The following is a 115343-nucleotide window of genomic DNA, read 5'->3' on the forward strand; positions in this document are numbered from 1 at the left end:
GCTGTTATTGTAGGTTATTTTGTATTAGGAGAACCATTAAATCCTACAATGGGAATTGGTGCTTGTTTAATCTTGATTGGTGTATTTTTAGCAAATCGTACTACACTTGGAGTGTATTTCAAGCAAGGAAGGTTGTTAAAAAAAGAGATGTAGTTAAAGTTTAATGATGTGGAAAAAAGCGGAAAACGTATTCAAACTTTAGAAGAAAATGATTAGCACATTAGAATACAGATTAGAGATAGTAAAATCAAAAACACAGTGGGGGAAATAACCAACTGTGTTTTTATATAGGGTATATTTAATTTTACACTTAACTAAATCGATCGCATATTGTTTGGTGGAAGAATGTTATTTTTTTATTACGGTATTGCCCATCGCAATAGAAATTCGATTCCAACTGTTTATTTGATTAATGATTAACACAAGATCAACATATTGTTTTTCGTCAAAGTATTCACGTACTCGGTTGTATAGATTTTCAGGAACTCTTTTAGTAGGAATGAGAGTAATATGCTCCGATAGTTCCAGAGCAACTTTTTCTTCAGGAGTATAAAAATCACAATCATCCCAAGCATTTAAGCAATAAATTCTTTGCTCGGTTTCACCTAATTTTCGGGCGTCAGAAGTATGCATATCGATACAATAAGCACAACCATTAATTTGAGAGACTCTAATTTTTATAAGCTCTCTAACAGCACGATTAATTGAGGATTTTTTCGTGTATTTCTCCATATCCATCATAATTTTCATACCATCAGGTGAAATATCATAGTAGGCAATTCTTTGACTCATAAGACAAAACCTCCATTATTATAAGTTTTTATAATAAAAACACACTAGGTCGCTATTGGGACTTCTAGTGTGTTTTCGTAATTAATTTACTTTTTTAATAAAACCTTTATAATGACGTTTCACAAGCTGACTTTCAAGCGTCTTCATCGTTTCTAATGCTACACCTACGATGATAAGTAAGCTTGTGCCACCGATTTGGGCAGAAGGTGGTAATGTTGCGATTTTCGTGAATACGAGCGGTAATATTGAAATTGCGCCTAAGAAAATGGCACCGATAAATGTTAAGCGATATAAAATTTTTGTTACATACTGTTCTGTAGATTTACCTGGACGAATACCAGGTACGTATCCATTTTGCTTTTTCAAATTCTCAGCCATTTGTTCAGGGTTCACTTGAATGAATGCATAGAAATATGTGAAAGCAACGATAAGACCTACATAAAGTGTCATTCCAAATGGATGTGCAAAATCAAGATTCGCAATTATCCATTTAGATACGCTTGAATCAGGGAAGAGCTGCGCAATTGTACGCGGCGTCATTAAAAAGGCAGAAGCAAAGATAACAGGAATTACACCTGCACTATTTACTTTAAGAGGTAAATGAGTGTTTTTTGCTCCTTGATATTGATTGTTTCCTGAAACAGCTTTTGCATATTGAATCGGTATTTTTCGAACTGCTTGCTGGATGTAAATAACACCAACAACAATCGCTAAAATAACAAGTCCAATTAAGACCATTTTTATAATGTGCATAAATAATTGATCGCCTGCGTTTTGGAATTGTTGTAAATAAATTTGATTTGCAACATTTGGAATCGCCGCAACAAGTCCTGCGAAGATAATCATTGAGATTCCATTCCCAACGCCATTAGCGGTGATTTGTTCACCTAACCAAAGTAAAAATGCAGTACCAGCAGTTAATACTGTCGCAATAAATAAGTATGTAGTCCAGCTTGGATCTGTTATTAATTGTCCGCCTGCTATATTATTAAAGCCATAAGACATCCCGATGGATTGTATGAATGCGAGAATGATTGTAAAGTATCGAGTAAATTGAGCTGACTTCTTACGGCCCATTTCTCCTTGCTTTGCCCATTCTGTAAATTTAGGTACAACGTCCATTTGTAGTAATTGTACAATGATGGAAGCCGTAATATATGGTGTGATACCTACAGCAAAGATTGAGAAGTGTTGCAGTGCTCCTCCTCCAAATACGTTCAGCATGCCTAAAACGTTGGCTTGATCTTGTACTTTTAAAACCTCTGCGTTAGTATGAGGAACTGGAATAAACGTGCCAATTCGAAAAACAATTAACATCGCTAGTGTAAAAAGAATTTTGTTTCTTATCTCAGTTACTCTCATAAAGTTTGAAATCGTACGAAACATTATGTCGCCTCCTATATTTTTATCAGTTCAAAACTGATTATTATATCCCGATGAAGTAACCACAAACCTCCTTCCGCATTAAATTCATTTGACAAATGGAATTTTATACATTTTGTAGTTTTCACGGATATAAAAATATAAGGTGTTATACAAGCGATTTATTAACTTTTCGTAATCATTCAATACCCATAATATAACTAATAAATTAACAAATGTACATACATAAGCATTAAAAATGAATGAATAGGGTGATTTTTTACATTTATTTAATGCTAGATTGATAATTAGGAACGTTTTATGTAGTTATATTGAAAGGATTCCGTGGAAAGTATTATGATGTAGCTGTAGCGCATGATAACCTCAAGGAAATCTTCAAGGATGTTGAGAGAACTCATACATTTCAGCATGAATTAGAGAACCTACTAAAGAAAGTAAAGATTGGATTGGAATAATAGTGAAGGGAAATCTTTTTTCCATAGAGAATATTTCTAGCGTAGGAATCTAAGTATGTAGGTTCTAATGAAAGGAGAATTCACATGAATACATTTGTAAATGACAAGTTTTATGAAACTAGAAATCAATTATTTGAGGAAATTACTTTGTTAAGTGATGCTCAATTTAATAGGAAACCAGATAAGGACAAATGGAGTATAGCACAAGTTTGTCATCACTTAGTTTTATTAGATGAGAGAGTTATAACAGTTATTTCATCGGGATTAAAAAAGATGGATAGTATCTTAAATGAGCGTAAAGAAATTCACACTATTTTATTAGATAGATCGATAAAATTTATAGCCCCAGAAATGATTGAACCAAGTATAGAACCATTTGAAGTGCAGCAAATGGTTGATTTGTTAAACGACTCTAGAAAAGAATTGATGCGTTTCCTGAGTACAATAGAAGATGAATCTATATTAGCGAAAAAATCAGTGACGCATCCAGCTCTTGGAGAATTACTTCTTGATCAGTGGATAGAACTAATCTATTTGCATGAACAGCGTCATATAGAACAAATTAAAGAGATAAAATTGCTTTGTGGAGTTGAAAAGTAAACATCATTATCTATTTTTTGAGCGATTTGGGATAGCATCAAGGTTTCGAGTGATAAAATAGAAGTCCTGATTAAAATTATGATGAATTTAGTTGAAAGCAACCAATAAGCTGAAGAAATTACGAAACTAGCAGATCTTACTCCTGAAGAGGAAACGAACATTCGAAAAAATGCTGAATCCGATATGCTGTATAAGTGTAACCCCGTCTTAAGTGGAGAGCGGGGTTATTATTTTTGGAAGTACATATACATCTACCGTTGGTTTAGCACTCTTCACACGTTTGAGGAAGAAGTATTTTGTCAGAAAAGGATAAAATACAATTCTGTTAGGGGATATATGCATTTTATTCTCTTTATTTTTGCAGTTGAATTTTTCCGAATAATAAGTTACATTTTTAAAGTTCAAGCAACTTTATGACAGTACAAAAAGGGGAGAAATATTGTTATTATGCAAAAAATGAAATGGAAGAACTATGTATGCTATTTTATTATTCTTATGCTTCTTGTAACAGCAGTAACAGTCAAACCAGCTATTTCTAAGGCTGAGGAATCTGATGTTAATATTACATTGTTAGGTACTGCAGATATTCATGGTAGATTTATGCCTTGGGATTATGCGCTTGATGGAGCAAATATGAGTGGAAGTTTGACGCAGCTTTATACGGTTATAAAGAAGGTACGTCAAGAAAATCCAAATACCATATTAGTAGATGCCGGGGATACAATTCAAGGAAACTCAGTAGAATTATTCAACGATAAGCCACAATCGCCAATGATGGTAGCGATGAATACAATGGGATATGACGCCTGGGCATTTGGAAATCATGAATTCAACTTTGGATTAGATACATTGAAAAAAGTTAGTGAGCAATATAAGGGAAAGACGTTAGCAGGAAATATTTATAAGGAAAATGGAGAGCGTTTTCTTCCTGCATATACGATTGTTGAAAAAGGTGGAATTAAAGTCGGGATTATTGGCATGAATACACCAATGATTAGTGATTTTGAAAAAGGGACAGATCATTTGGATGGTTTAGTAGTGAAAAATCCAGTAGAAGAGACAAAAAAGGCAATTAAAGAATTAGAAGGTAAAGTAGATGTAATGGTAGGGGTTATGCATATGGGACTAGAAAATGAGAATGGAATCCTAGGTACTGGTGTTCAAGATATTGCGAATGCTTGTCCGGAACTAAGCGCTATTTTTGCGGCTCATATGCATAAACTTGTAAAAAAAGAAGTTGTAAATGGCGTAATTATTACAGAACCAGATAAATATGGAACGCATATTTCACGTATTGACCTTACTTTTACAAAGCAAGATGGAAAGCTTGTTTTAAAAGATAAAACTGCTACCGCTATACCTGTAAAAAATGCTGATGGAACTACAGTATTATCTGATTCTACACTTGAAGAAACACTAACACCTTTTCATGAGTATGCGAGAGGAGATGCAAATGTTGTAGTCGCTCAATTAAAGGGTAGAAACCTTGTTCCTGAAAATGAAATAAAGGGTATTCCAAGTGTGCAGATTCAAGAGACACCTTTATCAGATTTCTTTCATGAAGTCATGCTCTATTACAGTAAAGCGGATGTAGTAGCCCATCAAATTGATAATGATTATGCCCGTTTGGATATTGGTCCTATAAAGAAGAAAGATATTGCGTATAATTATCAATATGCTTTGGGAGAAATTACAGTATATAAGATAACTGGAAAAGATTTAAAAGACTATATGGAATGGGCAGCAGGATATTTTAACTCATCTCGTGCCGGAGATGTAACAGTTAGTTTTGATAAAAACCGTCGTGCGTCTAAATACAGTACGAACGATTTCTTTGGAGGCGTAAAATACGAAATTGACTTAACAAAACCATATGGAAATAGAATTACAAATTTACGCTCTATTCGTACAAATAAACCAATCAAAATGAGCGATGTTATGACGCTAGGAATGAATGCGTATAGAATGGAGGCTCTTCAGGCAAAAGGGGGAGCTTTAGAGGGACGTAAATTTGAACAAACTTGGTCATCTAAACAAGAGAATGCATTCGGAGAAACAGGCGGAACCATTCGTAACCTTGCTATTACATATTTAAAAGAGGTAAAGAACGGTGTATACACGCCAAAAGTTATGCATAATTGGAAAATTACTGGTGTAGATACACATTCTTCCGAGCATAAGGCTGTAGTTGATCTTGTAAATAAAGGAATTTTAGAAATCCCAAAAACAGAAGATGGAAAATATACAAATATAGCATCTATAAATACTAAAGATTCAATTACAAAAGAAGAGATTGTAGCACTCTCACAAAAAGCTAATATTAATCCAAATCAGTTTAATCATGTAAAAAGAAAAGGTGAATTTTACAAAAAACTTAGTAGGATAATTAAATAAATATAAAAAAGATGGCTCTCGTGCAAAAAACTATTAAACTTGGACATACCATTATCCTAAAAAAGTTTGTGATCGGTATGAAATATAGAGAATCATCGGTAAAAAATCCCCTGGATCGCTTTAAAAATTCAGGGGGTTTTTCATTTGAATAATTATTGTTTCATTTCTCACTATGTATATTTATAATATGCTTTAAAAGAACATAACTTAAGTTAATAACATGCAATAGATATGTCCTTTTCTATATTTAAATGGGGAGACAAATTTATCTTTAAAAGATATTTTTGACAAAATAAAAAAGCCTGAAACTCATATAAGATTTCAGCAGTCTCAAAACGTTACAATCCATGCAGCTATAGACATAAATAACAAAATTATATTAAAAAATCTAACAGGCGGGAAGTAAAACACTTTACGTTGTCCATGACAATAAAATTAAAGTTCCTGCATTAAGTTCACTAGTTTTAAAAACAGAGAAACCGATTAAATAAATGAAAAAAGCGAAGTGACGGTTATTTTCACTTCGCTTTAAAAGTTAACTCAGTATAATTTCACATACTGTAATTATATTACAATTTAATAAACAAAAAGAGAAGAACTCACCAAGGTTCTTCTCTTTTTTATGTGTAATTAGGGTATCCATAACTGTAGATATGGATAGTGTAGATTAATGGATGAATAATTTACTCTTAAAATTATAACAGAACAAATAAAGAATTTTATATGTAATATTGCATAAGAAGGGTAAACAACAATAATTTCTTTTCATAAAAATAAGCCCCTGGTGAAAATGATGAGTATCCCTTTTCCATATGAAATGAACTTGGTATAAAATGAAAGATTACAAGTATAAGATTCTATACTTAGTAATCCCTCGCTTTAAGGTATGTCTTTGGGGAAGTGTGGGGAGTTCAATCGATTCCGAATAAAATTGATAGTATCAGTAGCAATTTTTTTACGTTTAAGAACAATCCCGGCATGTCCACATGTATAAATATATCTTGTAGGTCTTTCCCAGGATTCCCACAAATAGTCCGTATCCTCAGAGTGCACATATAGATCGTGCTTACCTGAAATTAATAAAATATTTTCTTTTTTTACTTTTGGTAACGCTTGACTCGGTTCAGTGATTTTCCAATAATCTATTAATTCATCATACGTTACACCATGGTGTTCCAAGTCTTCTCTAATAAATCTACCTGGATTTGTCTTCCAAATTGAATAAGAAAGTCGATTTGCGTAGAAAATGGATGCTAATACATCAATTTCTGGTTCAACAAGAGATGTTAGGTTAGTAATAACCCCACCTAAACTGATTCCTATTAGAATCAGGGGACCATTTTTATTTGCTTTAATCCATTTGATCAAAGTTCGTAAATCAGCTACCGCTTGTCTGGTTGCTTGTACAGTTCGTTCAATATTGGCACTTACCATGTACTCTCCACTAAATAAGGATTGGTTGGGTTTTCTTTCAAAATGATATGGTAGAGTGAAATAATACATATTCCACCTCAAGTTGGTCATATGGTCGTGGAATATTTTTTTTACACGTTCGTTAGAATCCATTCTCCAACCATGAACAAAGATGACATGAGGCGCATTTTCATTTTTATGTAAGAATAATTCTCCAGTTACAGAATCGTTGCGTGAATCATCAGATTGAACCGAGCTTTTATATTTGAATTGTCCAACCATGTATTCCTTTTCCTGTTTTGAATGCTTAATGTTAAAATGAATATCAGATGGTTTTACTTTATAAAAAAATTCTATGTCCTTTATATCTAGTGAGGTGTTAGAAAGAGAAGTATACTGAAACTCTACACTTCTTTTTTTGTGCAAATCATACAAGGCGTATCGATCAATGAGTTTTGAAAAAATCAAATTAACCTCCTCCAAAATACATATTGTTTAAAACATGGACAAAATTTATGTTTTATTTATGCTGTAAATTAATTATAAAATATTCTTTTCCCCTAATATTAGGTGATTAAATTACAAAAACAGGTAATGAATTTGTATATTATATTATAAAGCTAGTAATAAAATAAAACTATAAATAATTTATACTAAAATCTAAAAAGCAAGTTAATATTCTCATTCATAAAAGAGAACATTAACTTGCTTATTTTCGTATCAAAAGGTACACCTTGAAGTGACGTAATTTATATGAAAAACAACGTGACAATTTGTATGTCTAATACAGTGATAGTTACCATAATTTTCGAAGCCTATAGTTAATTAACCTTACAATATGCGTCTTTTTGGTATATAAATAGCTATATTCATTAGAGAAAGAGTTTTAATCCTTCATGAGAATCTTTAAACCCTAATTTCTTATAAAATTGTAAAGCTTCTTGTCGTTCTTTATCTGTTGTTAACTGTACTAAATGACACCCCCGTAATTTAGCACGTTGAATAGCCCATTTAATAAGTTTACTTCCTATACCTTTACCACGTTTTGATGAGGCTGTCCGTACACCCTCAATTGTAGCTCTCCAACCCCCTTGACGTGCAATGTAAGGCGTAAATGTAATTTGTTGAAGACCAATAATCTCTGTCCCATCACATGCTACAATCAACTCGTTATTTGGATCACAATCAATAGCATGAAATGCTCTTATATAACTATCAGGAAGTGGTGTTTCATAGCGTTCTCTTTTATTTCCTAAAACATCATCAGCAAGCATTTTTACAATTTCATCTAAATCATCTACCGTTGCAATCCTAAATGTTATAGTTTCTGTCACTATCAAAAAACCTCCTTAATGTATGCACTTGTTACTTTTATTTTACTTGTTTAAATACAATAGGTTAAATTATAAAATATTATGAGTCTCTATAACTTTTTCTTATAGATAGCATAAAAGCCTAACTTATAAAATTATAAGTTAGGCTTTTTAACACAATATTATTATTAGAAAATCCGACCAACTTCAATAAAACTCCATATTCTTTAATGAATTTTCATATTTAACAAACACACATAGAACCATTCAAATAGGGTGCTTTTTATTTGTTGTATAGAAATTACGTAATAAACATGGATTTGTATGCTCTCATTCAATGAATCTTAACCTCTAACTCTAAGGACTGCCTCTTTATCAATATTCAAAAACGATTACGTTTTTGGATTAGTGTTCCGGTTTTTCTTGACCAGCTTATTGAATAACTACACATAAACTCCTTATATCTCTAGATAAACTACCGATTAGCTCCATATAGACTCTAGATAACCTATATAGAATATAAGTTATCAAGGAGGTAAGAAAAAATGAACTTTATGAAACGAGCAATTCTCAGTATGAAAAAAAGAGTAGGAACATCATTAATTTTGATGGCAGTCTTCCTAATTGTTACAAATTTAGTGTTGGCAGGATTCACAATCCAAAATGCATCCCAAAAAGCTGCGGATGCAGCAAGAAAAAAACTAGGTGCAGATGTTACTTTAGGTCTTGATTTTGACAAATTAGGTCAACAAGCTAGGGAAACTGGAGAGATGCCTAAGCCGCCGCAGCTCAACACAAAAGAAGCAGATCAATTAGCGAAGTCAAAGTATGTAAAAGACTATAATTACATAACCAATACTTTCGGAATTTCTGATGGACTTAAACTAGTAGGAGCTTCAGAAGGAGAAGAAGAAGGAAAAGGAAAAGGTAAAGTGGGAATGGCGGCTGTACGAGGCGGTTCAAGCTCCGGTACAGAAATAGATATGAATGCTTCTTTTATGATTGAGGGAGTTCGCAAGACTGCATTACAAGAAAGTTTTAAGAATGGAAAAAGTAAAATCATTGATGGGAAACCAATTACAGAACAGATGAAAGATCAAAATGTAGCTTTAATGGAAAAACGATTAGCGGAATTAAACAATTTGAAAGTAGGAGACAAAGTTAAAGTGCAATCAGGGGATAAGAAGGAAACCCTCGAGGTTGAAATTATCGGTATTTACGAAACGAATGAGCAAGCAATGGGTCAACAGGCCCCTCCTATAATGGATCCAGCTAATAAACTATATATGCCGCATTCAACTATGAAAAAATTAGAAGTAGATCAAGGTATAAGTAGCATTCAAGTCGTGTATTTCTTGAAAGATCCACAAAACATTGAAGCATTTAAAAAAGAAGCAAAAAAATCTGATATTGATTTTAATTATTATAAATTAGATGCACATGATTCATTGTACAAACAAATGATTGGTCCTATCGAAAATATCTCTTCTACTTCTCAAATGATTATTTATATTGTATCGATTGCAGGTGCGATCATTTTAGGGTTAATCATTATGCTATCAATTAAAGGACGTCGTAAAGAAATGGGAATTTTGTTGTCTATTGGAGAGAAAAAATGGAAATTGATGGCACAGTTCGTAGTAGAAGTAGTATGTGTCGCTATTTTAGCATTTGGATTATCCATAACAACAGGAGCTAAAGTCTCTCAATATATAGGGGATAATTTACTTTCGAGTGAAATTGCTACAGCGAGCGAAGAAACAGACACCCCACAAAATGGTACTGTAATGATGTCTGGACCTGGTGGTACTCTACAAAACCAAAAAGAAGATCCAATTGATAAAATTGATGTAAGTGTAACAGGAGAAGATGTAGGGAAAATGGGGGGGATCGGACTAGCTATTGCTATATTAGCAACGCTTCTTCCAGCATTATCTATTCTACGCCTGAATCCAAAACAAATTCTTTTAAAAGATGAATAAGGAGGCTCGATATGGAAACGATTTTACAATTTAAAAACTTAGATTATTATTATGAAAGTAACGGAAAAAAAGTAGCGATACTAGACAATGTTAACTTTTCTTTTCAAAAAGGACATTTCTACACGATTCTAGGACCATCCGGATCTGGTAAAACCACTACTCTTAGCTTAGGTTGTGGGCTAGACATACCTAAAAATGGTTATGTACTGTTTAATGGAAAGGATATTCGAAAAATTGGTTTAGATCGGTACCGTAATCAAAATGTATCGGTAATTTTCCAATCTTATAATTTGATTACCTATATGACTGCTCTTCAAAATGTCCTAACAGCAATGGAAATTACAGGTGTTAAAGTGCAAAATAAAACGGCAAGGGCATTAGAATTATTAGAGAAGGTAGGACTTACAGAAGTAGAAGCGAAACGAAACGTCCTGCAACTTAGTGGTGGGCAACAACAGCGTGTAGCAATCGCTCGAGCGTTATCTTGTAATGTTGATTTATTGATTGCGGATGAGCCGACAGGAAACCTCGACGAAGAAACGGCAATGGATATAATAGAACTGTTTCAAGAACTTGCACATAAAGAAAATAAATGTATTATTGTTGTGACGCACTCACAGGAAGTTGCTAAAAAATCAGATCGTGCAGTCTATTTAAGCAAGAAGAAGTTGGTAGTAAACGAAATTTAATATAAACACCCTAGTTTTTTAATTCACATAATTTTCGAAATCAGTTTCTTCAAATATTTATATTTGATATATAATAAAGCCAAGCCATAATCAAAATGGTCTCCCTGCTTTGAATGTTAAGATAGTTTGTTGTTCCCTTTTTAACAATATTTGAAAAAGAACTTGTAGGATTTTCTACAGGTTCTTTTTGTTGCTCTTTCAATTTCAAGTCGAATTATGTTTTGAACAGCTATTCCTGTTAATGATTTTAGATCATCGTTTTCATATGACCAGTAATAAGTTTTCTATGTAAAATGGAATGCTACGAATAGTGGATCATTGCGATGATATTTTGGATATACAGGTTCAGGAATAGCTTTATATAAACTTTGTCCATTGAAAAGTGCTGTGGAAACAGTCAGTCTTCATATGAAAAATGAATTCTTAGCGTTTAGATAAGTACAAGTCTAACTATATGTGCCGTAAAGTAGGAGCAGCTTAAATTCATTACTATGATTTATTCGTTACTTTTAAAGAATCTAACACTATTTTGGTTGCGTCTGCAATAAGTTTATCATCGTATTTCGCATCCTCTTTAGCGTGATTAGAAAGTATCGCAAGAACAATTGGCTTTTTATTTGGTGGCCAAATGATTGCGATATCATTCCTTGTTCCATAAGACCCAGAGCCAGTCTTATCGGCTACTTCCCATTCTCCTGGAACTCCAGCACGAATTAAGTTGTCCCCCGTAGTATTTCTTTTCATCAAATCTATTAAAAAGTTCTGTTTCTCAGTTGAAAGTATATCACCTAGCGCGTATGTTTGAAGACTAGTAGCCAATGCCTTTGGGGTACTAGTATCATGAGTGTCTCCTGGTTGCACTTCGTTTAATTCTGGTTCAAAACGTTCAGGATTTGTGACAGTATCTCCTATTTCTCTCAGTGTTTTTTTGAATTCACTTGGCCCACCTAATTGTTTAAGAATAAGATTTTGTGCAGTATTATCGCTATATCGAATGGAAGCATCCGCAAGCTCTTTTAGAGTCATACCTGTATCTACATATTTTTCAGTAATTGGATTGTAATTCACAAGATCTTTGCTAGTATATTTAATTCTTAGATCTAAATCTTCTATTGATTTCTTTTGTAACAGTGCTCCCACAGCAAGGGCTTTGTGGGTAGATGCGTATGCAAACCGTTCATCTGAACGATAAGTAACGGTTTGATTCGTACCTGTGTCCAATGCATAAATACCAAGTTTAGCATCATAATCTTTTTCAAGCTTAACAAAAGATTGATTACTTATATGTTCTTGTTTGGTTTGTTTAGGGGATTCAGATTGAATATTACTATTGGAACAGCCTATAAGCGTTACACATGAAAGTAATACTACAGGTAACATCTTTCTATAATGCGAAATGTGAAAAAACTTCTTTGAAACTATCATACATTTTCAACCTCTTTCAAGAATATATGGATTTTGTATAGGTATTTTACATACCTATACAATTAACAAATGCACAGGATAGCACTCATCTTGTGTTTCTTGCATTACAAAATGAGAGAACTACCAAAAGCACCTTTTTTATACGTAATAGACAATCTAAGTAACACATTTGTTCCATTTATGATTAAGGTTTTGAATATATCCATTAATTTTATTTATAAGAATCACAAAATCCACCTTTTTTGCACGCCACTTAATTTAATGTGGATTTAGATTGAGTTTACCTCGTAATGGGAATTTCAATTGGATTGCGCATATATAACAACCTCGTTCCGGACAGAATAAGTAATAACAACTACTGATTTCATTTTAAGTGAGGTGTTATACGATACATACGACAAAGCAAAAAAGACTTGTGGTGCAAAGTATAACTACATTTAGTCTACTAATAACGACTATCTTTACACCCATGCTTATTTACATTGTTTATGGATTACAGATTTCGAAAGGCTTTGAGGGATACTGGCCATCAATCCTGTTTTATACAACTTATATGACGGGTGTGTTTATCTGGATACCTATTGTGAATAAGGCTGGGATTCGCCGCTCCTTATATTGGACTGTTTCTATTCTGATAGTATCATTACTTAGTGTTACTTTCTTTGGATGGAGTTCAAGATGGCTAGAAATAAGTGCGTTAGTTTCTGGTTTTGCAGTTAGTACAATTTCTACCATGACGAGTACTTTATTGTTTCTACATGTGGAAGGCGGGGGAAAGGTTTATAATAAAAATCAACAAGCGATTATTATTGGTATCGTTTTTCTTTTACTAATAATCGTTTTGTTAGCGATTAGTTTTTTATCGCCGCCGCTGATAACATGCATATATGGGATTTGTTTAATCAGTATCCTTTTTGCTATAAAAAAAATGCCGAGAACAGAGTTAGCCAAAGGGCTTTTACCTATCTCCATCGTATCGGTTGTAGGAAAGTTTCTTTTTGTCTCAATGCTTATTCTTTTGATTCGAACAAGTCGTAACATAAATAATGAACAATATATTTTTTATTTTTTTCTACTTTCTATAGCGCTTATTTGTTTCATGTTTTTGAGTTTGTTGAAAGGAAAGTTCTTTCATAAACTTTCATCTTCTTTACCAATTCGCTTAAAGGCAGAATCATTTTTACTTGGATTAGGAAATGGATATTTATTTTTGATGGGTATTTTTTATAGTTTTACTTTCTATAACATGTTAACCTGTATTTTCATTGTAGTTGGACCATACCTATTAGGGATTTTGATGTCCATATTTTTAGATATCAAAGCTGCTAAGAAAGTTAATCCAATCCATTTGTTTTTAGTAAGTACTTTAATCATGATATTCGGGTTTTATTCTCCAATATTTATAGTCCTTAGCGTTACATTTGGGAGCTATGCCATTAATAGTATTTCTTCTCAAAATAATATGAAAGTATATATGGTGAATGCTACACATAGAGAGCTTTCTTTACTCATTTACACAACATGGAGAAATATGGGGAATATATTTTTACAATTTTTTATATTGATTGTGATTGTGGGAGTAGGGGTGTTTTACGATGTCGAATGGTCGCAACTTTTCCAAACAATTGTTGGGAAGGGTCAAATGCAGATTGAAGGGTTATCCGTACAACGATTGATGTTTATGTTAGCAATTTGCTGTTGGCTTGGCATGGTGGGCTTAGGTATGTGGATTGGTAAAAAAGCTAATCCCAATATTGCTTAAAAAGTAACTCGAAAAATATCAATACTAAAACTACAAAAAACAAACAAACTCGTCCTACTAAGAGGGGAGTTTGTTTGTTTTTTGTTTAGATAATGGAATGTTCATGCTAAATTGTACACTACGTTCCATATTCTTTATAGAATACTTTATATCTAACGTTTCAAGAATTTGTTTAACAATATATAACCCCAAGCCACTTCCTCCAGTATTTCGATTCCTTGATTTTTCAATTCGATAAAATGGTTTGAAAATTTGTTGTATATTCTCTTCTTTAATATTGACACCTGTATTCATAATTTGCATTTTGATTTGACCTTGTTTAGAATCCTCACTTAACTTTATATAGACTTTTTCATTATGTGGTGAATACATAACTGCATTATGGATAATATTTTTACATGCTTTTTCAAAAAGAACACGATCTGTATAAACAGAAAGATCAGAATCAATTTCTTTTATTATTTGGATGCTTTTTTGAGAAGCAAAAAATTCGAGATCTTTTGTGATTGTATCTATTAACTTCGAAAGATTAACTTCTTCTACTTTTAGTTTAAAGGTGTGTTGTTCTAATTTCGACATGCTTAAAATTTCACGAACTAATTGTTCCATACTTTCAATAATTTGATGATTTTTCTTTAAATATTGATCACGATTTTGATAAGGGCCAATATTGTATATCATCCCTTCTAAGTATCCTTTCATTACAGTAAGAGGGGTCTTTAATTCATGTGCTACAATCGCAAAAAACTCTCTGCGTTTTGTTTCTATTTCTCGTTCTTTTTCAATATCATTTTTTAATTGTTGATTTGCTTTTTTTAAATCAAACATAGCTTGTTGTAAGTTAATAGACATGTCATTCAAACTATTAGATAATTCTCCTAACTCATCTGTAGAGCGAACCTCAATTTTTTCGGAGAAATCTAAATTTGCCATCTTTTGTGCACCCTCATTAATATAAATAAGTGGTTTTGTAATAAACCTGGAATAGAAATAAGCACTCCCTACACCAATTATGAGTACAATGATACTAATATAGGGGAGAAAGCGTACTAAAACCTGTGAAGCTTCATCAATTGGTTGAAATGTAGCAAAGACTATAAGCGTTAAACTACCATCTTGGAATTGAATTGGTTTCGTAACGTTATATGAATTGCTAAGGGTACCTGCATTCTCGAACCGTGTCGCTCTAGTAACTACTGTTGTTTGCGAACCACTTTGAGTAAAAGAAAATGAAGGAGAGTATTTAATTATTCCCTCATTATTTTGAAGATAAAGCATCGCATTATTTTTTTTTGCATATTCATCAAAAAGTGGTATCGCATCTTGAAACGTAAGATTTTTAGACTTATCAATGATTTCTTTTAGCCCTGTTTGAAGTTGATCTGTTTTGTATTGCTCATAAAACGTAGGGAGAAAGAAGTATAAAGTTAAATAAATCAATACTGCAAAGGATAACAAAATGAGAGAGGTAGTCATAAAGAGTTTATAAGTAATTTGCTTCATCTTCATGATTTTCACAATACTATTCATCAATTTTATAACCAATACCCTTTATTGTTTTAATATAAGGGATAGCTAACTTTTTACGTAGGTTTTTAATATGTGTATCAATTATTCGTGTTTCTCCAAAATAATCGTACCCCCAAACTTTTTCTACGATATTTTCTCTTGTGAGTACTTTTCTCTCATTTTGAAATAGTAGTTGTAGAATTTCAAACTCTTTTGTCGTTAATAAAATTTCAACGTCATTTACATATACTCTATATGCATCAACATCGATACGCACTTCTTTAAATACCAAATGATTATTTACATTTTTATCATAACTTCTTCTAAGTACCGCTTCGACTCGTCTAATCAAAACATGAAACGAAAAGGGTTTTGTTATATAATCATCGATTCCAAGATCAAACCCTTTCATTTGATCTTCTTCCTCTTCTAACGCAGTTAGCATAATAATTGGTACGTTTGACTGACTTCGAATCATCTTGGATACTTCAAATCCATTAAGATTGGGCATCATTACATCTAAAAGAATTAAATCAAAGGATTGCTTATTAAATTGTGTCATACCCTCTAATCCATCTGATGCAACTACAACTGTATACTGTTGTGTCATTAAAAATTGTTTAATTAATTCCTGAATTTCTTGATCGTCTTCTACCACGAGAATATGATAGTTTTTCATAATATCACCTCTGGTAGTCATTATAGCCTTACTATCTGGAGTTTATGTGGAGATGAATTAGGATACTTCACAGGACGGTTATTGTGTTAGCTCCACGTTCAATAAAATGAACGATTAATATTTAAGTAAAACTAATGTATAATAATGTGAATTGCATGTAATTTCTTAAAACTGTATGAAAATATACTTTTGCTTCTTTACCAGAAGGGGAAAAGGAAATGAATTTCAATATAAAAGAAGCTACCGAAATACTAGAGCGCGTGCCACAAACTTTGGAGTTTTTTATCTAGTTCTCTGTTTAATCGTTAATCGCCTAAATAACAACTCTCTTGGTAAACCAAAAGTTTAAAGGTATGAATTAGGGATGATTTATATAATGCGAGAAAGGTTGTGAAATTATTTGAGGGGTTATAAAGCAATGCTATTTGATTTAGATGATACGTTACTTGATAGGGATATGGCAGTAGATAAATTGTTCTCCATTATTTTAGAGAAGTTTTATGAGGACGTTAAGCAACATGCAGTAAAAAACATTATGTTACAGAAATTCAAAGAATATGATAAAAAAAGCTATGGTCACAGTGATAAAGTAATGGTTTTGGAAGCATTTTTTAATGAATTCCCATCGAAATATAGATTACCACGCAATAGCATTCAAGATTTTTGGAATAATAATTTTCCCAAATGTTTTTCTATAAATCAAAGTACTATTAATATTATAAATACTATAAAGTTGCATGTTAAAGTTGGAATTATAACAAATGGATCAACTCAGAGACAAAAAGCTAAAATAATTAACACGAATTTGAATCGTCATTTTGATACAATCATTATTTCTGAAGAAACGGGATTTAGTAAACCTGACAAACGCATATTTGAATTAGCATTAAAGAAGCTAAATGTGCAACCAGAAGATGTACTATTTGTTGGAGATGACTTAGAAAAGGATATTGCTGGTTGTCAAAATGTAAATATAAAGGGTATATGGTTCAATCCTAATATGATTAAGAATAACACCGACACAAAACCGTATGCTGAGATTACTTCTTTTGATAATTTATTAAGTTATTGTGGAGAGATAAATTTTCAAAAATAGTAAAAATATAGATTACCCTTAATTTCATTGACCGTATGAGAAGTTTTAAAACAATATTTATTTACGATGATATAGAGGTTATTGAGCCAGGGGCAAATTATTTATGTGTGTTAATGAAGATCTACGCAGCATGTTTAATATATACTTTATAAATTATAGAGGAGTGAGACTATGGAAATAAAGACAGTAATAATTGGCGGAATAAATATTGCCGTCGTCAGAAACGATACAGTATTAATATCCGACGTTCAATCTGCATTAGATCTCATGGCAACAGTTCAATATGAAGCGGATTCAAAGCGGATTATTATCAAAAAATCGTTAATAAGTGAAAGTTTCTTTGACTTAAAAACACGTCTTGCGGGTGATATTCTTCAAAAGTTTATAAATTACAGAGTAAAGATTGCTATCGTCGGGGATTTTTCTATGTACACTAGTAAAAGCTTAAAAGATTTCATTTATGAATGTAATAAAGGTAAGGATATTTTTTTCTTAGCAACTGAGCAACAGGCAATTGAAAAGTTAAGCTCATTGAAGTAAATGGTATAAAATGTATTTCGAAAGAGGCATCCGTGAAGGTGCCTCTTATTTGTATTTTTATATAAATATGTTTTTCAAATTTAAATTTTGTACCGGTACAGTAACTGCAAATGTACATTGTTACAATATCCCTTCAAATTTACAATCAGCATATATTATTTTAACTTATAACGTATTAAGGGGTGCTGAATATGACAAAGTTACAAAATCAACTCTTTACAAGATTAAACCTTGAAAAACGTACTGAAATAAAATTTGAAGAATTAAGTACAATGCTTTTTGCATTTGCGCATACAATCCCGTTTGAGAATTTAGATGTAATAGCAAGTAATGCGAATACAATTTCTATGGAAAACCTACAAGAGAAAATTTTAACTAGATCCCGCGGCGGACTTTGTTATGAATTAAATACTCTTTTTTACTATTTTTTAAAAGATAGTGGTTATGATGTACAACTCGCACTAGGTACCGTATATAAAAATGATATAAACGCTTGGGCACTTGAAGATGGGCATATAACAATTATTTTAAATTACAAAAACGTAAGGTACTTAATTGATGTAGGTATTGCTTCATTAGTACCTCTTGTGCCAGTACCGTTTACTGGCGAGCTTGTTTCTTCTAAAAACGGTTCGTATCGAGTAAGACAAAAAGATACGAGTAAAGGAAACTATGTTCTAGAAAGAATAGATGTTGATGGAGAATGGAAAGTTTGTCATGCTTTTTATAAACATATTATTGATGAAACAGTAGTAAACGATGTTCAAAGAAGAGTGATAGAAGATGAGAAATCTATTTTCAATAAAGGACCTATTGCAGTCAAATTGACGGATTTCGGTCATATTTCTTTAACAAATACAAGTATAACTGAAATTAATTGTGGTCAAAAAACTAAGCGTGAAATTACAGAAGATCAATATAGAGAATTATTATATATTTTATTTGCTATTAAGTTATGAATAAACAAATAGCCAATTCTTATTCAGGATCGGCTATTTTTATTATTTTTGGTTTAAATGGTTTTCGTCTGATATGTTTCGGAAACTGCGGTATAGTTAATGTTTTTAACGTTTCTTCAGCTTCTTCATATGTATGAAAAACTGGCTCTTTTCCATCATCTCCTTGCAAAACTAGCCCTTCATCTCGGATTACATACGGCATAAAACCACTCCTTATAGTAAAAAATTATGGTCTATTAAAACAGAATGATAAGATTTCAAGTTTAATTTTCTTAATAGATATAATACACTAGAACAGTATAAAGAAGTATATAAAATGAATATTGGATGTAAAGGAAGATTATAATGTCAGTTATTGATAAATTGAAACTAAATAAGTATACAAATATGGTCGTAATTAACGAACCAAGTGATTATGACATTTTCACAGGTAAAGAAACTTCATTTTCAAAAGAACATGATGCTGTTTTTATTTTTGTAGAAACGCTTGATGAGATGGTAGAGCATACAAATTTCATTATTAAAAATGAAGAGTTGTTACTTGAGAAAGGTTATGTCTTTTTTGCTTATCCGAAAAAAGGTAATGCTCGTTACAGTACTTTTATTCATCGTGATGAAATGTTTCCAGCGTTAAATGTTGGAGAAGATGGATATGTAGGAAATAGTGATATTAAATTTGCGCGAATGGTAAGTATGGATGACGTTTTCACTGTTGTAGGTTTAAAACGTGAAAAGAAAAAAGCGAAGAAAACACCTGCAGCAAGTCAATGTGTTGCTGATTATGCAGATCGTATTCAAGATGTGGAAGCATTATTGGCTAATCATCCAGCTGAACTTAAGTTTTATCAAAGTTTAACTCCTGGTTATCAAAAAGATTGGGCACGTAATTTATTTTCTGTGAAACAAGAAAAAACACGCGATAAACGTCTTGAGAAAATGATTGAAATCCTTTCACAAGGCTATAAAACAATTGAATTATTCCGTAAGAAGAAAAAATAATGATTAGGAACGTCACAATGATGCAACAATTAATTACGTTGAGCACATTGAAAAAAGGATTCCTTTCAGTATACTAAAGTATGTTCTTATATTTAAATAATTAGCAAAAGAGAAAAGGTGTTTGAAATGAAATCGTATATTGTAGTTGGAGCTGGAATTTTAGGAGCATCTACTGCTTATCATCTTGCTAAGGCTGGTGCGAAGGTTACTATCGTTGATCGCCAACAATTAGGTCAAGCAACTGACGCAGCAGCAGGTATTGTCTGTCCGTGGCTGTCGCAACGTCGTAATAAAGCATGGTATAAAATTGTTAAAGGCGGTGCACGTTACTATTCTTCGTTAATTCAGCAATTAGAAGAAGACGGTGAAACGGATACAGGTTACAACCGTGTAGGTGCAATTAGTTTACATACTGATGAGAAAAAACTAGATCAAATGGAAGAGAGAGCGTATAAACGCCGTGAAGATGCACCGGAGATTGGTGAAATCACTCGCTTATCAGCTGAAGAAACGAAAAAATTATTCCCAGCATTATCGGAAGAATATAGTTCTGTTCATATTAGTGGCGCTGCACGAGTAAATGGAAGATTATTACGCAAAGCATTAATAAGCGCTGCGAAAAAACATGGTGCAACTTTCATAAAAGGTGATGCAGTATTAGTCCGTGAAGGGAATCATATTACGGGAGTTAAAGTAAATGACGAAACAATTGTAGCGGAAAAGGTAATGGTAACTGCAGGCGCATGGGCGAACGAAATCTTGAACCCATTAGGAATTAATTTCTTAGTTACGTTCCAAAAAGGACAAATTGTTCATTTACAAATGGAAAATACAGCAACAGAAAATATGCCAGTTGTTATGCCGCCGAACGATCAATATATTTTGACATTTGACAATGGCCATGTCGTAATTGGTGCAACACATGAAAACGATACTGGATTTGACCACCGTGTAACTGCAGGTGGTTTACATGAAGTATTCCATAAAGCATTAACAGTTGCGCCTGGCTTGGAAGATGGCACAATGATTGAAACAAGAGTTGGCTTTAGACCGTTTACACCAGGGTTCTTACCTGTTATTGGACCACTCCCTAATTTTGAAGGTATTCTCGTTGCAAACGGATTAGGTGCTTCGGGTTTAACTGCGGGACCATACTTAGGATCAGAACTTGCGAAACTTGCGTTAGGGCAACCGATTGAATTAGATTTAAATGATTATGATGTTGCTGGGGCAATGGAATAGTAATCAACAAAAAAGATTAGGAGTGATTTCCTAATCTTTTTGTTATGTTATTTGGGCGTAACTAAGTATTTAGGGAGGTAGGAGTTCTTTTAAACAAGGGGTACCACCACATCGTTATCAAGCTAAGAAAATAGATAACCCACAAAACGAAAAATTTTTGCCTTTTATAGCAACGAAGTGCATTTTTATCATTTGAGGTATTAGAGAAGAAAGGTTGATTCGTTCAATATAGAGGCGAATATCAAACATATCCGAAATATAAACAATAGCCTCAAAAACTGGAGGCTATTCAATTTCACAATCTATTATGATTAATTACAATAAATAGGTAAGCTCTTTAAAGTCTGTCCCATCGCTGCATTCGTAAAATGATGAATAACATCAAAACCCTCAACTTGATGGATGTTAGCGAACCGTTCCACAAATGAAATTAAAGCGATAGACGGGATCCCAATTAAAGTTTTTTAAACCTAATTGGACTTACCATTAAGAGAGCGAGGATTAATGTAATCCATGCATTGCTATATGAAAACAATCCCATACCGGCCAATGGTAATCCAGCAGCTGGAATAGGTAATCCCTTAAAATATCCAATGGTTGGTTTTACACTAAATTTAGCTAATCTTAAAGCACCCATCGTTGGGAAAAGGATAAATGCCAAAGAAGTTAAAATAGATGGTGTTGCTATCGAATGAAATAGAAGTGCAGGCGCAACTCCGAAGCTAACAATATCAGCTAAGGAATCCAATTGTACACCAAACTCACTGTTCACTTTTAATTTTCTCGCAATTCTTCCATCAAGGAGATCTAAAACAGCTGAAAAGAAAATGAAAATGGAGGCTACTTCCAAATAGTCACTCATATTCATGGTAATTGAAAAAACACCGCACAATAAATTTCCAATCGTAAATAAATTGGGTACAGCTTTTACTATCTGATTGAACAAGGTTGTCCCCCCTAAGTTGATCAAACTTCACATTTATGTAGCATTTTCTATATATTCTTCCGTTATTCTTGAAAATATATGACCACTGTATGCTAAGTAAATTTCGACAAGAGGAAAGCCGATTTCCTGTACGTTATGTTGGTTTATAAACATGTTTAATCAAAGGTAAGTCTATTACTGCTGATTTACCTAATATAAAAAGCCCGTTTTTGAAAAAAAGAGTTATCAAAATAGGCTCTAAACATATTTTATAGAATCACTTTTTATAAAATATGTTTGATTATTTTCGGTACGCATTGTTGAACATTAGCACCCGATAGTTGAAGTGCCGAGTAGTCAAGCATTTTCCTCCGGTTGGTGGATAAGACCAACCACTCCTGTTTTAAATGTATTGATTTTTATAAGTTTAAGATTGATCTTGTCCGTAATTTCTTTAAATAAAGGTAGTCCATTGCCTAAGACTACAGGAAACATATTAATCCGATATTCATCAATCAAGTCAAATAGTTTACGAAATTTTGGTTTTCCGCCAGAAAAGATTAGTTAGATATCTTAATTATATAGTGGAACAAGATCGTCGTTTTATCAAGAAATATGTGCGTTCTATTTTGGGATTTAAGTCCTATAAAACAACATCTATACCCTAAAAGTTGCATTATATCTTCATATAGTCATAAAATTAATCTGTGGTCGAAAATGCGTAAAGAGCTGCTAGAATGAATTACTGAGAATACGAAGAATAAAGGAGAGAAACGGAGTAAAAACTAAAAAAATTAGATAAGGAAAATGGAGAGATGAATTAAATGTTAAAGATCATTAAACATTTAAAACCATTTGTTACTTCCATCATTGCAGTTGTATGTCTTTTAACTGTGCAGGCAGTATGCGATCTATCACTGCCAGACTATATGTCTAACATTGTCAATGTAGGGATTCAACAAAAAGGTGTAGAAAATGCAGTACCTGAGGTTATTCGTAAAAGTGAAATGGATAAACTTACGCTCTTTATGAATGAAAATGAGAAGAAAAAAGTAGCTGACAACTATGCGCTTTTAGATAAGAACAACCTCTCTCAAAGTGAACTAAAAAATGACTTAAAAGATTATCCACAGCTTGATAAAGAGCCGCTTTATAAGCTACATACAGAAGATAAAAATATAATTAACGAACTTAACAATATCTTTGGGAAACCAATGTTAATTACACAAGGAATTGAAAAAGGAGGCGCATCTGCTTTCCCTCCTGCTGCGACGGGTGACAACAAAACACCAGCGAAGCTTCCGCCAAATACAGATCCTTTTGCAATCATTGCGAAACTTCCTCAAGATCAAATCAATGCAATGAAAGAAAAGGCAGATGAAAAGTTTAAGAATATGCCAGGCAGCATGGTAACACAATCAGCCGTTTCATTCATTGGGAATGAGTATAAAAAGATCGGTATCAATATAGATAAGCTTCAATCTAATTTCATTCTTACTTCCGGCGGGAAAATGCTGCTTTTATCCTTAGTAAGTATGGCAGCTACCGTTATCGTGAGTTTACTTGCTGCAAAAGTAGCTGCTGGACTCGGCAGAGACCTTAGAAAGAAAGTATTCCGGAAAGTTACAAACTTCTCGAATGCGGAGTTTGATAAGTTTTCCACTGCATCTCTAATCACAAGAAGTACAAATGATATCCAACAAGTTCAAACACTTATGGTTATGATGCTTCGCATTGTATTCTATGCACCAATTTTAGGTATCGGCGGCATTATTAAAGTACTTACTACAGACCTTTCAATGGGATGGATTATCGCAGTTGCGGTAATCGCGATTTTAAGTCTAGTCATTGGTTTATTTAGCATCGCGATTCCTAGGTTTAAGCGTATCCAAAAGTTAGTAGATAAAATTAACTTAATCACTCGTGAATCTTTAACAGGTATGCTCGTTATTCGTGCTTTTAATAATCAAAAACATGAAGAAAAGAAATTTGAAAAAGGAAATCAAGATTTAACAAACACAAATTTATTTGTAAGCCGTTTAATGTCATTTATGATGCCAATGATGATGTTTATTATGAATGCCGTTACTGTACTTATTATTTGGGTTGGATCACACCAAGTGGATATGGGACATATGCAAGTTGGTGATTTAATGGCATTTATGCAATATACAATGCAAATCATCATGGCCTTCTTAATGATTTCAATGGTATCTATTATGGTTCCACGTGCTTCAGTTTCCGCACAACGTATCGCAGAAGTTTTAGATACTGACATTACCATTAGTGATGTAAAAGAGCCGAAAACATTTGCTTCAGACAAGAAAGGTTACGTTGAATTTAAAAATGTTGGCTTTAGATACCCAGGTGCAGAAGAAGATGTGCTTTCCAATATCACCTTTACTGCAAAACCTGGTGAAACGACAGCTTTCATCGGAAGTACAGGTAGTGGTAAATCAACATTAATCAACTTAATTCCACGATTTTACGATGTCACAAGCGGCCAAATATTAATAGATGGCACGGATATTAGAGAAGTATCTCAGAAGGAATTAAGAGAGAAAATTGGTTATGTACCGCAAAAAGGAGTTCTATTCTCAGGTACAATCGAGAGTAATTTGAAATACGGTAAGAAAGAAGCAACTGAAGAAGAACTCGCAAAAGCGGCAGAAATCGCGCAAGCTATGGAGTTTATTAACGAAAAACCTGAAAGCTTCCGTACAGAAATATCACAAGGTGGTACGAACGTTTCCGGTGGTCAAAAACAAAGACTTTCTATTGCACGTGCTCTTACGAAAAAATCGGAAATCTTCATATTCGATGATAGTTTCTCAGCTCTTGACTTTAAGACAGACGCAGCATTGCGCAGAGCTTTAAACAATGAGATTACAGGAAGTACTGTTTTACTTATTGCCCAAAGAATCAGCACAATCATGAATGCCGATAAGATCATTGTACTTGACGAAGGAAAAATAGTTGGAACTGGTACTCATGAAGAGCTTATGGAAAACTGTGAAGTTTATAAGCAAATTGCTTTATCACAACTTTCAAGAGAGGAGTTGTCATCATGAGTGATAAAAAAATAGAAAATAGAAAACAAGGCGGTCCTGGTCCTGGCGGTGGCGGTCCTATGGGTGGCGGCATGAGAAAGATTGAGAAGGCAAAAAACTTCAAAGGAACGATGAATAAACTCCTTCAATACTTGAAGCCCTATAAATTATCAATCTTAGTCGTTATCCTTTTCGCAATCGGTAGTGCAGCCTTTACAATCGTTGGTCCAAAAATTTTAGGAAATGCGACAACAAAACTTTTCGAAGGACTCGTAAGCAAAGTATCAGGAGCACCCGGTGCGGCCATTGACTTTACCTATATCGGAAACATTGTTATTTTACTTCTTGGATTATATATACTGAGCACTGTGTTTGGTATTATCCAGGGGTACATTATTTCTGGAGTAGCTCAAAAAGTATCTTATAACTTCAGAAAAGAAATCGACGAAAAAATTAATCGTATGCCGCTGAATTACTTTGATAAAACAACGCACGGCGAAGTATTATCGAGAATTACAAATGACATAGATACGGTGAGCCAAACGTTAAACCAAAGTATGTCGCAAATCATCACATCCGTTATTACAATCATCGGTGTACTTATCATGATGTTATCAATCAGCTGGCAAATGACATTAGTGGCGCTTTTAATATTGCCAGTATCGATGATTCTCATCATGGCAGTCGTAAAACGATCACAAAAATACTTCAAATCCCAGCAAGAATATTTAGGACACGTAAACGGTCAGGTCGAAGAAATTTATAGTGGTCACAATATCGTAAAAGCCTTTAACAAAGAAGAAGAAGAAGTAAAAAAATTCGAAAAGGTAAATGATACCCTTTATCACTCCGCATGGAAATCTCAATTTTTATCTGGAATGATGATGCCGATTATGACATTTATCGGTAATATCGGTTACGTCGCTGTATCTATTTTAGGCGGATGGCTTGCGGTAAAGAGAACCATCGCAGTTGGAGACATTTTAGCCTTTGTGCAATATGTTAGAAGCTTTACGCAACCAATCGCTCAAGTAGCGCAAATCGCGAACGTACTTCAATCCACTGCAGCTGCTGCAGAAAGAGTCTTCGAATTTTTAGAAGAAGAAGAGGAAGTGCCAGAAGCAGAAAATCCAGTGAAGCTGCAAAAAGTTCAAGGAGAAGTTACCTTCCAAGATGTTCAATTTGGATACAATCCAGATAAGATCATCATTAATAATTTCTCATCTAACATTAAACCTGGACAAAAAGTAGCAATCGTCGGACCAACCGGAGCTGGTAAAACAACGATTGTAAAACTGTTAATGCGTTTCTATGACATAAATAGCGGTGCAATATGTATCGACGGTCACGATATAAAAGACTTCACGCGAGAAGACCTACGCAACATGTTTGGTATGGTACTGCAAGACACTTGGCTATTTAACGGCTCCATCATGGAAAATATACGTTACGGTAGACTCGATGCTACAGACGAAGAAGTAATTGAAGCAGCGAAAGCAGCTCACGTTCACAGCTTCGTAAAAACATTACCAAATAAATATCAAATGGAACTAAACGAAGAAGCAAGCAACGTATCCCAAGGACAAAAGCAACTACTAACAATTGCACGCGCCCTTCTAGCGGATCCGAAAATATTAATACTCGATGAAGCAACAAGCTCCATTGATACTCGTACAGAAGTACTGATTCAAAAAGCGATGGAAAACCTTATGGAAGGTAGAACAAGCTTCATTATCGCTCATAGATTATCAACAATACGTGATGCAGATTTAATCCTTGTCATGAAAGACGGGGATATTGTAGAACAAGGTAATCATGAAGAGTTATTAAAAGCTGATGGTTTCTATGCTTCGCTTTATAATAGTCAGTTTGAAGGTGCGGATGCTTCTTGAGTTAGGTGTCCCGAAAGTCCATTTATATGACTAAAACCCACGGTGAAAATTCATTTTCTTCGTGGGTTTTTATCATTTTTAAGGTTCTGTTACAAAGTTTTTAAAAGTAAGCTAGACTTTTGCAAAACAGAGTGAGGAGCATGATAAATGGGATGTTTTAAAGGGAAACAATTTAAAAAGAACATTATTTTAGTAGCCGTCGGCTATTGCTGTCATTTTCCCTTAAGTTATCGAGATGTATCTGAGATTCTGAAAGAGCGTGTGATTTCGGTTCATCCTACGACGATCATGCGTTAGGCTCATGAATATGGAGACTTTATTTATCAAATCTGGAAAAAGAAAACCAAAACCTCCCAATCATTATGGCATTTAGATGAAACCTATATTAAATTCAAGGGAGAATGGTGTTATTTATATTTACTGTTTTAGGCGCTGCTGTGATCTGGATGGCGTCTTGTTTGTTGTTAAGGGATGATAAGGTGTGAAATAGATTTGAAATTTAAAGATTAGATAATAATATTATTACTTAAAAATGCAGAAAATAGACTAGTAAACAAGCTGTTTTTGTTTTTTAGCATAGAATATGATGAATCCTAGAGTTAAGAGGAGGTAATTATATTTATGGGATGTAATGGTAATTTTAGACGTTTCCGAGATTGTGATAGATTTTGGGATGATTTAATGTTTTGTAGACGTAGACATAGAGATTGTGATGACCGTCGTTGTAGACGTGACCATGACTGTGATTGTGATGAATGTCGTCGTGGACGTAATCATGATTGTGACTGTGATCGCGATAATCGTCGAGAATGGTAAATTCCTTTCAATGAGTGCGTTTCTTCACAGCACTCGTTTTTTTATTTATGGGTTTTCTGAACTCTTTATTGATGATATATAAAATACGAAGAATGTAGTTGTAATATATGGTTGTACAAAAATCTTCCCCATTAATTGTTGCATAACGGATAACCGATTTAATTAAAGGGCATTATCAAAAAGGGTAGTACTATTAAAAAGAAATGGATAAGGAGTGAGCAAGCGATGGACAACATGATTAATACGGGCAACTTTGGTTTACAAAGGGGACCTGCTCAAAAAACGGTTGGCCAGTATTTGTTCGATTGCCTAAAAATCGAGGGAATTACCGAAATTTTCGGTGTCGCAGGGGACTATAATTTTACACTTCTTGATACTTTGGAGTGTTATAACGGCATCCGTTTTATAGAAGGACGAAATGAACTAAACTCAGGCTATGCTGCAGATGGTTATGCAAGAATCAAAGGAATATCGGCTCTTATTACGACCTTCGGGGTCGGGGAGCTCAGCGCCTGCAATGCGATAGCGGGAGCTAACAGCGAGCATGTACCAATAATACACATTGTGGGCGCGCCTCCTGAGAAGGATCAAAAAGAGCATAAGCTGATGCATCACACCTTAATGGATGGAAATTTTGACGTCTTTCGCAAGGTATATGAGCAGATTACGGCATATACCGCGGTGCTTACGCCGGAAAATGCCAAGATTGAAATTCAGACTGCGATTCGCATTGCTCAGGAAAAGAAAAAGCCGGTATACCTGGTTGTGGCTAATGATTTAGTGACCAAGCCGATTAAAGTCTGGACAGAGCCAGTACCACCACGTTCAGCATCCAATCCGAATACTCTTCAGGCTGCAGTGAATCATGTCCGTACGCTTTTGGAACGTGCCCACCGACCGGTTATCTTGGTGGATGTGAAAACGATGCGTTTCGGCCTTCAGACAGCAACTCGGCAGCTAGCCGATGCAATAAATGTGCCTGTTGTAACGATGATGTACGGGAAGGGGGGATTCGACGAGACCCATCCAAATTATATCGGAATGTATCTAGGCTCTTTCGGAGGTTCTGAAGTCCAAAGTACGGTGGAGAATGCAGATTGTATCATTGCAATCGGCATGGTATTGGCGGACACTAACACGGCGAAATTTACCGCAAAACTGAACCCGCTAATAACTGTCAATATTCAACCAGACATGGTTAAAATCGCTGAGGCGGAATATCCGAATGTTCTTGCAGCCGACATGCTACTTGCCGTGCAGAAGGTGGGTTATAAGGGAAAAGGTTTGACAGAAAAAATTTCATTCCCTTACGATCAATTAACAACTAATGTCGACGGATCTCTATTGGCGGAACGCTATTATCCACGTTTTCAGTGCATGCTGAAAGAGGACGATATTGTGATCGCCGAGACCGGGACATTTTATAATGGAATGGCGGAGGTGAGACTGCCGGGCAATGTAACGTATATCGGCCAAGGTGGATGGCAGTCTATCGGTTACGCAATCCCCTCGGCGTTCGGTGCTATTATGGCCGCGCCGGAACGCCGAGTATTGGTGTTTACAGGTGACGGCGCCCTGCAGCTAACAGCACAGGAAATCAGTTCTATGCTCTATTACGGTTGCAAGCCCATAATCTTTATATTGAACAACGATGGTTATACAATTGAGAAATATTTAAATGTCAAAACAGAGGATCAAAAGTACAACCAAATCCCTCGATGGTCTTACACGAAGCTGGCCGAAGCTTTTGGAGGTAACGCGTTTACCGTTACGGTCCGGACCTATGGAGAGCTTGATCAGGCTATAATCCATGCTGAAAAGGAAAGCGCCGAAAGACTCTGTATAATTGAAATGATCGCAGGGAATCCGATGGACGCACCTGAATATATGAGACGGATGCGTAGTTATATGGAGAAGCAGGAAATGCAGCGCAGTCAGAAATAATATCCAATTCCCTAGTCCCAAATTGGATACTAATTGAACCGTTCTAATCATATTCTTTTAATAAAATGCAATTAAAGGGGTGTAAAGTAAGTTGACAAAAGTTAAGGTTAGTTTACGACCCATTGCAAGTAAGTTCAATTTACCTACTGTTTTGAAAACAACTATACTACCAGGTGACTCAATTGAAAGGTTCTTTATTGCAACTCAGGTAGGAGAAATCTTTTACATAGGAGACGGAGTTATAAGGACTTTTTTAGATATTCGCCCGCGAATCATAAAATTAGGCACATCTGAAGAAGGGGTTTCTAGTAGTGGTTATGATGAGCGAGGATTGCTAGGACTAGCGTTTCATCCACAATTTTATCAAAACGGTTTATTTTACCTTCATTATTCAGTAGCTGGCACTCAAGGTCCGGGTGCCCTTTCTGAATCTTTTAAACCTAATCCATGTGATCCGAAAACTTTAAACTTAAAGTGGGTAAATAGAGATACTCAATATGATCATATTGATACAGTTGAGGAATGGATTTTACAATCACATGGTCAACCTCAAAAACGACGGACATTACTTAACATAAGAAGGCCCTTTTTTAATCATAACGGAGTCAATAGTTTAAACTTTTCACCTGAGACTGGAAAACTTGTTTTTACAAATGGAGATGGTGGATCGGGTTATGATCCATTTAATTTAAGCCAGAATGATTTAGAAATAGCGGGTAAAATAATTGAAATTGATGTAAGTAAAAATACATTAATGAATAACCCTTCAGTAGTTACGTGCTTTAATGAACTTCCTTTATCTATACAAGAAACACTTACAGTAATTGCGAAAGGGATTCGGAATATAACAGGTATTTCATTTCAAAGGTTTTATAATCAGTATATCAAATATGCTGGAAATGTCGGGCAGGATATTGTAGAGTCTATTTTTTCGTTTGTTCATTATAAACCCATACCGGTTACCGAACTTGTTCAAACGCATTTAATGAGATCCACTCCCATTCAAGATGGATTTATTAATTTTGGTTGGCGAGGATGGGAAGGAGAATTACCTACTTCTTTTATAAGGCACTGTTCTGAGAATCCTACTTTGGATGAGAGAACAATGGCTTATTATAATGAAACAATTCAAACGTCAGTGAGACGTATTCAGCCTCTAATTAGTTATTTTCATAAAGATTCCAGACCGGATAAGTTTGGAGGAACTTCACTTACAGGAGTTCAGCCTTATATGGGAACTGCAATACCAAATTTAACTGGTAGCGTCGTATTTACCGATCTTGCCAAAAAAGAAGAATCTCGGTCTCCAGTTAAAGGTGTTTTAGCATATACTAGGGCAAGTATAGACGATAAACGTAATGATTTTCATGTTATTGAAACCAATTATGATTTTGGTGCTCAAGCAGCTTATTATGTTAGTTTAGGAACAAACTTAGATCAAACTAGATTATATTTAGGAGTTTACGGTTCTATGAAAGTAACTGATTTTAACAAAGGTACTATTTATGAAATTGTTCCATGATACGATATAAACTCTAAGTCTAAAAATATAAGAAATTCATTATTCTTCAAAATGCACGACCTGTTGTCCCTCTAAAAAACTTCTATGTATAAACGATTAGTAGAAAGTTAACTCGTAAACTATAAGTGTATGAATAATGATAGTAAGTGATGAATTAGGTATCTTTAGGAGGTATTTTGATGAATCGCTTTAGATGCTATTGGTATCAATGGATGATAGAGCAGGATGCGAATTTTGTTCATAAAAGAAAGGTGACTCCTGCAAGTGGGTTAGTCATTACAGCGTTACTCGGTTCATTTGCTGCTATTTTTCAATCTGCGGGGAACTTAATCCCTGGAATTGGGTTATTTATTAGTCCTTTCGCGACGCTACCGATTTTTCTGGCTATTTGTTATTCTATTCGTGAGGGAGTACTTTCTTATATTCTTACTATTTTCCTATTATTCATTATTGAGCCAAGTGAACTAATTGTCTTTCCCTTTACTACAGGATTATTAGGTATAGCGTTAGGAGTATCCTTTTTACAATTCAAGAGGAGGATTTGGGTAATTTCCTTTTCAGCGATATGTCTACTTATAGGAATTATGATCATTCTCGACATCTTCCGTTTTCCTGTACTTGGTCCTACTATTCATACAACCATGGATATAAAAGTTATTACATTAATATTTATACTGAGTTTTCTATACTGCTGGATCTATGCAGAGCTATGTAGAATAATAATGAATAGAGTATATAAAGTATGGTCTTAACAATTGTATAAAATCTTTTTGAACGAGTACCCTTTCTCATATATTTTCAAAGATTGGAGATTTAAGTCATGTATAACGTTGAAATTAGAAGGCCGAATTCGGATGATATTGATGAACTAAATTTGTTTTTTCGTATAGTTATTACGAATACTTATAAAAACGAAGGGTTATCACAACTATTAGATGACATAGAAAATGAAATTAATTCGAAAAAGCAATATTTGAAAAATGATTTTGATAGTAATGGAGAAAATCGTTACTTTTTATTAGCAATAGATACAAATAACGATAAAATCATTGGAACGATTGAAATCGGTCCAGCAAGTACATTAATTAATAGTTGTACAGGCGGTGTACTTAAGGACTTATATGAAATCGGGACAGTGTTTGTACTTACGGAGTATCAAAGAAAAGGTATAGGAAGTTTGCTGTTAAATGCAATGTTTCTTACTTTACTAGGTAAAGGAATAACAGAATTTTGTTTGGATAGTGGATATAAAAACGCACAAAAAATATGGAAGAAGAAATTCGGAGAGCCTATTTATGTACTGAAGGATTATTGGGGCGAATCAAGTGATCATATGATTTGGAAAAAAAGTTTACATGATATACCTATAATATTTGAATTATAAAATGAAATATGTCTCTGAACATAGCTTTTCTTACATACTTATGCTATTATTTATCTTTATAATAAAAGAGGACGTGAATGAACTTGATTAAAATTAATATTCCTGAAGCTGATGTTTCAATTACTGAACGTAACCAAGTTATTAAAGGAGATGAGCCATTAATTACTCCAATTAACGGTTTTATCGATTTCCACTTGTTCCCTAGAGATAAAGGCGGCATTTTTATGTTTTACAATATTAATGACGAACTTCTTTTCGTAGGTAAAGCTCGTAAAATTAGACAACGTATTAAAAAGCATTTTGAAGATAATGTTTCGCCAATCAAAAATAATCGTGATGAAGTATACCGTATCGATGCATGTATCGTAGAAGATCCAACAGAAAGAGAAATTTACGAAACTTACATCATTAATAAATACAAAGCGAAATATAACGTTGATAAAGTGTTTTATAAATAAACAATATTAGCGAAATGAAACAATCCTAGTACATACACTAGGATTGTTTTTATTTATATAGATTTGTAATTTTTGTCCGTAATGATTTTCCTCGCATTTGTTCCTCCTTATAAGGGAATATATTATTTAATCGGCAGAATTTTTTCGTATTTTAAAGTAATGAGCGGCAATTAAACAAAGTACCCCTATAAATAACATAATAATTCCAAGAGTTTTATGCTTTCCTTCGAAGAAAGGTATGTCTGTAATTACATTTGTCATACATAAGCCTAAGAACACAAGAATTGGTCCAAGCCAAAGTAATATGTTGCCTAATTTTGTGTGTTTCTCCATATAAACCCTCCTTTATTTTTACATATATATCCATCAATATTGCGATCCATAACTTCTAAATAAAAGTTAAAGTAAATCCCCAAGAGAAATATATTTTCTTTCATAACAAAAATTAAAGCATCATATATTGGTACAAGCAAATGAGAAAGGAGATCATCATGAATTGGCTAGAAGCTTTTATTTTAGGAATTATTCAAGGATTGACAGAGTTTTTACCTATAAGTAGTACAGGTCACCTATATTTAGGGCGGCATATTTTTCAGTTAGATGAGGCAGGTTTGTTTTTAGATACGATGCTGCATATCGGAACTTTGCTTGCAGTGTTTATTTATTATAGAAAAGAATTTATTTATTTAATAAAAAATCCATTTTCAAAGCTTATGCTATTACTTATCGTTGGGACGGTACCTGCTGTCGTAATTGGCTTACTATTTAAAGACTTTTTTGAAGAAATTTCAAAAACAGGTATAACAATAGGTTGGGAGTTTTTAGTGACGGGCTTATTTCTTTATATGGCCGATAAACAAAAGAATGGTCGTAAAAAAATGAATGATATTACATATAAAGATGCATTCATAATTGGTTCATTTCAAGCAGTAGCTATATTTCCAGCAATTTCTCGTTCGGGAATGACAATTGTCGCTGCATTATGGAGAAAGTTAGACCGCGAAACAGCGGCGTACTTTTCATTTTTATTATCAACACCGGCTATTGTCGGAGCTATCATCTTGCAATTTGCAGATGTTTTTCAAGGGAAAGCAGAATCTATTTCTAGTACATCATTAATTGTCGGAACATTATCAGCAGCGTTCTTTGGTTACATAGCAGTTTCATGGATGATTCAATATTTAAAACGTCATTCTTTAAAAGTATTCGCGTATTACGTATGGGGATTAGGAATTTTAATTTTAACGTTGCAATTCACACAGGTGTTTTAAATATAATTATCAAGGAATTATTAGTTAAGATCCTGTTCCATTCATACACGACAGGATCTCTTTTCATTAAGGGGGAAAAAATGTTTACTAAAGCTATTGTTATTGGTGGAAGTATAGCAGGGAAACTCACAGCAAAGGCTTTATCTAATGATTTTGAAGAAGTATTCATTTTAGAAGCCGGAGAAAAATGGGATGGAAAATGTCCGCGAAAAAGAGTTCCGCAAAGTAATCATCCGCATGTGTTATTAAAAGGCGGCGAAGAAGCACTTGAGGAGTTGTTTCCTAACATTACTAATGAATTAATTGAAGCAGGTAGCATCGTAAATAACTTTACTCGCGATTTAAAATGGCATCAATTCGGCCTATGGAAGCAGCCTTTCAAAGGCGAAATAAATATGATTCAACAAAGTCGTCTTCTGTTAGAATCACATATTCAAAAACGAATTGAACAAGTTTCAAATGTTACTACGAAGTATGAAATGTTGGTAGAAGGATTACTAGTAGATAACAAGCTTAATAAAGTCTATGGAATAAGAGCTAAATGTTTGAAAACAGGAATGAAAGAAGAATTTCATGCAGATCTTGTTGTTGATGCAAGTGGATTTGGTTCGAAAAGTATAGATTGGTTACAAGAATACAATTTCAAAGTACAAAAAGAGAAAGTAAGAATTGATTTGTTTTACGCAACTAGAATGTTTAGACTCAAAGAAAAAGAAAAATTAGACTGTTGTAATATGCTTATGTCTCCAAGTTTTCCTGAGAATCCTTATGGTGTTCTAATTCAAACGATTGAAGATGATCGTTATTTTGTTACTTTTAGTGGATATGCAAATGAAAAAGCACCGCAAACTGATGATGAATTTTATGATTTTGCTGAAAATCTATCAATCCCTAATGTTACAGAGTTTCTAAACAAATCTGAGGCGATTACCGATATAAAAACGTACAAAATTCCATATCAAGTACGCAGGCGATTTGATCTAGTTAATAATTTACCTGAAAGATTGTTAGTAGTTGGAGATGCGCATTGTCGTTTTGATCCAGTTTTCGGACAAGGTGTTTCAGTTGCAGCTATGGAAGCTCGCCAATTGCAGTTATTTCTTAAAGGAATAAATAATTTGGATAAAACGTTCACTCAAACGTTTTATAAGCATGTTTCTAAGATTATCAAAACACCTTGGGAAATGACGACAACGGAGATAGCACGTCATCCTAAGTTACAGAAAGAATTAACTATGAAACAAAAATTTCAGCAATGGTATACGAAACAAATATATCAACTTTCTGCAAGTGATTCTGATATTTATATTCGGTTAGTTAGAGTTATGAACTTAATTCGTAGTCCATTTCATCTTTTTCATCCTAGAGTATTACTTACTGTATTACTTAGACGAAAGAAATAGCAGGAAAATTATCGTTTGAAAAAGAATATATTACAGTTAGTAAATCGAGAAAGGGTAAACGGGATGGAAATATACATAGAACAATTAAAGAATCAAGACGCTGAAGATTTATTTAATTTCGAACTCACGAACAAATCATTTTTTGAAACAATGGTACCAAGTCGTGGCTCTAATTATTACGTGTATGAATACTTTCAAAAGCAACTTGACGAACTATTAAAAGAACAAACTGAGGGAATTTCTTATTTTCATCTCATACGTAATACAGAAAAAGAAATTGTAGGACGTATCAATTTAGTTGATGTAGATAAGGAAAAACGAATTGGGTCGTTAGGCTACCGAGTTGGAGAGAAGTTTACTAAAAAAGGAGTTGCAGCAGCATCTGTAAAATTGATTTTGGCTCAAGCAAGAGTCTATGAAATTAATGAAATACATGCTATGACAACAACAAATAACATAGCTTCACAAATTGTATTAGAAAAGAGCGGATTTTCTCGTAAAAAGGAAGCGGATACAACTACTGTAGATTTAAACGGGGAAAACGTAAATTTCGTACATTATATTTGGAGGACTACTAAGGGTTAAAAATAATAGGGGGACATGTACATGAAGGATTTACGTTATCCAATAGGAAAATTTACTTATGTAGGCACTATTACAGAAGAAACAATTGATAAATGGATTCAAGAAATTGAGGATTTACCTAATGAACTAACAAGAGCGATAAAAGATTTAGATCAGAAGCAATTAGATACACCATATCGCGTTGGTGGATGGACTGTTCGTCAAGTTGTTCATCATGTTGTTGATAGTCATATGAATAGCTACATACGCTTTAAATTAGCACTGACAGAAAAGAATCCAACTATTAAACCGTACAAAGAAGAAAAATGGGCAGAGCTACCTGACTCAAAACTACCAGTAGATGTTTCACTTGTAATGCTAGATTCATTACATAAAAGATGGGTTAACTTATTATATTCTTTAGAACCAGCAGATTTAGAAAAGACATTTAATCATCCTGAATCAGGAGAAAAGAAACTTGCTGCTGCAATTGGACTATATGCATGGCACGGTCGTCATCATACAGCTCATATCACTTCTTTAAGAGAGCGTTTAAATTGGTAACATTAGAGAAGGCGACAGAAAGTGATGCAGAGATTATATTTCAAATGCAAGTAGAATCATTTAGTTCATTATTAGAAAAGTATAAGGACTATGAAACAAGTCCGGCAAATGAACTTATTGAAAGAACGATTTCGAGAATAAATAATCCGGACGGTGGATTTTATAAAATTTTCGTAAATACGAATCTTGTCGGAGCGATATGTATATCACGTAAAGAAGAGTCATCTAAATTTTGGATAAGCCCGATGTTTATTATTCCAAACTATCAAGGGAACGGAATTGCTCAAAAAGTATTAATTTTAATCGAGGAGATGTTTCCGGAAATAACGACTTGGGAGCTTGCTACAATTTTAGAGGAAGAACGAAATTGTTTTCTATACGAAAAGATGGGATATATAAGAGCGGAATTTAAAAATAAATTAAATGATAAAGCAACATTAATTTATTATAAAAAAGAAAGGTAAAGCACATTTTAAATGCTTTACCTTTTCACATTATTTTAGATTGAATATACAAATTTAATGTATATTCTTCCAAAATGTTCGGGTTAGTAATTTCTAATGTGAATAAATATACAAAAAACGAACTATTTCGTCGTATATGTTACTAACGCTTTTTGAATACTTAATATGCTATCATCGCTTTTAAATTCTTTCGTAATTGGCGCGCTCAAACTAGACACCCATATTTTAAGTTCTGCATCTAAATCAAAATGCCCAGCTGTTTCAATACTAAATTGTGTAATACTTTTATAAGGGATAGAATGGTATTCTGTTTTTTTACCAGTTACTCCTTGTTTGTCTACTAAAATAAGACGGCGATTTGTAAATACGATTAAATCACGAATTAATTTATAAGCATGCTCAACTTTCTCATCATCTAGCATAATCTTTTCTAAATCACGTTCAACGCTTTCTGTACTCGCACTTGATGCATTTCCTAAAATACCACTAAATAAACCCATATGAAATTCCTCCTTTATAATATGTGGAATGAGTTTCTTATATTGTACCATGCTATTGGATAAGACATTATGACATAAGTTCAATAGTTTTTCGTTATTGTTGCAATTAATTTATATAACCTCATCCTAAAATCTTGTGCTAACATGTAATTAAGAAAATAGAAGCAGAGGGATTAAGCATGAAGAATATCGGTTTAGTATTAGAAGGCGGCGGAATGAAAGGGTTATATACTGCAGGAGTACTCGAATATTTTATGGAAAGGGACTTATTCTTTCCGTATGTAGTCGGTGTATCCGCTGGAGCCTGTATGGGAGCAACATATTTGTCACGTCAAAAAGGAAGAAATAAGAAAGTAAATACAGAGCTAGTAGCAGATCACAGGTATATATCTTATCGAAACTTAATTCGAAAACGTGAATTATTTGGAATGGATTTTTTATTTGATGAAGTACCAAACAAAATTGTACCGTTCGATTTTCAAACTTTCCTAAATTCAAATGAACAGTTTGTAATCGGAACGACTGATTGCGAATCAGGACAGGCAGTTTATTATAATAAAATAGAACATGGAAATGATATTTTGAAAATCATTCGTGCTTCAAGCTCTGTGCCATTTATTGCACCTGCTGTAGAATATGATAATCGAAAATTGTTAGATGGAGGGATTATAGATCCTATTCCAGTTTTTAAAGCACAAAATGATGGTTATTTAAAAAACGTTGTTATTATGACAAAGCCAGAAGGATACGAGAAGCAGCGGAATAAATTTTCTGGACTAGCTAAAATTTTATATAGAAAATATCCGAAAATTGCAGATCATTTAGTAGAACATTATCGTTTTTATAATGAAACTGTATCTTATATGAATCACAACGAACAAAAAGATAATTTTTATGTAATTCAGCCAAGTATACAACTTCCTATAAGCGGTATAGAGAGAAATAAAGAAAAGCTCGTTAATTTATATAATCTTGGGTATAAGGATGCTCAATATCATTATGAAAACTTATTGAATTGGATGGAGAAATAAAGGGGTGGAACGTTGGTATTAGGAAAAGAAGTTATTTTTAATGAATTGCAGAAAATGCATAGTCCTCTATATAAACCATTTCCGAATTGTGACATTCGAAAAATACGGAAAGATTATAAAAATATGTTTACAGAAGATGATTGCATAAGTTCTGATTTAAATTATTATTGGATGCATACAGCAGGACCTTTAAGTTATGTACTTAATAAAAACGAAGAGAAAATTACATTTCAACAATTAAGGTGGCTACGAATATCATTTTTCGAATGGTTTCCACAATATCGTTTTCTAGAAACAGAAATTGTGAAGTATCCTATTTTGCATAGAGATTTTATGAATTATGAGAAGGCCCGTAAACTATTACTTTATTACCTTACTGAATAAAAGTGAAAACGTACAGGTTACATTACTTGTGCGTTTTTTTGTTCATAAAATATACAATATTAACAACTTGTTTATATAGGAATTCTAATGAGAAGAAAGAAGTACATATAGAATGATGTAAGGGAGGGATGATAAGTTTAGTAGCCGTTTTCCTTTAAGTTATTGTCCAACTTGAATATAGTTATTTATGTTAAAATATTTCGAGTAAAATCAAGTTCTTAACGATTTTATCAAACATTAAACAAAATAATTTAGAAACGAAGAAGGGACAGCACTAAAATGGAAAACGTATCAAATGTAGATAAATTGGAATCAATAAAATCTTTACAATCAACAATCAATAAACTAAAAAATGCTTTGTCACAGATGACTCAAAAAGGCGCAAATACTACTTTAGTAAAGAAACGACTTAAAGCTGTTTGCATCGGGTTAGCAGTGTTAGAAACCGTTTGGAATCAAGGAACTCATCATTACACACAAGAAGATTTAGCAGAAGCTCGCCATGTTCTTACTGGTTTGCTGCCATCAATCAAGAACTTTTATGATAAGTCAAAGGCTGGTAGTCCCCAAAGAACACTTTTAGAAAGAAGAATAAAAGCGTTGGAACAAGCTATTCAAGCAATTGATAAATTTTCTAATCAATAACTGATCTAAAAGGATGCGTTAGTTCAATAAGAATTAAACAACTTTAAAGAGCCTTATTACAAATAAAATGTAGCAAGGCTCTAATTACAGCAAGTTCTAAACATATTCTTTTTATAGTTCACTTTTAAATAATACAGGTAAGATTCATCTTTACACGCCTCATAATTATTCTCACACTTACACCTTCAAGGACTTCGCATTGTATTTGATGGAATAAAAACCTTTCTATCACAAGAACACTCAATTATTTAATTTATAAAAACAAAATTCCACCTTACATTGTCGTTGCTATAGATCACATTGGTCGGTTAGAGGAGCTAACTAACGATAGAACGAAAACATTGTTAACGGATGAATTACTTTCGTGGATTCAAAATAAGTTTCTAATTGTATCTGTAAATCCAAATGCTAATCATGTTCATTTTTATATAGAAGCAGGAAAAATTGAAACTAAACCTCTTTTAACGGCGAATAGACGCCTGTATAAAGGTTTAAAAGAAAAAAGATAAAAAACCACTTATGAAGAGTTTAAAAGCGGTCATGATAGGGTTTCGTGGCGTGAAAAGCTACCTGGTGGATTGAGGGCATTAAAATATTCAAAAACAACACTATAAAATGAAAAGAGGAATGAATCTATGAATCAAGATGAGTTAGATAAAAAGCTAAAAAAACAAGAAATTCTAGTGAAAGATGAGAAAGTTTGGTCATTTACGTATGAGGATCATATTAGTTCTATTGTTAAACAGGCAGAAAAGAAAGGAGCTTTTAATGATTTACCTGGTAAAGGGAAACCTCTTAATCTTGATAAAGACCTTTCGTACAATCCTGAAAAGCAACTGTATAGAACTTTGGCAAATAATCATGTTTTACCTAGGTGGATTGAGCTTTCAAAAGAAATTGACGATTTAAAAGAAAGACTAAAAGAAAATACAAATACAGCAGAAGCTACAAATACAGCAGAAGCAGCGGATTTAATTCGAACTATAAATAAAAAAGTTATAGAACATAATTTACTTTGTCCGCCAAGTGCGCAAAAAATGAGGGTGAAAACGGATTTTTAACAATTTTCAATCAAGCTATCTCTTGCTATATAATTAAGTTAGGTGTTTTCAATTCGTTACTAAAGGGAGGTAAAAGCTGTGAAAAATACGTATCAACTTCAAATTCCGAAAGAACTAGAACAGTATCGTAGTATTTTAGAAGAAAGTGTGAAACCGTATATTAAAGTGTCTGGAACGCAAGCAGAGACAACCCTTTTTGAAAGTAAGTTTGGTGGATATCCGTATTTACCTATAAATCAAGAGCATCCTAAAGACTCTAATGGCCAACCTATGATGTTACTTGCGCAGTTAAACTTTGAAGAAATGCCGTATATTGAACCCATGCCTCAAAATGGACTGTTACAATTTTTCGTAAGTGCTGATGATGAACTTTTTTGGAATAGATTTTGATCATCCAACTAGCCAAAAAGACTTTCGAATCATTTATCATTCTACAATAACGGAGGATTTAACTAAGGTTATTACTGATTTTAATTATTTAAACACTTTAGATTTAGAGCATTTTATCATACCTGAAGCAGCTAAACTAAAGTTTGAATTGAATTATCAACCAGTAACATCAAGAGATTATCGATTTGAAAAGATTTTTAATAAAAACATTGATTGGGAAGAAATTGTGGATGAAGAAAATAAAACAGAATTAGGCGAACTGTATGATGATCTATGCGAAGATCAAGGGCATAAAATTGGCGGGTATCCATTCTTTACACAGACAGATCCGAGGGAATGGGAAGAAAAATACCAACAACATGATATATTGTTGTTGCAAATCGATACAGACGATTCATTAAATATTATGTGGGGAGATTCTGGTGTTGCTAATTTCTTTATACGCAAGGAAGGTTTATTGAACCTAGATTTTTCCAATGTTATTTACAATTGGGATTGCTACTAAAAAGAAATAAATGGATTACTAGCTAGCAAAAAATCCTCCTGAAGGTGAGGAGGATTTTTTGCGTTGAAAATAAACGTTATGTTAACTAGGACGATGAATACAATAAAAGTCAAGTGTAAATAAAAGAAATAACAACAAAAATATAAATTAATCAAACATATGTAATTAACAATAAATCTATAAAGCAAAACATAAAATGAAATTTATAATTTATATTTTGTATAGAAAAATTTATTTCGCATAAAAAACTTCCGTGCTAATCAAAATTATTTTTGACTCGTTAAACGATAATCAATAATCGATTAAGATTTGCTGTGATTAATTTATAGCAAAATAAACGATAAAAACTGTAGAAATTCATTTAGATAAGATTTTATGTGAATCTCATTAAAAACCTCCGTTCCATCTCATTAAGTATAGTTTACTTGGTTTTTGATACAGAGAAACACTTACTCTATACAACTTTGTATAATATATATTATGTTAACTAGTAAAAAGTAATAAACCTATTATATGTTAGTTATAGTTGTTAGGCTCCCCTTTTTAATTGGGTTAATAATCTGTTATAGATTGTGTGGTTATTTGTTGTTTTAAGTTGTTCATGTTGTGTTATTGATAAGAATGTTTCCGTGTATAATTTATATTTTAGTTAATAAAAAACGCAATTTGTTAACTTCTACAGCTGAACTTGCTGGTGGATTGTTTGTGTTGATGTATTGATCTCGAATATCTCTAACAATGGCCATTTGAGAAATGTCCGTCAAGAAAAATGTTAATTTTACTACATCATTAAAATTTAATTCTGAAGCTTCTAACGTTACTTTAATATTTTCAAATACTTGGCACGTTTGTGTACCTAAATCTCCATTCCCGACTATATGACCATCAGCATTAATCGCTACTTGTCCAGATATGTAAATTGTTCGTTTAGCGTTACTAACTTCGACTACATGTGAGCAACCGAAAGTTGCTGGCAAAGTTTCCGGATTGATAAATTTCTTTTGCAATGTACTTCTCTTCTTTTAATATCGCATTTTCTTTATATATTAATTCTAATTAGTTTCTGAACTATTGTTCTTGATGGTAATAGATGCTACTGATACAAGCAGTAAAAAGTTTTGTTTTTCCTGAGCCTATTTCATTATTGGATATAAGAGCAAGAATTGTGTTTATGACGGCGCTATGAGTAACTAAAATAACTTTACTATTTGGGTGTTGTTTCTGGATTATATTCAAACCGGTTATAATTCTTGTTTTTAGAAATCTTCTTGGTTCTTGATTTATATAATTACGATTTGGAAACATTTGCGTTCGCTCTTCTGTCGTTAATCCTGAAGCCATACCATAATCGCGTTCTATAAAAATCTCCATTTCAATAAGGTTTACTGGTATTAACATGTATGTATTTATGATTTCAGCTGTTTGCTTTGCTCTTGATAAAGGACTAGAAATAATAATGTCCAATTGTTTTTCACGTAAATATAGGCCGCATTTTTCAGCTTGTTGTTTACCATGTTTATTTAGCTTAATGTTCTCGCGACCTTGGAGCTTTCCAATAGCATTCCACTCCGTTTCCCCGTGCCTAACTAAGCATATAACAGCCATACACGTATCCTCCTGCTACAATGTGAAGTTAAATTCTATACATACAGTTTAAAGAGTTATATATGTTTGATTCCCTCGAGAGCTGCTTTTAATTACGTCTTGGTTTATTAATTCATCAGTTACTTTTGTATAGAAAAAGTGATACCACTATATAAAAAATTCTTCATAGGTTATTTCCATTGAGTATCTGCTGCTTACGTAATATTCTTTAAGAGGTTGATCATTTTCCTTTAACAATAAGATTAATTCTTCACTAATTGTGTTAGCGATTTCGCTAAGAATAGATAAGTCGGTTGTTTTAAAAACTGGAATAATAGGCTGTGCATTTTGATTTAAGCCTAGTTTTTCGTAAAATACATTTAAATTTAAGTCTATTTGACTATCTACTGCTACAAAATTTTTTACTAATTGCTTTTTCGCGTAATTAATATCAGTAATAGCATCGTGAAAATGTTCTTCAAGTATTTCCTTATTCGCTGTTATTAAATTTAAGGTTGAATATCGCGTGTTTCCATAAAGGCCAATTTGAACTTGTCCTAAATCAAAATACGTATTACCATACATTCCGAATGCCCCTATGTCTATTTGTGCCTGTTCTTGGATCGCATAATAATATCTTTTCTCATTTTTCAAAGGTCGTTCCGTTTCTAAATAGTTTTCTTCAATATTATCTATTTGTCCAAAATCTAGTAACACACCACTATAAAGTAATAGACTATACGATTCTTTAGGTAAATGATTAAATGTTTCAATTCTTTTAGAAATAATATCAATTTGATTAGAATATTTCTCAATCATTTTAAGTGTAGGCTTAATTAGAGGTTTACATAGGTTATACAATTTATCCCCTTCATAAGCTGTTATAACCATACACGTCGGATAGTAGCCTTCTAATTCTAATAAATAAATGTGCTTTTCAAATTCTTCATTAGTCCAATTTAGTACTGTCTTTATAGTATTTGATTCAATTCTAAGATGAAGCATAACAAGTAAATATTGAAGATTTGTTTCACTTATTTTTATAGTTGGAGAATTATCTCCAGATGAAATCATTTTAGTCTCATAAGCTGTTTGTAGTATTTTCTCTGGGGTATTATTAGCAAGCATCATTACAGCCCTTCTTTTTAAATAAGTTAATTGTAAAATCTATGTATTTACTATGTTCTATAAATAAAAATAAGTACCCTTTAATAATCTCAAATTAAAAACCTTAGTATGCTCCTTTTGGATAATTAGTTACCTACCTGCTTCTATAACGTATAACGAAACGTACGTTCTTTGTTGTGTATGAGAAAGAATTTACTTAAACAAAACAATTTACAAATACATAATATTAGTTTTAGCTGCTGCTAAATGAATTCTATTTTATATATAAATAATAAATTTGAAGAATTTATTAAATGTACTGCATTAAAGATGAAAGGTAAAACGATATAGTTTACACTAATAACAGCTAGAATAACAACATACGTATATTGTTAAACGTAAAAAGGAGAACTAATGAAAAAGAAATATATAAATCAAATTCATACTGATGTAAGTTTTAAACCAAAAGATATTATAGGTTTAATGACTGATTACTTTAAAATAAAAACAAAGTTGCGACCTATAAAGAATTTACCCATTGTTTTATCGAATAAAGATAATGAGTCTTTAGATAGTGTTACATGGTTTGGACATTCTGCTGCCCTTTTAAAAATAGAAGGTAAAAAGCTGTTATTAGATCCTATGTTTGGCGATGCCTCTTCCCCATTTCCTATTTTTAATAGTAAACGTTATAGTGGTGCTTTTTCGTTAGAACGTGAAGATCTTCAGGAAATTGATGCGATTATCATTTCGCATAATCACTATGACCATTTAAATTACAAAAGTATTATGCAGTTAAAAGATCGTGCAAAGCACTTTTATGTTCCGACTGGAGTTGCGCGTTATCTTATTAAATGGGGTGTTTCACCTAGTAAAATTAGTGAGCATAATTGGTGGGATGAAATTACGTTTGATAATATTAAATTAGTTTGTACACCTGCAAGGCATTTTTCTGGACGAAGTATGACAGATAGAGATAGTTCGTTATGGTGTTCATGGGTTATCCTTGGTCAAGAAACGAAAGTCTTCTTTAGTGGTGATAGTGGATATGCTCCGCACTTTAAGGAAATTGGTAATAAATACGGTCCATTCGATCTTACTTTAATGGAATGCGGGCAATACGATACGAGATGGTCTGCAATTCATATGTTGCCAGAAGAAACAGTACAAGCTCATATTGACGTTAAAGGAGAATTGCTTGTTCCTATTCATTGGGGTGCTTTTACATTATCATTACATGAATGGAGTGATCCAATTGAGCGAGTTACGAAAGAAGCAAATCGTTTAGGGGTTAATATTGCAACGCCGCAAATAGGTGAATCTATTACGTTGAAAGCTAAAGATTATCCTACTTCAGATTGGTGGCGAGAAGTATAATTATAACAAAAAGCGAACTATATTAAATAGGTTCGCTTTTTGTTAATTCACTTATTTTGGAGTTCTCTTATATCTACTGGAATTGCATTTTTCATCTTTTCTTTAGTCCAATATTCTGTAGAGTCTTCTAGATGGTTTGAATCTTGAATAGTTAATGGGATATTTGGAGATTTTTTAAATTGAGTAAGAGTATCTTTTTTACTAGATGCCGCAAAAGCTAAATAAATAATTGAGGATAATATAATAATCATACTAGTGGTATATATCCAAAATAAAAGCTTTTCTTTTTTCATGAATTCCTCCTTCTTATATATTCCCCTCTTAAAACAAATATTTACTATAAAGTATTCTTTATAAACTTCTCAAACTTCCCATGTGATGTTTCAATTTGATTTGTTCTCCACATAATGAATCTCTCCTCAAAATAATGAATTCATTGCTGTGTTTTCTAGATTGCTTCTCCCGCATCAAATGACAAACTCTTTTTCTTTTAGTTCTTTAAACTCGTAGGATAGTAATTTATGGTTTGATAAAACACAAATATGTTCTCATATAGCTTCATTGTTTAGTACTTCAGGTAAAAACTTAGGTATCATCTCTCCTGCACCGTAATTATAGTCGCTTAATATCCAGGATACAATTTTCCAATCTAAAATCCCTTCAGATACCTTTTTAGGCGTGTCATATGTAAACTCGTAAGGTAGTTCTATTATATAAACATATATGCGACCAAAATATAAAGAGTCTTCCCATTTAATAATGCCTTTAAATTGAATTTGATTTTGTTCAACATCTATATTTGTTTCTCCTTTTTCTATCTTCCCTCCTACCCCATTCCATAATCCTTTTACAGGGTCATATTCTCTATTTAACATAAGTATCTCTTCATTTCTTTTTATAAAACATAAAGTATGCTTGTACATAATTTAATTCCTTCTTTTGTTCTTAATAAGTTCTAACAGGCGATATTAAATATACTGCTGCAGATTGTTCACCTGCTTCAATTAATATCGGTCTCATGGAACCGCCAAAACTTAAAGTAACTCTATCTTCTTTTATTGCTTTTAAAGTATCGACCATATATCGTCCATCGAAAGATATATTTAATTGCTTTTCACCTTGAATAGCATCTATTTGTTGTGTCTCGGATATTTTACCAATCTGAGAAGCGTTAGAAGAGATTTGTATTGTGGATGCGTCAATGATTTCTAAGTTAACGTTGTTGTTTGCCCATTCACTAGCTAATAAACTTGACCGATCTACACCTTGTAAAATCTGTTTTCTATCTATATTAATAACCGTTTGGGATTCATTTGGAATTAGACCGGATATATTAGGATATTTCCCTTCAATAAGCCTTGAATACAATGTAATTGTACCGAATTTAAAGATAATGTGACTCTCTGAAAGATATATGTATACTAAATTCGAATTACTGTTCATTAATTTTAGTAATTCACTAATAGTGGAACTTGGTACAACGCAATTCAATTTCGCATGTGAAGAAATGGTTATTTCACGTAAAGCCAGTCTGTGCGAATCAGTAGCAACACAAATTAATTTGTTATGATCAATAACGAAATGTACGCCAGTAAGAACGGGTCTAGATTCATTTTTAGCTGCTGCAAAGACAGTTTGTTTAAATACTTCAATCAATTGCTCTGTTTCTACTTGTATTTCTGTATGATTGTCTATAAGTGGTACATTCGGAAACTCATTTGCCGAGAGTCCATTTAAGTGTAAAGTAATTTCATCAGATTGAATTGTAATCAACTGCTCATTCATACTTTTTATTAAAATCTCACTTGGCATTTTCTTAATAATTTCAATGAAATATTTTGCAGGTACAATAATACTCCCTGCTTTTAAAATAGTTGCAATTTTTTCTTCTTTAAGTGAACTAGGTATAAATTTTTCAATGAAGATATTCGAATTACTTGCGATTAAAGTAATTCCAAATTGATCTGCTGTTATTTTTATTCCGGATAATATAGGAATTAAAGTTTTTGTTGAGATAGCTTTACTTACTTCTGAAAGAGCTTGTGTAAATTGTTTGTGATTAACGATAAACTCCATTTTTCCCCCGCCTTAAATGAAATACTATCTTTATGAAGATTGATGAATAATAGTTCCATTAAAAATATAAGGAACTGTTTCTTTCTTTTGTAAAAGGCTTTTTAAGTGTTCTGGTATACGTAAATAAGGTTCTGCTGAATCTAATTCCATCCAGGTAATCTCTTCAATCTCTTTTGGCCGTGATATACAGATTTCCCCTCCGATTATTTCTCCTAAAAAATTAAAGAAGATTGCATGATGTCCTCTCTCCTCAAAAAAGGCTTCACTAATGGAACAAACCCCTTTTACGGATATATCTAGCCCTGTTTCTTCTTTTACTTCACGAATTGCTGCCTCTTCTAACGTTTCCCCGAATTTAACTGCTCCACCTGGTAAAGTGTAATAAGAACCATTTTTCCCTTTGTTTTTAACCATTAATAGCTTTTCATGAGTTTCATCATATAGAAGTGCGTATGTAACATTTACTTTTTTCATATGTAACCCCCTTGAATGGTAAAAATTTTCTGTCTTTATTTTATTCTATCATTAAATTGTTTGGATTCATAAAAAGTAATTTGAGTAAATAACTAATACGAAACGATATCGTGTTCATAGACACACAAAAGAAAAGAGCATATTTTGAAAAAAATCAATCATAATACACTCTTTAATGATTCGTTTATAACCGTTTTTCTAAATAGTAATGATTATGTCCTTTAGGATGATCTTCACTTCCCCCTATCACTTTATACCCATGCTTCTTATAAAAATTAGGGGCTTGGAAACTAAAAGTATCTAATTTGATTAGCCTACATTCTTTTTCAATTGCAAATTCTTCAATAAGATTCATTAAATTGCTTCCGTAACCTTCGTGCCTGTATTCTTCAGAAACCCATAGAAAGTCAACATGTACATGGTGCCAAAATGTGATTGCCGTTATCCCTCCTACTATTTCTTCTTTTTCATTTTTCACTATAAAACTAATCTTTTCTGAAGGTGTTTTTTCTTCATTTGAAAGTTGTTTTTGGTTATATTCAATTACTTTTTCTCTTATGTAATCACTATCTTCTTGTACCCATTGCTTTACTATTTGCATTTTAACTATCACGCCCCTTTACATTATTTATTCAATTTAATAATCGGAATGTCCTGTCTTCTTTAATATTAGATTATGAAATAAGTACAAGGATAAAATTAGATTTTTTGAATGTCATCCATTGTTTATACATTTTTTTGTAAAGCAAAAGAGCCCTAGTATAAGGACTCTTTCTTAGCATTAAGCTATTTTTCGATTTAACGATTTGATTTCCTTCTTCTTTTCTGCATTTGGAGGGCGGATTACTATAGAGATAACGAAAGATATAACAGATAGAACACCGATTGTAATGAAAGTTGGCTGAAATCCGCCGAGTAGTGCTCCAATGAATGATCCTGCAAGTGCACCAAAACCGAAACCTTGGTAAACAATCCCGTAGTTTGTACTATGGTTTTTTAATCCGAAGAAATCCCCGACGATTGCTGGGAATATTGTGATATTACCACCAAAGCAAAAGGCAACACTTGCTACACAAGTAAAATATATCCCGTAATTTAGTGGAATGAAACTTAAAGTAAAGACGGACAATCCAATAATAATAAACGTTGCAGAGACAATTTTTAATCGACCTATTTTATCTGATAATGTTCCGAGAATGATTCTACCAATCGTATTAAAAACTGCAATCATTGCAACGGCGTTAGCAGCGGTTGCTGCACTAAGTCCAACGAGTTGTACTCCAATATCTTTTACCATACCGATTAAATATAAACCACCCATACAGGATGTAAATAGCATGAAAAACAAGAAATATACTTGTTTCGTTCGCATCATTTCACGCGGAGTATAGTCATTGTGTAATGTTTCAGTTGCGGTGTTACTTACAATTGCTTCACGTAAGAAGAACGATCCGATTAATACTAAAAGTAAGACGATAATACCCCAATATAAAAATGCTTGTGATACACCAAGACTATCGATAAGATTTCCGTTTACATATCTAAAGATTAAGCTCCCCATTCCATATGCTGAAACAGATATACCAGAAATAAGCCCTTTACGGTTTGGAAACCATTTAATTAAATTAGATAGTGATGTAATATATGCTGTTCCATCAGCATATCCAACGACAACACCGGCTAATAAATAAAGTAATGGTAATGAGGAAACTTGTGAACTAAGTATTAAACCGAGTCCTAAAACAATTCCAGCTGTAGCGATCAGTTTACGAAGTCCAAATTTTTGTTGTAGCTTTCCTGCAAATAGAGTTGAGAATGATAAAGAAAAACTCGTAATTGAGAAAGTGATCGCGACTGAATTGAGGTTCCATCCAAACTTACTTACAAGGGGTTGATTAAATAAACTCCATGTGTAAATTGTTCCTAGGCCAATTTGAACAATGATTGTACCTAGAACAATTAACAACGGATTTATAGATGTTTGTTTCATACTAACTGTCCCCTTCTTTTATCATGACATGAATTTTCACAGTTAGTATATCCATGATAAATTGCAAGATACTGTACGGAAAATGGAAATTAAGTTAGCTTACACAAAAAGACACTTCATCAAGAAGTGCCTTTTTGTAGGTTATATACAGCATTTAAAGAAAGCTTTGTTAAGATAAGACATTTTCGAATGCTTATGTACATATATTATCAAATAATTTGCTGAAAGTGATGAGACTTAAGACGTATTTTTCTTTCATAAATAAGTCGGAGAGAAAATTAATATTCAATTTCCTCGAAGTCTTTCGGCTGCGGTACAGTTTGCATATTAGCTGCATCTTTCGGATCGCTATAAATCGCGTTTTGTTCTGTGTTTACATCCTTTATATTTTTCTTTTTATTTTTATTCACTTCATTTTTCATTAAAGTTCACTCCTTTTTATTATAGGAGTAGTTATGCCCTAACCATATTATTTTTACTGCTACTAAATGTATCAGCGACTAAATTGCTAAATTCACGTAAATAATATAAATAATTATCCCCACCATAGTTGTATCTTTTATTGTACATTTTAGCAACGACGACATTATATTCTGGAATGACTAATATCGTTGGTCCTGTAATTCCTAATATTTGATAGGAACCTTTAGGAACTCGCTCACCAAGTTCACTAAATAAAGCAGGTTCATTTTGAACGAACCAAAACAACCCGTTTTGAGGTAGTTCTTTATTTGTATACTCTGGACTTTGTAAGCTCGTAGCAAGTGCTATAACTTCTTTTGGGACAATTTGTTTACCATTTAAAAACCCGTTATTTAAATGCAGGTTCCCCCAGTATGCAAATTCTCTCGCAGAGACAAACAAATTTTTCTCGGAGCCGTCATCTACTGTACCAACACTATTTATGGCATCTTCATTTGGATTTACAACAACCTTAACTAAATTATCATCTTGCTTTATTCTCCATCCAGTTTCTTTGAAATCAGCAGGTATGAATACACGCTCTTTTAATAATGCAGGAAAACTCTTATTATACAGCTGATAAATAAGCTGCGTCACCATTCTTACATTAATATCTCTGTACCCCCAAGCTTGTCCCGGCTCAAACTCACGAAAAACTGTCCCATCATCGGTTTCATTTAAACCGTGTGAATGAGTTACTAAATGTCTTATCGTTGTCTTACCGAGTAATGAAGGATCATGTTTTTCAAAATAATTTACTGCCTCGTCATCAAGTGATTTTATTTTCCCCTCATAAACTGCATAAGCTACCATTAATCCTAAATAGCTTTTTCTTGCGGAAGCGACATTGAACTGTGAAGATATGGTTACTTTTTTACTAGTAGGAGTATTTGAATGCGTTCCACTATAATGCTCGAGCACAATCTTATTATCTTTAATAATACAAAGTGCTGCCGCAGAACTTTGATTGGTCTCTTTAATGTTTTCTACCCATGAAATTAATTTTTCATATTTGTACAAATAAATATCCCCCTAAAACATATAAAAATGACAGCATGAAAGAAAAGTTTCAATACAGTATAACTTTGCATCGGCACTTTTCTTTCATGTGAAATATTATTGATCTATAGTACTTAAATAATCCACCAGCTCCAGCAATTAGAACAGCTGAAACAACCAACGCAGCCTACACAACCTACACAACCGCCACAACGTCCGCCGCCACAACCACCACAGCGACCACCACAACCGCCACAACGTCCGCCGCCACCGCATCCGCCACAACGACGTGCATCGTCTTGAATGTAGTAATATGGATATTGATTTTGTTGCTGATCCCAATAAACAACATTACCAGGTTGATAAGCATTAAGGTTTAATGTTTGTAGTTCTTGTTGAAAATCATTCATTATGAAACCCTCCATTGATAAATGTAAATTCCGTCCATATCTTTAAGTTTATTTACTTTTAAAAATAAAGTAGAAATAAGGCTATAGACTAAATGCGTACATCAACAAAATATGACTTTACACTAGGTGATGTACCTTGTTTATGAGCCTATTTTCTTTATATTCTTTTAGTGGACGTAATTAATATAAATAAAGACAATTAAAAGTTACTAATCCAGCAAGTTAATAGTTCATCACTTAATTTTCTTTCTAGTAATTCTTTTACGGAAGGTGTTGGCATTATTGTATAGGAGTTTATATTTTCTTTATTAAAATCAATCCAGTGAAATGCTAAATGGGACTCTTTAGATATTGGAGTAAAATCTGATTTTAACTCATTTGAATCTATTTCAAAAATGTGGTTAATTTCATGGTGAAGGGTTTCTTTGGTTTGCCATTGATTTTCTATGACGCCTAAAAATTGTTTTATACTGCAAGTTACTCCAAGTTCTTCTCGTAACTCTCTTAGTAGTGCATTCTCTGCTGATTCTCCAATTTCAACATGGCCACCGGGTAAAAAATAGTGATGTCCTATGTATTCAGCAACTAGTAATTTTTCATCTTTTATCATGATAGCTCGTACAATATGATGGAATTTACTTTTCATTTTGTATTCCTCCTAATCATTCACTTTATACTTGCTCGAAAATTGTCATTTAAAAGCGAGATAATATAAATCATAGGTGTTTCATATGGATGAACATTATTAATAACTGCAAGAGAACATTTTACATGTGCTCGTTTACAATTTAATTAAAACTAATAATTTTGATAAATGATTCTAAAAAAGAGTATGTTTATGAAAAAAATTATCAAAACATACTCTTAATATTTTTAGTTGATTCATTCGTTTACAAAAGGTTTGATTATTCCCTTTCTAATACTTTTCCCTAGGTAAATTCATTCTCAAATTCAAATTTACCTGTTTGTACAAATTTTAGACCCTTAGCGAACCACGAAAACCCCTTGCGGCATAGTAGGATTCTGCTCCATTGTGATACACAAAGACATGGCCAAAGCGATAATCGCAAAAAAGGGCACCGCCAAGTTCTCTAATATCAGAAGGTGTTTGCACCCAACTCGACGTCTTCATATCGAAATTTTCAAGATTATGCAACACACGATATTCTTCTTCCGTTAATAGTTCAATGCACATAGCAGTTGCCATATCAATAGCGTTATTTTCTGGTTTATGTTTCTTTCTTGATTCTAGCGCTTCAAGGTCATAACAAACACTTCTACGACCTTTAGGACTTTCTGCTGAACAATCGTAAAAAATGTATTCGCCTTTTTCTTTATCAAAATCAACAACATCAGGTTCGCCACCAGTTCGTTCCATTTCATTGAGCGACCACAACTTTTCAGCATTAACATCCAGCTTCTCTTGAACATTAGCCCACTCTAGACCTGTATGGCGGTTCATGTTATTCTCAAAACGATCTTTCAATGTTTGTAGTAATTCTTCACGTTGCTCTAGTGACAACTCCTTTTTATTACTTTCTTTCATATTAGTTCCTCCCATGATGTTTTTATTAATGATAGTTTAAGTATATATAAATACTGTTTTATAATAAAATGTTTAAATAATTGTGTGAATTCTGCTTGCAATAATTTATATGACTTAGTAACACCACTTCTCCGCAATTTGGATCTAAAACAGAACAACTTATTGTTTCTAAGCAGTTTCTTAATCGATCTTTCAATTCTAGATGTTCTTTTTCACCATAAATACAAGATATAACTCTATTCAAAACAGTACATCTTTATTTCAACAATAATAAGCGATATATTTCCTCACCGTCGTATACATTTCCTAATGGTTTAAAACCATAATATTTATATAGTTTTTTTGCAGAAATATTATCTTTATGGACAGTTAATCTAATTTCCTCACACTCTTTAAAGTTATTTTTTATTAAGTTAATGATTTCCTTTAATGCTGCTTTTCCATATCCTTTTCCTTGCTCTTTTTCATCAACGATAAATCCGTTAATCCAATACATGTCTGTTGATTCTCGTACATAAGCGTGCATAATAAAACCAACTATAAGGTCGCCATCATATATAGCGAATGGAACATATTCGACATTTTCACCATCTGGTTTTATGTATACTTTAGCAAGTGATACTGCCACTGCCGGAACAAATTGCATTTGATTTTCTTTAACTTGTAATTTCAATGCGTCTTCCCAATTTTCTCTCGTAACAATTTTTAATTGGACGTTCACTATTTTAAGCTCCTTTAAAAAAGAATTTATCTTTTATATTCAACGGAGTGAAATGATTCCCTTTTTCGACATCACCTTATAGCATTATTTTTATAAAGTCTCGAATAAATTCTTTTTCATCTAATTCTAATGCTATTTATTATAGATATTTTCCGCTCTCGATTTGTTTATAATTATCTTTTTTAAATGTTAAATGAGTAATTATAACCCCTAATATAGTAATTACCCCTCCAACTATCGAAACAAAAGTTGGCACCCATATCCAAGCAATAAAACATGCAGTTACTGGTGTTAAATATAGAGAACTCGTTGCTTCAGAAGCCCCAGCATGAGATGTAATATATGGAAGTACTGTCGGGAACACACCTAAATATATAATACTCAAAGTAACTTCTATATGACTATGGATCAAGTTCTTTATCTCAAAGAGTTGCTGTAGAATGGTTAATCAAAGGTTTTTATGAGGAGCACGTAGCAAACGTAAGGATTCACCTAAAAGAGCGGAGACGAATAATGATACAAGCCTTAAATAAGTATTGTGCAGATATTGCCACGTGGGATATTCTTAGCGGCGGATTTTTTATATGGCTAAGGGTGATACCTAACATCCCGATGAAAAAACTGTTTTCAGAAGCATTATCAAAGGGAATTCTTTTAAATCCGGGACGAATTTATGAAGAGAAATCAGATCAGTACATTCGTTTATCGTATGGCTATGCTTCCGCTGAACAATTTACTCAAGGTATTTATATATTAAGTCGAATTAATGATGTTATTCAACTTTTCTCCTATACTGCAATACTATAAAAATAAAAAAGGAGGAATTATTATGAGCATTTTCAATATCCTTTTGACCATTCACATATTATTTGGAACCATATGTTTAATTACGGGAATTGTAGCGATGCTTGCTCAAAAAAAGAAAGGAAAACATACAGAATGGGGAGAAATATATCATGCATCCTATGTTGTAATAACTCTTACTGCAATTATATTGTCCATTATAAACTGGGATAAAATCGCATATTTATTTTATGTAGCAATTTTCTCTTATTCATTTGCGATTTATGGCTATCTTGCAGGAAAAAAGCGTTGGAAAAATTGGATTCATCACCATATTAGAGGTATGTTAGGCTCCTATATCGGTGCCGTTACCGCACTTTTAGTAAACATCGGAATTCATATTCCCATTATTAATTTACTGCCGCCTATATGGTTTTGGTTTTTACCGACGTTAATCGGTATTCCTCTCGTAGTCAGTGTATCAAAAAAATATAAAAAACAAAGGAAAAATTAATTGCATTTTGGTTAATTTCTAATTTATTTTGATATTCTATGTAGTGAATTGAATATTTTGTTTTTGCACTAAGGACATGGAATGGGAGAAAAATAAAAGGAATCCAATGAGCTTGGATTCCTTTTATTCCTGTTTCTTTAAGGCATAAGTGTATCCAAACGATCTGGATAATTAGTAAACATCCCGTCGACGCCCCAAGAAAGTAACTTTTTCATATCTTTTTCATTATCTACTGTAAATGGATGAATTTCTAATCCGTATTTCTTTATTTTTTTAACATAGGCTTCATCAATATATTTGTAATTCATACCAAGGCCAATGCAGTATGCTTTATAATTCTCTAATTCTAAATTTGTTAATTGCACTGCTTGTTTATATGATAATAATTGCACTAAAGGTATATTAGCATTTAAACTATGAACCTTTCGCAAACTTTCTTCACTAAATGATTGAATTATAACTTTATCATTTATTTGGAAGTGATTCATAATCGCTAGTAATTTTTCTTCCATACCTGGATATTCATCTGGCGATTTTGTTTCAATATAATAGTTAGCATCACATCCAAACGTTACAATAATTTCTTCTAATGTGAGCACTTCAGCATTTTCAAATTCTTTCTTTGCTAAATTTGGGTATTTTTCATTGAAAAAAGAACCTGCATTAAGGTGCTTTATTTCTTCTAATGAATGTTCTTTAACTAACCCAGTACCGTTTGTTGTACGATTTAATGTTTCATCATGCATAGCTACTAAATGTCCGTCTTTTGTCATTTGGAGATCAATTTCTATGTAATCTCCCTTCAATTGTTGTCCTAATTTATAAGCCGCTATTGTATGTTCAGGTGCATATGCAGAAGCACCTCTATGTGCAATGTTTTTAATATGATTTGATTGATGTATTGCTTTTGTATATTTTTGTTCATTTACTTGATGAAAAACAAAAATGCTTATTACGATGAAGAAACAAATGATAGTAATTATAGATGTTTTTTTCATAACGGTATGTTAACTCCTATATTTAAAACAATTTGACTTGGATGATTTACTCAAATAAATGCCGATTTTCAAAAACAGTCATTTGTCCTACAGCTTGAAAGCCGGATTTTTTATAAATATTTATTCCATTAGGTGAAGCTTGTAATACGCAATAAGTATTTTTTAGTTGTTTAGCTTCTTGCAGTAAGAAATTAAACATAGTAGAGCCGAATCCTTGTCCTCTCATTTCTTCTTTAGTCGCAATATCATAAATACCGAAACTATCTTTCGTACATACTAAAGAGCCAACAGATACTACCTCACCTTTATAAAGACCTAAGTATAGTTTCATGTCATCGCTATTCCATAAATCTAAAGAAGAAATTTGATTATAGTATGATTGAACATTAGAGCCTTCCGCTGATGTACCGAATAAAGCCGCTAATGTTTCGCCAAATTTTTGTATTTGTACCGGCGAAGTTGCTTTTTGTATTGTAAAACCTGCTGGTATGTCTATTGTAGGAAGAATTGTTTGTAAATCTGCAAACATTGCAATATTATTTTCTGCTTCTATTAATCTAAGTTTTAGTAACTCGTTCTTAAGTGTATTCTCTCGCTTTGCATCCCAACACCAAACACTCATGGGGAACCCTTTTTGATTAAAGTGTTCTATCTCCGCACATAATTCCTCGTTTCCTTCCGTTAAGTTGTTGTTTAATAAAGTAATAATATTAAATGTATCTGTAGGTAAACCACAGTTAACGGCAATATAATCCTGCGTTTTCTTTACACTCATCCCTTGCACATGACGAGCAATATATGAAGTCTTGTATATAAAATTATCTATAAGTACCTTTTGATAATTCATCAATTATGCTCCTTTTTAAAAATAGTAATTAAATAACACCTATATTAAATATAACATATAAGAAATTTCACTTAATTAATGATATTCCCCTTTTTAACCCCTTTATATCACACAATGTGGCATAATAAGAATTAAAAATGATATAACATTGTCGGAATGAAAAAAGTGGTATATAATAAATATTAACATTACTAGTAATTATTTTAGGTATTCCTAGAATAAAGGAGCGATACATATGAAAATTACTATTTATTTCGGAAGTCATGAAGATCAAGATGTTCGTACTATGGACTGTCATTTAGATGTAGAAGATACAGAAGAGATTGTATCTGTATCTTAATATAAATAATGGGATGAAACCTCTTCCCTGCAACGTTTAAGGCACCTTTTATAGGTGTCTTTTTTATTGTTTTTTCGTCAAAAACCCTTTACTTTAGTGCGTTTTAATAGTAAAATATAAATATACGAACAAATGTTCTTTTTAATTTATTTGTACATGAAGGGATGATTTTAACAATGGCTCCAGCGAAGCGCAGAGGAAGAAAAAAGCAAACACCTATTATTTCAAATACAGGCTTTATTGGCTCTGTCTTTATTGATACATTGGAGTTACAAAAGAAATCCTATTATTTCGCTCGTAAAAAACTTCAAATTGTTCATCACGTACTAGATGGTCTATCTGGAGCAATGAGTGCATTATTTAAAGAACATAATATCTCTGCATATATGTCATGTGTGTATTTACATAAACAAAAGAAAATTGGTTTTGTTCTTTCAACAAAACTGTTTGAACAAAGTGATGGCGTTGCTTACTTTATAAATTATTTAATTGAAAAGAATTTTTACGGTGACGAGGAAGTAGAATATCAAGAAGTGTTTAATACAGGTTTTATTGGTGTAGTATTCGCGGATTTATCTAGTATAGATCGCTTTAATTTTGAGTTTGAAATGGGTATGTTAACGAAATTAATGAAAGATATGATTATTCCGGTTAAAGAGCTCTTTTTACGCCACAATGTACCGGCTTACATCTCCACTTCTCATTTAGAGGAGCAAAATAAATTGGGTTTCGTTCTATCTGTAAAGCCATATGATGAACGTGCAGAAGCAGATTTATATTTTGAAACATACTTAAAAGAACGAGGGTTATTTATTGGTGATGAAGAAGATGATATTGATAAGATTGTTATTAGAAAAACAGCTGAATTACGATAAAAAGCACAGGATGATACCCTGTGCTTTTTAAACATTTAAAAATATTATTTAATTACGTTCAACACTATAATCTTTTGAATGAATTTCTAAGTTCAACTTATTTGAATAAGCCTTATTCAAAATAAGAAATACTATCCCTCCTGTAATTGGAAGCGTGTAAGCAGGGATATAATTTAATAATAATCCTGATAATGCCAATGCTATTGGCTGCATCATTTTACCTATACTTAATCCAATACTGAGTACCCTCCCCCTATATTCATCAGGAATCTCTTTTTGCATGAAATAAGTTAAAGGAATATCAATTAGTGCTATCATTATTCCTAAAAAGAACATAATAAGGCAATACATAGCAACGTATATAAAATTATCCACTTCAATACTTTTGAATAAAACTGGAATTCCTGAAATTATCATAAAAATTGCCAACATAAAACTTGATTTTTTCAAAAGATAGGAATAAGAAAAACGATCAGTTATCTTTTTTACTAATATTGCACCAACTATCATTCCTACTGGAAAAGTCCCATGAATCATGCCAAATTGCTTCGAACTAAGATTGAGAACTGTGTTTATTATGTATGGTAGTGGGACGATTACAGCAAAACCTAGGAAGAAATTAAGTGCAGTTAAAATACTAAACGTATTCTTTAAGCTTTCCCTTTCAATTAAGTAAGAAAACCCTTCTTTTATATCTTTAATAAAATTAATTTCTCTTTTTGAACATCCACCATTTATGCTGTACTCGAACAATTTAAAGTGAATAAACAATATGGATATGCCCGAAAGAATAAATGAAATACCATTTATAATTATAAAAGTTTTTATATCTAATACAGCAAAAACGATGCCCCCTAACATAGGACCGAGAATTAAAGATACAGAATCGATAATTTTACTTATAGAGTTAATACTCATTAATCTCTCTTTAGACACGATATTTGGTTTTGCTGCTTCTAACCCTATTCCAAAGAATGTTGTAAATACCGACATAAGAAAGGTAATAGCATAAATAATGAATAAGTTTAATCCATAATTGCTGCTTACTATATAAGTAACAATTAATAAACTTCCACTTAGTAAATCCATGCAAACGACCAGTTTCTTTTTATCAACTTTATCTGCAATTACACCGGCAAATGGATTCATAACAATCATTGGAATCGTTCCTAAAATGAGTGTAATTGCGAAATTTAATGCTGATCCGGTTATTTGTAAAACATATAATCCTAATGCGAAACTATAAATAGAGCTACCAAATATTGATATTGTTTTCCCAATTACATAGAGACAAATATTTTTTAGTTCTTGGTTGCTTTTTTCATTTTGTAACTGTATTCGTAAACTCTCCATAACTTTTCCCTCCCGCTTAACTTTGTATTACGTACAGTGTAAGTTCTCGGGTCAACCCAATATCAATATGCTAGTATTAAAAACTTTTTTAAAAAAAATTAAAAAAGATGGGGTTAACCCCATCTTTTTCCGAAAAATGAATATGTATATATCTCTTCTCCTTGAACAAAGAAATTTTCGTATTTTCCGCCTCGATTCATGTATTTTGAAGTTCTTTCATCTATAGAGCGAAATTGTAGTTTTTGAATTTCTTCTTTTACTGTTGAATACGTGAAGTTGTCTCTTAATCTAGTTATAATTTGGCTATTTATGCTGAAATTTTTAAATAAAATAAATGAACTTAATAAATAACAATCAGGTTTTAAAAGGGAATTTAATGCATACAATAAAAATTTTTCATGCTCAAAACTGTAATTACTTGTGCCAGACTGATCAATTACAATATCAACAAAATGATCCTGGATGGGAATGTTTAAAAAATCCGTACAGATGAAAAGGATGTTTCTTTTCGGGTTTCTTTTCTCTAATACATCTTTTAAAAATAGAAGTTTATTCAAATCTCGATCAACAGCAATATATAAGCAATATATAAGCAATCTTCTGGCAGCTCTTCATAAATATTTCGTAAAAAGAATCCAAAACCCGATCCTATATCAAGCAGTACCTTGTCATTTAAATCTAGTTGTTTTAATTTCTTTTTCGCCCATTCTCCTGCTCTATGTATATTCTCCAAATAAGAAGAATCAGTTTCATGGATATAATCTGAAATAGGATCTTCAAAAGAAGCCCTGTCAGACGTTTCAAACGATTTACCTGCTGTTAAAATCCCTGAAGTAATAACATACTCTTCGCCGCAATTACAAGTTAATTTTCCCTCCATAATTTGATTGCTATTAATAATTCCATCTTGAAGAATTAAATTTCCGCTACACTTAAAACATGTAAGAAAGTTAAGTACTCTTAAATCTATCCCTAAAATTGAATTAGAAATCTCAGTTGTTATAGATAAATCATTTAACGCTGCCTTTAATTTATCTCTTCTTTCCTCTAAAATTTGTATTTCTTGTTCAATCTTTTCATACTTCAATTTAAATAAAGATTGGTAAAAAGTATCTTTTTCGTAATTCATAGATTTTGCTAAACTTTTATAAAGAAAAAGTTCTTTAATTTCATTCAAACTAAATCCTAGCCATTTGTATTCTAATATAAGCTCTATATCTTTTTGACAATACTCATCAAAAAAATAATGGCCACCCTTCTTTTCAGGGATAATTAGTCCGAGATCCATATAATGTCTAATCGTATCTATACTTAAATTATTTTTTTCTCCAAATTTACCGATTTTCATAATATCACTACCAATATATATTATTTATTCACTTTATAGTTCTATATTATTATTGAAAATCCATTTATTTTAAAGAAAATATACTACTGTAAGTACAACTTATTTTTATATTGTATGGAGATATCATTCTTAATATAAAAAATAGGTTCTTATCGTTAAAGTTAATGGGTAGTACTCAATATAAATAATTTCAAAATAAACATTTATTCTATTACAATTGTTCGAAATCTCAGCTCAATTCGTATATCATTTAATATTTTAATATAGTTATTACAATTTCATTTGAGTTATGGTATATTAAAATTTGCATTTATAAAATCTTACATAACAAGGAGAATTTAAGTGGATAATTTATTATTAAAGAACGATTTATCATCAGAACAATTGGCACTTGTAAACTCAGAATTTGAAAAAAATAAAAAATCAAAAGGGCTTGCTTACTTAATTTGGTTTTTCCTAGGAGGGCTTGGAGGTCATCGCTATTATGCACGTGATTTCGGTATGGCTATCGCAATGACTTTAACACTGGGTGGGCTTGGTATTTGGGCTTTAATCGATGTATTCTTTATTGGAAGTCGTATTGGTAAGAAAAATGAAGAGTTAGAACGTGATATTATTTTAAAAGTAAAAACTATGACTTCATCTACTCGCGTATCTTAATAAAAAAAACCTCCAATTGGAGGTTTTTTTATTAATAACTTATTGCTATTGTTCCTTCACCTGCATGAACAGCAAATGAAATTGGCAATGGATAAAGCTTGAAATCCATTTCAGGGAATGCTTGTTTAATATCTGAAATCCATTCTTCAGCTCCATCTTTATCGTTAGCATAGAACATATGAAGTACTTTTGGTAATTCTTTTTCAAGCTCATTTTTAATGTAGTCTCTACATTTTTGGATTTTACGCACTTTCTTTTCAAGTAAAAGTTCTCCGCCTTTTACTTCTAAGATTAAGTTAACACTTAATAAACTTCCAAGTAAAAATTGAACTCCCTTTACACGACCACTTGCATATAAACCTTTTAAGCTTTTTGGAAATACATAAAAAGGCCTTCTTTTTTCATCTACTAATGTTTTATGTATATCTTGTAAAGTCATACCATCATTGTATAACGTTTTAGCTTTTCTCAAAAGTTCATCCATTGGATAACTTGTCGTTTCACTATCTAATACAGTTAAAGGGAAACCTGCCATATCAGCAGCTAGCTTCATATTTTGATAAGTCCCACTTACTTTTCCGCTAATAGCAACTGCAAAGCCTTCTTCATATTCTTCTTTGCATTTAGTAAATAATTCTACCATTTCCCCTATGTTAGGTTGCGAAGTAGTAACTGTTCTTCCATCATTTAACGCTTCATAAAGACGTTTATGAACTCCTTCTTCACAATCCTTATAAGACACTCCATCAATAATAACTTCAATTGGGATAACAAAGTTATCACCATCTGTTGTAAAACTCGCAGTTGTACTATCAGTAAACCAAGCAACACGCTTCATGTTGTTCCTCCCTTATTCTGTTCCTCTTTTCTGACTTTTCTATATATTTATCTTACGAAAAGAGAATATCCCCTGTAATAGTAACAGGACTTTATTATTTTGGCTATAGTAGATGTATAATAAATGTGAATGTTTTTTGTCTATTTATCAAAAAAAAAAGAAAACCACAAATTTTCCCGGTCTTCTTTTAATATTACATTACTTAAATGTTTCGTTATCTAAAATAACAACATAATCATTCGTCATTCGCCCCGCTTCTTTCGTATAACTGACAAGCCGCTGGATGTTATCACAGCAAATTTTTGCTCCCCATACGAGTAACGGTACACCAATAAAATCAATATGAAATCTTCTAGAAAACAAACCGCCTAAAGTCATTGGCAATGGAACTGTTGGTGATGTATTAGAAAAAATAATCTTATCATTGTTTTGATAATGTTTTTGCAGAATCTCTCCTAAATGCTTCATGGCAGGTACAACGACCTTTGATGCCCCGCATCCAATTGTATATACAGGATTCCCATATTCATCTTGTCCATGAAAAATAATTTTCCCCATATCTTCTGTTTTCAATTTATTAAAATACTCCACATTTAAAATTTCTTCTTTCGTTAACTTCCGATCAGTTGGTAATTTATTTAAATGATAAGCTGCAGCTAGCGAGGTTGTATGCGTTCCGCCGAAATCTGTGTAAATGAATATCATATTATCATCCCTTGTTGTAAAAGTTCAATATTATTTAGTATTACCGTTCACAGCGTTGTTAAACAAGGGACGAATGTATTTACGCTGTTTGTGTTAATTCATTATATTTTTTCCAAATATAATAGCGTCTACTAATTACGGTACCTAATGTGATACATAAAAAGGCATTCGTTACAACCATTAATGTGTGGTGAGTACTGCCAGGAAACATACTTTGCTTAATCAAAACCTTTGCACCTAAAATAACAAGGAGAATAATTGTACTTAACCAATTTCCTTTTCGTAATACATGACCTGTTTCACTATCTAATCGAAATGTTAAAGCTTTTCCTCTAATAACTCCAAGACCCAATCCAATTCCGAGCATTGCAACGAATAATAGTACGTGCAATATATTTAATTGTCCCATATGAATAATGGACTGGATTGTTACAAAGCACAGCAAAGCCGGAATGAGCCAAATACGATTAATATTCACTTTGTATTCCTTACCTTGCATTAATACAATTATAAGAATAACAAGTAGAATAACAAATAGAATATCCATGTAGAGTCCTCCTATATATTTGTTTACCTTTGAAAATTATATTCGCCTCTGTTCATACCATACTTGAAATACGATAGCTACTTTAATTTGTAAAATACGGAATGTGATTTCCCATCAGCTTTAAGCATTATTTATAAAAGTAAAAAGACGTACTTTCTACTCGTACGTCTTTAGTAGCTTTATTAGTACATTCCTAAACTGGTTTAAACTTTTATTTATCAATAAATTCTACACCTTTAGAGTTAGTTTTATCTAATACTTGAATGTTAAATGTAGCAGCTAATTTTAAAGTGATTTTATAAATGGAATATCCAATTATAGAACCTAGAACGTTACAGATTACATCATCAATATCGGTAATACGTCCCCCTCCACTAACTAATGACTCGATTAATTGTAACAATTCTATACTAACCGATATGATAAAACCTAATAAAATAGTATTTTTAACTTTTTTGAATTTATTCCATATAAGTGGTGCTAAAAACCCTAAAGGCATTAATAATAAAACATTCCCGCCTACATTTCTTACGATTAGACCAATCATAAATAGGACATCACCATCATAAGCACTCCCTATTTGACCGATATCGTTAATAATTGATGCAAAAGGAATAATATTGACTAACCGATTAAGATTTTCAACACTAGAAGGAAACCCGATTGGTAAAGGGAATAAGGTTACTGCAACAACCATACAAATGTATACTGCAAATAGAAAACTAATTAATTCTTTCCACCAATTCACATGCTTTTTATTTTTGAACCCAATTAATATACTTCGGACAAATAAATAACAGATAACCCCAAAAATAATAAATAAACTACCGTTAATCATATGCAAATCGCTAACACATCCCTTTATCTTAATTATTCTATAGGACTTTTCGCAGGATGGTTTTGTCCTACGGAATAATGCATCTTTATATTATTGTAAATTCATTAAAGAGAAACCTTCATTTGCGGGATTTTCATATTTTTCTTTCCCTCTAAGTACATTGTCATAATATGCTGTATCTAAAAAGGATAACGAACGGCAACGTACCCAGCCTATTTCGTCTTCTTTTTTATATGCTCTAATTTTTATATCCATGTAATTAAAAAACTCCTTCTATTTCTACCATGAATTTTTCGGGTCCTGCCCCTTTATTTGATGGGATAACTAATGTAATTCCTAAGTCCGGGTATACGGCCGAGCGGAAACTCACGCCTGGATCATATCCCATTACATGATATTTAAAAATATTTCCTTGTCTTTTCTCAATCCATATTCCATAGCCGTAAGACTGGCTATTATTCACCAAAATATGAGGAGTTAAAAGTAACTTCGTATATTCGTGGCTTAATATTTCGTTGTTAAATAGAGCTTCCCAAAATTTCACCATGTCTGGTGCAGTAATATAAGCACCACCATCAGAACCTCCTTTTATGGGTATAGAGTATGCATTTGTTCTCCATTTTTGACTATTTACATCCTTTATATATCCGAGAGCTGTATGTTTTGGTAAATTATCTAAAGAAAAATAGCCTGAATCATTCATGCCAACTGGAACGAATATGTTTCTTTCTATATATTCCGTAAATTCAAGTCCTGTCTGCTGTTCTATAATTAATCCAAGTATAATAAAACCTGCATTGTTATAGTAAAACTTACTTCCTGGTGCAAACATCATATTACTGTTTTGGAATAATGGTAAAAAGTCTTTTAAACTTTTTAAAAGATACATAGGGGTTTGTTTCCAAAGATCTTCAAAGTTATCCATGATACTTTCATCAAAATAATCTGGAATACCCGAACTATGCGTTAAAAGTTGATGTACTGTAATATCTTCATTAAAGTTTGGGAATTTAATATGTAGACAATCTTTTAACTTTGTATGAAAAGTAATTACACCTCTTTCAACAAGTTGACAGATACTGATAGCAGTGAATAATTTACATCCTGAGGCAATTCCAAATCTTGTTTGTAGTGTATTGTTTATACATTCACTTCGGTTAGCATATCCAAATGAATTTTCATAGATAATATCATCATCTTTTTTTATTAAGACTCCCCCAGAAAAATCTATATTCTGATGTATTTCTTTTGCAATTTTCTCTATTTGATCTTTTGTTTTTATCATAATAACCACCCTTGTTTATCAGTATTGTTCTTTCCCCTTATTATTTTTCCATATATAGGGGAAAGAAACCTCCTATTCACCCCCCCTTAAGTTTTAAATAAAAACCAAGGGAACTATTTCGATTTTATTGATTCAGCGGAATATACCTTAGACTGCGATGGCAATAAAGTAAACACGCATAATAGGATAGTAATAAGTAGCATTACCAATACTCCTACAATGACTACAATTTGTATAGAAGTGAATTGAGTTGCAATGCCGAACAGAATCGTTATAAAAATTGTTAACACAGCTATAACGAGCTCGTATATACTCCCGATTCGTCCCATCATATGAACCGGAACGTTATTTTGATAAAATGTGTAAAATCCTGTATTTGCATATGCCATAGAGAAAGATAGAATAAAGAATCCGATAGCAGCTATTAAAAACTCACTTGAAAAAGCATAAATCAAATATCCGATTGCAATGAATAATGATCCTATCCCAATTAGAAATGAAGGTGCTAATTTTTTTGATGAAATTGTATTTGTTATGGCTCCTAAAATAAAACCCGCTCCAGCGATACTAACTAAAAAGCCATATTCACTATCTGTTAACAATAAAACTTCTTTCGCAAATGATAGTTCAAGAGAGTCATTCGCGGTAGCTAATACCATCATCCCCTGGAATAAGAAGTACACACATACGACATACAAAGATTTTTTGCTAAAATTAAAGACTATGTTCCAATCTTTTTTTAGTACAGTTAGAGATAACTTATCACTTGATGTATTAGAATCGTATTTTTTATCAAGATTAGGTAAAGGTAATGTAATTAACCCTGATAACAGAAATGCTATAGCATTCATATATATTGCAAACTCTGGTGTGCCAATTATTAATAATATCCCCGCTACCGCTGGACCAATTAAAAATGCACCAGATCCGATTAAACTACGTAGTGAGTTGAAACGTTGTCTTTGCTCTACTGGAATTAATTTCGTCATATATGTCATAGCAGTTGGTTCATAAATCGCACTGGCCATGCTTATAAAAAATACTAATAGGTAGACAATCCAAAGGGATGGAAGCAAGGGTAAAATGGCTATAAATACTGCTCGATATATATCGAGGTGAATCATTAACTTCCGTTTGTTTAAACGATCTATCATACTTCCTGACCAAGCGTTTGTAAATAAAGCAGCTAATGGTTTAATCACATATAAAGCAGCAACCGCTAAAGCTGAGCCGCCCATATTATAGACAAGTACATTAAGTGCTATTAAGTAAATCCATGCACCTAAATTTGCAATACCGACTCCGGACAGTAGTAATAAAGGATATTTCCAATCTTTAAGTAATTTTTTCACTTTAGGCACCCGCTTTCTAAATTGTTTTAAACCAATAAAAAAATCCCACCCCCAAGACTTAAAGTCTTAGGGACGAGATTTATCATCGCGGTGCCACCCTAGTTTGTTAATATGTCGCCATATTAACCTTATCAGGTACTGCATAAAGCTTATACCGTAGCTCTATAACGGGAGCTCCCGTCACACCATCCCCTTATTAAAGGTTCCGATGTGCTGCTCAGAGGCTTGATTCAATAAAGAATTTTTGCTCCTTTTCAGCTAAATGGAGCTCTCTGTGAAAAATTCATTTTATTTACTCTTCTCATCATCGCATGTAATTTTATCCATATTATCATATAGGTTTTATATTGTAAATAATTAAAAAGAATAATCAGTTTTTTAAGAAAGTGAAGATCCTTTATAATTTTGTAACTTGATTTTTTATTTATTAAAAAAATACGGTGCGTGAAATTGCTTGTAACTCTAACAAAAAGAGCCTATTATACTATAGGCTCTTACAAATTCGATATTAATTTGTACTCGCTTCTGCTAATGGTTCTAGAGGCGGTTCCAAATCTAGTTTTAAAGCATCACCTTCTTGTATATATTGTCCCTTTTCAATGCTTTGACTCGTTACATACCCTGTACCTGTTGTTTTTAAATCTAATTTCAACAACTTAGAGAAATACATAACATCACGCATTGACCAACCTTTTAGGTTAGGCATTTTCACATTATTTCCCACTAGAAATATGCGATCTCCTTCACTCATTACCTCGCCAGTTTGTGGATATTGTTTTATTATCTTTCCTTCTCCTAATAATACCGGCTGAAGTTTCGCTTTTTCTGCAATATTTTTCACCGTATCCATCGTTTGATTTACATAATTTTGTACTTTTATTTCAGATTGCTTTGTTGCATCTACCATTTGTTTTTCTGTATATGGTTTCACTTTTAAATATTCTAGACTATTTTTCATAACTGGTTTAAAAATTTCAGCAAGAGGCTGAGCGCCGTATTCATTCCCCTTTAATTTAGGTTGCTTAATGGCTAAATATACGACTAATTGCGGATCATCAATTGGAGCCATTCCTAAGAATGAAAAAATATAATTATCTTTCCCTTCCATATATCGTCCATTTTCAGGATTCGGAATTTGCGCTGTCCCTGTTTTACCACCAATCGGATAACCATCAATTTTATACATCGTTCCCGTTCCTTTAGATGATGTTATAACACGTTCCATTAAGTTCCTTACCTTATCTGCAGTTTCTTTTTTAATCGGATTCCCTATTTCTTTAGGTTGATTTTCCATAATAACTTGCTTATTTGTTGGATTTACAACCTTATCAACAATATAAGGTTGCATCATTTTCCCGTCATTTGCTATAGCTGTGGCCGCTTGTACGATTTGAATAGGAGTTACAGTTGAGCCTTGGCCGAAAGAAGTAGTAACTTGTTGAATTTGAGTATTTAACAATAATGTATTTTTACTTTCTCCAGGCAAATCTATCCCTGTTTTTTGATTGAAACCAAATTTATTCATATATTGCTTGAATTTATTTGGTTTCAGTAACTGGTCTTCTAAAATAGAAAAAGCAACGTTAGATGACCGTTCAAACCCTTCATCAAATGTAATTGAGCCCCATCCATATCCGCCATTATGATCTTTAATTTCTGCTGAACCAACTGTGTATTTTCCTGATTGGAAATATTCTTTCCCGTTATATACACCTTCATTAATTGCAGCAGCTAATGTAAAAACTTTCATTGTAGACCCTGGTTCGAATGCGTTCGCAATTGGATCATTTAAAAAATATTCAATGTCTCCCTTATTAGGATTATAACTAGGCTTACTAGACATTGCTAAAACTTTACCTGTTTTTGGATCTGCAATGATTCCTACTAACATAGAAGGATCATAGTGTTGCTCCGCTTTGTTCATCGCGTCTTCTAAAAAACTATTAATTTGTTTATCAAGCGTAAGATATACGTTATTTCCATTTTTAGCAGGTTCTATTTTTCCTATATCATTTGTAAGTGGGATACCTCTTCGTGAACCTACATATTTTACATTTCCGTTTGTAGAGCGTAAATATTTATCCAAACTTTCTTCAAGCCCAAACTTCCCCTCCGCATTACCTTTATCGTCCGGTCTTGCAAAACCAAGTATATACGAGGCGAAATCTTCATTTGGGTATACTCTGGCTTTTTCTGTTGTAAACGATACACCTGGTATTTTCAAATTATTAATTTCTTCCTTCGCTTCTCTAGATAAGTTACGTCCAATTTTACCAATTTCAACTTGCGTACGTCCTTCATGAAAATTTTTCATGATCTCCTCTTTATCAACTTCAAGCGCATCTGCTAAACGTTGTGCAGTATCTTCTTTATCTTTTAATTTATCTTTTCCTTTTAAGTTTACAACGATGCGATATGTCGTTGAGTCTTGGACTAATACTTTACCGTTTTGATCATAAATTGTCCCGCGATTTGCCTCTAAAACTCCATTTTTGTTTTGTTGTTCATTCGCAAGATCTTTTACATTAACATTATGCACGACTCCTACTGCTTGAATATAAAATATACGTAAAAGCATAGTAAGAAACAAAACAATAAAAGCAATCATCATATATCGAGCGCCTTTATTCGTTTGAAGTTTATGCATACTTATCTCCTTTCTTTTCCAATGTATTAATGCAAAGATACGCTACTAAATATGTTCTTTATTATATTAGATACTATCTTTTTCGAAGTTTTTTTACTAATTCCTCTATAACAATAAGAAAACCAGTTCTGTTGCTGTTTGTTTTTTATTTATTTTGTATTTTTTATTATAAAATACGGTAAGTGAAATTTAAGAATCTTCAAATAAAAAGAACCTACTTTTTGTAGGTTCTTACGATTAAGCTATATGATTATATTTCGCTAAAAAAGGAACTCGTTTTGCTACTAGTGCATACATTTTGAAAATTAAACTAGCTAACGGTTCAAGTATACGTGTGCTTTGTATTACTAATCCACTTGTAATAAATGTTAAGAACGCAGCCCCAAGTATATCTAGAGGATAATGAACACCTACGTACATGCGTGATACACCGACTAATATTGCCCATATAAGCGCGATATATTTAAGTTTTTCTCCTCTTAGAATAAATACGAAAGCAATCGAAAATACAAGTACAGAATGATCACTTACAAATGATGAATCTGCTGCATGCGGTACTAATTGATTGACATGATGTGTAATAAAAGGACGCGGATGATAATATACCGCATGTATAAGAACATTTACTAATAATGCAATACTAACTGAAAGTGTCGTGTATAACACCGTATATTGTTTTCGGATTGCATTTTCTTTCTTTCCATTATTGAACCATAGGATAAGCATAAATAGAATAGCTACATATGCAGCACTATTTGTAATAGCGATCATTAGCGTATCTAATAGCTTGGATGATCCAGCAAAATTATTAATCCATTGAAATACTGTGTAATTCATATTACTCTCTCCTTATTTTTTCTCATTGTACTTTAAATAAAGATACAAGTGTTCTTGATTTACACAGTATACAATATCAATATGAAAATGGGCTTAAACTTTTCTCATCTAATTCTCATTTTGCTACTATTCATTTGACAATGGTGTAACTATTTACACGAGCTAAATATGTATAAAGGTTGTAAACCATTTTAAATAGTATGGTGAACACTCTATGCATGGATATAATACATAACATATTCATTCAAATATATTAGTTACGAAATCATATTCTTATTCCATACGAAGGGCAATATTACCGAATTGTTCTCCTTGCTGCATTCGATTTAAAGCTTGAATTGCTTCTTCTAATGGATATACTTTATCAATGATTGGTTTAATATTATGTTCCTCTATAAAATGAATCATCTCATTAAATTCCTCACTGCTCCCCATTGATGTTCCCATAATATCGATTTGATTATAAAATAATGCTCGTAACGGTAATTCAATTTTATCTCCTGAACTTGCACCAAAATTAACAATTCTTCCGTTTGGTTTTAATACATCAAAATATTTCAAGAAAGTCGCCGGACCTATACTATCTATAATTAAATCTACTTTTTCTCCATGTAAGCACTCTTCCCAAATACCAGAACTATTAAATGAAAAGTCTGCGCCATAGTTTTCTGCAGTCTTTCTTTTACTCTCTATCCTTGAAGTAACACTTACCTTTGCTCCAATTGCTTTAGCAAATAACATAGCATAAGTAGCTACACCACCGCCAATTCCCGGAATTAGGACATGTTCTTCAGATTTTAATCTACCTTTTGTAAAAAGCGCTCTATATGCAGTTAATGCCGATAAAGATAACACACCAGATTCTTCCCACGTAAGATAGGATGGCTTTTTCACTACATTTTCAGCTGGCACAATAACATATTCGGCAAACGTTCCATCGGCTGGTCCGCCTAGTACTTCAGGTAACTCTGGTATTTCATGAGTGTTATTCCATCCAATACTAGGATTTATAATAACCTCTGTATGTAGTGCGATATTTGAAACACCGTCTCCTAATTCCGTAACAATACCTGCACCATCTGATCCTAGAATTAAAGGTAATTCCATTTCTTTTCTATTATTCATTATAAATAAATCACGATGATTTAAACCTGCTGCTTTTAATCTCACTTTAACTTCCCCAACATTAGGTGTTATCTCAGGTGATAATTTATATTTTAAACCTTCTATTCCATTTTTATGTTGATGTACAATAGCTTTCATTAATAATCCCCCTTTATATTATTAATGTATCGAAAATATCGAAATAAATAAATTTTTTTGATTATTAAACATTAAAAAAAGAGGAAATACATCTCATGTATTCCTCCTTTTAAATAACCCTTACAAAAAGAATTTTCCACCTTCAACTATCAATGGGTAGCATAAGGAAATGTAATCGTAACAACTGTTCCTTCATTTTCTTTACTCTCTAATTGAATAGTTCCGTTATATTTTTCTACAAGCCGTTTTGCAATAGATAGACCTAGCCCATTGCCACCTTGTTTTCGACTTCTCGCTTTATCGACTCTATAAAAACGGTTAAGAACAAATGATAAATCCGATTCAGGTATTCCCGTTCCATGATCTATTATGCGAATATTAATTTTCCCCGACTGTATACTTGATTCAATACAAATATACTTATTAGCTTCTTTTGTATATTTCACTGCATTATCCATTACAATAATACTAATTTGTTCTAAGTAAGATGGTGGTATTGAAACATACGCTTCATCTGCATCTAATTTCATATCAAATTGAACGTCAGGTTGCAGTACTGTAAAGTTTTGTGTAACTTGTTTTAATACGCTATTAACATGGACTCGTTCGGCTGCTATTGGATGCATCTGGTCTGATTCAGCTCTTGATAGCTCTAGCAATTCTGAAACTAATTTATTTAATCGATCTACTTCTTTTAGACTGGATTGAAGAGATTTATCCAATAATGCTGAATCATTTTTCCCCCATCGATTCAGCATTGATAAGTGCCCTTGAATAATTGTTAATGGTGTTCTTAATTCATGTGATGCGTCTTCTACAAACTGTTTTTGCTGTGTAAAAGAAGTTTCTACTTCATCCATCATTTCATTAAAAAGAATCGATAATTTTGCGAGTTCATCATTATTTTCTCGTACTGGAACTCTTTCATTTAGTCCGTTTTTCTTAATACGCTTCATCGTATCCGTTATGCTTTGGACACTTGATAAAAGCTTTTTCGTTATAAGTATCCCGCCTAAAAAACTAAGCACTAATCCACATATCCCTGCAAAGACCATTACCACTAAGATAATTTTTAATAAATGATCAAATGTCTCTAAGTTTTTCGTAAGTTCAATAGTTCCCGTGAATTTTTTTGTTTGAATTGGTATGCGCTCAACTAATATTCGATCTTCTATATGTCTTTTTATAAATGCTTCATCTTGTGTAACATTTTTTGGTTCTATCCACGATTCATTAAAATCTCGCGAAACAGTAACAATGGGTTTTCCATCATTTCCGATAATACGAATCATTTGATGTTTATCAATCATGTTGTTAAGAAATTCATTACTGTTTTCAAATGTTTTGCTCGAGAGCGTATCATTTTTATCTTGAAAATATGCCGCTATTTCTGTCACTTGTCTATTTATTTGTTTCTGTTCATAATCTATAGTCCACTTATTAATTACAACAAATTGTAACGCGCTATATAAAATAAACAAAATGAATACTAGTGTAGTGGACCAAAGTGTTAATTTCCACTTTATAGGCAAATTTCTAATTCGGTACATAATGTTTTTTATCATTTCATTATATATCCAGCACCGCGGACTGTTTGGATATACTCCTCCTTATCTAAACTATGCAACTTATTACGTAGATAACGAACATATACATCGACTATATTTGTCTCAACCATTGCATCATATCCCCATACTTGGTCCAGTAAAATATCACGGGTAAGAACTCGATTAATATTTTTCATAAACATAAGCAGTAGCTCGAATTCTTTATTTGTAAGTTCAATTTCTTCATTTCCTTTAGTTATAGTTCGAGATTCAATCTGAAGCTGTAGATCTTTAAACGAAAGAAATGATGCGTGCTTTTGCTCTGTATTTTCTTCTCTCCTAAAAATCACTCTCATACGTGCTAAAAGTTCTTCAATCGCAAACGGTTTTGGAAGATAATCATCAGCTCCACTATCTAACCCTGTCACACGGTCCATAATACTATCACGAGCAGTCAACATGATAATAGGTGTACTTTTAGTTGCTCTTAGTCGACGACATACTTCCAGTCCGTTTAATCCTGGTAACATTAAATCAAGTAATATGAGATCGTAATTCTTTTCAAGTGCTGCTTCTAATCCCTTTCTTCCATCAAGTTGTATATCTACTATATATCCTTCATACTTTAATTCTAATTCTAAAAAATCTGCTAAGCTTTCCTCATCTTCAATAATTAGTATATGTTGCAACGATACTTCCTCCTATACGATTAAATGAATAAGTAATCCTATTCCGAATAAAACCGCAATGAATTGATGTACTTTTCGATACATCTTCAATTTTGTTTTCTGATTAGATTTCTGTAAACCAAATCCTGCAACCCCTAATGCTATTAAGGTTAAAAGAGAAAATATACCACTGTATATTAGTATTATATGACGACTTCCTTTTATTAAAAAGTAAACACCGTGAGTAGCCGCAACAGCTATTATAGTGTAACCAATTAGTATGTGAAACCGTTTTATAAAAAGATATAGCTCTTTAATTATTTTAAATCCGTGCATGTTTTTCTTCTTTAAAAATAACCATATATGACGTAAGAACCATGATGATACAGCTAGAATTGCCCCATATTCACCGAAAGAACCTAATTTCTTATTTAACCATTGTACATTTAATACATTCCCGTACGTAACATTAATAAATAGCACTTCCACACTACAAATAATAATAGTAATACCTATTATTTTAACGTACATATGAAAATATTTATTTCTTAGTATCTTCTCCATTTTATTTAATCCCCTTTTGACTCAAAAGCTCTATAATCAGCAGTGTATCAAGTAAAAGAGAGAATAACATGAGAGAAAGATTAAAATAAAATGAGAATCTGCAAATTACTTATATTTTGTTTATATCCTTTTTGGCCAATTCTAATATGTTGCAAATAAACGGTGCTTTTGCATTTGTATATGAAACACGATCAAAAGGATATGTAGCAGCAAGTTTCTCTTTTAATTTTCTATATTCTTCACGTGCCCACTCATGATTTTTTAGAAATTCTCGAAATAATAGGTTGTTCTTCCATTCCACACTATTATAAATATAAACATGCAAATGATGACTACCCGCTCTCCATTTCCCTTTTCTAAAAAAACGCCAATTAGGTGTTTCTTTTGGAACATATTCATAGCCAATTTCCGCTAGGGGTTCCCTCCAATTTTCGGTAATTTGTAAATTTGTTACGCCGATCATCATATCAATAAGAGGTTTAGCCCCTAATCCTTCTACGGCTGTGCTTCCTATATGTTCAATAGCAATAATTTCTTCATTTAGTAACGGCACAATTTTATTTTTTTCATTTAAAAACTCTGTATGCCAATAATGTTCGTACGGTTTAATTAAGATTTTCCCATCCATTTTCTTTCCTCCTTATAACTATACATCATTATATTTATAAAATTTAATTGTATTAACATAGGGATTTTACAAAATATGTCGAATATTATAATAGACAACTTAATTATACTAAATATGAGGTGAATCATGAAAGATATTCCAGTTGAAATTCAATTAAATACTGTCACATTCCAACTAAAAAAACATCATAATTTTGATTGGCTTACGAAACTAGGAACAGTATTTGCAGTTTTTGACCAACAAGATTCCGGTAATATAAGTTTCGGTGTTGAAAAGAATGGGAAAAAGAAGTTTATTAAATACGCAGGGGCACAAACACTCGCATATAATGCTTCTACAAATGAAGCTATAAAAAGATTAAAAAACTCAGTTACTATATACAATGAATTAAAACACGTTTCTCTTATAAATTTAATTGATCACTACCCTTTACAACATGGATATGTTTTAATTTTTGATTGGTTTGACGGTGAATGTCTTCACCCGCACTGGAGTTTCCCACCCCCAGCAAAATACAATGATCCTAATTCACCATTTTATAAATATAAGAAATTATCCGTTAAAGACAGACTGATTTCATTAAATTCTATTTTTAATTTCCATACTTACGTTGAACACAAACACTATGTAGCTATTGATTTTTATGACGGTAGTATTTTATACAACTTTAAAACTAATGAAACAAAAATTTGTGATATTGATTTATACAGTAACACACCGTATGTAAATAAGATGGGGCGACTGTGGGGATCATCTCGTTTTATGTCACCTGAAGAGTTTCAACTTAACTCTATAATAGATGGAAAAACAAACGTATTTAATATGGGGGCTATAGCTTTTGCACTTTTAGGTGGCGGGCAAGATCGTTCCTTTATAAAATGGGAAGCTGGCGAAGGGTTATATGAAGTAGCATACCGTGCTGTAAATGAAAATCGTAGTAAGCGCTATGCGTCAATGGAAGAGTTTAATAATGCATGGTTAAAAGTCTATAACACTGAAAAGTTATAAAAACTACATACATTATAAAAGTACATGTAAAACTTGTACTTTTATAATGTATAATACATATGGGATTGAAATTCAGGATAACGGGGCATGTATTATGAACTTTGTTTATATTAATCAAAATGTTTTAAATAATCTTCTTTATATTTTAAGCAGTATATTTATTTTTTATTTTATTTATGATAGTGGGTACTTCGGGAAGAAATATAAAAAACTACTTATCATTCTTTGTACGAGTATCCCACTAATTTTATGTATGCGGTATCCCATCTATATGGATGAAAATTATATTCACGATTTAAGACAAATCCCCTTTTTAATTGGTACACTTTATGGTGGATTTCCTGTCGGTATTGCATTACTCATGATTTTATTAATAATACGTTTTATGTTTTATGGTTTTAGCCTGTTAACAATCATTGTTTATGGAACGATGTTAATAATTACAGCATTCGCATCATCAAAATTTAATACATACAATAGGAAAATAAAAGTAGCTTCATCTATGTTTTTAACTTTTTTCCTTGCAATATTTACAACAGTAATTGTTTTAACTCTATCAGATTTTGAAGTGAATAATTTGTACATTATTTATTTCATTCTATTACCAACTATTTTAATATTATTTATGGTCTATTTTAATGAGGTTTTAAAAGATGCAATATTCATGCGATCAAAATTAATAAAAGTTGAAAAAATGGAGATTGTCAGCCAACTCGCTGCAAGTATTTCACATGAAGTAAGGAATCCATTGACTGTTGTAAAAGGATTTACACAACTTTTAAAAACACCCAATATAACTCAACAATCCAAAGATGAGTATATTGACCATATTCTTGAAGAGTTAAATCGTGCACAAGCAATTATTGATGATTACTTAACTTTTGCCAAACCGGCTTCAGAAAGACTAGATCATATTTCAGTGGGGCACGAGTTAAATCGAGTTATTAATATGATGTTGCCTTTTTCTAACATGAATACTATTAATATTACAAAAGAGTTCTCCGGTGGAACAATTATTGGTAATACACAGCACTTCCATCAATGTTTTTTAAACTTAATTAAAAACAGTATTGAAGCAATGCCGAATGGCGGTGATCTTATTATTTCTGCATCTGTTAGTAATAATAAGGTCATAATAAGGATTCAAGATAGTGGAATTGGAATGTCTCAAGAGCAAATCAATCGATTTGGCGAACCGTATTTTAGTACAAAAACGAAAGGTACTGGTTTAGGTACGATGGTTGCTGTAAAAATTATCGAAACGATGCGAGGCACATTGAAAATCCGAAGTGTTATAAATAAAGGAACTACTTTAACTATCACATTACCTAAATACAGTAATGAAGAGATTTCGTATAATAAATGAAAAAGGAGCTATTAAGCTCCTTTTTCATTTATTTCGATACAAAAAGTATCTGCTATGTTTTTTAAAGTTTACATTTTGTAGAGATTAATTAGAAATTAGTAACCTTAGCTCCAACAGCTACATCCAACAATAATTAATAAAATAAATAACACAACTAATAATGCGAAACCTCCACCAAAACCACAAGAACCGCCGAAACTCATATTTTTCCCTCCTTTTGGTTTGAAAACTAATAGGTAGTTGATCATTTTAACTGGTTCGTATTATACAGTATGTGTATCTCCCTTTTTTGAGCATGTCTTCATAAAATTAGTAAAAGCACTCTATTGAGAGTGCTTTAAAATGGGTACCAGAAACTCTTGAATACATTTACTTTTAAGTACACTGCAATAATTAAAATGATAATACCAACAAAAAGAGTGATGTAATCTACTTTTTGAGCATTCTTTGCATAGTACCACGTACGTTTGTCTTTCTTTCCAAACCCTCTTAAATCCATTGCATTTGAAACCGTATCAATTCTTTCTAAAGAATGAATAATAAGTGGCCAAAAAATCAAAATACGATTTTTCATACGAATCCATAAACTTGCTTCTCCCTTTTCAAAAGGTACGCCTCTTGCCTCCTGTGCATGTTTAATGATTATATATTCAGATTGAATGTTTGGTATATAACGCAGTGCAATATTTATTGCATATGTAATTTTATAAGGAATGGTAAATTTATTTAAGCTGCTGACAAATTCACTTGGATGAGTTGTATAAATAAAAAGAAGTGTAAATGGTAATAACGTAAAATATTTTAATGAAAGTGTAGCGGCAAAAAATAATGTTTCGTATGTAATTGTTGCATAACCTATATGAAAAAAAGATGTGTATGTTCCTGTTAATTCTGATCCATATGCTGGAGTAATAACAAGAATCATAACAGAATTTAATAAACTAAATGTAAATATAACACTGAAAACAACAATAATTTTACGAAACTGAATTTTAGCGATTAAGAGGCCTACACATCCAATAATAAATAAAATTAGCAACATACGAAAATCAAAAAATAAAAAAGTAAGAGTCATACAAAATATAAATAAAGATAACTTAATTGCACCATCCATACGATGAAAATATGTATTATGCATACTCCTCCCTCCTATTAACCTCTATATAAAGTTTCACAAACATTTCTGGAGATGGAATTCCGCTTAATTTAGCAAGTTTTATTAATGAAATCTCCCGTAGATTGGCTCTTTGTAACGTTTCTTGATCTCCTAATACAGCAGATACAGTATTGTTCGCAATGATTTTCCCTTCATGCAGAACTACCGCTCGATTTGCGTATTCTAAAGCAAGATTCATATCGTGTGTGATAAAAATAAAGGATATGCCCTTTTCAGCCAATGTTCTTATAAACGACATAAACTGTTTGTAATGGTAGTAATCTTGCCCAGCTGTCGGCTCATCTAATATAATAAGTTTTGGGTTTGTTGTAAGTACAGAAGCAATAGTTAGTCTCTTTTTTTGCCCGTAGCTTAATGCCTGAATTGGCCAATTACGAAATGGGTATAATCCACAAATTTTCAAAACAACTTCCACTCTACTACTAATTTCTTCTTTAGAAACCTTTTTTAATTTTAATGTGAATGAAACCTCCTCTAAAACAGTACGTTGTGTAATCATATGATTTGGGTTTTGCATAACATACGAAATAACTTCGCCACGTTTACGGATAGACCACGTATTTATGTTTTCTCCAGCGAATGTAATTCTCCCATTTTTTGTTTTATTTATTCCTATTAGACTATGAGCTAATGTCGATTTACCTGCTCCATTATGACCCAATAATGCTACTATTTCACCTTCTCTTATTGAAAGGTTTATATCTTCTAATGCTGTATGTTTATTATTATATGAAAATGATAAATTTTCTATTTGACATACTTCTCTATTTTTATGTGTGTCTTCAAATGAAACTTGTTTCTGCATCCAATTCTTCATTACGCTATTAACTTTTTCATTACAAAGATTTTCAATTGGGAACAACAGGTTATTGTTATTGACAAAATTTAATTTCTTTAGAACTTCTATATAAATAGGTTCTCTTAGCCCGATATTTGGTAATATATTAGATGCTAATATTTTATCCGGTGAACCCATCGCAACAATTTCTCCTTCATCGATTAAAATAATTTTGTCTAAATCAAGGTTTAAAATTTCTTCTATTCGATGTTCAATAATTACAATTGTTTTATTATATTTCTCATGAATATCTTTAATGAGTTCTATAGTATTCAAACTACTTGCTGGATCTAAGTTAGCTAACGGTTCATCAAATAATAATATATCTGCATTTGTCGTTAGCAGACCTGCAAGAGAGACTGTCTGTTTTTGACCTCCTGATAATTCATGAGGACTTTGTGCATGAAAATTCTGCATGTTTACTTTTTTTAAAGAATCATTAACAATTTTTTTCATTTCATTTTGATTTACACATTCGTTTTCTAATGAAAATGCTACATCTTCTTCGACAGTAAGACCAATAAATTGTGAATCTTGATCTTGTAATATTGTTCCTACATGTTTACTCTGTTCAAAAATACTTCCCTCTCCCGGATCCTTTCCAGCTATTAAAATATTACCAGTACTAATCCCTTCGTAAGAAAATGGGATTAGCCCATTAATACAATGAGCTAATGTTGACTTACCTGAACCGCTTCTTCCAGCTATTAGTACCTTTTCCCCTGGATATATATGAAATGTAATTTCTTTTAAAGTAGGCTGTGCGGCATGCCCATATTGAAAGGTAAATTGTTCAAAAGATATAATTGGTTGCATGTATACATCCCTACTTTTCAATTTTTAAATGTGTATGTTTCCTATTTGCTTTAGCTAGACCAATCGTGATTGGTAATCCAAGAACTAAAAATACAATAATGTCTGAAATGGTTGCTCCTAGTACTTGTATAACGATTTTGTCAAACGGTTCTCCCATCACAATAATATCGAATGCACCAGCAAATATAATGGCAATGACAATTCCAACTAACCCCGCTATTGCAAAATAAGAAATATCACGGTTATTATACGCTCCATTTTTTACACTGAAACCAGTTCTTTTTTGTATAAGACCCATTGAAAATCCGATAATCCCCGAACTAAACACCCATCCCCACCAAATACCCCAACCAGCGATTGTATCTGTAACGGTATGACCAATAAGCCCTATTAATAGTCCTGCTACTGGGCCAAATAACGCACCAAAAACTGTTAATATAGCCAATGCTGGTTTAATAAATGTATTGGGTGCGATAGAAAATCCCCAAAGCCCTAATACCCCGTATAAAGCTGCTCCAATTCCGATTGCTACTACTAGTTTTGTCGTTAATTTGTTCATTACAATTCTCCTCTCCTATTATCCCGCTTTTAATACTCTATATTTATTTTGAAAATGAATTATGCATCGACACTTCCTTTCTATACAACAAAAAATGACCCCTTAAATTAAGAGGTCATTTTCTTTCACGTACAAGAATCCTCTTATCTTTCAAAAGACATATAAATGTCCTCTGCGGAATTAGCACCTTCCTATGCATTTACATAGGGGTTGCTGAGGCTTCGTAGGGCCGTTCCCTCTACCTCTCTGGATAAGTATGTATTTGTAATCTGTATTATGGCACTAACAATTAAAAAATTCAACACTTTTCTTAATATTTTTATTTTTCTATAAATAGTTTATTTAAATCATTGTATTCTTATAGGAATTATGAAATAATAAATTCAAAATTGTTACGGGAGGAATGCATGATGAAAGTAATTGGCTTAATTGGCGGACTAAGTTGGGAATCGACATCGTTATACTATAAACATATTAATACACTTACTCTCTCTCAATGTAATCAAAATGCGAAGCTTATTTTATATAGCATGGACTTTGGTGAGGTAACTACATTATTACAAAATCATCAATATGAAGAAGTGAAAAATGAATTAGTCACAGTAGCCAAAAAGGTAGAAAACTCTGGAGCTGAATGTTTACTAATGTGTTCAAATACGGTCCATTTATTTGCTGAGGAAGTAGAACAAGCAATATCAATCCCACTTCTTCATATCGGTGATGTAAGTGCTAAAGAAATGGTAGAACAGAATATAAAACGTATCGGACTATTAGGAACAAAACAAACGATGGAACAAGATTTCTATACATCACGACTAGCAAAATATAACATTGAGACAATTATCCCAAATGACGAAGAAAGAACTTTTATCCATCACGTCATATTAAACGAATTAAGTAGAGGCATTATTTCAGAAACTTCAAGGGAGAAACTAATACAAATTACCAATTCATTAATTCAAAACGGTGCGGAAGGTATATTACTAGGCTGTACTGAAATACCATTGCTTATTTCCCAAAATGACCTTACTGTTCCTGTTTTTGATACTGCTTTTTTACATGCAAATACTGCTGTACAATTTGCTGGATAATAATATAAAAGCATAAAGGTAGATCCTCTATGCTTTTATATTGTCCGAACTATTTATTTAAAAGAGCATCAATAACTGCAATGGCTCTCTTGGAACCACCACACTCTAAAAAACTTTCATTCAGTTTTCGAATGCCATATTTATACTTTTTATTTGAAAGAACGTCTGTTACCGCCTCTTTTAAAGTTTGCACATTAACATGCTCTTTCAATAATCTATGTGCTGCCTCAAGCTCAGTTAATCTTTGCGCTATCATAGGTTGATCTTTATCATGCGGTATTATCACAAATGGGACATTGAAATAAATTGCATCGTGCACACTATTCATTCCACCATGTGTAATAAAAACATCTGCTTCACTTAATATTTCTGATTGAGGTACGTAAGGGGCTATAATAAAGTTGTCTGGCGCTTGCTTAATTTTTGAAATATCATTTCTATCACCGATCGCCATTACTACAATCCCTTCGAAATTTGAAAAAGCATCAATACAAGTATTAAAAAATGGTTCGAGCCCTTCAAGAAGTGTTCCCATTGAAATATAAATAACTTTCTTTTTTGAAAGCAATTCAAGTGGAAACTTTGCATTTGTTTTGCGCTTTATAATACTCGGTCCAATAAAAACATTGTTTTCTCCGAACGAATCGCTATTAGGTTGAAAATAACGACTTGTATACACGAGACTAATATCTCCCTTATTATGCATAAATTGAAGATTATTTTTGGGCTTTACTCCAAATTCATGTTCCATTTGATACAGTAACTTTTCAGAGAGTTCATCGGGTTGGAATTGTATTTCTGCATTTGGATGAAAAGGCAAGGTTTCCAATAATTCTGGTGGAATTAAAAATATAGGAGAGGAAACTATGCCTGGAACTTGTAAATATTCCTTTACTAACTCTCCGGCACCAAATATATCATAAACTACGAAATCAAAATTTATGCTTTTACATAATTCTTTCGTAATTTCTAATATATATAAAGAAGTTTGAACATGTACATGAAAGAAAGATTTTAATCCATATGAAGTTTCATTATCAATAGAAATCTCCTTTAATAAATCCGGATGAGTATGTACAATAGCTCCCAAAACTTCAAGCCTTTCCTTAAAGTTTTCCGTTGTAATATAGTGTACGTTATCTCCTCTTTCAGTAAAGGCCTTTATTAAACTTAATGTAGGATTTACATGTCCCTCTGCAGGAAAATTAACTATTAAAATATTCAACACGTATTTCTCACTCCTTACAATTCAATGTTCTTATTAATCATACTGTTATTATTACAAGCAATCTTCCTCTAATAGTCCCAATATGCTTACTACTTTAGGTTGATAAATAATTATCAGTCATCGGAAAAGGCATCTACATAAGTAGATGCCTAACTGTGATAAGGAGTGTTCTGTGAGGTTAGGATAAGCTTTTCTGCTTGTCCTATGCTATCAATATATGAATTATTTTATAAAACGTGAATAGTTAATAGAATTATTTTAACCATTTTATTTGATCAAATGGATAATATACCATTTTCACTTTACCTATTACATGTGACTCATCGATAAGTCCAAGTGTATTCCTACTATCTTTACTATGATTTCGATTATCACCTAATACAAATAATTTATGCGAGGGAACTTTCATTTCTCTAAAGTTTGAAAAACGATTTGATACTTGTGACATATCTAACTGTATATACAACTCATCTCGCTTTTTACCGTTAATATATACCACATCGTTTCTTAATTGTATGTTATCCCCTGGTAATCCAATAATTCGTTTCACGTAGTATGTAGGCTCGTCTTCTTTTTTTATTATTACAACATCACCATGATGAAAAGAAGAAAAATAGACACTAGCCTTATTAACTAGTATGCGATTATTTTCATTCAAAGTAGGTTGCATCGAAATTCCTTCTACCATACAAAATAAAAATGACTTATTAATAATAATAATTCCTATTATAATTAAAATATAGCTACATATTTTTCTCCAATCTTTTAGAATCAATTGCTTCATATATACCTCATTTCTAATCTATTCGTATGTAAAAACGTCTCTAGTTCATATAAATGCTAGAGACATTTCGTATATTTTAATTCTCTTTAGAGTCATCTATTTTTGGTGCTTCGCCAGTTAATCACTTATTTTTTAAATCAAAATAAGCATCTAAAACTTCTTTTCCAATATCAGAGTTAATACCAGACTTATCATTTATAACCCATGGTACTACAACGGAAAATGCTACTTCTGGATCATCATAAGGCGCATATCCTGCTAATGTTAAATTATAACATTTCATTCGTTCACCTTTATCATTTCTACCTATGTCGCTTTCTCCACCATATACTGTCTGTGCTGTCCCTGTTTTACCAGCTGGTTTATATGGTGCCTTTTGGAACGCCCTTACTCCTGTTCCATCTCCTTCTTGGAATACTCTTCTAAATCCTTCTTTTACTTGATTTATATAATCTTCTTTCATATCCACTCTATTTAAAACAACTGGTTCTAATGAGTGCACGACTTTACCGATTTCATCTTTTTGCGCAGTTTGTTCTCTAATCTCTTGAATAATTTGTGGTTTCATACGATACCCACCATTTGCAATAGTAGAAATGTACTGTGCAAGCTGAAGTGGTGTATACGTATCGTACTGGCCAATAGAAAAATCTAATAAGAAACCTGGTTGATTATCTTTTCTCCCGATTTGTCCAGCTGTTTCATTTGGTAAATCAATACCCGTTGGAACACCTAAACCAAATTGTCTGAAATAATACCTCATTTTATCAAAGTATTCTTTTTTAATATCTAGTGAACTATTTCTAACATAATCCACACCTGCAATTTTTAATGCTGTATTAAACATATAAACATTAGAAGAAACTTGTAAAGCTCTTAGATCATCAATATTCCCGAAATCTTTCCAAGACTTTTTCTCCTTAGTTCCTTTAAACTTCATAGGCGCATCATAAAAGTAAGTACCTGGTGTTATAGCTTTCGTTTCAAAACCAGTTAATACTGTTGCACCTTTAACAGTTGATCCAAGCTCATATGAACTTGTCATCGTACCTAAAGCGTAATCTTCAACTTCTGTTTTTCCATCTTTTTCTACTAACTTTTTCCCAGCCATTGATAATACTTGACCGTTTTTCGGATTCATCATTACAACGAAAGCACGGTCCAACATCGATTCTGAACCTTTATAGGCCTTTAATATTTTTTCTATGCTCTCTTCAACTTTTTTCTGTAATTCCATATCTATTGTTAAAGTTAAATTCTTGCCGCTTTTCCCTTCGGAAACTGTTTCCGTTCTAATCGTATTACCTTGTTTATCAGCAAGACTTCTTACTTCTTTCTTCGTACCATGAAGTACATCTTCATATTGTTGTTCGATGTAACTTTTCCCGACCCTGTCATTCCGGCTATAATCACGCACTAAATAATAATCTAATCGTTCACGTGGTAATCCTTCATCAGCATTCGAAACATTTCCAAGTACCGAGCGGAATAAACCATCATTAACATAGAAACGCTCCCAATCAACTGATGCATCTACCCCTGGGAGGTTTGCTAAGTTTTCACTAATCACAGTATATTCCTTTTCACTAACATCTTTTTTAATAATTTGAGGTGCCATTTGATAACCTGAAGTCATTTTACTTTTAATAGCCAACACTTCTATATCCTGAGCTGTTAATTCTTGAAGGTTTTTATCTGAAACTCGTTTTCTCTTTAACTCTTCAGTTTTTTTATCTAGCTCTTTTCCGGCAATATCATTTTCTCTAAACTTATCTATTTCTTTTTTAGATACTAAATTTTGAGCAACCTTTGGATTTAATTGCATCCAAAAATCTTTCTTATCTGTCTCGGTTAACTTATCTATATCTTCTTGCGGCATTTCAATTATTTCTGCAAGTTGTCTTGCAGTTTTTAGCATTTCTTCCGATTTTACACCTTTCACCTTTGTATATGTAATCGTACGTAAAGACTTATTGTCAACAACTGGATTACCTTCGCGGTCATAAATTTTCCCGCGTGGTACTGTAAGACTAACAGTTGCATTCTCTCTTTTTTCTACTTCATTCTTATATGTTTCTCCATCGAAAATTTGCACTTTACCCAACTGGATTATAATTCCAGAAAATAATAAAAATACACAAAAGAATAAAATATTTAACCGTATTGGTATTGGCCAACCGTTCTTCTTTTTTTGCTTGTTCACCTTGTTATAATCTCCTCCCTACATCACTTTCGTTTCATTACTTACTATATGTAGTCTCCGTATAGTAAGTAATATTATTTTTTAAACATTACGTTGTATGAATATTAATATAATGTTTAAAACTTAATAGAAATTTAAGCAATGGTAAAGAAAAGGTAAAGTTTACTAAATAAAATTTAAAAATACGCAATAACAAAGGGCTTAGTGAAAACTAAGCCCTTTGTTATTGCGTATTTAATTATTTACGAGTTATATAGAGCGTATTGTTACGGATCTATCTTCACTCTTTGATATGGACGGTTCATTTTGAAATTTTGGTAAGTAAATTGTTACAGTTGTCCCGACACCAACATCACTCATAATACTAATAGTCCCATGGTGACTTTCAATGATTTTATAACTTAGCATCAATCCGATTCCTGTTCCTTTTTCTTTCGTACTATAAAAAGGTTCACCCAATCTCTTAATTCTTTCTTCTGGTATCCCTATTCCTTCGTCTACTACATCTATTATGATACCACCTTCATTCATTTCTTTAATATGAATTGAAATCTTCCCACCATCTGGCATCGCTTCAATTGAATTTTGCAAAATATTAATAAATACTTGTTTTAATTGATTTTCAGAGCATTCAATAATCATCTCTTTGGAATCTGTAAATAACTCAACTTGAATGTTTGTCATAATTGCTTTTGTGTTAATTAACGACACAACATTTTTGAATATTTGACAAATATTTTTCTTCTCAGTAGGGATTTCATCTGTTTTAGCAATCGACAAAAATTCCTGAAGGATTGCTTCAATTCTCTCGATTTCAGAAAGCATAAGATTAAAATATTTTTCTTGATCCTCTTTGTTAATTTGGAATAATTGTATAAATCCTTTTATTACAGTTAAAGGGTTCCTCACTTCATGTGCTACACCGGCTGCTAATTGACCAATTGCCGCAAGTGTATCTGATTTATTTAGCAATTCTTCTGCCTTTTTCCGCTCTGTAATATCGCGGACAACAATCATAATTTTATCTTGTAATAATGGTAAACATCTAGCTTCAAAGAAATCGATACTTTCATTAATTGTTAGAGGGTATTCTACAATTACATTCTTTCCTTCTTCTTTCAATTGGCGAATTGCTTCTTGAAATTGCTGTGCTACTGGAGACGGTAATATTTCGTAAAACTTTTTTCCCATAAAAGCTTCTGCGGGTACGTAAAATTTTGTAGGAGATCCTGCTTTATAATCTATAATTGTCCCATCGTATTCTGTTAAAAAACATAAATCTGGTAAAGCTTTAAAAATTAATTCTAATTCAGAGGTTTGTTGTTTTAATTGCCCTTCTATCGCTTTTAAATGTGTAATATCTACCCCAACAGCCCAGTAACTAAATCCTGTTACAGGAAACTGCTCAGATATATTGGACCACATTATCGTTTTAATTTCACCATTTTTACATGTTAAACTCATTTCCCAATCTCTAAAATTTTTTCCACGAGTCAAAAATTTATTTTGTATTTGATGGCGATAATTATGGTCAGGATACAGTAATTGAAGAGCTTTTGGATTCCCAATTATTTCTTCAGCAGTATAACCTGTTACAATCTCGCATTCTCGATTCCACAAAACAAAATCTCCATTATAGTCAAGCGCATCAACCATAACAGGCATGTTTTGTAAGATCGTATGTAGTTCTTCCTCTTTTCGAGAAAGTAACGATGTATTTTTACTTTGAACTGCTTTTTTCACCCCAGCTATAATGAGGTTAGAAAGCATTTCAAAATATTTTTGACAATTGAAAATTTCGCTTCGTTTGGACCATACAACAAAAGATCCTAAATATTGATTGTATAAGAAAAGGGGGATTTCAATTTTGGGAAGTTTACATACTTTCATTTCATTAATTCCAAATGAAAATATACATTCGTTTTCAGCATCAAGAAGTTGATGTGATATGTTGGTTAATTTATAAAATTGTTCTGCCATGGTTTCTATTGTACTCACATCAATAAGTTCCATTAGCCGCGCATTCATTCCTTTTTCACCTCGATATGTAAAATTTATACAAATTCAAAATTCATACTTCTTCATTATACGAAGAAAGTGCTCCTAGGTATATAGCTATAGAATAATTATTCGAACAAATTCTATTTTTCAATTAAAAACAGAAAATAATATGGGAGTGTTACGCGCTGCTAGTAGCAGTATAAAAATACAATAAACGTAGAATTCACAAAAAATTCACAACTTTCATTAAAAATATAAACATTTATTCCAATATATTCTATATAATGAGGTGTAATAAGGCTTCTATGAATCTCATAGAATACCTTACCCCTAATAAAAAGAAAAAAAGAATCTATTTGGATTCTTTTTTTCTTTTTTTATTACATTACATATTTATATAAAGCATGTGCGACACCATGTTCTTCATTTGTTAACGTTTCGTATTGACACATCGCTTTTATTTCTTCAACTGCATTTCCCATTGCAATTGATATATTTGCTTTCTCCATCATAGAAACATCGTTTAAGCCATCGCCTATTGCTACAGTGTTTTCAACTGGAATATTAAGATGTTCTGCTAAAGTATATAATCCATTTCCTTTTTGAGCATCTCGATGATTAATCTCTAAATTATGCCAATAGGAAGATGTAATAGCTAAATCCGTATTATGCAGAAACGTTTCTTTTAATTTTTTTAATTTCTCTATGTCATAAGAAAACGGTAAAAGTTTATGCACATGTATATCCATTTCTACAATTGGTTTACAGCTTTCTGTACTATGAAATGCTGTATGCTCAAGGTATAATGCAGCAATCGTTTCTAACTCTTTCAAATCGAAATTTTCTTTTGCATTCCTCACATACTCAATTTCATTACGTACACTCTCTACTCCATAATCCGGTACATACACACCTTTATTAGTATAAAGCTGATAATACAAGCCATTCTCTTCAAGATATTCTACAATCTCAAGTGCCTGCATATTTTGAATTGGATATCTCTTCATCATTTTTTTATCTTTATATATAAGCGCACCATTTTCCGCGATAATCGGACACTCCAAATCAACTTCTAACAATAGTCGTTCAATATCCACAATAGAACGTCCAGTACAAATTGCTACAACATGGCCAGCTTCTTGACATTTCCGAATTGCTTCTGCATTCTCTTTACTAATCATTTTATTCCCTGAAAGAAGAGTTCCATCTAGATCAATTGCGATTAATTTCATTATTTCTTCACCACTTTCTATAAATACACGAGTTTTTATTAAATAAAAGGTATCGTTTTCATACGAATCTCGTGAAGCACTCCTTATTTATAATTTATGAAAAGCGTTTCAGGTCAAGAAATAATTAAAAATAAAATCCAAAGCTGTTCTTTTTAAAGAAAAGCTTTGGATTTTAAGCTACGAATTATAACTAATATCTTTTGTCTCACACATGTATACGTTTTTTTCTTCTGTTGGTATATATACTTTAAACTTTTCTAAACGTTTTCCGTATATATGAATAGTGATTACGCTTTCATTTTCGGATATTTCTAGAATATGACAATCAGCTGGTGGAATTACTTTATCTGTTTCGCCTTCTCCCAAATAAAGATTTCCTGTATGTGTTAAATAAGAAAGTGAATTTCCAAGTTGCTTCGTTTGAACAAAGTTCTGCACCATTATCCTTCCTGAAAAAACGCCTTCTACTCCCCATGTGCCATCATGATCATGTAATGGTGTAGATTGTCCATCTTTCCATACGAGAGCTAATACTTCAAAACGTTTTAACGGATCTTCATACAGTAAGTGTCGTGCATATTGAGCCGAATTCGCCTTCTGTTTATCTAATGGAAGCCATGTTTTCTTTTCTAAAAGTTCTTCTAGTAATGTTTCAATTTCACACACGATTTGTTCTTCCAATAAATCACCATCTATTAAATCAGTTACAGCTTTAATAAATATTTGAAACGTTTTACTCCCATTGCACGTTAACATAAGTATCCTCCTCTACTCTTTTTTCACACACCTCCATACTATAAAACACACCAAAATTTTACAATTGAGAAATAAAAAAACAAGGTACAATACAATGTACCTTGTTGAACGTTTTATTGAGTTTTTAAGCGAATAAGTAAGTATTTTAAGGTTTGTTCATTTTCCAATATACATGTTTCTAAATTGAAAGATGGAGATAACTCTATTTTTTCGAAAGCATTTATAAATGTATTTAATGCAATCTCAGCTTCTAAACGTACAAGCAGTGCCCCTAAGCAAAAGTGAGGACCTTGTACGTATCGCGCTTTTCGACAAACTTGATTACGAGGCTAGAATAAAAATTTTAACTACGCGCCAAAACGTGCTTCAAGAACAACTTACAGCGATCCAATCCCTTGACGTTGTCTCACCTTTTGTTACAGAAGTTGTTGAATTTACTAAGTCACGTATTGAACATGAATTACATTGGATTACATCACTTATGAAGAAAATATAAAAAAATAACAAGAAAAGTTAAAAACAATGAATGAAAATGAGATTTATTATCAATACTATAATTAATAAAAGGGCAACCACGATTTGGCTACCCTTCAAAAACTTATATTTCTGGATCGAAAGTTTTACAATCTGTTTCTTCCGTAGTAGAAGCTTGTTTCCCTTTATTACTTACTACATAAATTGCATCTGCACTACATTTGTTACCGTTAGCCCAAAATTTACAGTTGTTTACTTCACATAAAACGTCTTGTGCCATAGTATCACACCTCCTTGTTCTATTATCATTAACAAAATTCGGAGGTATGATACTCTTTGTCATGCATTTTTTATTACCTTTTTAGCTTTCTTAATGATTCTATATCCCCTCGTACAATAGCATCAATATTTTCGGTTATTTTTTCAATGTCAAAATTCCACCATTGAATTTGCAATAATTCATCTATTATTGCATTTGAAAATCTCTCTTTTATTTTATTTGCAGGGTTTCCACCAACAATTGTATATGGTGCGACGTCTCTGGTCACAACAGATTTAGCTGCAATTATTGCACCATCACCTATTTTTATTCCAGGCATAATAGTTGTGTCCATACCAACCCAAACGTCATTTCCAATCACTGTATCTCCTTTATAGGGCAGATCAGATAACTGTGGTGTGAATTTCTCCCAGCCATTCCTAAAAATATTAAATGGATATGCCGAAAATCCATCCATTCGATGATTCGCTCCGTTCATAATAAAGGTAACTCCAGACGCAATGCAACAAAATTTACCAATAACGAGACGATCCCCGATAAATTCATAATGATATAATACTTGATCTTCAAATGTTTCCCCATGCTTCGCATCATAGTAAGAATAATCACCAACGATTATATTAGATTTCATTATTGTGTTTTTTATAAAATGAACGTTTTGATTTCCTTCAATTGGGTATTTAACGTTTGGATTAGGATTCATGTTGCACAGCACTTCCTTTACCATTCATTTCACTTTCTACTGCTATAACTGGCTTTAGATTATATATAGGTAAAATAAACAATAATCCAATTATAAATAATAGAGCTGTCCCTTCATACATTGTACTTAAAGAAAAGGTTTCTTTTAACGCTCCAGCAATACTCATCGTTACTACCATAGAACCAGTAAATAATGGACTTAGAATACCATTCACGCGCCCAATAAAATCCGTATCACTATTTTGAATAATAAGCGTATTAATCCCAATTTGAATGCACGGTAAAGCTAATCCGCTAAAAAGTTGTGCAGTAAGTGTAACCCATAAATTTGTGGAATAGCCTATAATACCAATTCCGATTGCCTGACCGAGCATACCTACAATTAACATCTTTTGCGGGGCCACGTTTTTCGCGAATATCATTGCTAAAGCTCCGCCAACAATCATTCCTGCACCATTTACTGTTAATAACCACTGTAAACTTTCTTTTGATAATCCTAGTTGTTCTGTCACAATAAATATTCCGAGCGGCTGGATAAGCCCTATACCGAGTCCAGCTGCCATAAAACATAGACCGAGCAAAGTTAATGCTTTTTTCTTTTTTACATATTGAATACCATCAATCATTTCCTGCAATAGAGTTATTTCTTTTTTCTCTGCTTCGTTTTCAAGATCTTTCGGAAGAAATAACAATACAACTGCAGCAAGTAAAAATGCGATACCAGTAATTATTATTGAAATATAGATTCCAAAACTGTGAAAGATAAATGTTCCAAGAATCGGTCCTAACACCATAAATATTGCAAATATCGTTTGGTATAATGACATCGCTAATTGAATTTGTTCTGTCGATAAATGTTGTTTAAATAATTTCATTCCGGATGGTTGGGAAAACTGTGAAAGAATCGCAGATATGAGCGTCACAAAAAACACGATTTTCCACGTACCAAACATTAGAGTGATCAATACTGCGAACACTGATATAGAACTTAAAGTTTCACACCATATCATTGTCTTCTTCGGCTTCCATCTATCCGCAAAGGTCCCACCAATAAAGGAGAAGATAAAAATCGGTGCAAATTCGGCAACTGAAATCATCGAAATTGCAAAAGCATCACCTTTCGTCATTTCCATAACATAAAGTAATACTGCAAAGTTCCGAACCCATATTCCAATTTGTAAAAATAATGCTGAAGCAAGAATTCCTTGCACAAATCGATTTTTTAATACTTGTGATACTCCCTGATTTTGTTTCGTTTCTGCAGTCGTCGACATAAAAAAGCCTCCTATTTCATGTTCTGAACAGGAGGCAGCACAAATCATATGAAAAGACTATATATTCGCAGTGCGAAACACATCCCTTTTCTATAAATGTACATACTAATCCTATTCAAAAGAATATTTCGTTTTTTAACGAAGATCTCTTACAAATAGAATTAGTTGATCATTGGGATGTTTTCACCCTTCCGTTTCGAATTTAAATAACACATACATACTCTATGTTAATCATTTGTCGTGTATGCATGTCTCAGTATAACTATTCTAAAAAGACAATGGTAATTCCTCTAAAGAACGCATTAAATAATTACCTTGCCAATTAATTTTTTCACGCTCACCTTTTATTTGTAACGAAGGCAAACGCTTTAACAAAGTAGAAATAGCTATCTTTGCTTCTAACCTAGCAAGCGGAGCCCCTAAACAGAAATGACTTCCATGACCAAAGGCAATGTGACGGTTATTCTCTCGTGTAATATCGAATACTTCTGGTTTTTCAAATATTGTTTCATCACGGTTTGCTGAAGCTAATGAAATAATAACCATGTCTCCTTTTTGGATTGTTTGATCGTGAATTTGAAACGGCTCAGCCGCCCATCTTGCAGTTGTAACCTCAACTGGAGAATAATATCGCAATCCTTCCTCTATAGCTGAATCAATTAGTTTTGAATTTTCTTTTAATAACTGTAATTGATCAGGATTTTCGAGAAGTGCTAATACCGTATTTGTAATTAAATTCACAGTTGTCTCGTGTCCAGCTACGATAAGTAACATAATCATTGAGTATAGTTCCGGGGCACTAAGTTTATGTCCCTCACTTTCAGCAAGTATTAAAGCACTGACCAAATCCTCTTTAGGATCTTGTCGTTTTACATCAACTAAATATTGAAGATATGTAATAAATTCAGATAGTTGCTTTCCAGTTTCTTTTATTTCTTCTGGTGTTACTGGGGAGGCAATGACGGCATGCGACCAAATCCTAAATTTCGCTTGATCCTCTTGTGGAATTCCAAGCATCTCACTTATTACAATAATCGGTAATGGGAATGAATAATCATCCACAAGATTTAATGTACCTTTTCGCTCTATCTCATTTATTAAATCATCCGCTACTCTCTGAATTCTTCCGTCTAATTGTGAAATCATCTTCGGTGTAAAAGCTTTTTGAACTAAAGAGCGTAAACGACTGTGGTTAGGTGGGTCCGAATTTAACATGTGTGTTGTTAAATGATCACTATTGTCAACAGAAAGAAACATGTTCATTGTATCTTTAGAAAACACATTATTTGGATCTTTTTTTAAGCGATTATCTTTTAAAAGCGGCAAGGCATCTTCATATCTTGTAATGAGCCATTCTGTACCAATCTCGACTTTATTAACAAATAAAATAGGTTGCACTTTTCGCGATTCTTTATAAATCTCATAAGCATCTTCTTTAAACTGAGCAGAAGCTAAATTAATGCCATCCTCTATTTTTCGGCCAACCTTATTTTTTATTGACATTGCATTCCCTCACTCTCAATTATTTGTGTAAATCAACCCAACATTTGAATTATACTTCAATAAAAAATAGAAAATTGTAAATTTTTAATTAAAATCTTACTTCGTATATTGAAAAATAAAAAAGTGAGAGAGTAAAATTATTCTACTCTCTCACTTCCTATTATGCGAAGCACATAAAATTACTAATTTGTTGATATCGATAACTTACTTTGCGGCGGCGACCAGCTTGCCAAGTGTAGCCGGATACCCCACTTCTTCTTACTTCTGTCGGAAAAAACCATAAGTCTCTTCCAAATGGACCAGGACGATGTAAACGTAAATATCCCCATCTCCCTAAACAGTTACACATCCATGATTTCATATTGCCCGCTTGTGCAGGAGAAGCAAATGTGGATGGTAAAGACGGAGCTTGTGACGGTGGTGGTGACGTTGGAGCATCTTCCGCATCATCTGGTCTATAATCTTCTAGTTCAACCTCTCTAACTTCGATATCAGGTTCATATCCGTATTGTTGTGGATTATAATACATCGTTTGATCATATGGATAATTTTGTTGGTTATACATATTAACAAATCACCTTCTTTTCATTCATTACCTTTAACATTCATATGTGATATAACACCTATCGGAAGCTTATGTATAGCCCAAATTAAACTAAAAAAATAAAGCTCGTATCTTTTTTTCAAAAATACGAGCTTTTTTATAAACGGAATATATTATTATTTTTTCAACTTCACACTATAAAAACGCATTTGATCTAATGAACCTTCAAATTCAAATACCTCTTGTTTAATTAATACTTTCAAGCGATACTCTAAGAAAGTATCCCCAACTAATTGCTCTACAAGACCAAGCGCTTCACCAATTACTCTCGGAGCTTTAAGGAAGTCTTTATCAGCACCTACTTTTTTCGCACACTCAATAATGAATTGGTCAAAATATTCTTCTTGTACAGAATGCACTTCATTGTCTTTCCAAACTCTTAAAAATTCCATACTATTCGATAAACTATCCCACTCGTGTTCAAGATTCACTCTGCTTTCTTTAGTTAAAAACGGTGATTCTGCAAAACTATTTTGGAAAGTAGCTAAACTTTCGGGCGATAATTCTCCCGTTCCACGTATATCATACTCTTGGTTTAAGATTTCTCTACTCACTTCAGATGTATTAATGATTCGAATATTTTTCTTACCTTTTAATTGCGCCATTACAAAACAAAGGCCTACATGTTCATGTGCGTTATCTGCCTTCCAAATGGTAATAGGTGTTTCATTAGGAATAGAATGTAGTTCTTCTAAAGTTTCCATAAATCTTGGTAAATATTCTTCTTCAAAATAACTATCATAAGAAGTTAAGTTGTTTAATAACCATTGCTGTCTTGCGAGTTGCCCTTTATTCGTATGTAATTGATTAATCGGTCCAATTGAAAAGAATTCAGAGAATGCAACAACACTCTCCTCAAATAGTTCTTCTTGACTTAACATATATTTTAAACACCCAGTTGTTGAATCATCAAAAGCGATATGAATGTGTGTACTTTCTTTTACATTCTTTTTATAAGATGTATTACTCGTTAGTTGCTTAGGTATACTTATCAAGTGTTTAATCGTATCTTCACTATAGTTCTCTTCTAATAAATCTAATTGTATAAGAATGCTTTGCAGTAAATGTTTTGCTTCATCCTCATACATTTCATCAACAACATTTTTAATTTTATCTATCATGTAAATCCCTCTATTCATTACTAAAATAACGTAGATTATAGTGTATCATATATGTTCACTTTATTATTACTAATAGGAATGTGAGAGTTAAAAAAAAGACAAAGGGGAATATATAAAATAGTATCCATTCTAGCAAAATGCGTATCTTTTTTTCGTTTAAAGATACCAAAATAATAAAACTCACCAATTACCCTTATGAAAAACACAATCATACAAATCCAGGAACCCGTTTGAATAATTAAACGAGGAACTGCAAAATGAACAACATTTGCTTGTTGTAATAAAATTATTGCTGCCATACTTAATAGTAACGCAATGAATAATGTCATTCCTCCCCGAGGCGTAAACGCTTTTTCTCCAGATTTAGTTGGAATAACACTATCTGTCCCTCGCTTACCTCCGAAAGCCCAATAAACATGTAAAAAGCTAACTAAGAATAATATACAAGTAGATGTATATATAATAATAAGCAATTTGTCCTCCCATTATTTTATTGAAGTCCCCACCTTTAACATATGCTATGAATCCTTCATTAGCAATCTAAATTTAATTACATAAAAAACCCCTTAATGATTTAATCATTAAGAGGTTACTAAATTTCATTATGCATTATACCTACTTCTTCGGCGTTCCATCCTTGTTTGCCCTTGAACAGTGCCTTCATTGTATTGATCTATTTGCTCTGTCATTTCATATTTCGCAACTGGTTCTTCGTAATTATGCTCATGGACTCTTTCTGGTGTTTTATGTTTAGATGCTTTTCCACTAAACTTAAATAATTTCATTTTAAGTTTCGGTAATCTTGGAAGACGAATCTTAAAGGATAGCCTTTTTCGTTTCTTTTTTTGTTTAAATAAATTAGTATTTTCTTTATCATTGTCTTTCTCTTTACGGTGTAATAACATCGCAAGTAATCCACCTAATATAAGTCCTCCAACTAAAAGGAGGATATATAAGTAATGGCTTGTCATTAAACTCATCATACGCTCAAGTATGACTAACGACTGTACTTCTTTTATATCCCATAGTAAAGCGGCCCATAATGAGAATAAGCCCAAAGTAAGACCGTATGTACGAAATCGGAATAAACACGGAATTAACGCAATGCAAGCGGCGATTTTCGCGTTCGCAATTATTGAACTTGTTGAAATATCCTGATTCCAAATGACTAACAGTAATGTTATAAATGGCGCATATGCTATCCAGCTACATATACGTGAATATATCTTTTTCGCAAAGTAACTACCGAAACTAGTAAAAAATAAAAGTCCTCCAATATATAAAGAGTGTTCAAGAGGGATTTGCTTTAACATTCCTGCAATTGGAAAGAGGCCGCTCAGTAGCATTAATAATACATCTAATTTCTTCACAATTCCCCATTCCTTTCAAATTTTCTTTTCAATTAATAAAAATCGCTTTTCCATATGATGTAGTTTTTGTATTTCTAAAAAACATCTTAATCCTGTATGTAAATAAAGTAAATACGTAAAAGAAAAGATACATGACAAAGGATAGCCTTATTTACATGAAAAAATGACAAATCCCGCTCATTATGACTAGCAGGATTTGTATACTATTATTTATATTAATATCAATGCATCTTCTTTTTCTAAAATTATTACATCTGCATCTAATTCGTCACTGAATTCTTTAAACTCCCTTGAATCAATATCTGTAGTATAATTTTTAATTAATTTAACCATATGCATTACATGCGTATTATGAATATTTTGTTCCGAGAGCAAGGTTGATTTACAGCACATGTAATGTATCATTTTGGCGATTTCTTCTCTTTCCTCAGATTTTACACCAAACGGGATAACTTCGAGTATGTGCTGCTGTACTATCTCATTGCAATTTAATTCGTATGCAGCCGTGCTATAGTAAATTCCCATTTGATCTACAAATAATCTCGTTTCATCTATAACATATTCTTGATCTCTAACAATATAGTTCGGTACATCTGAGTTAGTATTAATTCTAATTATGTTTATATCCTCTTTAAAATTTGGGATTATTTCAGGTGAAACCTTGATATTAACGCTTTCATTTTGCAATTCCTCTATCCAATATTTCCTCATATTTGCATCTACAATAAAATAAACTTCTTTATTTTGTTTATGTGCATCTTGTGAAATTTCAACTAATGTTTCTGACATAAATTGTTTAAAACTGACTCCTATATCATTCCTTTTTGATGGTTGTGGTAAAAACACTTTATTATTACCTATATTTAATAACGTGTGATCAATTGTGCCCCATTCTTCTTGCCCATATAATTTATATAATATTTCTCTCCCATTTATTTTTGAAAAAATAGGTAAGAAATCATATTTAGACATTTTCTCAATTGATAAATTTACAATTATCCCCGGTAATTTTATCTTATTCCAACTACGCTTTAAGAATCCCTTTTGTTCTAACAAACTAAGAATGGCATTAATAATTTCTTTTTTAGATACACTTTGTCCAATAAATAAATTAATAAATGCTGAAATACGTTCCGTTCGAGCGAATCCTTCCCGAATGATTTGCTTTGGATTAATTTTTTCGCGACCATCACAATTTTTCATTGCAATTAATGCTAATTTCATTTCATTTTGCTCACCTGCCGTAACATGTACAGCTTTTACGACATCGTCTACAAGTTTCTTTTTGTTTTTATGGCTATATTGCATTCTATATGGATTTTGTAATAATTTTTCAATGTTGTATCTTTCAATTTTTAACAGCACCGGATTATCTGCATTTAATACATAGGATGAATCTTCATTTTGAGCTAAAACTATTTTGCTATCTAATAACGCTTGTTCTATCTCTATTATTATGTCATCTGACCATACTTCTAACGTAATTGTGTCTAATCCCTTTGGAGCAAATAAAGGTAATAACTCATTCTCATTATCAGTTAATACTTTTTCACATTCTGGAAGTGATGTAAAATATGGGAAGCTTAGTTGGAATTCATTAAAAAGTTCCTCTTTTTCTCTTACTTTTATACCAAATTTTATTTTTGTTCCTTGAACTTTATATATATTTTCGTTATATGGAAGAAGCACTCTTACATTAGTTCCTCTAATATACTCTTTCGGACATTGGAGAATGTCCTCTAATTTAACTTCTCCACCTATCCTATACTCATCTTTTAAATTTCTAAAACGTTTAATCCATTTTATTCCTTTTTCAGCTTGTTGCACTTTTAACTTTATAAACCTTTGCTTTTTATTATTTAATTCAAATTCAGGAGTTGAAATCAGTATTTGGCTCCGCTTCCGCCCTAAAAGTATAGGAATATCTTTATGATTATATTGTTGATAAAACCGCCTAATCCCTACGGATACTTTTAATAGTGGAATATTCTCACCTCCACGAGTTACGTATTCAAACCGATATACATAAGCGAAATAATCATGTGTTTCTTCATCTTTAATTGGCTCAGACATCGCTTCAAAAACATCTTGTGATCGCAGTGGCGAAAAATATATTTCTTCCTCGTTTTTATTTTCCATACGTAAAGGCTGTTCGCAAAAAATATGAGTAATTAAAGCTGGTACCCATTTAGAAAACGTTTTTTTATCATGTAATACTGGTAAATTACTAATTAAATCATACTGCCATTCTAAATGTGGTGGATCTATTAATTTATTCGGTTTCCAATCATGAATAACCTCATACCAGCTTTGGAAAATATAGTCTAACTGTTCTTGTCTCATTGGTTCTTTTGCTACAATCCAAGGTGTATCTTCCTTTAATACATATGGATCATGCTGAATGAACAATATATCAGAAAACATATCATACAATCTTTCATTTACAAGTTTTAATTTGCTCGTTAATAAAAATGTTCTATAATGTATCTCTACAATCTCAAGCCATTCAATAGGAAAGTAAATATACGATACTTTCTCATTATAGAGGGGTTCTACTATATTTTTAAATGTTAATAACCGTAATTTTTCCATATTATTAATACTTCCTCTCTTAATATATATTGATCATAAATAATACTAGAAAAGATACCAATTTTTTTAAGCATAAACGAATCAAATTTAAACCAAGCAGATTAAAGAAAATAGCTAAAAGACATTTGATTATATAAATAATATATTATCAAAATCAAATTAATAAAAAGTTACTATTAACATATAAATACCTCCTTATGTCACTATACATTACAAAATCATTATAATTCATTATTGTATTTTTTATCTATGATTTACAAAATATTTACATAAATTAAACATAATAAAAGGTAACGCCTCTTTATATAGCGATACCTTTTATATATTCTTTATTAAATAATCCCTTTAACTTCTTCAGTCACTGGCCATTTTTCTAATGTATATGCCATTTCCCAAAATGAATATTCATATTGACTACTAAAAATAAAATGTTGTCTCATACGATTACGGTCTGCCTCTGTTACTTTTTCAGCAATCGTATCTAATCGTGTAATTTGCTCTTCTACTAGAGTACGGAACCAATCAGATCCATATGCAGAAATCCATTCTTGATAAATTGGCTCTTCTGGTTGACATTCTTTTAATCGTTCACCGATTTCATAATATAACCAATAACAAGGTAAAATAGCCGCAATAATATCTCCTAAATGCCCTTCATAAGCTGCACGATACATATGAGATGTATATGCATATGCAGTTGGCGCAGGAATAAAATTATCTTTTTCTTCTTTTGTAATCCCTAATTTCTTTGCGAAATTCTCATGTAAAGATAACTCAGCTTCATACGTATTTTGTGCATGATGCGCCATACGAGCCGTCGTTTCTAATTCAAGAGCCTTTGCAGCACCTAACGTTTGTACTCTAGCAAAATGACTTAAATAATATGAATCTTGAAGCACATAATAACGGAAACTAGCTAAATCTAACGTTCCTTCGCCAAGCTTTTTTACAAAAGGGTGATTGAAACTCGCTTCCCAAATTGAATCTACTTCTTTACGTAATGATTGTGAAAAAGTCATTTAAATCCCTCCAATAATTTATAAAATATAAGTATTTATCCACATTTAATGAAATAAAAAAACTTTCTTTACAGGCGTAAAGAAAGTGAAATAGACAATATTAATTTATGCATTAAATATCATGTCTTCCCCACTTTCCTACGCTGGCATTAACCAGATCAGGTACTAAGAGTCTCAAAATCACATTTGATCTCAGCCTATAAAAGGCCCCTCTAGTGGATAAATATTTAGTTGTTGTATTGTAATTATCATAGCATATTTCGTGGAACTATCAAAAGTTTTAATTGTACAATTATCTTAAAAACCTTCTTCTTTCCTTACTTTTAATGAAGTTTCAATGATCATATCTAATAGCTTACTATAGCTAATTCCCGCTGCTTCTGCACTTTTCGGCAGTAAACTTGATTGTGTCATCCCTGGTAATGTATTAACCTCCATTACATATGGAATTCCGTCCTTCACCATCATATCAACCCTTGCATAAACATTACATTTTAATGCTTTATAACAAGCCATTGACGCTTTATTCACACGTTCCTTAATTTCAGTTGGAAGTTCAATAACTTCTTCAATTGTACTAACATCATCGTATTTTGCATTGTAATCAAAAAACTCAGCTGCATGTCGAATCGAAATAATAGGTAACTGTTTACCATCAAAAATTGAACATGTAATCTCGTCACCTTTTATATACTTCTCAATTACTACTTCAGAATCCCATTCGAATACAGTTTCCAGCATTGAGATTAATTCATTTTTATCATTGACGATCTTTACTCCAACACTTGAGCCACCAGAGTTAGGTTTTACCACTAACGGAAATCCTATCTTATCTAATTCTTCAAGCTTTAGATCATCCATTTTTGTGAGTTCAATCCAATCTGGTGTTTCTACTCCTTCATAACGCAAAATCTTTTTTGAAATATTTTTGTCCATACATATACCGCTAGATAACATATTGCTACCGCTATAAGGAATACCTAAACTCTCAAGCGTCCCTTGAACTGTACCATCTTCTCCATATTTTCCGTGTAATGCTAGCAATGCAAAATCAATGTCTTTCGCTTTTTCAATTAAATCCATTTTTTCATTTAAAGTAATTGGAACTATTTCATACTTATTCTTATCTAAATGTGCAATCATTTCATTCCCAGTCATAATTGATACTTGTTTTTCAGAGGATACTCCTCCCATAATAACGCCAATTCTCATTTTCTCAACTCCAAGTTTCATTTTTTAATGTTTCACCAATTATTTGAATCCCGCTAACAATTTCCTTTTCTTTCAAACGTGAAAATCCTAATCGGAATGTGTTCGCTCCTCCTCCATCAGAGTAAAAAACATCTCCAGGAGAAAACGTAACTCCTTTTTCATAACACTTTTGTAAAAGTGTGCGGGCTTGAATTTTTTCTTCCAACTCTATAAACAAATGAAGTCCACCATCTCCAGTCATTCTTTTAAACGGAATGTACTGATTACATGCCCCAACAGCTAACTCATATTTTTTCTTATAAACAGACCTTGCTTTTTTTAAATATTTTTCAAAATATCCTTCATGTAAATATTGAAACAGAACAGCTTGATCTAAAGTAGAAGTGTGAATCGTTCTTGCTCTTTTTACACTTTCTAAATAATGTATCAGTTCTTTATCTGCAATGATCCAACCTACACGTAAACCGGGGAAAAGTACCTTCGAAAAGCTACTAATATAAATCACATTATTACCAGCCCCAGCAAAAGTTAATAACGGCGATAAATGTGAACCTGAATAACGTAATTCTTCATTAAATCCGTCCTCTATAATAGGAACCTTATATTTCGAAAATATCCTCATCAATTCCGTTCTTTTCTCCGAACTCGTAACAATACCAGTTGGATTATGATAAGAAGGAATTAAATACGCAAAATCAAAATCCTTTTCACGCAAACTTTTTTCTACTTCAGTCGTATCAATACCATCATCATTCATATCTATCCCATGAACTTCAAGTCCATGTAAGCGAAAAAGTTTCAATGCAGCATGGTGAGTTGGATTCTCACAAATAACACGCCCTGATTTTTTCGATAAGGAAGAAAGTACAATATCTAATCCTTCTGTAAATCCATTTGTAATTAAAATATCTTTGTTCGAAATATCTACACCTTTCATTTCCATGTAATGAAGTAGATAATTCATTAACGGTCGATAACCTTTTGCATATCCGTAGTTCAATACGATATCCCCTTCAATGGACATACGAGTAAGAAAAGCTCTTTTGAAATTTTCAACATCAAATAGCTTTTCGTCCGGGGCTATACTATTAAAAACAATCATTCCTTTTTCCCAGCGAACTCCATGTTTCATTAAGTCTAATTCATCCGCTAATGTGGTAACAGCATTAAGTTTATTTTTCCAATCTATTTCAACAGACGAGGTGTTAGATATATCCACCTTCGCAACGAAATTTCCTTTTCCTTTAACTGCATAAATGAGTCCTTCTTGTTCTAAATCCGCGTAAGCAGAGAGTACTGTATTTCTGCTCACTGATAATAATTCACTCAGTTCCCTTGTTGATGGGATTTTTTGATCCCCCAACAAATGCCCTTTCATAATCATCTTTTTTAAATAATCCTTTAATTGAATATAAACGGGACGATCTTTTACAACTTTAAAATCCTTAAACAATTCCTTACCCCCTGCAATTATTTTTGCATATTTATTTCATTCTCAAAAGGTCCACCACATATGTATTTTTTATGAATAGCGGTACGGTTATAAAGCCTATAAATCCTTTCGATATAGATTGATTAAATCTTTCAAAGCGGCTGCGGCTGCCCCACGTGGGTTTGAGGCCCCTCCAAGCGTTGTCACTTGTCCCATTGAATCCGTAAAGAATGTAATTCCTTTTTCGGTACTATTTATATTTGCTAATGGATGTTCTTTCTCTAAATTACAAGGTTTTACACTAAGATTTACTTTTCCATTATCATCTTTATATGCTGATGCAATCAATTTAATAGATTTATTTTGTTCCTTTGCATTTTGAATTTGTTGCGTTGTAACGTGCTCTATTCCGTTTATTTGTATATCTTTGAGTGAATAATCTGTTCCCATTAAACTATTCGTCAAAAGTAATAATTTACAAGCGCTATCCATCCCGCTTACATCTAATAACGGGTTAGTCTCCGCAATTCCTTTATTTTGTGCTTCTTGCAACGCTTCTTCAAACGTCTTTTCTTCTTCATGCATCTTTGTAAGAATATAATTTGTTGTCCCGTTCAATATTCCTTCTATTTTTTCAATATGGCAACCTGCTAAACTTAGTTGTCCAATGTCTAATGTCGGTAACGCAGCCGCAGTTGCACCGCTATATCGAATACGTGAGCCTGAAATACGCGCTGCCTCATTTAGTTCACTCCAAGCTGTAACAAGTGCACCTTTTGAAATAGCTACTATATCCATTTGATTTTCAATAGCTTGTTTCATATACTGTTTCCCTGGATTTCCATTTTTAAGATTTGTAGCAGTTGATTCAACCAATACAGTACCATTTATATTAATTGTTCCGCGTTCCTCTGGATAATGTTCGATATATTTTTCAATTGCAGCAGAACCACTACCATACTTCAATAAATCATTAATCTGCAACCCTTCCTCGTTATGTATTGCAATATTTCTTCCTATTACTCCACTAACAACTAAGTTAATTCCATATGTTTCATATATATATAAATATTTTTCGTTTAATAATTTTATAAACTCTCTTCCTACTGTCCCATATCCTGATAATACAACTTGAATTTTCATAATATCCCCCCATATTTTCCTACCAAATCCCTCTTTCAATATAATATAAAGCGCCCCCGAATTCCATCGAGAGCGCTTTATTATTAACTATTGCGGTAGCCGTGATAACTTTTCTGCAATTGTTCTATAAAATTCTTGAATATTAGAAAAACCTAACGTGTCTGAAACACTTAATCCTACCATATCGAGATGATCCCAATTTACTTTCGTTTCAATATGATTCCATTTTCCAACCTGTAAAGACTCATTATTATTTACGGCAATATTAGACGAAGGCGCAATCATAGAATTTGTATTTACTACACCGTCATTTTGCCACCAAGATGTATCAATTAATGGGCGATTTTCTTCATATCTTGCATAGGAACCTAAGAAAAATGCATTACCCATTAACACTTTGTTCATCGTAATATGAGGTAATTGTAAACCTGTTATAGGTGCTGCTTGCGATGCATGTCCACTATACGATAAGTAATATACATCCGATTGCGTCTTTACCCAATTATTTAACTCTTTTGCACCATCAGTACTTAGATCCCATTGACTTATATCTTTTGTATTTTTCCAAATTGAACTATTTAAAATACGATCAGTATATTGGAAAAAGGACTCTCCACCATTCTTTTTCATACCCCATTGATCCAATTTAAAATCATATAATGATAAATTATTGTTTCCTCCTAAACTTGCAGCAGTAATGAGTAAATCTTTAACGAACGGCAACAAGAGACTTCCATCGGCAAGTGTTGTCCCATTATGCGGAGTTGCTAATGTTGTAACACTATGAACATATGATTTACCACCCTCAAATAGTGGTGATATCTTTGCGTTTGGATAGTTTTTCACATAATTCTTTTCTTCAAAACTCCCTTCCTTTAATAGCTGCACTAATGTTCTTGTCGTTTGTCCACCCATACTATGCCCAACTAAATGTACTTTATTTGTTTCACTCCAATTCGGTGCAAATCCACTATAAGTTCTACCAAAACGATTATGTCCATGTTTCTCAGCGTGCGCCGCACCATAATCTACTGTTCCACCGTTAATTTGCGCATATAATTCACATGCACGGTCCCAATTACTAGAAACAGGGCCAACAGCAGCCGTATGAACTGTATAACCATTTCTTTTTAAATCTTCCTGTATATCATGAACACCACCCCAATATTTTACCCCTAGCATTTCTTCCCTACCCCATCCAGCAAATCCATTCACTAAAATGATAGGATAATGATTTTGTTGCCTCTCTTCAGCGTAAGTTGTTTTCACCGCGAATGAACAAACAGTCACTAATGTAAAAAAACATATTTTTAAAAATAACTTCCCCATACTTTCTCCCCCTAATAAAACGTTTACATTTTTCTGTGAAAAAGATTTACACAATTCGTTTTTAACTTAAACATAATGTAAAGTATTTTATATACGTTGTATATATAGAAAACATACACAAATGTTGATAAATATTAATTCAAGTAAACATTTACTTTTTACAATACAACTTGTAAATCTAATTATTTGAATTTATAATTTAATGTAGTTTCCTCATGTTAAATGGATTTAATATTCATAAGAAAACTAATTTTATTGCTTGAAAAGGAGGAAAAAAGCATGCAAATCGGATCAAACATTCATACATTATCTCAACCTACTAAAATAACTCCATCTAATCTTGAGCATAATACTATCTCTTCTACTAAACTTGAAGATAAGAAATCAAATGATCCAATCAAATTTGATATTCGTTCATCTGAAAAAGAAATGAAACAACCTGAGCATAAATTTAACGAATTAGATTTATGGAAGATGTTGAAAGATAAAGGTGTTCCTTTATGGATCATACTTGAAATGCTACAAAAAGTCCGTAAAGAAAAAGAAGCTCAAAATAATTCAGTTCAAAATTCAAATACGATTGAAGAAACGAGTGAGACTCGATTAAATGAAGTAATGTAAAGCATAATATTTGATTGGTCTATAAACTAAAAAGAGTTCAAGACTGATAAAGTTTTTATCAACCTTGAACTCTTTTTTAAGATTTTTCTCCAATCGTTACAAACTGAAAAGATACTTCTCCTTCTAAACCTTTAATTAGCTTTCTTACTTTTACATTTTCATTAATCAATGTATTATCTGTCGACATTTTAGGTTTTTCGTCACCTAAAGATTTTTTCAGATGAAGAAGTTGCATTTTCGTTTCATTTGCTTTTATTTCTTTATATACACTATTTTTCGCTACAATCACATACCATTGAAACCCATAATTACGAGTGTTACCAATCCAAGCATTACTATCATATTTAACGGGAATCTCTCTTCCTTCTATTTCAATACTTTGTATAGTCTTTTCGTCTTCATGTGTAAATAATAGTGAGCCTTCTTTTGGGAAATTCGGTAATGTGTCTATAGGCATAGAACTGGATACATTATCCCGTTTACAAAAAATCTTTTCTTTAATCATCGCTTGCGCAGTAGATTCATTTAATATTAGTACCTTCCCTTTTCCAAATTTACCTGTTTTCACTGAATAAACTTCATTTTCTTTCGTATTTTCCTTATAACGATTAATAATTGGTGAAGTATTATTCTCATCTCCAATGATTAGTACACCGTTAGCTGGGAATAAGTCTTCATTTTTAGAACATGCGCTTAAGCTTATTAAAATTATTATAGTTAACATGAAGATAGTTAGTGTTCTTTTCATCACGGTTCCTTTCATAATTCAATTTGTTTTTTACATGATTTTCTGTAATCTTAATAGTTGATATCCTCTATTGTTCCATAGTTTTATACAGCTTTTGTAGGTAACGCCAACGAGTTATAAAGAAATATAAAACTTGTATACATATAAACGAAATTAAAATAACGATAGAGCTATTTAAAATAGAAAAATCGACTAATTGTTGTAATGCCGTATAAGCGACTACAGTATGAATCACTGCAACGACAATCGGTAAGAAGAACATTAATACTAACTGTCTCGTTACAACTTTTTTTAATTCTCGTTTACTTAATCCCATTTTCGAAATCATTTTATATTGCTGTTGATCGCGATCCAAATCAGTATATAATCGAAAATAGATAAAACTAGCAGCGAATGTGAAGAAGACGATTCCGACTAAAACACTTGCCATAAGTAATAATCCATTCGTTTGCTTTGCACTTAACAAATCTAATGTTAAAGCTTGAAAGTAGAAATTATCTTTGCTAACATCTTTTTCAAATATACTATTTAATTGGTTTGAAATCTCTTTCGTTTTCATCCAATCATCTACAACAAATCCGTAAGTACGATTTTGATCACCTATATCATCTTGGTCAGGAGAAACAGGAATTCCATCATACACATGATCTTGAACAGCAATATAAATACTTCTAGTATCATGCGGTAAAACTAAATTTTCTACAGCTTTTTTCACACGAAATGTCTTTGTCCAATCTCCTTGAATGACTTCAATATTCTTTTTATAGTCACCATTTCTAAATTCTTGTTTTTGGGATACCATTCCAGGGATTAGTAAAATTTCATCTTCTTTTTCAATCGTTTCTTGTTGATACCCGAGTGCTCTCGCAAGTTCGTTATATTCACTTAACTTTATTACATATACGTTACTTTCTGTATATTTATTTGAAGACGAAGCCATTCGATAAGGAATATTAGCATCAGCAAGATGTTTTTTTATAGTAGAGAGATTTTTATCTACCTCTTTGTCTGTTTCAAAACTTACATACAGAAATGTATACGGATTTGTCATTCTTACCAAATCCCTATTACCGAGAGCAGCTGTCGTACCAATTGCTGTAAATGCAACTGCTGAAATAATAGATACTATAAAAAACATGGTTGCATTATCTTTCATACGGTAAATCAATTCTGAGAATGTTAATATATTTGTTCTTTTTAAAAAGAAAGATTCACTCCTTTTCGCAAGATGCAATATATAAATGCTACACTGTGTATATAAAAAGTACGTTCCTATAATTACAAGGAGTACACCAATTCCAAGCATAATAAAACTGTGACTTGAGATAAATCGAAATACTGAAATATATCCACACCCTATACTAATTAAAGAAAGTAGCGATAATAAAATTGAAGATTTCGGTTCAGGTTTTGGTTTTTCTTCTGCTTGAATGAGTTCTACAAGTTCTGTTACTTTTACCATTTTAAAAGTAACAAGCGAAACAATTAAAAATAAGAAAAGAAACGTGATGACTGTTAATAGTACCGCTTGTATCGGTATATAGAAAGGCAAACCATTATTGATCATTAATACACTTGCACTTATCAATAAAACTAATTTAGAAAATATGAGACCTATGAGAATTCCTATACAAATTGAACCAAATCCAATTAACATATTTTCAATCAATAATAATTTCTTAAGCTGTCTCATTGACATACCTTGCATCATTAATATGCCAAATTCTTTCTTACGCGTTTTTAAAAACGAACTAACTGAATATAAAATAAAGAAAAATGAAAATACAAAAATCAATCCTTGCGAAATTCTAAACCCCAATGTACCAAATGCACTTATTGTTGCACTTGTCGATTGTAACTCACCTTGTAAATCAGGGTGAAATAATAAAAGAGCATACGTAAAGAAAATCATAATAGAAAATGCACTACTTAAAAAATGAGCAGCATATGTACGCTTATTACGAAAAATATTATTAAATGCGAACTGACGAAAAGTCATGTCTTTTCCCCCCTAACAAAGAAAGGACATCCATAATCTTTTGATAAAATGCTTGCCTGCTTTCACCACAATAAATTTCGTTATATAGTTGACCATCTTTAATAAATATAACTCTGCTGCAAAAACTGGCTGCATACGGATCATGTGTAACTAACATCATCGTTGCCTTTTCTTCCTTATTAAGAGCATCTAGCATCTCCATTACATCATTTGAAGATTTAGAATCCAAGTTCCCTGTTGGTTCATCTGCAAGTAATAATTGCGGCTTATGAACGATTGCACGAGCGATTGCTGTTCTTTGAGCCTGCCCCCCTGATATTTCAAAAGTTCTTTTACTCAATATATCTGTAATATTTAATTTCTCTGCAATTTCTTCCACTCGTTTGTTCATTTCTTGCACAGAAACACCATCTAATGTCATCGGCAATACGATGTTTTCTTTTACAGTAAGTGTGCTAAGAAGATTAAATGATTGAAAAACAAATCCTAATTGTTTCCTGCGGAATAACGCTAAATCTTCTGATGATAATTGGAAAGGATTTGTGCCATTTATTAATATTTCTCCCGATGTTGGAGAATCGATAGTAGATACCATATTTAATAACGTTGTTTTCCCGCTTCCTGATGGTCCCATAATCCCTATAAATTCACCTTCTTGAATTGATAAATCAATATCTACCAATGCTTTAAAAGGTATTTTCCCCTTATATACTTTACTAATACTTTTTGCATGTAAAATTTCCATTTATATTCTCCCTTCATTTGTACTGCTCACTATAAAGTGTAAAGGAATTGTCTTACAGCTCATATTGATTCATCTTTCATTTATCTTACACGCTTGTAAGATTTCTAAAAAAACTGATAACAAAACTGTTTTCAAACTAAAATTAACGTATAACTATCTTATAATAATTGTATAGTGGCATGAAATACAATGCTGTTTATATCAAATCTTTATTATATAAATGAGAAAAGACCGATTGTTTTATCGGTCTTTTACTTTCAAAAATTATATTTTAACTTATGCCTTTAGTTGAAACATTTTTGAGTTACCCTTTTAATACTAGTTCACTTTATAATAACCTCTGCAAAAAACTGAGTTCTTCGGTTTAATGGCAATTAAAAATGAATTGTAGATATCTGAGGAGGAAATTAATGTGTTTATCCAACATACAAATAATATGATTGATTTGATATTTCCTGATACATAAAACGACATAACGGCAGGGACTACCGATAATACAATAATGGGCAAGCTCATAAAGACCCAAAATCTCGTTTTGGATAGGATTGCATTTGTATTTAGCCAAAAAAATATTCCACTAAATGTTAAGCTAATATCACCTTTGTTACTTATGACCAAAATGTGTAGACATTCGTGAATGATGAAGACAAAGATACCTATTATGATGAGATAAAATATATTAATATGAGTGAAACTTGTTTCAAAGAAATAGGGTATCAGAAAAATGATTATCTGAAGTAGATATACAAACTTCAGATAATGTTTTCGATACCAATTATTCTTAATAAAAGGAGTCCATTCTGCGAAATCCATACTTATCTGTGGCAAATGACGAAACCAAATTATGATATGCGTTCCCCTCCCTCATTTAAACTATTTCATATCTTAAAACATTTAATCCACTAACACTCAACCGTTAGTTTTATATACAAACCTTCGCTCGCCTTCACTTTTACCGTGTGTTCTTCTACTTGAGTTTGAAGTGATTCAATTTTAGGATTATTCGAGTGAGAAAGTGGTGTTTTCATAGATAAATGCATTCGACAAAATCATCCAAATTCCTTTACATATATGATTTTTATAAAGGGGGTTCTCGCATGCACAGCTTGATGCCCTGTTTTTGGTGAAAAGCAAATTCATCAAGAAGCCATCCCAATTGTCGCTTTGATATGGTAAGTGGTACACTTGAATGTAAAAAAGCTCAGAGTTTTAGCTCTAAGCTTTTTTGTAATCATTTCATTATAGCTCCTTTTAAAGAGCTATATTTTTTATCCATTCTGATTTACTTAATAGATAATGATTATATAGTTGGTTTTCTATCGTTTGTTGACTCAGATAAGTAAATCCACATTTTTCAATAACTTTATTTGATGGTACGTTGTTAATTAAAGCAACTGCGTTAAGAACATCTACATTTGTATTTTTGAACAAATAGTCAATCAACCCTTTAGTCGCTTTAGTAGCGTAACCATTATTTTGATACTCGCTTGAAATAGCATACATAATTTCTCTGTTCGGTGAAGGGAGTTCTTCTTTAATGCCTGTACAGCACCATCCAATAAATTCATTTGTATCTTTAATAAATATCCCCAGCTGTAAAGAATGAACCTCTATGTTAGATGTTGTTTTCACGGTATCAAGAAATGCTTGATTTGCTGGTATTTCATCATTGATAATCCAATGAACCCTCTGTTCTTTCGGTGATTTCCAGTCTGGTAAAAACTTTTCTATTTCCGGCTGATTCGATATTTTATAAATACTCTCCGCATCTTGAATGGTAAACTCTTGTAAGTAAATATCACCACAGTCTATTCTAAATAACCTAGTCAAATTTTCTCCTCTCATGTTCCCACCCCTTAATCCCGTATAAAAATCAGTAATTATGGGAACCTCCTAGCTAGAAGGTTCCCATAATTACATTAAAGTGCCTTTATCTGTTTCGTAAGTTCTTTAAATCGTTCGTCAAGTTCGTTATATTCTTTGTCGTTAGAAGTTAAAAAGCTTAATTTACCTAATACTTCTTGTCTCTCTGTTTCTAACGTTAAACGTAGCTCTTCAATATCATCTCTTGTTTTAGTAGGCTCTTCTAACTGCTTTTGTATCGTATTATTTGAAAACACGAGTTTCGTGTTAGTTGTTTTCTCTAGAAAATATCGATCGTGAGAAACTATAACTAATGTTCCATTATACTCAGCCAATGTATTTTCAAGTTGTTCCCTTGAAGGTAAGTCTAGATGATTTGTCGGTTCATCTAAAATAAGTACATCTTTTTCCTCTAAAATATAGGTCATTAGCTTACACTTCACTCGTTCTCCCATGCTCATTTGCTCAATCGGCTCTTTCCATTGAGAAGCCTGGAACCCTAAATGTTTCATTAAATTTTGGACTTTTCCTCTTTCTTCAAATGTCTCTTTAAAAAATAAATCTTCTGGTGTTTTATCAAGTGGTAAATCAAATACTTCTTGTGTTAAATAACCGATGTTTGCTGATGGTGAAATCCATACTTCTCCTTGAACAGTCTCCGTGCCCATAATCATCTTCAGTAATGTTGTTTTCCCGCTTCCGTTTGGTCCAATAATCGCAACCTTCTCACCGTGTTGGATTGTAAAATTAACGTTTTCGAATAATGTTCGTCCATCAAATTCTTTCCTCAATTGTTTCACTTCTAAAAAGCGTTTTCCTACTTTTTTATTCGCTTGAATAGAGAACTCAACTGAATACTCTTCTTTAACACGTTCTACTTTCGTTTTCTCAAGCTCTTTTTCGAGACGTTTCCGTTTCGACTTCACTTGCGCATCCATTCGCTTCGCTTTCACACGATAAAATTCTTTAACGCCTTCTTGTTTTGTAGACTGTGCATGTGCCTTTTGTGACCATGAACTTAATTCGTTTATTTGTGATTCTACTTGTTCTATCTTTTTTTGCTGTTTTTCATATTCACGCTGCTGCGTCATTCTTTTTTGCTCACGTGCTTTCATATAACTCGTATAATTACCGCTATGGTCAATTAATTTTTTATCCTCAATTGACCATATTTTTGTTGCGACAACATCTAAAAAATATCGATCATGCGATACGACGATAACTGTACCTCTCATATTTTTTATTTGTTTAATGAGAAATTCCGTACTCGTCTCATCTAAATGATTTGTCGGTTCGTCTAATATTAATAAATTTGGATTTTCGGAAAACCCTTTTGCTAATCGAACTTTCAGCTTTTCACCACCACTTAAAGTAAGAAAATCGTTCGTTGGCACGCCCCATTTCGCAAGAAGTTCTGCTTCTTTTGCAATCACATCATTACTAATAAAGGATTCTGTTTCTTGTTCAACATATGCCGTTGTCACATTCATTTGCTGCCATTCAACAGTACCTTTTGATGGCTCAATCTGCCCATTAATTAATTGAAGTAACGTTGATTTACCAGCACCATTTTTACCAATTAATCCGATAACATCCCCTTGTTTTACTGTAACATTCATTTTCTCTAATAAAGTATTTTCTATTATTTCAACATAAACATCATTTAATTTTAAAAGTTCTTTCATATTACCGATCCCTTTCATTAAGGGAGAACAAAAAAATCCTCCCAAATTAATTTGGCAGGATTAGTCATTAAAATATTTATACCCAAATAAGCTATTAAGCAAAATAAATAGCAATACTATTGTATGGAAATCGGGCAGACTAATCCTATTTTTTATAAATTGAAATTTATTTAATTTCAACATTTAAAAATAAGATTAGTTAATCATCGTCCACCCATCATTCCTTTCCGTCGTTAGTAACCATATTGTACCATAGTAGTACTGTATGAGTAAATGTAATTATATGTGATACTGCTTTAGATTTTACTATCATGTAAACTTCTAAGCACTCCCTCTTATATATTTTTTATATAACTCTCCAATAAATTATATATTATACA

General features: G+C 32.4%; 107 protein-coding genes, 13 pseudogenes, 2 riboswitches and 1 other annotated feature (1 of these 123 only partly in view). Of the genes and pseudogenes, 42 read left to right on the forward strand and 78 right to left on the reverse strand.

Translation table 11 applies throughout. The annotated features are described in order from the left end of the window. Positions 1–153, forward strand: the 3' end of a protein-coding gene (locus tag EXW56_RS12325) for a DMT family transporter (protein ID WP_215597533.1). Its footprint begins 765 nt before the window's first position; the window shows 153 of its 918 coding nt (coding positions 766–918); the start codon falls outside the window, past its left edge; it ends in the stop codon at positions 151–153. A gap of 195 nt (positions 154–348) precedes the next feature. Here the strand turns inward: EXW56_RS12325 and EXW56_RS12330 are convergent, their stop codons facing one another. Together EXW56_RS12330 and secY are read right to left on the reverse strand one after the other, a co-directional pair. Continuing rightward, positions 349–792 carry a carboxymuconolactone decarboxylase family protein gene (locus tag EXW56_RS12330; protein WP_088078602.1) on the reverse strand — a complete coding sequence of 148 codons (444 nt, stop codon included), beginning with the start codon at positions 790–792 and terminating at the stop codon, positions 349–351. An 81-nt stretch (positions 793–873) separates the two neighbouring features. Next, entirely contained in the window at positions 874–2178 is a 1305-nt protein-coding gene (gene secY, locus EXW56_RS12335) for a preprotein translocase subunit SecY (protein WP_199659433.1), read from the reverse strand. Between the two features lie 536 nt (positions 2179–2714). On the opposite strand from secY, the gene EXW56_RS12340 reads away from it, so the two are divergent. Then, positions 2715–3230: a DinB family protein gene (locus tag EXW56_RS12340; RefSeq protein WP_001091627.1), complete on the forward strand. Its 516-nt coding sequence runs from the start codon at positions 2715–2717 to the stop codon at positions 3228–3230. 447 nt (positions 3231–3677) lie between these two features. Further along, the gene (locus tag EXW56_RS12345) at positions 3678–5624 is read left to right on the forward strand and encodes a bifunctional metallophosphatase/5'-nucleotidase (protein WP_215558530.1); all 1947 of its coding nucleotides are present in this window, start codon (positions 3678–3680) and stop codon (positions 5622–5624) included. Positions 5625–6503: 879 nt separating this feature from the next. Here EXW56_RS12345 and EXW56_RS12350 read toward each other — a convergent pair. Together EXW56_RS12350 and EXW56_RS12355 are read right to left on the reverse strand one after the other, a co-directional pair. Next, entirely contained in the window at positions 6504–7505 is a 1002-nt protein-coding gene (locus EXW56_RS12350; RefSeq protein WP_215597534.1) for an alpha/beta hydrolase, read from the reverse strand. A gap of 404 nt (positions 7506–7909) precedes the next feature. Continuing rightward, positions 7910–8371 carry a GNAT family N-acetyltransferase gene (locus EXW56_RS12355; protein WP_002200389.1) on the reverse strand — a complete coding sequence of 154 codons (462 nt, stop codon included), beginning with the start codon at positions 8369–8371 and terminating at the stop codon, positions 7910–7912. Positions 8372–8895: 524 nt separating this feature from the next. Here EXW56_RS12355 and EXW56_RS12360 point away from each other — a divergent pair. After that, positions 8896–10332, forward strand: coding sequence for an ABC transporter permease (locus tag EXW56_RS12360; RefSeq protein ID WP_002200388.1), 1437 nt, complete (start codon positions 8896–8898; stop codon positions 10330–10332). A gap of 11 nt (positions 10333–10343) precedes the next feature. After that, complete coding sequence (locus EXW56_RS12365) at positions 10344–11021, forward strand: ABC transporter ATP-binding protein (protein ID WP_002200387.1); 678 nt, start codon at positions 10344–10346, stop codon at positions 11019–11021. 182 nt (positions 11022–11203) lie between these two features. On the opposite strand, the pseudogene EXW56_RS27635 reads toward EXW56_RS12365, so the two are convergent. Further along, positions 11204–11383 (reverse strand): annotated as a pseudogene (locus tag EXW56_RS27635) (site-specific integrase); the annotation flags it as partial. Positions 11384–11510: 127 nt separating this feature from the next. Next, entirely contained in the window at positions 11511–12446 is a 936-nt protein-coding gene (bla, locus tag EXW56_RS12370; RefSeq protein WP_215597535.1) for a class A beta-lactamase, read from the reverse strand. 469 nt (positions 12447–12915) lie between these two features. Here bla and EXW56_RS12375 point away from each other — a divergent pair, with 469 nt between their 5' ends. Then, positions 12916–14208 (forward strand): hypothetical protein, encoded by a 1293-nt coding sequence (locus EXW56_RS12375; protein ID WP_002200385.1) that lies wholly within the window; start codon positions 12916–12918, stop codon positions 14206–14208. Between the two features lie 57 nt (positions 14209–14265). Here the strand turns inward: EXW56_RS12375 and EXW56_RS12380 are convergent, their stop codons facing one another. Both EXW56_RS12380 and EXW56_RS12385 read right to left on the reverse strand, forming a co-directional pair. Further along, on the reverse strand, positions 14266–15738 hold the full coding sequence (locus EXW56_RS12380) for a sensor histidine kinase (protein ID WP_002200384.1): 1473 nt from the start codon (positions 15736–15738) through the stop codon (positions 14266–14268). Further along, entirely contained in the window at positions 15731–16396 is a 666-nt protein-coding gene (locus EXW56_RS12385) for a response regulator transcription factor (RefSeq protein ID WP_000800741.1), read from the reverse strand. Before EXW56_RS12385 ends, EXW56_RS12380 begins: the two co-directional genes overlap by 8 nt. Before the next feature lie 418 nt (positions 16397–16814). On the opposite strand from EXW56_RS12385, the gene EXW56_RS12390 reads away from it, so the two are divergent. The 3 genes from EXW56_RS12390 to EXW56_RS12400 all read left to right on the forward strand — a co-directional run bounded on the left by EXW56_RS12390 (position 16815) and on the right by EXW56_RS12400 (position 18991). Further along, positions 16815–17492: an HAD family hydrolase gene (locus EXW56_RS12390; RefSeq protein ID WP_002200382.1), complete on the forward strand. Its 678-nt coding sequence runs from the start codon at positions 16815–16817 to the stop codon at positions 17490–17492. Between the two features lie 171 nt (positions 17493–17663). Further along, on the forward strand, positions 17664–18032 hold the full coding sequence (locus tag EXW56_RS12395; RefSeq protein WP_002200381.1) for a DUF4180 domain-containing protein: 369 nt from the start codon (positions 17664–17666) through the stop codon (positions 18030–18032). A 191-nt stretch (positions 18033–18223) separates the two neighbouring features. Then, positions 18224–18991: an arylamine N-acetyltransferase family protein gene (locus tag EXW56_RS12400; protein ID WP_002200380.1), complete on the forward strand. Its 768-nt coding sequence runs from the start codon at positions 18224–18226 to the stop codon at positions 18989–18991. A 19-nt stretch (positions 18992–19010) separates the two neighbouring features. Here the strand turns inward: EXW56_RS12400 and EXW56_RS12405 are convergent, their stop codons facing one another. Continuing rightward, positions 19011–19193 (reverse strand): hypothetical protein, encoded by a 183-nt coding sequence (locus EXW56_RS12405; protein ID WP_002200379.1) that lies wholly within the window; start codon positions 19191–19193, stop codon positions 19011–19013. A 143-nt stretch (positions 19194–19336) separates the two neighbouring features. Here EXW56_RS12405 and EXW56_RS12410 point away from each other — a divergent pair, with 143 nt between their 5' ends. Together EXW56_RS12410 and EXW56_RS12415 are read left to right on the forward strand one after the other, a co-directional pair. Continuing rightward, positions 19337–19990: a YdeI/OmpD-associated family protein gene (locus tag EXW56_RS12410; RefSeq protein ID WP_002200378.1), complete on the forward strand. Its 654-nt coding sequence runs from the start codon at positions 19337–19339 to the stop codon at positions 19988–19990. Positions 19991–20116: 126 nt separating this feature from the next. After that, positions 20117–21232 carry an NAD(P)/FAD-dependent oxidoreductase gene (locus EXW56_RS12415; protein ID WP_002200377.1) on the forward strand — a complete coding sequence of 372 codons (1116 nt, stop codon included), beginning with the start codon at positions 20117–20119 and terminating at the stop codon, positions 21230–21232. A gap of 454 nt (positions 21233–21686) precedes the next feature. Here EXW56_RS12415 and pssA read toward each other — a convergent pair whose 3' ends face one another. Continuing rightward, positions 21687–22178, reverse strand: coding sequence for a CDP-diacylglycerol--serine O-phosphatidyltransferase (gene pssA, locus EXW56_RS12420; protein WP_002085344.1), 492 nt, complete (start codon positions 22176–22178; stop codon positions 21687–21689). Between the two features lie 336 nt (positions 22179–22514). Next, on the reverse strand, positions 22515–22676 hold the full coding sequence (locus tag EXW56_RS12425) for a dihydrofolate reductase family protein (protein WP_269719450.1): 162 nt from the start codon (positions 22674–22676) through the stop codon (positions 22515–22517). Between the two features lie 32 nt (positions 22677–22708). On the opposite strand from EXW56_RS12425, the pseudogene EXW56_RS12430 reads away from it, so the two are divergent. The 10 genes and pseudogenes from EXW56_RS12430 to EXW56_RS12475 all read left to right on the forward strand — a co-directional run. Further along, positions 22709–22816: pseudogene (locus tag EXW56_RS12430) on the forward strand (IS6 family transposase); the annotation flags it as partial. Between the two features lie 165 nt (positions 22817–22981). Next, positions 22982–25228, forward strand: a complete 2247-nt coding sequence (locus EXW56_RS12435) for an ABC transporter ATP-binding protein (RefSeq protein ID WP_215597536.1) — start codon at positions 22982–22984, stop codon at positions 25226–25228. Then, the gene (locus EXW56_RS12440; RefSeq protein WP_098988617.1) at positions 25225–27099 is read left to right on the forward strand and encodes an ABC transporter ATP-binding protein; all 1875 of its coding nucleotides are present in this window, start codon (positions 25225–25227) and stop codon (positions 27097–27099) included. The genes EXW56_RS12435 and EXW56_RS12440 overlap by 4 nt, the downstream gene beginning before the upstream one ends. 147 nt (positions 27100–27246) lie before the next feature. After that, a pseudogene (locus tag EXW56_RS12445) lies at positions 27247–27528 on the forward strand (DDE-type integrase/transposase/recombinase). Positions 27529–27720: 192 nt separating this feature from the next. Next, on the forward strand, positions 27721–27915 hold the full coding sequence (locus EXW56_RS12450) for a hypothetical protein (protein WP_098988618.1): 195 nt from the start codon (positions 27721–27723) through the stop codon (positions 27913–27915). Positions 27916–28140: 225 nt separating this feature from the next. Beyond that, a complete protein-coding gene (locus EXW56_RS12455; protein ID WP_215597537.1) occupies positions 28141–29859 on the forward strand; it encodes an alpha-keto acid decarboxylase family protein in 1719 nt (572 codons plus the stop codon). 91 nt (positions 29860–29950) lie between these two features. Beyond that, positions 29951–31381: a PQQ-dependent sugar dehydrogenase gene (locus tag EXW56_RS12460; RefSeq protein ID WP_215597538.1), complete on the forward strand. Its 1431-nt coding sequence runs from the start codon at positions 29951–29953 to the stop codon at positions 31379–31381. A gap of 179 nt (positions 31382–31560) precedes the next feature. Next, positions 31561–32133: a YybS family protein gene (locus tag EXW56_RS12465; protein ID WP_215597539.1), complete on the forward strand. Its 573-nt coding sequence runs from the start codon at positions 31561–31563 to the stop codon at positions 32131–32133. A gap of 68 nt (positions 32134–32201) precedes the next feature. Beyond that, positions 32202–32765, forward strand: a complete 564-nt coding sequence (locus EXW56_RS12470; protein ID WP_215597540.1) for a GNAT family N-acetyltransferase — start codon at positions 32202–32204, stop codon at positions 32763–32765. 77 nt (positions 32766–32842) lie between these two features. Then, complete coding sequence (locus EXW56_RS12475; RefSeq protein WP_002013261.1) at positions 32843–33223, forward strand: nucleotide excision repair endonuclease; 381 nt, start codon at positions 32843–32845, stop codon at positions 33221–33223. Between the two features lie 126 nt (positions 33224–33349). Here EXW56_RS12475 and EXW56_RS12480 read toward each other — a convergent pair whose 3' ends face one another. Then, positions 33350–33556: a hypothetical protein gene (locus tag EXW56_RS12480; RefSeq protein ID WP_002161639.1), complete on the reverse strand. Its 207-nt coding sequence runs from the start codon at positions 33554–33556 to the stop codon at positions 33350–33352. 158 nt (positions 33557–33714) lie between these two features. On the opposite strand from EXW56_RS12480, the gene EXW56_RS12485 reads away from it, so the two are divergent. The 5 genes from EXW56_RS12485 to EXW56_RS12505 all read left to right on the forward strand — a co-directional run bounded on the left by EXW56_RS12485 (position 33715) and on the right by EXW56_RS12505 (position 37489). After that, positions 33715–34494: an undecaprenyl-diphosphate phosphatase gene (locus EXW56_RS12485; RefSeq protein ID WP_215558541.1), complete on the forward strand. Its 780-nt coding sequence runs from the start codon at positions 33715–33717 to the stop codon at positions 34492–34494. An 80-nt stretch (positions 34495–34574) separates the two neighbouring features. Continuing rightward, positions 34575–35897, forward strand: coding sequence for an FAD-dependent monooxygenase family protein (locus tag EXW56_RS12490; protein ID WP_215597541.1), 1323 nt, complete (start codon positions 34575–34577; stop codon positions 35895–35897). 63 nt (positions 35898–35960) lie between these two features. After that, positions 35961–36482 carry a GNAT family N-acetyltransferase gene (locus EXW56_RS12495; RefSeq protein ID WP_215558611.1) on the forward strand — a complete coding sequence of 174 codons (522 nt, stop codon included), beginning with the start codon at positions 35961–35963 and terminating at the stop codon, positions 36480–36482. Between the two features lie 21 nt (positions 36483–36503). Continuing rightward, positions 36504–37025 (forward strand): YfiT family bacillithiol transferase, encoded by a 522-nt coding sequence (locus EXW56_RS12500; protein ID WP_215597542.1) that lies wholly within the window; start codon positions 36504–36506, stop codon positions 37023–37025. Beyond that, complete coding sequence (locus EXW56_RS12505; RefSeq protein WP_002200364.1) at positions 36965–37489, forward strand: GNAT family N-acetyltransferase; 525 nt, start codon at positions 36965–36967, stop codon at positions 37487–37489. Before EXW56_RS12500 ends, EXW56_RS12505 begins: the two co-directional genes overlap by 61 nt. Positions 37490–37611: 122 nt before the next feature. On the opposite strand, the gene EXW56_RS12510 is transcribed toward EXW56_RS12505, so the two are convergent. After that, positions 37612–37989 (reverse strand): PH domain-containing protein, encoded by a 378-nt coding sequence (locus EXW56_RS12510; protein ID WP_215597543.1) that lies wholly within the window; start codon positions 37987–37989, stop codon positions 37612–37614. A 179-nt stretch (positions 37990–38168) separates the two neighbouring features. Between EXW56_RS12510 and EXW56_RS12515 the strand changes: the two genes are divergently transcribed. The 6 genes and pseudogenes from EXW56_RS12515 to EXW56_RS27650 all read left to right on the forward strand — a co-directional run bounded on the left by EXW56_RS12515 (position 38169) and on the right by EXW56_RS27650 (position 42005). After that, complete coding sequence (locus EXW56_RS12515; RefSeq protein WP_215558544.1) at positions 38169–39020, forward strand: patatin-like phospholipase family protein; 852 nt, start codon at positions 38169–38171, stop codon at positions 39018–39020. Positions 39021–39032: 12 nt separating this feature from the next. Next, positions 39033–39404 (forward strand): YxiJ-like family protein, encoded by a 372-nt coding sequence (locus tag EXW56_RS12520; RefSeq protein WP_215597544.1) that lies wholly within the window; start codon positions 39033–39035, stop codon positions 39402–39404. A gap of 279 nt (positions 39405–39683) precedes the next feature. After that, positions 39684–40049 (forward strand): hypothetical protein, encoded by a 366-nt coding sequence (locus tag EXW56_RS12525; protein ID WP_215558546.1) that lies wholly within the window; start codon positions 39684–39686, stop codon positions 40047–40049. Positions 40050–40149: 100 nt separating this feature from the next. Beyond that, positions 40150–40663: pseudogene (locus EXW56_RS27640) on the forward strand (alpha/beta hydrolase); the annotation flags it as partial. 21 nt (positions 40664–40684) lie between these two features. Beyond that, positions 40685–41110 carry a DnaJ family domain-containing protein gene (locus EXW56_RS27645; protein WP_252188350.1) on the forward strand — a complete coding sequence of 142 codons (426 nt, stop codon included), beginning with the start codon at positions 40685–40687 and terminating at the stop codon, positions 41108–41110. A 78-nt stretch (positions 41111–41188) separates the two neighbouring features. Beyond that, positions 41189–42005, forward strand: a pseudogene (locus EXW56_RS27650) (YwqG family protein). A gap of 638 nt (positions 42006–42643) precedes the next feature. On the opposite strand, the gene EXW56_RS12545 reads toward EXW56_RS27650, so the two are convergent. The 3 genes and pseudogenes from EXW56_RS12545 to EXW56_RS12555 all read right to left on the reverse strand — a co-directional run bounded on the left by EXW56_RS12545 (position 42644) and on the right by EXW56_RS12555 (position 44717). Next, entirely contained in the window at positions 42644–43012 is a 369-nt protein-coding gene (locus EXW56_RS12545) for a RidA family protein (RefSeq protein ID WP_215558548.1), read from the reverse strand. 61 nt (positions 43013–43073) lie between these two features. Continuing rightward, positions 43074–43610, reverse strand: coding sequence for a histidine phosphatase family protein (locus EXW56_RS12550; protein WP_215558549.1), 537 nt, complete (start codon positions 43608–43610; stop codon positions 43074–43076). Between the two features lie 48 nt (positions 43611–43658). Beyond that, positions 43659–44717 (reverse strand): annotated as a pseudogene (locus EXW56_RS12555) (hypothetical protein). A 393-nt stretch (positions 44718–45110) separates the two neighbouring features. On the opposite strand from EXW56_RS12555, the gene EXW56_RS12560 reads away from it, so the two are divergent. Beyond that, positions 45111–46073, forward strand: coding sequence for an MBL fold metallo-hydrolase (locus EXW56_RS12560; RefSeq protein ID WP_016104974.1), 963 nt, complete (start codon positions 45111–45113; stop codon positions 46071–46073). 47 nt (positions 46074–46120) lie between these two features. Here EXW56_RS12560 and EXW56_RS12565 read toward each other — a convergent pair whose 3' ends face one another. The 13 genes and pseudogenes from EXW56_RS12565 to EXW56_RS12625 form a co-directional block, all read right to left on the reverse strand. Then, positions 46121–46366, reverse strand: a complete 246-nt coding sequence (locus tag EXW56_RS12565) for a hypothetical protein (RefSeq protein WP_002200354.1) — start codon at positions 46364–46366, stop codon at positions 46121–46123. 174 nt (positions 46367–46540) lie between these two features. Further along, positions 46541–46996 (reverse strand): annotated as a pseudogene (locus tag EXW56_RS12570) (NUDIX hydrolase). Positions 46997–47018: 22 nt separating this feature from the next. Continuing rightward, positions 47019–48149 (reverse strand): DNA polymerase III subunit beta, encoded by a 1131-nt coding sequence (gene dnaN, locus EXW56_RS12575; RefSeq protein WP_215558551.1) that lies wholly within the window; start codon positions 48147–48149, stop codon positions 47019–47021. Positions 48150–48179: 30 nt separating this feature from the next. Continuing rightward, complete coding sequence (locus tag EXW56_RS12580) at positions 48180–48623, reverse strand: NUDIX hydrolase (protein WP_002147574.1); 444 nt, start codon at positions 48621–48623, stop codon at positions 48180–48182. 184 nt (positions 48624–48807) lie between these two features. Then, positions 48808–49224 carry a GNAT family N-acetyltransferase gene (locus tag EXW56_RS12585; protein ID WP_070146532.1) on the reverse strand — a complete coding sequence of 139 codons (417 nt, stop codon included), beginning with the start codon at positions 49222–49224 and terminating at the stop codon, positions 48808–48810. A 180-nt stretch (positions 49225–49404) separates the two neighbouring features. Then, the gene (locus EXW56_RS12590; protein WP_215558552.1) at positions 49405–50613 is read right to left on the reverse strand and encodes an L-lactate MFS transporter; all 1209 of its coding nucleotides are present in this window, start codon (positions 50611–50613) and stop codon (positions 49405–49407) included. 278 nt (positions 50614–50891) lie between these two features. After that, the gene (locus EXW56_RS12595) at positions 50892–51035 is read right to left on the reverse strand and encodes a hypothetical protein (RefSeq protein WP_215558553.1); all 144 of its coding nucleotides are present in this window, start codon (positions 51033–51035) and stop codon (positions 50892–50894) included. Between the two features lie 31 nt (positions 51036–51066). Further along, positions 51067–52095 (reverse strand): serine hydrolase domain-containing protein, encoded by a 1029-nt coding sequence (locus tag EXW56_RS12600; protein ID WP_215558554.1) that lies wholly within the window; start codon positions 52093–52095, stop codon positions 51067–51069. 113 nt (positions 52096–52208) lie between these two features. Continuing rightward, a complete protein-coding gene (locus EXW56_RS12605) occupies positions 52209–52484 on the reverse strand; it encodes a heterocycloanthracin/sonorensin family bacteriocin (protein WP_215558555.1) in 276 nt (91 codons plus the stop codon). A 199-nt stretch (positions 52485–52683) separates the two neighbouring features. Then, positions 52684–53130 (reverse strand): NUDIX domain-containing protein, encoded by a 447-nt coding sequence (locus EXW56_RS12610; protein WP_215558556.1) that lies wholly within the window; start codon positions 53128–53130, stop codon positions 52684–52686. Between the two features lie 330 nt (positions 53131–53460). Then, complete coding sequence (locus EXW56_RS12615; RefSeq protein WP_215597548.1) at positions 53461–54030, reverse strand: DUF4256 domain-containing protein; 570 nt, start codon at positions 54028–54030, stop codon at positions 53461–53463. Positions 54031–54286: 256 nt separating this feature from the next. Next, positions 54287–54751: a GNAT family N-acetyltransferase gene (locus tag EXW56_RS12620; protein WP_002161616.1), complete on the reverse strand. Its 465-nt coding sequence runs from the start codon at positions 54749–54751 to the stop codon at positions 54287–54289. A 139-nt stretch (positions 54752–54890) separates the two neighbouring features. Then, positions 54891–55148, reverse strand: a pseudogene (locus EXW56_RS12625) (EamA family transporter); the annotation flags it as partial. Positions 55149–55150: 2 nt separating this feature from the next. Between EXW56_RS12625 and EXW56_RS12630 the strand changes: the two are divergent. Together EXW56_RS12630 and EXW56_RS12635 are read left to right on the forward strand one after the other, a co-directional pair. Beyond that, positions 55151–55558 (forward strand): annotated as a pseudogene (locus EXW56_RS12630) (aminotransferase class I/II-fold pyridoxal phosphate-dependent enzyme); the annotation flags it as partial. Positions 55559–55580: 22 nt separating this feature from the next. After that, positions 55581–56048, forward strand: coding sequence for a DUF2306 domain-containing protein (locus EXW56_RS12635; protein WP_002161613.1), 468 nt, complete (start codon positions 55581–55583; stop codon positions 56046–56048). 137 nt (positions 56049–56185) lie between these two features. Here the strand turns inward: EXW56_RS12635 and EXW56_RS12640 are convergent, their stop codons facing one another. Further along, positions 56186–57046, reverse strand: coding sequence for a glycerophosphodiester phosphodiesterase (locus EXW56_RS12640; protein ID WP_215558558.1), 861 nt, complete (start codon positions 57044–57046; stop codon positions 56186–56188). A gap of 46 nt (positions 57047–57092) precedes the next feature. Then, positions 57093–57893, reverse strand: a complete 801-nt coding sequence (locus EXW56_RS12645; protein ID WP_215597549.1) for a GNAT family N-acetyltransferase — start codon at positions 57891–57893, stop codon at positions 57093–57095. A gap of 516 nt (positions 57894–58409) precedes the next feature. Here EXW56_RS12645 and EXW56_RS12650 point away from each other — a divergent pair. Then, entirely contained in the window at positions 58410–59108 is a 699-nt protein-coding gene (locus tag EXW56_RS12650) for a hypothetical protein (RefSeq protein WP_215558560.1), read from the forward strand. Positions 59109–59156: 48 nt separating this feature from the next. On the opposite strand, the gene EXW56_RS12655 is transcribed toward EXW56_RS12650, so the two are convergent. Together EXW56_RS12655 and EXW56_RS12660 are read right to left on the reverse strand one after the other, a co-directional pair. After that, positions 59157–60461, reverse strand: a complete 1305-nt coding sequence (locus tag EXW56_RS12655; protein WP_215558561.1) for an MFS transporter — start codon at positions 60459–60461, stop codon at positions 59157–59159. Positions 60462–60574: 113 nt separating this feature from the next. Further along, positions 60575–61809: pseudogene (locus tag EXW56_RS12660) on the reverse strand (MerR family transcriptional regulator). A gap of 342 nt (positions 61810–62151) precedes the next feature. On the opposite strand from EXW56_RS12660, the gene EXW56_RS12665 reads away from it, so the two are divergent. Next, positions 62152–62469: a TM2 domain-containing protein gene (locus EXW56_RS12665; RefSeq protein ID WP_002110175.1), complete on the forward strand. Its 318-nt coding sequence runs from the start codon at positions 62152–62154 to the stop codon at positions 62467–62469. A 31-nt stretch (positions 62470–62500) separates the two neighbouring features. Here the strand turns inward: EXW56_RS12665 and EXW56_RS12670 are convergent, their stop codons facing one another. From EXW56_RS12670 to EXW56_RS12735, 14 genes are all read right to left on the reverse strand, one after another. Then, positions 62501–63307, reverse strand: a complete 807-nt coding sequence (locus tag EXW56_RS12670) for a DegV family protein (RefSeq protein WP_002110177.1) — start codon at positions 63305–63307, stop codon at positions 62501–62503. A 198-nt stretch (positions 63308–63505) separates the two neighbouring features. Then, a complete protein-coding gene (locus tag EXW56_RS12675) occupies positions 63506–64012 on the reverse strand; it encodes a DUF3189 family protein (RefSeq protein WP_002110178.1) in 507 nt (168 codons plus the stop codon). 79 nt (positions 64013–64091) lie between these two features. Next, a complete protein-coding gene (locus EXW56_RS12680) occupies positions 64092–64559 on the reverse strand; it encodes a DUF1453 family protein (protein WP_131230168.1) in 468 nt (155 codons plus the stop codon). 211 nt (positions 64560–64770) lie between these two features. Then, positions 64771–65403, reverse strand: coding sequence for a VanZ family protein (locus EXW56_RS12685; protein ID WP_215558563.1), 633 nt, complete (start codon positions 65401–65403; stop codon positions 64771–64773). 84 nt (positions 65404–65487) lie between these two features. Then, positions 65488–65652: a hypothetical protein gene (locus tag EXW56_RS12690; protein ID WP_002161602.1), complete on the reverse strand. Its 165-nt coding sequence runs from the start codon at positions 65650–65652 to the stop codon at positions 65488–65490. Between the two features lie 4 nt (positions 65653–65656). Next, a complete protein-coding gene (locus EXW56_RS12695) occupies positions 65657–66682 on the reverse strand; it encodes a serine hydrolase domain-containing protein (RefSeq protein WP_215558564.1) in 1026 nt (341 codons plus the stop codon). A 113-nt stretch (positions 66683–66795) separates the two neighbouring features. After that, positions 66796–68034, reverse strand: coding sequence for an MFS transporter (locus tag EXW56_RS12700; RefSeq protein WP_215597550.1), 1239 nt, complete (start codon positions 68032–68034; stop codon positions 66796–66798). 65 nt (positions 68035–68099) lie between these two features. Further along, positions 68100–68351: a binding site (T-box leader), on the reverse strand. Positions 68352–68542: 191 nt separating this feature from the next. Further along, entirely contained in the window at positions 68543–70681 is a 2139-nt protein-coding gene (locus EXW56_RS12705; RefSeq protein ID WP_215597551.1) for a penicillin-binding protein, read from the reverse strand. Between the two features lie 237 nt (positions 70682–70918). Continuing rightward, entirely contained in the window at positions 70919–71518 is a 600-nt protein-coding gene (locus EXW56_RS12710; RefSeq protein WP_002110185.1) for an undecaprenyl-diphosphatase, read from the reverse strand. Between the two features lie 273 nt (positions 71519–71791). Further along, positions 71792–72781: a zinc-binding dehydrogenase gene (locus tag EXW56_RS12715; protein ID WP_215558566.1), complete on the reverse strand. Its 990-nt coding sequence runs from the start codon at positions 72779–72781 to the stop codon at positions 71792–71794. 149 nt (positions 72782–72930) lie between these two features. Then, positions 72931–74346 carry a HAMP domain-containing histidine kinase gene (locus tag EXW56_RS12720; protein ID WP_215597552.1) on the reverse strand — a complete coding sequence of 472 codons (1416 nt, stop codon included), beginning with the start codon at positions 74344–74346 and terminating at the stop codon, positions 72931–72933. Further along, on the reverse strand, positions 74343–75017 hold the full coding sequence (locus EXW56_RS12725) for a response regulator transcription factor (RefSeq protein WP_002141982.1): 675 nt from the start codon (positions 75015–75017) through the stop codon (positions 74343–74345). Before EXW56_RS12725 ends, EXW56_RS12720 begins: the two co-directional genes overlap by 4 nt. Before the next feature lie 12 nt (positions 75018–75029). After that, positions 75030–75560 (reverse strand): hypothetical protein, encoded by a 531-nt coding sequence (locus EXW56_RS12730; protein WP_215558568.1) that lies wholly within the window; start codon positions 75558–75560, stop codon positions 75030–75032. Positions 75561–75669: 109 nt separating this feature from the next. Then, positions 75670–76188, reverse strand: coding sequence for a GrpB family protein (locus tag EXW56_RS12735; RefSeq protein ID WP_215558569.1), 519 nt, complete (start codon positions 76186–76188; stop codon positions 75670–75672). Positions 76189–76314: 126 nt separating this feature from the next. On the opposite strand from EXW56_RS12735, the gene EXW56_RS12740 reads away from it, so the two are divergent. Both EXW56_RS12740 and EXW56_RS12745 read left to right on the forward strand, forming a co-directional pair. Then, positions 76315–77196, forward strand: a complete 882-nt coding sequence (locus tag EXW56_RS12740; protein WP_002200324.1) for a protein kinase family protein — start codon at positions 76315–76317, stop codon at positions 77194–77196. 46 nt (positions 77197–77242) lie between these two features. Then, a complete protein-coding gene (locus EXW56_RS12745; RefSeq protein WP_215558570.1) occupies positions 77243–78562 on the forward strand; it encodes a sensor histidine kinase in 1320 nt (439 codons plus the stop codon). Between the two features lie 104 nt (positions 78563–78666). On the opposite strand, the gene EXW56_RS12750 is transcribed toward EXW56_RS12745, so the two are convergent. The 4 genes from EXW56_RS12750 to EXW56_RS12765 all read right to left on the reverse strand — a co-directional run bounded on the left by EXW56_RS12750 (position 78667) and on the right by EXW56_RS12765 (position 81952). After that, on the reverse strand, positions 78667–78765 hold the full coding sequence (locus EXW56_RS12750; protein WP_000007808.1) for a YjcZ family sporulation protein: 99 nt from the start codon (positions 78763–78765) through the stop codon (positions 78667–78669). 134 nt (positions 78766–78899) lie between these two features. Then, positions 78900–79700, reverse strand: coding sequence for an energy-coupling factor transporter transmembrane component T family protein (locus EXW56_RS12755; RefSeq protein ID WP_199659487.1), 801 nt, complete (start codon positions 79698–79700; stop codon positions 78900–78902). Continuing rightward, positions 79693–81393 (reverse strand): energy-coupling factor transporter ATPase, encoded by a 1701-nt coding sequence (locus tag EXW56_RS12760; RefSeq protein WP_215558571.1) that lies wholly within the window; start codon positions 81391–81393, stop codon positions 79693–79695. Before EXW56_RS12760 ends, EXW56_RS12755 begins: the two co-directional genes overlap by 8 nt. Positions 81394–81403: 10 nt before the next feature. Next, positions 81404–81952, reverse strand: coding sequence for an ECF-type riboflavin transporter substrate-binding protein (locus EXW56_RS12765; protein WP_002200320.1), 549 nt, complete (start codon positions 81950–81952; stop codon positions 81404–81406). Between the two features lie 140 nt (positions 81953–82092). Then, a riboswitch (SAM riboswitch) is annotated at positions 82093–82209 on the reverse strand. A gap of 150 nt (positions 82210–82359) precedes the next feature. On the opposite strand from EXW56_RS12765, the gene EXW56_RS12770 reads away from it, so the two are divergent. Beyond that, complete coding sequence (locus EXW56_RS12770; protein WP_215558572.1) at positions 82360–83043, forward strand: aspartate/glutamate racemase family protein; 684 nt, start codon at positions 82360–82362, stop codon at positions 83041–83043. Between the two features lie 49 nt (positions 83044–83092). Here EXW56_RS12770 and EXW56_RS12775 read toward each other — a convergent pair whose 3' ends face one another. The 7 genes and pseudogenes from EXW56_RS12775 to EXW56_RS12805 all read right to left on the reverse strand — a co-directional run. Beyond that, positions 83093–84271 carry a macrolide family glycosyltransferase gene (locus tag EXW56_RS12775; RefSeq protein ID WP_215558573.1) on the reverse strand — a complete coding sequence of 393 codons (1179 nt, stop codon included), beginning with the start codon at positions 84269–84271 and terminating at the stop codon, positions 83093–83095. 253 nt (positions 84272–84524) lie between these two features. Continuing rightward, entirely contained in the window at positions 84525–85055 is a 531-nt protein-coding gene (lepB, locus tag EXW56_RS12780) for a signal peptidase I (RefSeq protein ID WP_002161590.1), read from the reverse strand. A gap of 121 nt (positions 85056–85176) precedes the next feature. After that, positions 85177–87258: a peptidoglycan D,D-transpeptidase FtsI family protein gene (locus EXW56_RS12785; protein ID WP_215597553.1), complete on the reverse strand. Its 2082-nt coding sequence runs from the start codon at positions 87256–87258 to the stop codon at positions 85177–85179. Positions 87259–87507: 249 nt separating this feature from the next. Next, positions 87508–89286, reverse strand: coding sequence for a PAS domain-containing sensor histidine kinase (locus EXW56_RS12790; RefSeq protein ID WP_215558575.1), 1779 nt, complete (start codon positions 89284–89286; stop codon positions 87508–87510). 353 nt (positions 89287–89639) lie between these two features. Further along, positions 89640–90491, reverse strand: a complete 852-nt coding sequence (locus EXW56_RS12795; protein WP_002085231.1) for a Cof-type HAD-IIB family hydrolase — start codon at positions 90489–90491, stop codon at positions 89640–89642. A gap of 177 nt (positions 90492–90668) precedes the next feature. Further along, positions 90669–91247, reverse strand: coding sequence for a cysteine dioxygenase family protein (locus tag EXW56_RS12800; protein ID WP_199659494.1), 579 nt, complete (start codon positions 91245–91247; stop codon positions 90669–90671). A gap of 113 nt (positions 91248–91360) precedes the next feature. After that, a pseudogene (locus EXW56_RS12805) lies at positions 91361–91540 on the reverse strand (cytochrome P450); the annotation flags it as partial. Between EXW56_RS12805 and EXW56_RS12810 the strand changes: the two are divergent. After that, positions 91522–91743: pseudogene (locus EXW56_RS12810) on the forward strand (PadR family transcriptional regulator); the annotation flags it as partial. The pseudogenes EXW56_RS12805 and EXW56_RS12810 sit on opposite strands and share 19 nt — an antisense overlap. A 102-nt stretch (positions 91744–91845) precedes the next feature. On the opposite strand, the gene EXW56_RS12815 reads toward EXW56_RS12810, so the two are convergent. The 14 genes and pseudogenes from EXW56_RS12815 to EXW56_RS12880 form a co-directional block, all read right to left on the reverse strand. After that, positions 91846–92001 (reverse strand): DUF1540 domain-containing protein, encoded by a 156-nt coding sequence (locus tag EXW56_RS12815; protein WP_000046093.1) that lies wholly within the window; start codon positions 91999–92001, stop codon positions 91846–91848. A 73-nt stretch (positions 92002–92074) separates the two neighbouring features. Continuing rightward, a complete protein-coding gene (locus tag EXW56_RS12820; protein ID WP_199659495.1) occupies positions 92075–92704 on the reverse strand; it encodes a Vat family streptogramin A O-acetyltransferase in 630 nt (209 codons plus the stop codon). Continuing rightward, entirely contained in the window at positions 92694–93977 is a 1284-nt protein-coding gene (locus tag EXW56_RS12825; protein WP_002200313.1) for an MFS transporter, read from the reverse strand. The genes EXW56_RS12820 and EXW56_RS12825 overlap by 11 nt, the downstream gene beginning before the upstream one ends. A 267-nt stretch (positions 93978–94244) precedes the next feature. Then, on the reverse strand, positions 94245–95480 hold the full coding sequence (locus tag EXW56_RS12830) for a cytochrome P450 family protein (protein WP_199659497.1): 1236 nt from the start codon (positions 95478–95480) through the stop codon (positions 94245–94247). A 160-nt stretch (positions 95481–95640) separates the two neighbouring features. Further along, positions 95641–96045: a hypothetical protein gene (locus EXW56_RS12835; RefSeq protein WP_002110206.1), complete on the reverse strand. Its 405-nt coding sequence runs from the start codon at positions 96043–96045 to the stop codon at positions 95641–95643. Between the two features lie 155 nt (positions 96046–96200). Next, entirely contained in the window at positions 96201–97205 is a 1005-nt protein-coding gene (locus tag EXW56_RS12840) for a DUF1835 domain-containing protein (RefSeq protein WP_199659498.1), read from the reverse strand. Positions 97206–97260: 55 nt separating this feature from the next. Continuing rightward, positions 97261–97678, reverse strand: a pseudogene (locus EXW56_RS12845) (DUF3995 domain-containing protein). 129 nt (positions 97679–97807) lie between these two features. Continuing rightward, entirely contained in the window at positions 97808–98575 is a 768-nt protein-coding gene (locus EXW56_RS12850; protein WP_199659499.1) for a DUF3959 family protein, read from the reverse strand. A 210-nt stretch (positions 98576–98785) separates the two neighbouring features. After that, positions 98786–101167 carry a pPIWI_RE module domain-containing protein gene (locus EXW56_RS12855; protein WP_215597554.1) on the reverse strand — a complete coding sequence of 794 codons (2382 nt, stop codon included), beginning with the start codon at positions 101165–101167 and terminating at the stop codon, positions 98786–98788. A gap of 332 nt (positions 101168–101499) precedes the next feature. Further along, positions 101500–102186: a thiaminase II gene (tenA, locus tag EXW56_RS12860; protein ID WP_199659501.1), complete on the reverse strand. Its 687-nt coding sequence runs from the start codon at positions 102184–102186 to the stop codon at positions 101500–101502. A gap of 118 nt (positions 102187–102304) precedes the next feature. Then, positions 102305–102410: riboswitch (TPP riboswitch) on the reverse strand. A 73-nt stretch (positions 102411–102483) separates the two neighbouring features. Then, positions 102484–103398: a D-alanine--D-alanine ligase gene (locus tag EXW56_RS12865; protein ID WP_215558577.1), complete on the reverse strand. Its 915-nt coding sequence runs from the start codon at positions 103396–103398 to the stop codon at positions 102484–102486. Positions 103399–103402: 4 nt separating this feature from the next. Beyond that, positions 103403–104851: a MocR-like pyridoxine biosynthesis transcription factor PdxR gene (locus tag EXW56_RS12870; RefSeq protein WP_215558578.1), complete on the reverse strand. Its 1449-nt coding sequence runs from the start codon at positions 104849–104851 to the stop codon at positions 103403–103405. A 96-nt stretch (positions 104852–104947) separates the two neighbouring features. Next, positions 104948–105973, reverse strand: coding sequence for a homoserine dehydrogenase (locus tag EXW56_RS12875; RefSeq protein ID WP_215558579.1), 1026 nt, complete (start codon positions 105971–105973; stop codon positions 104948–104950). An 87-nt stretch (positions 105974–106060) separates the two neighbouring features. After that, entirely contained in the window at positions 106061–107302 is a 1242-nt protein-coding gene (locus tag EXW56_RS12880) for an esterase/lipase family protein (RefSeq protein ID WP_002200302.1), read from the reverse strand. Between the two features lie 279 nt (positions 107303–107581). Here EXW56_RS12880 and EXW56_RS12885 point away from each other — a divergent pair, with 279 nt between their 5' ends. Further along, positions 107582–107923 carry a DUF3914 domain-containing protein gene (locus EXW56_RS12885; RefSeq protein ID WP_215558580.1) on the forward strand — a complete coding sequence of 114 codons (342 nt, stop codon included), beginning with the start codon at positions 107582–107584 and terminating at the stop codon, positions 107921–107923. 76 nt (positions 107924–107999) lie between these two features. On the opposite strand, the gene EXW56_RS12890 is transcribed toward EXW56_RS12885, so the two are convergent. The 6 genes from EXW56_RS12890 to abc-f all read right to left on the reverse strand — a co-directional run bounded on the left by EXW56_RS12890 (position 108000) and on the right by abc-f (position 114963). Continuing rightward, a complete protein-coding gene (locus EXW56_RS12890) occupies positions 108000–108686 on the reverse strand; it encodes a lipoprotein BA_5634 family protein (RefSeq protein ID WP_080013714.1) in 687 nt (228 codons plus the stop codon). 52 nt (positions 108687–108738) lie between these two features. Then, positions 108739–110670: an ABC transporter permease gene (locus EXW56_RS12895; protein ID WP_215597555.1), complete on the reverse strand. Its 1932-nt coding sequence runs from the start codon at positions 110668–110670 to the stop codon at positions 108739–108741. Beyond that, positions 110645–111415 carry an ABC transporter ATP-binding protein gene (locus tag EXW56_RS12900; protein ID WP_199659506.1) on the reverse strand — a complete coding sequence of 257 codons (771 nt, stop codon included), beginning with the start codon at positions 111413–111415 and terminating at the stop codon, positions 110645–110647. The genes EXW56_RS12895 and EXW56_RS12900 overlap by 26 nt, the downstream gene beginning before the upstream one ends. Positions 111416–111733: 318 nt before the next feature. Further along, positions 111734–112228 carry a DUF3267 domain-containing protein gene (locus EXW56_RS12905; protein ID WP_078173674.1) on the reverse strand — a complete coding sequence of 165 codons (495 nt, stop codon included), beginning with the start codon at positions 112226–112228 and terminating at the stop codon, positions 111734–111736. 438 nt (positions 112229–112666) lie between these two features. Then, positions 112667–113260, reverse strand: a complete 594-nt coding sequence (locus tag EXW56_RS12910; protein WP_215597556.1) for a GNAT family N-acetyltransferase — start codon at positions 113258–113260, stop codon at positions 112667–112669. Between the two features lie 74 nt (positions 113261–113334). Beyond that, positions 113335–114963 carry a ribosomal protection-like ABC-F family protein gene (abc-f, locus tag EXW56_RS12915; protein ID WP_215558583.1) on the reverse strand — a complete coding sequence of 543 codons (1629 nt, stop codon included), beginning with the start codon at positions 114961–114963 and terminating at the stop codon, positions 113335–113337. Positions 114964–115343: the final 380 nt, after the last annotated feature.

The sequence above is a fragment of the Bacillus mycoides genome (assembly GCF_018742245.1).
Taxonomy (GTDB): Bacteria; Bacillota; Bacilli; order Bacillales; family Bacillaceae_G; genus Bacillus_A; species Bacillus_A cereus_U.

What these genes read in the sequence shown, in the direction of transcription:
- EXW56_RS12890 (WP_080013714.1), bottom strand. Translation starts at nt 108,686, where the DNA reads ATGAAAGGAACCGTGATGAAAAGAACACTAACTATCTTCATGTTAACT.
- EXW56_RS12605 (WP_215558555.1), bottom strand. Translation starts at nt 52,484, where the DNA reads ATGAATGATTTTCAACAAGAACTACAAACATTAAACCTTAATGCTTAT.
- EXW56_RS12750 (WP_000007808.1), bottom strand. Translation starts at nt 78,765, where the DNA reads ATGAGTTTCGGCGGTTCTTGTGGTTTTGGTGGAGGTTTCGCATTATTA.
- bla (WP_215597535.1), bottom strand. Translation starts at nt 12,446, where the DNA reads ATGATAGTTTCAAAGAAGTTTTTTCACATTTCGCATTATAGAAAGATG.
- EXW56_RS12695 (WP_215558564.1), bottom strand. Translation starts at nt 66,682, where the DNA reads ATGATAAAAACAAAAGATCAAATAGAGAAAATTGCAAAAGAAATACAT.
- EXW56_RS12510 (WP_215597543.1), bottom strand. Translation starts at nt 37,989, where the DNA reads ATGGGTTTATTTAGTGGTATTTTAGGAAATGCATCAAGTGCGAGTACA.
- EXW56_RS12435 (WP_215597536.1), top strand. Translation starts at nt 22,982, where the DNA reads ATGTTAAAGATCATTAAACATTTAAAACCATTTGTTACTTCCATCATT.
- EXW56_RS12910 (WP_215597556.1), bottom strand. Translation starts at nt 113,260, where the DNA reads ATGAGAGGAGAAAATTTGACTAGGTTATTTAGAATAGACTGTGGTGAT.
- EXW56_RS12900 (WP_199659506.1), bottom strand. Translation starts at nt 111,415, where the DNA reads ATGGAAATTTTACATGCAAAAAGTATTAGTAAAGTATATAAGGGGAAA.
- EXW56_RS12405 (WP_002200379.1), bottom strand. Translation starts at nt 19,193, where the DNA reads ATGCCGTATGTAATCCGAGATGAAGGGCTAGTTTTGCAAGGAGATGAT.
- secY (WP_199659433.1), bottom strand. Translation starts at nt 2,178, where the DNA reads ATGTTTCGTACGATTTCAAACTTTATGAGAGTAACTGAGATAAGAAAC.
- EXW56_RS12855 (WP_215597554.1), bottom strand. Translation starts at nt 101,167, where the DNA reads ATGGAAAAATTACGGTTATTAACATTTAAAAATATAGTAGAACCCCTC.
- EXW56_RS12885 (WP_215558580.1), top strand. Translation starts at nt 107,582, where the DNA reads ATGCAAATCGGATCAAACATTCATACATTATCTCAACCTACTAAAATA.
- EXW56_RS12550 (WP_215558549.1), bottom strand. Translation starts at nt 43,610, where the DNA reads ATGGCTGTTATATGCTTAGTTAGGCACGGGGAAACGGAGTGGAATGCT.
- EXW56_RS12705 (WP_215597551.1), bottom strand. Translation starts at nt 70,681, where the DNA reads ATGCATAAACTTCAAACGAATAAAGGCGCTCGATATATGATGATTGCT.
- EXW56_RS12635 (WP_002161613.1), top strand. Translation starts at nt 55,581, where the DNA reads ATGAGCATTTTCAATATCCTTTTGACCATTCACATATTATTTGGAACC.
- EXW56_RS12615 (WP_215597548.1), bottom strand. Translation starts at nt 54,030, where the DNA reads ATGAAAGAAAGTAATAAAAAGGAGTTGTCACTAGAGCAACGTGAAGAA.
- EXW56_RS12490 (WP_215597541.1), top strand. Translation starts at nt 34,575, where the DNA reads ATGTTTACTAAAGCTATTGTTATTGGTGGAAGTATAGCAGGGAAACTC.
- EXW56_RS12450 (WP_098988618.1), top strand. Translation starts at nt 27,721, where the DNA reads ATGGGATGTAATGGTAATTTTAGACGTTTCCGAGATTGTGATAGATTT.
- EXW56_RS12755 (WP_199659487.1), bottom strand. Translation starts at nt 79,700, where the DNA reads ATGCATAATACATATTTTCATCGTATGGATGGTGCAATTAAGTTATCT.
- EXW56_RS12650 (WP_215558560.1), top strand. Translation starts at nt 58,410, where the DNA reads ATGGCTCCAGCGAAGCGCAGAGGAAGAAAAAAGCAAACACCTATTATT.
- EXW56_RS12730 (WP_215558568.1), bottom strand. Translation starts at nt 75,560, where the DNA reads ATGGAGAAGATACTAAGAAATAAATATTTTCATATGTACGTTAAAATA.
- EXW56_RS12790 (WP_215558575.1), bottom strand. Translation starts at nt 89,286, where the DNA reads ATGAATGCGCGGCTAATGGAACTTATTGATGTGAGTACAATAGAAACC.
- EXW56_RS12795 (WP_002085231.1), bottom strand. Translation starts at nt 90,491, where the DNA reads ATGAAATTAATCGCAATTGATCTAGATGGAACTCTTCTTTCAGGGAAT.
- EXW56_RS12895 (WP_215597555.1), bottom strand. Translation starts at nt 110,670, where the DNA reads ATGACTTTTCGTCAGTTCGCATTTAATAATATTTTTCGTAATAAGCGT.
- EXW56_RS12560 (WP_016104974.1), top strand. Translation starts at nt 45,111, where the DNA reads ATGAAAAAGAAATATATAAATCAAATTCATACTGATGTAAGTTTTAAA.
- EXW56_RS12765 (WP_002200320.1), bottom strand. Translation starts at nt 81,952, where the DNA reads ATGAACAAATTAACGACAAAACTAGTAGTAGCAATCGGAATTGGAGCA.
- EXW56_RS27645 (WP_252188350.1), top strand. Translation starts at nt 40,685, where the DNA reads ATGAATCAAGATGAGTTAGATAAAAAGCTAAAAAAACAAGAAATTCTA.
- EXW56_RS12740 (WP_002200324.1), top strand. Translation starts at nt 76,315, where the DNA reads ATGAAAGATATTCCAGTTGAAATTCAATTAAATACTGTCACATTCCAA.
- EXW56_RS12735 (WP_215558569.1), bottom strand. Translation starts at nt 76,188, where the DNA reads ATGGATGGGAAAATCTTAATTAAACCGTACGAACATTATTGGCATACA.
- EXW56_RS12760 (WP_215558571.1), bottom strand. Translation starts at nt 81,393, where the DNA reads ATGCAACCAATTATATCTTTTGAACAATTTACCTTTCAATATGGGCAT.
- EXW56_RS12475 (WP_002013261.1), top strand. Translation starts at nt 32,843, where the DNA reads ATGAACTTGATTAAAATTAATATTCCTGAAGCTGATGTTTCAATTACT.
- EXW56_RS12400 (WP_002200380.1), top strand. Translation starts at nt 18,224, where the DNA reads ATGACAAAGTTACAAAATCAACTCTTTACAAGATTAAACCTTGAAAAA.
- EXW56_RS12345 (WP_215558530.1), top strand. Translation starts at nt 3,678, where the DNA reads ATGCAAAAAATGAAATGGAAGAACTATGTATGCTATTTTATTATTCTT.
- EXW56_RS12880 (WP_002200302.1), bottom strand. Translation starts at nt 107,302, where the DNA reads ATGGGGAAGTTATTTTTAAAAATATGTTTTTTTACATTAGTGACTGTT.
- abc-f (WP_215558583.1), bottom strand. Translation starts at nt 114,963, where the DNA reads ATGAAAGAACTTTTAAAATTAAATGATGTTTATGTTGAAATAATAGAA.
- EXW56_RS12565 (WP_002200354.1), bottom strand. Translation starts at nt 46,366, where the DNA reads ATGAAAAAAGAAAAGCTTTTATTTTGGATATATACCACTAGTATGATT.
- EXW56_RS12365 (WP_002200387.1), top strand. Translation starts at nt 10,344, where the DNA reads ATGGAAACGATTTTACAATTTAAAAACTTAGATTATTATTATGAAAGT.
- EXW56_RS12840 (WP_199659498.1), bottom strand. Translation starts at nt 97,205, where the DNA reads ATGATAGATAAAATTAAAAATGTTGTTGATGAAATGTATGAGGATGAA.
- EXW56_RS12585 (WP_070146532.1), bottom strand. Translation starts at nt 49,224, where the DNA reads ATGCAAATAGTAAAGCAATGGGTACAAGAAGATAGTGATTACATAAGA.
- EXW56_RS12470 (WP_215597540.1), top strand. Translation starts at nt 32,202, where the DNA reads ATGTATAACGTTGAAATTAGAAGGCCGAATTCGGATGATATTGATGAA.
- EXW56_RS12360 (WP_002200388.1), top strand. Translation starts at nt 8,896, where the DNA reads ATGAACTTTATGAAACGAGCAATTCTCAGTATGAAAAAAAGAGTAGGA.
- EXW56_RS12590 (WP_215558552.1), bottom strand. Translation starts at nt 50,613, where the DNA reads ATGAAACAAACATCTATAAATCCGTTGTTAATTGTTCTAGGTACAATC.
- EXW56_RS12835 (WP_002110206.1), bottom strand. Translation starts at nt 96,045, where the DNA reads ATGTATAACCAACAAAATTATCCATATGATCAAACGATGTATTATAAT.
- EXW56_RS12710 (WP_002110185.1), bottom strand. Translation starts at nt 71,518, where the DNA reads ATGAATTACACAGTATTTCAATGGATTAATAATTTTGCTGGATCATCC.
- EXW56_RS12715 (WP_215558566.1), bottom strand. Translation starts at nt 72,781, where the DNA reads ATGAAAGCTATTGTACATCAACATAAAAATGGAATAGAAGGTTTAAAA.
- EXW56_RS12385 (WP_000800741.1), bottom strand. Translation starts at nt 16,396, where the DNA reads ATGAAAAACTATCATATTCTCGTGGTAGAAGACGATCAAGAAATTCAG.
- EXW56_RS12815 (WP_000046093.1), bottom strand. Translation starts at nt 92,001, where the DNA reads ATGGCACAAGACGTTTTATGTGAAGTAAACAACTGTAAATTTTGGGCT.
- EXW56_RS12390 (WP_002200382.1), top strand. Translation starts at nt 16,815, where the DNA reads ATGCTATTTGATTTAGATGATACGTTACTTGATAGGGATATGGCAGTA.
- EXW56_RS12640 (WP_215558558.1), bottom strand. Translation starts at nt 57,046, where the DNA reads ATGAAAAAAACATCTATAATTACTATCATTTGTTTCTTCATCGTAATA.
- EXW56_RS12820 (WP_199659495.1), bottom strand. Translation starts at nt 92,704, where the DNA reads ATGAATCCTAATCCAAACGTTAAATACCCAATTGAAGGAAATCAAAAC.
- EXW56_RS12505 (WP_002200364.1), top strand. Translation starts at nt 36,965, where the DNA reads ATGGCACGGTCGTCATCATACAGCTCATATCACTTCTTTAAGAGAGCG.
- EXW56_RS12770 (WP_215558572.1), top strand. Translation starts at nt 82,360, where the DNA reads ATGATGAAAGTAATTGGCTTAATTGGCGGACTAAGTTGGGAATCGACA.
- EXW56_RS12500 (WP_215597542.1), top strand. Translation starts at nt 36,504, where the DNA reads ATGAAGGATTTACGTTATCCAATAGGAAAATTTACTTATGTAGGCACT.
- EXW56_RS12645 (WP_215597549.1), bottom strand. Translation starts at nt 57,893, where the DNA reads ATGAATTATCAAAAGGTACTTATAGATAATTTTATATACAAGACTTCA.
- tenA (WP_199659501.1), bottom strand. Translation starts at nt 102,186, where the DNA reads ATGACTTTTTCACAATCATTACGTAAAGAAGTAGATTCAATTTGGGAA.
- EXW56_RS12330 (WP_088078602.1), bottom strand. Translation starts at nt 792, where the DNA reads ATGAGTCAAAGAATTGCCTACTATGATATTTCACCTGATGGTATGAAA.
- EXW56_RS12830 (WP_199659497.1), bottom strand. Translation starts at nt 95,480, where the DNA reads ATGTCAATAAAAAATAAGGTTGGCCGAAAAATAGAGGATGGCATTAAT.
- lepB (WP_002161590.1), bottom strand. Translation starts at nt 85,055, where the DNA reads ATGAAGCAATTGATTCTAAAAGATTGGAGAAAAATATGTAGCTATATT.
- EXW56_RS12800 (WP_199659494.1), bottom strand. Translation starts at nt 91,247, where the DNA reads ATGTTAACGTGCAATGGGAGTAAAACGTTTCAAATATTTATTAAAGCT.
- EXW56_RS12595 (WP_215558553.1), bottom strand. Translation starts at nt 51,035, where the DNA reads ATGAAAAATGAAGTGAATAAAAATAAAAAGAAAAATATAAAGGATGTA.
- EXW56_RS12515 (WP_215558544.1), top strand. Translation starts at nt 38,169, where the DNA reads ATGAAGAATATCGGTTTAGTATTAGAAGGCGGCGGAATGAAAGGGTTA.
- EXW56_RS12415 (WP_002200377.1), top strand. Translation starts at nt 20,117, where the DNA reads ATGAAATCGTATATTGTAGTTGGAGCTGGAATTTTAGGAGCATCTACT.
- EXW56_RS12670 (WP_002110177.1), bottom strand. Translation starts at nt 63,307, where the DNA reads ATGAAGCGTGTTGCTTGGTTTACTGATAGTACAACTGCGAGTTTTACA.
- EXW56_RS12580 (WP_002147574.1), bottom strand. Translation starts at nt 48,623, where the DNA reads ATGAAAAAAGTAAATGTTACATACGCACTTCTATATGATGAAACTCAT.
- EXW56_RS12455 (WP_215597537.1), top strand. Translation starts at nt 28,141, where the DNA reads ATGGACAACATGATTAATACGGGCAACTTTGGTTTACAAAGGGGACCT.
- EXW56_RS12395 (WP_002200381.1), top strand. Translation starts at nt 17,664, where the DNA reads ATGGAAATAAAGACAGTAATAATTGGCGGAATAAATATTGCCGTCGTC.
- EXW56_RS12495 (WP_215558611.1), top strand. Translation starts at nt 35,961, where the DNA reads ATGGAAATATACATAGAACAATTAAAGAATCAAGACGCTGAAGATTTA.
- EXW56_RS12905 (WP_078173674.1), bottom strand. Translation starts at nt 112,228, where the DNA reads ATGGATTTCGCAGAATGGACTCCTTTTATTAAGAATAATTGGTATCGA.
- EXW56_RS12825 (WP_002200313.1), bottom strand. Translation starts at nt 93,977, where the DNA reads ATGTCGACGACTGCAGAAACGAAACAAAATCAGGGAGTATCACAAGTA.
- EXW56_RS12655 (WP_215558561.1), bottom strand. Translation starts at nt 60,461, where the DNA reads ATGGAGAGTTTACGAATACAGTTACAAAATGAAAAAAGCAACCAAGAA.
- EXW56_RS12610 (WP_215558556.1), bottom strand. Translation starts at nt 53,130, where the DNA reads ATGAAAAGTAAATTCCATCATATTGTACGAGCTATCATGATAAAAGAT.
- EXW56_RS12340 (WP_001091627.1), top strand. Translation starts at nt 2,715, where the DNA reads ATGAATACATTTGTAAATGACAAGTTTTATGAAACTAGAAATCAATTA.
- EXW56_RS12745 (WP_215558570.1), top strand. Translation starts at nt 77,243, where the DNA reads ATGTATAATACATATGGGATTGAAATTCAGGATAACGGGGCATGTATT.
- EXW56_RS12440 (WP_098988617.1), top strand. Translation starts at nt 25,225, where the DNA reads ATGAGTGATAAAAAAATAGAAAATAGAAAACAAGGCGGTCCTGGTCCT.
- EXW56_RS12525 (WP_215558546.1), top strand. Translation starts at nt 39,684, where the DNA reads ATGGAAAACGTATCAAATGTAGATAAATTGGAATCAATAAAATCTTTA.
- EXW56_RS12875 (WP_215558579.1), bottom strand. Translation starts at nt 105,973, where the DNA reads ATGAAAATTCAAGTTGTATTATCAGGATATGGGACAGTAGGAAGAGAG.
- EXW56_RS12380 (WP_002200384.1), bottom strand. Translation starts at nt 15,738, where the DNA reads ATGAATAGTATTGTGAAAATCATGAAGATGAAGCAAATTACTTATAAA.
- EXW56_RS12410 (WP_002200378.1), top strand. Translation starts at nt 19,337, where the DNA reads ATGTCAGTTATTGATAAATTGAAACTAAATAAGTATACAAATATGGTC.
- EXW56_RS12480 (WP_002161639.1), bottom strand. Translation starts at nt 33,556, where the DNA reads ATGGAGAAACACACAAAATTAGGCAACATATTACTTTGGCTTGGACCA.
- EXW56_RS12485 (WP_215558541.1), top strand. Translation starts at nt 33,715, where the DNA reads ATGAATTGGCTAGAAGCTTTTATTTTAGGAATTATTCAAGGATTGACA.
- EXW56_RS12465 (WP_215597539.1), top strand. Translation starts at nt 31,561, where the DNA reads ATGAATCGCTTTAGATGCTATTGGTATCAATGGATGATAGAGCAGGAT.
- EXW56_RS12690 (WP_002161602.1), bottom strand. Translation starts at nt 65,652, where the DNA reads ATGGATATAAAAATTAGAGCATATAAAAAAGAAGACGAAATAGGCTGG.
- EXW56_RS12675 (WP_002110178.1), bottom strand. Translation starts at nt 64,012, where the DNA reads ATGATATTCATTTACACAGATTTCGGCGGAACGCATACAACCTCGCTA.
- dnaN (WP_215558551.1), bottom strand. Translation starts at nt 48,149, where the DNA reads ATGGAGTTTATCGTTAATCACAAACAATTTACACAAGCTCTTTCAGAA.
- EXW56_RS12680 (WP_131230168.1), bottom strand. Translation starts at nt 64,559, where the DNA reads ATGGATATTCTATTTGTTATTCTACTTGTTATTCTTATAATTGTATTA.
- EXW56_RS12865 (WP_215558577.1), bottom strand. Translation starts at nt 103,398, where the DNA reads ATGAGAATTGGCGTTATTATGGGAGGAGTATCCTCTGAAAAACAAGTA.
- EXW56_RS12720 (WP_215597552.1), bottom strand. Translation starts at nt 74,346, where the DNA reads ATGATAAAAAACATTATGTACCGAATTAGAAATTTGCCTATAAAGTGG.
- EXW56_RS12375 (WP_002200385.1), top strand. Translation starts at nt 12,916, where the DNA reads ATGCTTATTTACATTGTTTATGGATTACAGATTTCGAAAGGCTTTGAG.